The organism is Gimesia fumaroli (assembly GCF_007754425.1).
GTDB lineage: Bacteria > Planctomycetota > Planctomycetia > Planctomycetales > Planctomycetaceae > Gimesia > Gimesia fumaroli.
Genome location: NZ_CP037452.1, coordinates 5684763 through 5800105, shown reverse-complemented (window position 1 = coordinate 5800105; position 115343 = coordinate 5684763). Strand labels below are relative to the sequence as shown.

Here is a 115343-nt window from a genome sequence, read left to right as displayed (position 1 = left end):
GCCAAATCCTGAACGGCGCCATTCAGAAAACTCTTTAGGATCGCTGATGGTTTGTGGGTGAAAGCTATCGTAGGCGATTAACTCTTCGCGAACGATTCTGAGTTCTTTGGGCTTTCCGGGAACTTCACGTTTAAAGTTTTCCGAATTGAGCTCAATTTCCTGGTTCACTTTCTGGTCGATTTTCCGGGCTTTGCCTTCTCCCACGATTAAAGGGGCGGAGATCTCGACGAGCTCCATTTCAGGCTGGATCCGAACGGCACCCTGGAAAACGTGTAGTTCTGTGCTGCCGTCTTCTTCGACTTTTGCGCCGTATTCGGTGCCGATGTCGAAGAAACTGGCTCGCGGCGTGATTAATTCAAATTCGGGCGATGACTCGTAACCATGCAAGACCACCGAACCTGATGTAATCGTGGCACTATTAACAGATTCGATATTGATTTTTGTTGGACCTTCCAGTACGAGTCGAACGCCGCTGTCAAAGCGAAATTCGGCGACTCCCTGTTCAAGAAAGAGCTCTTTGGAAAGGAGTCGCTGCCCTGAGAATTGAGGGGGGTTCTCCCCTCCCCATTTACAGTCTGTTGCTCGTGAGAGCGTTGCGACATAGGGCAAATTAGTAATTGCTACTGGCACTTCAATCGGGACTTCGACCTTAATAATTTTTGGCTGAGACTCTGGAGGCTTGACTCCGATCAGGTAGCCTGTCAAAAACCAGTGCGCGGAAACCATCAACGCGACCGAGGCGACTGCGACCGTAAAATATCCGAATAACGGAGACTGGTTCCCTCTCTGTTTCAAATCAGCCTGACCTGTAGCCAGTTGGTTTTGCGGAGGATTTGCGGTGACGATCTGATCGAGTTCTTTCAGTCGATCGACGTTGTTTTTTTGAACTCCCGAGTTGATATCGAGATAATCAAAGAATATCTGTCTTGCTTCCGGATAGTCAGAAAGACATTGTTCGAGCTCTTCGAATTCAGCGTCAGACAGATGGCCGTCGATAAGTTGATTCAACAATCGATTGAATTGAGGGGGAAGATCTTGAACTGTCATGATTTCCCCTCACTCTTCAGTTTGCGCATAATGCATTGCGCTAACTCACGCCTTAGAGCACTCAGACGGTTATAAAGTGTCTGGACGGTTTTCCCTGCTTTTTCTGCGAAGTCTTTGATTGATTGTTTTTCAAAGGTTGCCTGCAAAAGTAATTCCTGGTCGTCTGAGCCCAGGCGGTCGAAACAGTCTCGCAGGAACTCAAGTCGAATATTATGATTGCCCAGATGCTGCATCCGCTCCATAGACATGGTTTCTATTAACTCCTGGTTGAAAAAGTGTCGGTCACGTTGAACGCTTCTGCGAAAGTTGCAAACCGTGAAATAAGCAATTCCGCAAGCCCAGGAAAAAAAATCTCGCTCTTGATCAAACTCGCTAAATTTATTCCATAGTGTCAGGCACACATGTTGGTATACGTCTTCCGCATCGGAATTGTTGGGAACAAGTGCACGGACATATCCGAATATCCGTAATCGTTCCTGGTTCAATAACGACGTAAACATCCCTCTGGAATTTTGATCAGAAGAAGAGGTGGATGTCGACATAATGTCGTGGCGCTCCGTTCGATGATTCAGCAAAGCCTGCTGGTATCTAATATAATGCTCTAAAACTGTCATTAAAATTAAATATTGCAAACTTTTACAAAGAACGGATATCCTGACCTGATCTCCTGTCATAAACAATACATAAGGGATCGTTTCGACCAATAAAATCACGTTGCGGTCTATTAAGAGTTGTTCTGAACCTGCTGAGATCTAATGTCATATTTTTCAAATTCTCGATTTCTTAACAAAATTTACATCCAAGGTGGTTTATGCGTGAGTGCCTGCTCAGTAGTAAATGCCTCATTTAGGGATTCCTCACTTAATGGATGAAACGGAGCAGTGGTTTTGGTAGTCTTGTGGTCTGAGTTATATGAATTTGTTGAGCCATCTCTGGGAGAGTATCGTCGATGAAAAAATCAGTGGACAAAATATCTAGCAGTTTAAGCCTATGTCTGATTTGTTACATGACCATATTCAGCACTTCTGGTTGCACGGATCCAAGTGAAATTGCCAAAGAGCAGGATGCGAAGCACGAGAAGCAACCGCAAGATCAGGCTGCAGCACCCGAGCAACCTGCGGCGATGGAGATGCCCCAGGAAGAAGCTGCGATTGAGAACAAGAATGCTGGTAAAAAAAGTATTCTTCAAAGAACAACGGCTGTTGTCGTTGATGCAAAAAAAGCTTTGAAAAACCCGGAGATCGTTATTGTTGATGGCAAGATTAAAGGCGTTGATCCCTATTCCCAGGCGGGCAGTGCTTATGTTTCGATGGCATCACGAGTGAGTACGCTGGGCATGCAGCAGGCGATTAAAACATATAAGGTTTTAAATGAGCGTTTTCCCACGTACGACGAATATATGAAGATGATGAAGGAAAATCGGATTGAGTTTGCTCAACTCCCTCCTTACAAAATGTATGGCTATAATGATGAGACCGGAAATATTCTGGTTTTACAGGATAATAAGAAAAAAGCAGAGTTGTATAAAGATGCGGGAATTCCGCTCGACTGATTCCTGAGCCTCGGTTTGGCATATCATCTGCGTATTACCTCTTCATCCACTGAAATGAAGAGAGAATGTTGCTTTGACGCAACATTCGTTTCAAAGCCGGTTCAAAGTGTTGATTTTTCGCAACATTTTGAACCACTTCTGAAGAGGTAAGCCAAATGAAAGTCAATCGATCAATAAAAGTCAGAAGACTTGTCACACGATCCATCTTCCTCTCGCTGTTGACAGGAACCATCGGCTTAGGCTTTGGTAGCTCCCGTGCTGAAGCAGAAAACTGGATGTTTAATCGCTCCTATTACAGCCATCAGTTACCACCTGAAGTAGCAGCCCGATATCCCCGTCCTGAAAGTCGATCTGCCTATCGGCTTCCCCAACTGGCAACGACACCCGGGTTTGCATTAAAAGGCGCACGACGCTGGAACTACGTTCGCTTGTATAATGGTAGCAGCTATGACACGACCATTTTGCGAAGCGATACCTTTGATGTTGTCTCCCCTTAAAGTAGAGTCGCAAAAATACGAATTCAGATAGCGTCTGTTTTCGTGAAGATCAGGGAGTGCGTTTTTTCTTTTCGGCCAGCGCTTCATAATAGCGGCGCACCTGATCTTCATACTGCGGCAGAAATTTTTCGGTATAGATATTTAACAGCTTCTGTCGCATCGCGGGGGGCAAGTGTCCCCAAGCATCTTTGATATACGCGTTTCTGCCTGTAAGATCTCCCGGCGTTACTTTGCCAGCTTCATTCCGCTCACTGGACTTGCGAGCGGGACCTTGAGAGATTTGTTGCTGGCTCTGTTCTCCCATGCCCCCTTTCTGTTTTCCCGATAGCTGTTTGCTGTCCGGTTTTTGGTCGTTTTTTTGACTGGGGCGTTGCGTTGAATTTTTAGGAGCAGACTTAATCAGGCGAATTAGAGTTTCCAGATCTTGAACGACCTGCTGCTGAACTTCCTGGGTCTCTTTTCCTGTTTGCTGTTGTTCAAGCAGTTTTCCGGCACGATGCATCTCTTCGATGATTGATTCTACGGGGAGTTTCTGACTCAGGACATTCTTTTTGAGATCAATACTTTTCCGTTGTGAGGGCTCTGGATCTGAGGCATCTTTTTTGAGCGGCTTCGCATCTTCCGTGGATGATTTTCGCTGTGGTTGATCGTCTGCACGAACTGTTTGATCCTGTAGCGGCAGCATCAGGCCGAGGCAGACCAGCGAAAAAGTTACGATGCCAGATTGTCTTATTCGCTTCGTGTTCATGGTTCAACCTCAAGTTCGGAGTCAGATTCATCGGACTGTGACTGGTCCAGTTTCAGTAACAGCTCCATCGAAAAGTTTGCCAGATCTGTCTGTTCTTTTGAGAGTTCTTTACGTAGCTGGATTTGTTCCTGCGTTAACGGTTGTTTCTGGTTGATCGCGTTATTGAATGATCTGGTTCGATTCAGGAGGTCTTCTTGCATCATTTTGAGCATGACAAGTTGCGTCAGCAAGGCAATCTGATTTGTTGGTGGCTGACTGCCTGGTGGTGTTTGATTCTGGTCGGGTTGAGACTTCTGGTCTGCCGAATTTTCTTTCAGGATATTGAGTAACGCGGTCAGTTTTGACTTTGCCGTCCGCTCTGCAGTCAACGTTTCCTGATCTGTCAATCGTTGATCCAGTCGCTCAACAGCAATAGCGAACTGGTCAATAATTTTTTCCATCGCGAACACGAATACGGGGGCCGCAGCTAGTTTTTCTGTGACCGCTTCTGTCTCCTGTTGCAGATCCTGTTCTGTCTCGAAAAGTTGTTTGAGCGACTTTAATTGACCACGTGACCAGCGTCCGCGGGCAAGGCGTTCTTCTTCAAGACGAATTGTTTCCTGGATGACCGCGTCCTGTCTTTCCATCAGGTTTTTGATTTGGGATTCTAATTTCGCGAATTCTTCAAATGCCAGTGCTTCTTCTATTTCCTGTCGGCGGGCAGCAACTTCGCGTTGTGCCTGTTCCAGGTCATCGAGTGACTCACGGATTTCCTGTTCTGCCTGTTGGGACTGGTTCTGTTGCAAGGCATCATTGGATTTTGAGAGTCGGTTCCCGGCGCGCTGCAGCGATTGGGCGGCTTGCTGCAGGCTCAGGCGTTGTAACTGCTGTTCAACCTGTTTCAGTTTTTTCTGAAGTTCCTGTTCCTGTTTTGCCAACTTCTGTAGCTGTTTTTTCAACTCAGCCTGATTACCGTCTTTGTTGGCTGATTGCAGCTTTTTTAAGATTTCCTGCTGCTGTTGCTTTAGCTGACTTAATTCCTGTTCAGACTGTTTGAGTTGTTTTAACATCTGATCGGTTGAATCGGCAGGCTGATTTTCGAAGATGTTTTTCAGTGTCTCCATTGCCTGCTGGATCTGCTGTTGTTCCTGCAAGGCCTGTCCGACCTGGTTTTGTTTTAATTTATCTGCCGTTTGTCGCATCTCTTCAGGAATCGATTTTTTCCGTAGAAAATCCATGGCTTCCTGGTTTCTCATTTGTTCTTCCCGAGTCGTTGCCTTGGACTGGGCTTTGAGTGTATCCAGTAGATTGCGAAACGATTTGAAATTTTCCGCCTGTTGTTCCTGTCGCGATGCCAGCTTTTCCAGATCGGCCTGTTCCTGAAGCCGCAAGTTATTGAAAGATTTGGTAATGGTCTTTTTGGCCAGTTTTTCCGTCTGGTTTTGAATCTCGGCCTGTTGCTGAATTTGTTCGTCGAGTTCGGAAACAAGATCACGCGTTTTTTGCCATTGTGAGAGCGACTTCAGAACGCTGTCCAATCTGTTGATCACTCGCTGTTGACCGTTTTCGGCAATGTTGAGAGCGGCAAGTGGGTCGGCAGCGGAATTCTTTTTTGCCGCTTTCGTTTGGGACGACGATTCTTGAGGGGACGATTTCTCAGATGATTCGTTTGCCTGTTTTTCGGAGGGAGCTGTATCGACATTTGACTGCAGTTTTTTGCGGGCTTGAGTGATCTGTTCCTGGATTTGCGGAAATACCTTCTGATTCAGTTCTGATAGTTCCGTGTTGAGCTCAGCCAGCCGCTGTGTCATCGCGGGATCTTCAATACGATTCCATTCCAGTTCCTGCATCAATTCCCGGGAGCGTTGTTCCAGACCGGTGCGCGGGCTGAATAGCTGGGAGGCAACCCGCTTCTGATCCATTTCGACCTGTTTAATGGTGTCAACTTCTTCGGGCCGCGCGCGACCGACACGCTGTAGCTGGTGTTGGACGTCTTTGACTTCGCTGTTCAAAAGCCGTTGATCTTTTAAAACCCGTGAGAGTTCTTCGAGCAAATGTGCCTGACGGGTAGCCAGTTCGTTGGTTTTGTATTGAGGAGTGACGATGGTGAGAACGCGTGAAATACTGGTGCCGATGCGCGTTTCTTCAGAATGGCTTTCCCCCTGAATCGGTTCCACAGGCTGAAAATGATCGCGTGCTTCTGCTCGAAAGATAATGCGATCGCCTTCCTCCAGCGAGAGGTTGGCCAGGTCCCAGACATGATTGAGGATTAACTGCTCACTGGAAGATTGCGGGTTGAACGGCAGTGGGAAGGTTTGTGTCTCGCGATCGGTGCGCAGTGCACGTGAGAGCGTTTCTTCCCGGGATGATTTCTGATAGCGAATCAGAGCACTAGCGACTTTTAAGTCATCTTGAATGGAAACGGTTAATGGAATTTGTGCCGCGGAAGTCACTTGCAGGTCTGTTTGTGGATTCTCAAGAAAAACTTCGGGTGCAGAATCGGCTATGGCGGTGATTTCAAAGCGTTGCGGAGACGGAGGTCGGAAGCCCTGGTCGTTTTCGAGATCGAACCAGTAAGAATACGTGCCAGGCTCTTTGACGAAGAACTGTACAGTAAACTGTTTGCGGTCCGGAGCGAGCTTGATCGAAACCGGTTCCTGATCTTTCATTCGTAGATCGACGGTTTTTAAGAGTTTGTTGGAGCGGGCTTTGATCTCAACGCGGGTACCCACTAATGCTTTGAAGTTACCAATACCAGCAGGCAATGTTTCTACGGGCCGCTGTGAGTAGGCCGGAGGGGTCAACCTGACTTCCTCGAGTTCCAAAGTGGTCGGCGGGACCGAGACGATCGTGAGCCAGTTCATGGAACGGTCGTCTCCGCCTGTGGATCTCAGTCTGACCGATTTATTCGAGATGACTAACGAGCCTGTTCCCAGGTCGATACTGGTGCCGGCGGGATCGGGGACTGAAACGATCCTTAACGGTTCTGAATAGATTTTGCCACGTGATTGTGAATCCTGAACTGTCTGATATTCAAGCTGCAGATTATCAGGGGGAGTCCCTTTTCGGTTTTTCACAAAGAACTGAAAGTTCTGGCCTTCTACAACCTGATAAGGATTATTGGGGCCCGTTTCGATGGGGACCAGATTTTCATCCAGGATCTGCAGTTCCACACTTTGCGGCCACTCAGGGGCAGAGAAGGGAAAGATCAACCGTTGAATCCCCAGACCAGCCTGAAGCGGATAAATCAGAGAAAACGAAGCCACAATCAGACTGAGAAACGCCGCTGAAAACATGATTTTGCGGATCGGGTGGGTATCGATCAATTCCAGAAAATTGATTTGCGAGGCTCTTCGATAGGCGTCTTCAATCACAGCTTGACGCAGTTGGGCGGAGCCTGTGAAATGAGCCATCGGTTGATTATCAAATAGAAGGCTACTGGAAAAGCTGTCTTTGAGATCGGGGTATTGACGTTCAATTTTCAATGCCAGGTCTAAATCTGTCAGAGGCGTTTTCAGGGGGATCACGAGATTCCGCCAGAGCGTCCACACCACCAGACCGCAGACTCCCAACCCGAGAATTAGTCGAATGATGGGGTCGATAATGTTCAACATCCAGTCAAAACTGATGACCAGAAGTGCCAGCATGAGCAAAATGGTTAACCCCCAGCAAAGCCCATTCAGCCAGATCAGCTGATGAATCTTGCGGTGCAGTTGCTCAAGTTTTGTTTGAATTAAGTGTGGCATAAATCAAGTATCAGTGAAACAACAGGAACATCATTGGTTCGATTATACTAAGCGAAACCGTTTTCTTAACAGCCATTCTATCGAGATCAGTAATGTAAACAGAAGTAGAAATTCCCAGCGATTCCAGAGAGGTATCGGCTCTTCATTTTCCAGAGGGACCGGATGCCCCACGGGGATGGCCTGGGGAAGTTCCCCGGCAGCAAAGATCTGGAAATATTCTCCTCGGGTTTCTTTGGCCGTTTTCTGCATATCAGACTGATTCATATCCCGGTTAAGTAGTTCACGCTGCGAGACTTCGACCCGAAAATCTTCCGCAGGCGGGGTGCCTTGCAGAATCGGTTGTGAAACCCACGTATGGTAAGCGCCTTCGGTGATGTTGGAGAAGGTTCCTTCAAATACAGAGGGTGATTTTTCTAAGGGAGTTAATTTGACCGGTCGAGATGCTTCGCCTTGACGTTCCAGCATCACGGTCACTGTTTCCGAACCCGTTGGAATCAAGCGTTCGTCGAGGAACTTGACGCGAAATTGAACGGTGTCGCCTTGCTGATACGTTTTACGGTCCAGTGTCAGTTCGACGGCCTGCTCCTGATTTAAAAGTTTTGCGCGGCTCAAGTAGCGGATTGCCTGAACCCAGTAACGGGAGTAATACAGATCCCCCACGAGATCCCGCCAGCGCCAGAGATCATCGGTGGCGTTGAAGATGACTTTTCCTGCGCCGACACGCTGTGTGGCGATGATGGGGATATTCTGTCCGTTTTTTCCTTTTTGAGTTGGATGGATGGCCAACACGGATGCCCCTGGTTTGACCTTGTCTGCCGCGTAATACCAGTATAGTTCTGGTAGATTATTCCAGATGGTTCGACTCTGTTCGGCGTTGTCGGCAAAACGGAAGATGGAAGTGCTGAATTGCCCTTCGGAGGTCAGTTCCGGTTGGAAGCCATTGACGATGGGAGCTTGATCGGTCAGCTGATTCTGTTTGGAAATTTCGATTGGCAGCAGTCCCTCGAGCACGGTATTGGCATAGGTCTGTGGTGCAAAGCGAGGGCCCGCGACGACGATCAGTCCGCCTCCTTTTTCCCGGACGAACTGATCCAGATTCTCAAGCACCGCCTGACTGAAGTATGCTGGATCGGCATCTCCCAGAATGACAACATCGTATTGGTAGAGGTCTTCTTTTTTGACCGGGAAATAATCAAGGGCGGTCGCATCTTCAGAAGAATATTCGAGATCCGATTCCTGTAAGATGCTGCGCAGCTCGATCGTTTTATCTCGCTCCAGCAGGTGTTTCAGATAGCGATACTCATAGCGGGGAACCGAATCCACCAGCAAGACGCGGATTTTCTGATCGAGTACGGAGACCTGCCCGCTCTGCTGGTTATTTTTCTGATTTACCTCGCCTTTGACCGGTTCGACTTCAAATACGTATTCAAATAACCCCGGTCTGTTGGGGGTGAAAGTAAGTTCGATTTTCTGATACTCTTTTTTCGGGTTTACCGGAATCTGTCGTGCAGCAAGAGATGCTCCCGTTTTTGCATCCTTAAGGGCGACAGAAATCGAACCGGAATTGATGCCGAAGCTTTTTACTTTCGCTGATAGATTGATTGGATCGTTGACGAAAGCGACGTCATCTACCAGCAGATCATACAGTTGTAGATCGCGGACCGGTTGTTCACTTCCGACGCCGACGGGAAAGATCGGAACCAGTTTTGACTTTGCCAAAATGGCGGCACGCGATAAGAGATCGACCTCACCCGTGCTGGAGATTCCATCACTCAGCACAATGATGGCTGTCGGTGGAGTGCCACGAAAATCATTGAGTACTTTTTGTACGGCGTGAAACAGCCGCGTTTCCGTTCCCAATGGTTGAATTTGTTTGAGCAGTTCCTGGGTTTGTTCGGCGTCTGTTTTATCCAGCAGGCCTGGTTGTCCCAGCGGGATACACTCTTCGGAAAAGTGGTAAAGCCTGAGTTTGTGATTTTCCTGCAGCTCGGTTAAAAATCGGGCGTTGTCCTGAAGTAACAGGTTCTTGACGAGATCGAGTCGATTTTTTCCTTCCGTCTGCTCTTTGGCTACCTGACTGATTTTTGTGGACGCGGATTGAGAATAATCATCTTCCAGGCCCATGCTGGCGGAGTCATCAATCAGCAAGGCGACAAACGGCAAACCAGTTCTGTGAATCGTCAACGTGAATTTGGTAAGGAACAATAAGACAATCACAAACAGTACGAGTCGAAGACTGAGCAGGACAGCACGCTTGGGCAGATCTAAATGAGCCGTATCTTTGAGGTAAGCGTAAATCAGCAGAAACAGAATTCCAACACCCAACAAGAGCACACACCAGTCTGGTAGCCAAGCTGGCCAGGGAGAGTGCCACTGGAAATTCCACGCCGATCCCTGCCCCGGCCCCGCCGGTGGGATATCGAAGTAGGATTCCAGAAGTTGTTTCAGATAATCCATAAAAATGCGCTAAAGTATGCTCGGTGAATTACAGCGCCCCAAGATCAGAACAGACAGGACGAAAGATACCTATATTGTATCCAGATCGGTCAGCAATTGCTGTTTTTCATCTCCCTCCAGATCAGTTTCTGCGATTTTTTTTGCCTGCTCCAGGTACGATGCGACCTCTTCTGGTTTATTAGCAACCGAGGCGGCCCGCGCCAGCGCTTCATAAGCATAGGCCAGATAAAAAGGGCTCAATTGACCCTCTCGAGTCACGTTAAGACAGAGAGTACCAAAACTGAGAGCGTTACTCGGCTGGTTGGTGATTGCATAAACCCGAGAGAGTTGCCAGTAAGCGATAGAAATGTTTTGCGGCGTATGTCCCTCAAACTGGGTCCAGTGCCAATATGAGGCATGACAGGTGGAAATCATCTCGAGATTTTCTGCTGGAGTACGATCTTTTTTATCCAGGTACTCCCAGGTTTTATTAAAACAGGCAGCAGCGAAATAGCGATGGGCCGCTTGAATATCAAATTCGGGAGACGGCATTCGATTACTCCTTCGGGAACGATTCGATTGAACAGTGTTTGGCGGAAAGCAGCTAGAAAAAACTGGTCTTCAGACAGATTCCATTTCGAGGCATAATGCATTGTATCGAAGCCGGAGAAGAATTATAAGAACTTTGAAAAAATCAAAGGAAGTCAAAGGAGCCAAACGACTTCGAGTCAAAAATGACTCAGGTTTATCTATCTTGTCAGCTTTTACCAGACGACCGGCTTGATGCAACAGGATCTTTTTATTCGATAATGTTTATCTAGTCGAAACAAATGTCATAACCAATGGATTCAGAACGCGTTGATTCCCGATAGTTAGAGACGAGGGATTTCGGAACGATCCAGCCGAAACCAGTACTTGTCGGGGGGGACTCTCCCTTTTCAAGACCAATCATCGGGAACTTCAGATAGACATTAAGGCGACTATGATCCTGTCAAAAGCGAACATTAATCAGCAAAGCCTGTCAACGAATGAATTCCAGTTGGATTCAGCTGCATTACCTGCCTCTGCCCATCTAGTTGGTATTTGTGGTTCCGGAATGAAAGCGCTCGCCGAATATCTGGCAAGTGCTGGCTGCCGCGTGACGGGATCTGATATGAGTCCTCCCATTCCTGCCGCAGGCTCGTTGCGGTCAGGCGGATATCGGGTTCATCAGGGACATGACAAGCGGTTTGTTCCTGAAGGAACGAACGTGTTGATTTATAGTCCGGCGATTGGTCTGGCAAATCCGGAACGTCGATTTGCGCAGCGAATGGGAATACCTCAATTCTCATATGCGCAGATGCTGGGTAGCCTGATGCGGCAGAAAAAAGGCGTTTGTATCGCAGGGACACATGGAAAAAGCACGACAACCGCTTTGACTGCGTATGTGCTTGAAAACTCTGGTGCTGCTCCTTCTGCGGTGATTGGTGCGGAATTATGCAACGAAAATTTGAACGGCTGGGCCGGCGAAGGGCCTTTATTTGTAGCGGAAAGTTGCGAGTATCAACGTAGTTTTCTGAATTTATTCCCCTATCATGCCGCGATTACAAACATCGAGCCGGATCATTTTGATTATTTCAAAAACCAGGACGATATGACGACCGCTTACGCTGAGTTTGTTTCCCGCATTCCGGTGAGTGGTTCCTTATTGCTGCCGGCAACCTGCCTGGGACTTTCGAAAATTCGCGAAGCGTGCAAAGCGAAAGTAACGACCTTTTCTCTGGAACGAGGGGCAGACTGGTGGGCTACGGATATCAAACCGACCTCATTTGGCCTGCGATTCCGACTCTTTCATCAAGGTGAGTATTATTCAGAAATTTCCCTGCAGAAAACGGGTAAACATAATGTTTCCAACGCGATGGTCGCAACGATTCTGTGCCACACCGCTGGTATCGATGCGGAAGAGATTCGCGAAGGCATCTACCAGTTTCCCGGAATTCGCCGCCGTTATGAGCGAATGGGCTCTTATAAAGGAATCGCTCTTTTCGACGATTATGCCCATCACCCGACAGCGATTCAGTCGACGCTCAAAATGCTGAGGCAGGAAAATCCGGATCGAAAAGTCTGGTGTTTATATGAACCGCACCAGGTCTCGCGCACGCAGGCTTTGATGGATTATTATGCCCGCAGTTTCGCTTTGGCGGACGAAATTCTGATTGCCCCCGTCTATGCGGCCCGTGAAAACCTGGGTGAAGAACCCGTTGAAACGTCAAAAGAGCTTGTAAATCGAATTCTTCGTCATAATGATTCGGCTAGATTCAGCAGTTCCCTTGACCAGATGCTCTCAACTTTAGAGACTGAGGCTCAATCTGGTGATATCATCATTACTATGGGAGCGGGCGAGATAAATCGGATCCATCATGAGCTCAATCGAAGACTTCAAAGAGATTCTTAAGCATTCTGAACCATTGGCCAAGTATTCCTATTTCAAAATAGGGGGACCGGCCCAGTTCTTTCTGGAACCACGCAACGTGGACGAACTGCAGGCAGTCGTTTTGTGTTGTGTCGAAAATGAGATCCCCGTGCGCGTGATGGGCGGAGGCTCAAATATTCTGATCAAAGATTCCGGCGTGCAGGGCGCAGTAATCCGAATTCACGACGAAGAATTCGCGAAGATCCAGATCGAAGGGACCACGGTAACCGCAGGGTCCGGTGCATTGTTGTCAAATCTTGTTTCTCAGACCGTGAAAGCGGGGCTGGTCGGCCTGGAAGGTCTGGTTGGGATTCCCGGAACGGTCGGTGGTGCACTGCATGGAAATACGGGTGGCCATAACGGCGATATCGGTCAGTATGCAACTTCGGTCTCTGTTTTGACGGCGCGAGGAGAAAAATTTGTTCGGACTGCAGATGAATTGAGCTTCAGTTACCGCGAAAGCAGCATCAATGAGCTGGCGATTCTGGAAGCCACTTTTGAATTGAAGCAGGATGATCCCAACGAAGTTGCCAACCGGATGAAAAAGAACTGGATCATGAAGAAAGCCAACCAGCCTTTGACGCACCAGTCAGCCGGTTGCATTTTTAAGAATCCACGTGGCATGCACGCGGGCGCGCTGATCGATCAGGCAGGTCTGAAAGGCACACGCATTGGTGGTGCAGAAATCAGTGATCGGCATGCGAATTTCATCATCAACGATGAAAATGCAACGACGGAAAACGTACTCGATCTGATCAATCTGGCGCAGAATACGGTTTCAGAAAAGTTCGGTGTAGAGCTCGAAATGGAAATCGAGCTCTGGTAGTCCGCGTTTTCTGTTAGTTTCCAATACAGTAAAGATGTTGGAACGTACGGAGAAAAATCTGTCCGTCAGAAAAAGCGGGCGTGGAATTACTCCGTTCTTTCAGTTGATTTTGAGCGACCTTTTCGAAGCGTGCTGCATTCGGCTTGAACACGTGAGTTGTCCCGTTCTGATCGGTGACGTAGAGATGCTCATTCGCCAGAACCATCGAGCCCCAGCAGGCGGCGCCTCCCGAACGTTCCTGCCAGACGATTTTTCCGGTGCTGGGATTCAGGCACTGGAAAATATTGGGGCCGGCATTTGCCATGAAGAGATGGTTATTCGTGAAAACTCCCGTCGAAATGCGCTGCGGATTCGGTTCCTCTCGCCATAATCGCTCTGGGTCAGTGATGTCTCCCGTGCCTTGCAGCCGAAAACCGATCGCAGGGCCATTGTAGCCGCCCATCGCGACGCAGATATCATTTGCGAGAACCGGTGACGTATACGCGAGGTCGCCTTTTTTACCTCGTAGCCCATAACAGCTCCAGATGATCTTTCCGGTTTGGGGGGCATAGGCATTCACGCGCAGTGACATGCTGCAGACGATCAACTCTTGTCCTTTAATGTCAGCGATGACGGGTGTGCTCCAGGACCCCATGTATTTTCGTTCGTTGTTGCGTTGACCATCCCCTTCAGTCGGTTCCTCGGTTTCCCAGATGGTCTTTCCATTCGCCAGGTCAACGGCCGTCATGAAGACCCGTTTCCCGGGTCCACAGTGCAAGATGACTTTGCCGTCATGCAGGAGCGGGGAGACTCCATAACCCCAGATGTGTTCAAACTCTCCCAGATTTCGGCTCCAGAGTTCTTTGCCGGCGAAGTCATAGCAGAATAAACCAGCTGAGGAATGCCAGACAACAACCCGCTCTCCATCAGTCACGGGAGTAGAACCACAATAGTTGTTGGTCTTATGTGTCGGCAAGACTTTATCGAAGTTCACAGTGCGGACCCAGAGTTGCTGGCCGTTTCTTCGATCATAGCAGTAGAGGCTGCGCTGGCGTCCTTCCTTTTCGGCACAGGTCACAAACACACGTCCGTTGGAGACAATCGGGCTGCTGTTCCCAGATGTCGGGAGCCGAACTTTCCAGACGATGTTTTCCGTTTGATTCCACTTAAGAGGAACCTCGGTTTCCAGTGAGGTCCCGTTGCCTCGGGGGCCACGAAAGGCGGGCCAGTCTTCCGCGGTGAGAGTGCTCGGCCCGAGCAGGAGTGAATACGAAAACGCGAAGCAGAGCACTCTGAGAAGCGGTTTCATCTTATTGCCTTTCAATGCGTGATCGATGCCGAACGAGCAAATTGGTTTAAGCAATCACATCATGTACCACGTGTCCGTGTACGTCGGTCAGTCGCATGTCGCGACCACCAAAGCGGAAGGTGGATTTCGTATGTTCCAGTCCCAGCAGATGCAGCATGGTGGCGTGGATATCATGAATTTCCACGCGGTTTTCCACGACTTTATAGCCCCATTCATCGGTGGTGCCATAGACTGTACCGCCTTTGATCCCGCCGCCTGCCATCCACATCGAGAAGCCGAACGGGTTGTGGTCTCGCCCGTTGGTTCCCTGAGCGAATGGGGTTCTTCCGAACTCGCCGCCCCAGATGACCAGTGTGGAATCGAGCAGGCCGCGCTGTTTGAGGTCTTTCAGCAGGCCCGCAATCGGTTGATCCACGGCGCGGGCGTTATTTTCATGATCGCGTTTTAAGTTACTATGTTGATCCCAGCGATCGCTTTTGACATTGGTGCAAGTCAGTTCGACAAAACGAACGCCCCGTTCGACGAGTCTCCTCGCGAGCAGACATTCTGCAGCGTAGGTTTGTGTGGGTTCATATTCTGCATTGAATCCATACAGGTCCAGGGTGGATTTACTTTCGCTGGTGAATGACATCAGGTCGGGAATTGCCATTTGCATTTTATAGGCAAGTTCATAATTCGAGATGGCAGATTCAATTTCGTCGTGTGCGCCAGATTGCTGTTGTTTGAAGCGATCCAGTTGTTGCATCAGTTTGAGTTTTTGCTGTTGAGTCTGGACAGTTTTTTCCAGACGTTTGACGTTCGCAATTCCGCTACCCCCCGGCTTGAACACCGAGCCCTGAAAGCTGGCGGGGAGAAAACCACTGTTGAAGCAGTCGAGACCGCCGGGAGGGATCAGGCCGCCGTTAACAACAACAAAGCCGGGCAGATTCTGGCATTCACTGCCTAAGCCGTAATTGACCCAGGCACCCATGCTGGGGCGTCCCTGCAGGCCGCTGCCGGTATGTAGAAAGTAGTTGGCAAAAGTATGTTCAGGAAATTGAGATACGACCGACCGGATGACAGCCATGTCGTCGACACAGGTGCCGATGTGGGGGAAGAGATCGCTGACCGGGATGCCGCTTTCGCTGTATTGTTTAAAGTTCCACGGACTTTTAAGGACTTTGCCGACGTTATCAAACTGTGTGTCTTCAACTTTGAAAAACTCGCCTGGATTTTTTCCATTGTATTTGGTTAACAGTGGTTTCGGGTCGAACGTATCGACTTGCGAAGGGCCACCGTCCATATACAGAAAAATAACGTTCTTGGCTTTAGGGGGGAAATGAGTTTTGCCGGTGGCGACTCCGGAGAATGCCTGGTCCTGCAACAGGGCTGTGAGCGCAGCGGCACCGAAACCGTTGGCACAGTGTTTGAGCATATCACGTCGTGTGAATTGTTGTCTGAATTGACCGCAGTGCATGTTGCAGACTTTCTGAGGGTTCTCTGGAAATCAAAAAACGTAGATAAACTCTTTGAGATTAAAGATCACATGGCCCAGCTCTGCCCAGATGGTAGCAGGGGGTGTTGTATCCGGATTTTGTTTTGTGCGTTCTAGTACGAATGCTTTGGCCGCTGCCAGTTCTTCTGAAGTGGGCTGACGACTTAACGCCGTTTCATACATCCAGCGAATCTTGTCGTCGGTTGTTTTGAGATTCGAATCATTAGCCACCCGTTCTCCCCAGAGTTGCGCCTGTTGAAGCACAAACGGATCATTCATCATGATCAATGCCTGGGCAGGTACATTGGAGACATTTCGGCGGCCCATTGTGCTGAACGGGCTGGGGGTATCGTATGCCAGCATCATCGGAGAGAGGAAATTCCGGCGGACCTGGATGTAGATCGAGCGTCTGCCTTTTCCGTCCAGCGGACCGTTGACCGGCGGCTTGCCGCGACCGTCCATAAATCTGGTGAGATGAACCGGGATCGAAGAGCCGTACATTGTCGTATCGAGTCTTCCGGAAATACTCAGCAGCGCATCCCGAATGGATTCGCCTTCCAGTCGTTTTAACGGCATTTTGTGGAGATAAATATTATCGGGATCGATTTCCGAGACATTCAATGTGGTCTGGCTGGCCTGCTGATACGTCTGGGTCAGCACAAGAGACTTGATCATCTGTTTAAGGGAGCGGCCTTCTTTCAGGAATTGTACGGCTAGATAGTCCAGCAGCTCCGGATGCGAAGGTCGTTCACCCAAGACGCCGAAATTATCGACGCTGGGGACAATGCCTCTGCCGAACAGGTGCGCCCAGATGCGATTCACAATCACACGATGCGTAAGCGGATTTGCGGGATCATTGATCTCGCGTGCCAATGCAAGCCGTCCGCTTCCGGGGGTATTCTCAGGAGTGACACCGTTGAGCGCTTCCAGGAATCGCCGTTCGACCACGGGGCCTTGATTTTGATGGCTGCCACGAATCAGGACATGATCGTTTTCCGCACTGCCATCCATGATTGCCATTGCGGTTTGTGATTTGGTTTGAATTGCCTGTTTCAGCTTATCACGTTGAGTCTGATAATCTTTGATTTCTTTTTTGAGCGTGAGACGTTCGGGACTGTTTGGTTCTGAGAACAGGTCTGGGTGGGTGAGCATCCAGTTGATCAGAGAGGCCGCCTGGGGAGCCGGTTTGTCTAAAGTGTCAAAGAACTCATGAAATGCGTCTGTGAACGCCTTTTGGGCCTGAGGACTTTTCAGACTGACGGAGGTCAGGTCGGGTTCGGGAAACTGAGCCGCGTTCTTGACTTGATAGATCTCCAGCGGTGATTGATCGATGGGGGTGAATTCAAGGTGAACGCGATGTCCTTTATAGCGGGACAGATCATGAAACACCCACAGCGGCTTGCCGGATTTGTCAGCAGTGACTTTCTTTAACGTCGAGCCGTGAAGGGGGCCGAACAGCAGACGATGGGAATCGACACAGGCATAGACCCAGCAGGAGCCCTTCACCCGATAGGCGACCGATCCCTGGACTTCGAAGGTGGGCGTGCGGAGCGTTTTTCCGGCACGGGGGTAGGATCTCAATTTGTTTTTCTGGTTCATCTGCGGTGATTTTACGTCTTCCAGATCGTTCCAGAGGGGGTCGCGGACCGCGGCTCCTTCCAGTTGCACTGTCAGCGGGAGCTGCTTATTGGTTGGATTGAGCTGAAGCGTGCCTCGGGGACGCGGGGCCAGTCCAAAGGTGAAGCCGTCAGTGATGAAGTCTTCCGAGGAACAATGATCATAATTGACGATGGTTCGGTTGGGAGACTCGGGGCTGGCTGGTGCGAAGGGACTGGGGGGAGTCAATGAAGCTGGCGTGTTTGCCTCCAGCATGATGGCCGCTTTGAGCTCCTTTTCCGCGGCCTGATTGTTCTGCAGTAATTGAACCCAGCGTTTGAGGATGCCTGGATTAAGTTGCTGCTGTACTGACTGAGTCTGAAGCTGTTGTTCCAGATCGGTCTCTTTTGCTGACTGAACCAGTTGTGAGGCACTCTCGTAATAGCGAGAGAAATTTTTGACTTCGTGCTGGAACGCGGCTTTCAGTTTTGCTTTGAGGCGGCTTTGCTCACGCTGGTGCAGCTGTTCGGCCTGCTGTGCGATGTTCTGATTGTGAGGCATCGACTCAAATCGAACCTGATGGTAGTTGCTACTTTGCAGGTAGCCGTATAAGGCGTAATAATCTTTGGTTGAAATGGCGTCGAACTTATGATCGTGACAGCGAGCACAGGAAACGGTCATACCCAGGAACGATTTAGTCATGACGTCGATTGCATTATCAAAGCGGTCGGTTTCGTCTTTGCGGATATCAACGGGAGAGTGAACCCATTCCCCCAGATACCAGAAGGCGGTTGCGAGGACCGATTCATTGAACTGTTTTTCTGGATGCAATCGCGGCTGTTTTAGCAAATCACCGGCGATGTGTTCGGTGACGAACTGATCGTATGGCAGGTCGGCATTCAAGGCTCGGATGACATAATCGCGATACTGAAATGCGTTGGGGGCATCGTTATCGAACTCATGTCCTCGTGATTCGGCATACCGCATCAGATCCAGCCAGTGGCGTCCCCAGCGTTCGCCAAATTGAGGAGACGCCAGAAGCTGATCGACGACCTTCTCAGTGGCGTTGGGCGATGGATCATTCAGGTAGGAATGAATCTGTGCGGGGGTCGGCGGGAGGCCGATCAGGTCGAAGTAGAGCCGTCGGATGATGGTCCGCTTGTCGGCGTGTTGTGCAGGCTGTAACTTGTTGGCTTCGAGCTTCGCCAGAATAAACTGATCCACGGGATGTGCCGACCAGTTCTTGTTCTTGACTGTCGGTGGTGTCACGTTTTTCAGTGGTTGCCAGACCCAGTGCGTTTCACGCCGGTGTTTGAGATCAAACGTTTCAGCAGCTTCTCTCTCGGCGGGTGGTTTTTCGTCGGGCCAGGGGAGTCCCATTTCGACCCAGCGTGTTAGGAGATCGATCTCTTCTTTTTTGAGACGTGTGTCGGGAGGCATCTCGAATGATTCATAACGAACGGCTTCCAGTAGCAGGCTGTCGTGTGGTTTTTTCGTGTCTACAGAAGGGCCTGAATCGCCGCCTTTCATGATCAGGGAGCGTGCATCGAGTCGCAGTCCCCCTTCGAGCCGTTTGGCCTGGCCGCTATGGCACTTGTAACAATGTTCGGCGAGCAGAGGGCGAATCGACTTTTCGAAGAACTCCAATTGATCCGGTGCAAATTGCGGAGCGGCGTCTACTTTTGATTTCGTTTCTTCAGCCGAAGTCGAAATGCTTACGCAGATGGCCATCAGTAGGATAACAGAGCTCGTGCGGAGAAATTGCTTCATGCGCGGAGGTTTCTTTTTCAGAATACAGGTCGTGATTCAGCCGAAGCTTCTTATGACAGCATATTCAGTACTACGTGTCATTTCAAAATGGGGGGAACAATATCTTTCAATATTGCCATAAGCTATTTTAACGCTTTCAGTTGAAGCGATTCAAGTTTTAATCGGCTAAGCTGAAAAAGAGAGCCGAATTCGCTGGAGGGAGGCTTAGATCAATTCTGACAATGGTTTGGCGTGTTCTTCTACCAGATATTGCGGACGGCCGCTGAAGTCTTCGATCGTAGTATGCTCTGTATTGATCCCCAGATTATGATACAGCGTGGAAAACAGTTCGGGGAATGTGACGGGACGATCGACGGCTTCGCCTCCCAGGCGATCGGTGGCGCCAATCACCTGACCGGTTTTCATGCCACCGCCGAAGAGGATGGCCGAGTTGACGCGGGGCCAGTGATCGCGGCCGACCCGGGCACTGATTTTGGGAGTTCGCCCGAATTCGCCCCAGATGGCGACGGTACAGTCTTGATCGAGACCACGTTGATGCAGGTCTTCCAGAAGCGCGCTGACGCATTGGTCGAAGATCGGGAAATCTTCTGCTTCGCGTTTGAAGATGGAGTTGTTGGGGCCGCCATGCCAGTCCCATTTGCTGTAGTTCAAAGTCACGACGCGGGCACCAGCTTCGATCAAGCGACGAGCCGCCAGCATGCTCTGCGGCACGCGGGGAGCGCCGTTACTGTCGATGAATTTTGTGGGATCGCCGGTACCATAGCGTTTGACGGTTTCCGGATCTTCTTTAGAAAGGTCCAGGGCTTCTGCCAGTTGAGACGAAGTCAACACGCCCATTGCCTGTTCGGTGAAGGTGTCCAGGCCGGTCATCATGCCGGATGCGTCTGCTTCCCGTTTGAAATTATCGATACTCTGTAGTAATTGTTTGCGATCAGAAAGCCGTTCGAGCGAAATGCCGTTCAGAACCATATCGTTACGGGTTGGGCCCATCGGACGGAAAGGCGAGTGCGAGAGTCCCAGAAAGCCAGGTCCCGGTTCATTGTAAGGGCCGTGAGTACAGGGGTAGCAGAGGCTGATAAAGGGGGGCGCCGATTCCACATGCGCGCCTTGTACTTTGGAAACGGTTGAACCGAATTGCGGCCAGCCTCCCTGTGGTTTCGTCTTTTTGGGGTCATGACCGTTGAAACACTGAATGGCATCATGGCCGCTTTGTGAACCGACGATGGAGCGTACCAGAACCATTTTATCCATGAGTTGTGCCATGCGGGGGAAGGCTTCACAGATTTCAATTCCAGGCACATTGGTTGAGATCGGTCGCCACGGACCGGCAATCTCTTTGGGGGCTTCCGGCTTGAGATCGATCATATCCTGATGCGGAGGGCCTCCGACCAGATAGATCATGATCACCGATTTCTGGCGTTTTTTATTGGCCGGGTTTGATTCGGCTTGTAACAGGCGGGGGAGGGTCAAGCCGGAAAGTCCCAGGCTACCAACCTGGAGAAAGTTCCGTCGCGATAAATGATCGCAAAATGAACCTTGTGCGTGGTTTTGTCCCAGCAGTGTCAACATCTTGATAGTTCTCCCGCTGTCGTCTGAAATCGATTGAGCGTATGAATTGTATCAAATTGTGTTTATGTGTTCCAGTGGAGTCTGTCAGGAACTAAGAATTATTTTCTGGCTCGTTCCCGTAATTCCGGCAGGGCTGCTTTGATACCAATCGTTCCCAAAGAGGCGATTGAGCCGATATTGACGAATCGGTAGCCTTCATCGATGGCCTGGCGGCAGCGGTCCAGATCTCCAAAGGTAATACCGGCTGGTTTATTGGCACGGGCGACTCGTTTGGGGAAATCGGCCAGTAATTTCAGGAGCTCGGGGTGTTCGGTCTGACCGATGATTCCCAGGGAAGCGGAAAGGTCCATTGGGCCGGCGAAGACAACATCGATGCCATCGACGGCGGCGATTTCCTCAATGTTTTCAATGCCTTCCGGTGATTCAATCTGGGCCACGATGGCCGTTTCCTGATTCGCATGGGGCAGATAGTCGTCGAAGGAGAAGTCCATAAACATCGTCCAGTCGGGAGAGACGCCACGGGTTCCTTCGGGCGGATATTTCGCGTACTGGACGGCCAGTTTCGCTTCTTCGGCATTGTTGATCTGCGGAACCATGATCGTGTTGGCTCCGATGTCGAGTGCTTTTTTGAAGTAGATTGGGTCGAGCCCGGGCACGCGAATCATCGGCATGCAGCCTTTGCGGCGGGCGATTTCCGGGAGATGTTTGACTTCATTGACACTGTAGGGACGATGTTCCAGATCGATCCATAAAAAATCGATACCAGTGTCGACAGAAAGTTTTGCCAGGATTTCAGAGGCATCCGGCATGCCGACTCCCAAAGCGACACCACCCTCAGAAAGTAGAGTTTTGATCTTATTTACGAACATCGTGAGGTCCTGAAAAGAGAACAACGATCATGAAGCGAAAAAACATGATAAGCAGAAACGAAGAAACGGCATACCCTGAGAGAGTATGCCGTTTCTGATTTATCATTTTTAATCAGAATCCGGTTTCGTCAAACTCTAGCGACTGATGTAGTACATCGCGGGGTCGTCAATGATCCACTCAGTGGACCAGGTGCGCCCATTGTCCTGATTGCAGACATTGAAGAAAGCAGTATGAAACGACTGAATTCTTGTTCCATATGGCAGATGTGAGGCAAATCGGTCAGCCGGGGTCAGAGGATCAACGCCGGGGCTGGCGTAGTAGTGAATACGTCCATCAGGAGTGAATGACATGCCGAGAGTCCACCAGCCAGTCTGTTTGATTTCCGGTCCGATGAAGTCCTGACCGGACGTATCTGCCCGGACGATAAAAACAGCGGAATCTTCACCATTCGGGCTATCTGTTTTGCTGTTGAACTGAATGAACATTCCCAGATAGAGGGTTTCGATTTTTGTGGAATAGCTGCTGCTGCGAAAAAATCGTCTTCGACTCTTGCTCTTCGATTTCATTGGTGCTTTCACTGCTGTTCTGAAACCAAAGGATGTACCGGTTTTGTCTTCCCATTCCTCAAATGGCGGGAGATAAACGCGGGTAACTACGCTGGGGGAAAAATTGACAGAGACCATGTTGCCCTGCATGATCAGGTCATCCTGATTGGTTCCCCGGCTGCCATGACCTGGAACACCCGTATGCAGCGACTTCATCAACAGAGCGCCTTTACTGCCGGGTAGGCCACCCGGTGGGGTAGGAACGCGCTGCAGAATATCTGGTTGTCCCCGTTTGGCACTTTCTGTCCAGATACTGTTGGCGGATTGCCCGAGTGGGTAACGGGTCTGTTTATCAACATTGTAGCTACTTTTGGGAAGATTGGTCACGAATTCCCAGGATTCATCTTCGAAATCATCCCAGGACCCATCTACCTTTGTGCCGGTTCCCGGCACCACTTGTGCGTTTACATCGGCTCCTGCAATTAGAATTGAGGTTCCTGCGATCAAAGCCAGACAATGTCTGGAGAAAAAATGATTCCATTGGAGAAGCATGATTTTCTGTTCCTGGCGATATTTTGTTGAAAAGAGAGAGCTGGGAATCATTTTTTCCCAGACTGATAAGATAGAAGTAAACGAAATGCGTGTAATTCACACATTCCTGCAGCGCGTGATTTTCGGCATTTGTTGCATTACTGGAATTATCGGATGGATCGACAGGAATGGTTCAACTTCTCCTGATGTGTCTGATTCGTTGTAAGTTCTATTCTCGTTTAAGTTTCCGTCTGAATGGTGTGATTATGAATTCAAACAGAGGTATCGAATTTTGGTGCTCATAGACCTATATCCGGCGTAGCTTTTGTATTTTGACTGATAGTTGTAGATTCCTGCTGGTTTCCTTGGCGAAATCAGCGGGCAGAATTGGATTTCGAAAATGGACTCGCTAAGATAGCGACTTGCTTTTCAAGCAGAATTCTTTCGTCCCAGCGGGCCTCGGTCCCTGGCAATTCAATTCATCGGCGGCCTTAGCGCGAGTGTCTCTGGTGATTCTTTGATTGCATCTATATTTCGAGAACGTAATGACCGATCCTCAAGTTTCTGAGCAGGATGCTCTTTCTCAGAGTTTAATCGATACAAAGCAGGAAGAATTAATCCTGGTACTGGATTTTGGGTCTCAAACATCGCAGTTGATTACGAGACGTGTTCGCGAGCAGAACGTCTTCAGTCAACTGGCACGTCCCAATCTTTCTGCGGAGCGGATTAAGGAACTCAATCCGAAAGGGATTATTCTTTCAGGTGGTCCTGCCAGCGTATATGGGGAAGACGCACCTCAGGCTGATCCGGAAATCTTCAATCTGGGGATACCGATTCTGGGGATCTGTTACGGCATGCAGCTTGTCTGTGATTCCCAGGGCTGTGAAGTCAAATCGGGAGAATCCCGGGAATTTGGACGCACGCCCTGTACTGTGAGTGATCATACAAATTTATTCTCCGGGGTGCCTACAAATTTTGTTGCCTGGATGAGTCACGGCGATCAGGTCCAGAATCTGAGCGAACACTTTACTTCTCTGGCGTCGACGGAAACCTGCCAGTTTGCAGCGGTAAAGCATCACAGCAAGCCTTTCTTCGGGCTACAGTTTCACCCGGAAGTCACGCATACTGAGTTTGGTGGCATGTTGCTTTCTAACTTTGTACAAAAAGTTTGTGGCTGTGAAGGGACCTGGCGAATTTCCAATTTGATTGAACAGGAAATTGAATCGATCCGGGAGCGGGTTGGCGATAAGCGTGTAATTTGTGGATTATCGGGGGGCGTTGACTCCTCGGTCGTCGCAGCATTGTTGTACCGCGCCATTGGTTCACAGCTTTCGTGTATCTTTGTGGATAACGGCCTGTTGAGAAAAGGGGAAGCCGACGAGGTGTCTCACCGTTTTGGAGAGCACTTTCAAACTGACCTGCACGTCGTTGATGCACAGGAGATGTTTTTATCGGAGCTTGCTGGTGTCTCTGACCCGCAGGAAAAACGGAAAATCATCGGTCGCTTGTTCATCGAAGTGTTTCAGAAAGAAGCGAAATCGATTGAGAACGCCCAGTTTCTGGCACAGGGAACGTTGTATCCCGATGTGATTGAATCGGGGGCCAACCCTGATGGTCCTGCAGCGACCATTAAATCGCACCATAACGTGGGGGGATTGCCGGAACAGCTTGGTTTTGAACTGATTGAACCGCTGCGTGAGTTGTTCAAAGATGAAGTCCGCGAAATGGGCCATGAACTGGGGCTGCCGGATGATTTGATTTATCGCCACCCCTTCCCCGGTCCCGGCCTGGCAGTGCGATGTCTGGGTGAAGTCACAGAAGAACGTCTGAAAGTGCTTCGGGAAGCGGATCTGATTGTGATTGATGAATTACATAAGGCAAACCTGTATCGCAAAACCAAGCAGGCGTTTGCCGTTTTGTTGCCGATTCGATCGGTGGGCGTGATGGGCGATGGCCGAACTTACGAGGATGTCGCTGCAATTCGCGCTGTCGAAACAGACGACTTTATGACCGCCAACTGGTCTCCGCTACCTCACGAAGTTCTGGAAAGAATGTCGACCCGTATCACAAATAATGTGCGGGGAATCAATCGCGTGGTATATGACATCAGCTCGAAACCACCCAGCACCATTGAGTGGGAATAATTCATTTCGCGGTGCCATTTCTGTCATTGAAACGGAATGGTTCGTCGTATTAACGATAGTCGCTCGTAGAGAGATTCTGGTTTTGGGGTGAAATGGACTTGATTTCCGTTGTAATCCGGGTATTTTAGAACACATTCGTTAATGTTCTTTATAATTTACTCGCCCTGGAAGTCGGAACGAGAAAATCGGACTCAAGCCTGAGTTTGAGCTCAGATTGTTCCTCTTCATCTTCCCACCTTTGATTCCTCATACATGATGACTGCGTTTCTTGGCATAGAAAGTCGGAATACATGATTTCGGTTACTCAGCGAAAAGTGTTTTGTCTGGTCCTGGTTTGTTTCACAGGCGTTCTCTTAGTTGGCAGCAGTTTTTATTCATCAGCGACTGCACAAAAGCCTTTGCCGAATGAAGGGGACTTAGCAAAGCGGCTAAAGCGGATTCCTGCAACGCCTCCTGAAATGAGTCTCAAAGGGTTTAAGCTGGAACGTGATTTTGAGTTGGAACTGGTGGCCGCTGAGCCTGATGTAATGGACCCAGTGGATGCCTGTTTTGATGAAAACGGGCAAATGTATGTTGCTGAAATGCGAGGCTATCCTTATCTGCCGGATCAGGTACCAGATTATATGCCCGGTCCCGTCCGAAAAAATGCGGGTGTGATTCGGTTATTAAAAGATACGACCGGCGACGGCAAAATGGATAAAAGCTTTGTCTTTGCAGATACGATTACCTGGCCCACTTCGGTTTGCTGTTATGACGGCGGTGTATATGTGATTGCGCCTCCCTATATTTATTACTTCAAAGACACCGACGGCGATGACAAAGCTGATATTCGCGAGACGGTCTTCACCGGGCTGCGAACCAATAATGTGCAAGGGTTGGCGAACAATCTGAAATGGGGTTTGGATAATCATATTTACTTTGCGGGCGGGACCAACGGCGGTTCCATTTTGAAAGACGGTAAAGAAGTGATCCCTGCAGGGCGACGGGATTTGAAGCTGAATCCCAAGACCCGAGAACTGGAAGCGGTTTCGGGTGGTTCGCAGTTTGGACATTCAATGGACGACTGGGGAAACCGTTTTGTCTGCAGTAACAGTAATCACATTCAGCATGTGGTTTATCCCAGCAATTATTTGAAACGCAACGCGTATCTGGCGGTTCCCGGAGTGTTGCGGACGGCAGCAAAGCGTGGGGCGGCTGCTCCCGTGTTTCGCCGGAGTCCACCGGAGCCTTACCGTGTGGTGCGAACCGCGCGGCGTGCCGCTGATCCGAAATTTCGTAAGCGCCTTTCACCGACGGAATTAGTGGCAACGGGCTTTTTTACTTCCGCCACCGGAGTCACCATTTATCGTGGTGGTGCTTACCCTGCTGAATTTCAGGGGAATGCATTCATAGGCGATGTTGGTGGAAACCTGATTCACCGTAAAACGATGGATGGTAAGGGAGCCACCTATGTCGCGACTCGGGCTGATGAAGATACCGAATTTATTACTTCGAATGATAACTGGTTTCGTCCGGTCAATTTTGTAAATGCACCGGATGGGACGCTGTGGGTTCTCGATATGTATCGGGAAACGATCGAACATCCCTTTTCGATTCCAGAAGACATCAAGCGACATCTTGACCTGGAAAGCGGTCATGATCGCGGGCGGATTTATCGACTGAAGCATCCCGAGGGGAAGACATTCAAAGTTCAGAAATTAGGTGTGCTGCCCGTCGATCAACTGGTATTGCAGTTGGAATCACCGAACAGCTGGAACCGGGAGACCGCTCAACGTTTGATCTGGGAACGCCAGGATAAGGCGGCGATTCTGCATCTGGTCAAACTGTTTCAAACGTCAAAGCAACCTTTGGGGCGTTTGCATGCGTTATGGACTCTTGATGGATTGAATGCGTTAAATTCGGATATTCTGATGAAAGCATTACAGGATTCGGAAGCCGGAATTAGAGAGCATGCGATTCGGTTGTCCGAGAGGTATGCGAAAGAGAACTCGGAATTGTCTGAAGCGGTTCTCAAATTAACAGACGATCCGGAATACCGGGTGCAATTGCAGCTGGCGTTTTCGCTGGGTGAATTTGACAGACAGGCCGCGATTGCCGGTTTGACGAAACTGGTAGACTCAAAGAATTATGATGGAGATATGCAGGTTGCAGTGCTGACCTCTTCAGCAGAGATTGCCGGGCCTTTAGCGGTGAATTTCCTGCGAGAATCAGCTGGTACACTTTCCGGCTCAAAACGACCTCTTGTGGTCGAACTGTTGCGTATTGCCGGTGCGAAAAAGGAAACGGATGACGCATTGGCAGTGTTGGATTTTGTCTCGGGGGATTCCATTTCACTGGTTCAGAAACAGTTGGTACTGGGGGCTTTAGGAGAAGGTCTGGGCCGTCGTGGTGCCTCGCTGGCGACCTTGCTGAAAGATCCTCAAATCAGTACTGATGTCAAACAGCGTTTTGACAAAACCGTCGCTGAAGCCGTTGAAACGGCTGAGGATGAAGACAAGCCTGTGGCAGAACGAGTGGCTGCAGTTCGCCTGCTGGGCTTTATGGATTTCAGCGTTGCCGGCGATGTACTGGCTGAAGTGTTGAATCCGCGTTCCTCACCAAAAATTCAGCTGGCAGCCGTTGAAGCATTATCCCGGATGGAGCACAAAGATGTGGGTTCTGCGCTGCTGACAAACTGGTCCGGATTCAGTCCGGCTGTGCGGACCGATGTGGTCGATGCGTTACTGGGATCGTCCGGGCGGATTGATACTTTGCTGGCCGCGATCAAGAAAAAGCAGGTTAAGCTCAACGAGATTTCCCGCGACAAAAAAGACCTGTTGATGAATCACCCCAATAAGGAGATTCGCAAACGCGCTCGCAAGGTGCTGGGAAGCGATGTCAACAGTGACCGGGCGAAGATCGTGGCGGCGTATCAGTCGGCTTTGGAATTAAAGGGCGATGTAGAGAGTGGAAAGAAGATTTATCTGAAGAATTGTGCCGGCTGCCATAAAGTCGGGGATCAGGGGCATAATGTCGGGCCAAATCTGGCAACGACGAAAAACAAGTCCAACGGTGACTTGCTGATCGCGATTCTGGACCCCAGTCGCGAAGCGCAGTCCAACTATAATACTTATACCATCGTCACGGAGCAGGGAAAGCTATTTACCGGTATCATTGCTGCAGAAACGGCGACGAGCTATACCATTCGCCGCGCGGAAGGCAAAGAAGATGTGATACTGCGAAACAATATCGATACTCTGCTGTCCAATGGGGTTTCTTTAATGCCTAATGGCTTGGAGAAAGAAGTCAATCCGCAGCAGATGGCGGATTTACTGGAGTTCATCAAGTCGCTGGAAGCGCCCCCTCAAAAGTAGAGGTTCTCTTTCGTGCATAAAAAAACAGCCCTGTCAGACTGATTCTGGCAGGGCTGTTTGATTTGATACAGCGTGATTGAGAGAGGTTTACCAATCCATTCCCAAAGTGATCGAACCACCGAGGAGACTCAGGTCTCCTGATTCGCTGGCGGCTGATCCGGCACCATTCCACCACATTCCTTCCCAAGCTGCACGAACCCAGACGAGGGCTCCTGTTTGCAGTACGAAATCGGCCTGCATACCAACCTGAATTTCAGCGATACTTAATGATTTTTTGGATTCGGTTTGTGCAGATGCAACCACCGGTCCCGGGTTTCTGTCGATAGCTGAGTATTTTGACTTACCCCACAAAGCGGAATATTTGGCGCTGGAGATCAATGACACGCTGGAAGTACCCTTTGATCGTCTGTCGAAGAGTCCCAGGGGGCGTCGGGCTTCACCAAAGACCACGATACCATTTCCGTCAAATCGATGTCCTGCATCTGACTGAACCTGGGAACCACTGGCGGTTCCGATCGCATGGTATCCTTGACTGACCGAAGCATGACGGTAGCCACCGCCGAAAGTGGTTTGCCAACGCTCAAAGTTCAATTCCTGGCTTAAATCGACATCAATGGTGTAGAGTTTCAAGCTACTTGTGGTGTTGATGTAGTCACCGGCCTGGCCGCCGGCCCGGATTCCACCAATTGTGGTTTTGGTAGGCAATCCATTGAAGAAGACAAAGTTATTAGGGGAAGTCGCTCCACTGCCGGAGTTATCTTCCAGCTGGAACCAGCGAACTTGAGCGCTAAGCCCTTCATTATCAATGAGCCCCAGGTTGATGCGAGGAGCGGTCTGGTAATTGTATGGAAAATCATTAGACGTCGTGATGGTCGTCATTCCGGATTGATCTTCTGTTGTAAAAGCGGTATCGGTATCAAAGCCGGGTTTTACAAAAACAGCAGCGGCACCAGCGACGATTCCGAGACGCTCGTAAGGCATTTCATCCAGATAGGGTTCTTCAATCCAGTCCCCCTGGGTGTATTCTTCTACGGGACCGTAATACTCACCATTGCTATAATTTTCGGGCATTGCAATGGGGGATAAATCAGAAGTCCGAGGAGACGACGGTGCGAATGAGACGGCGTCGATTGCAGACTCGGGTTCGTAATAGTCCGAGGCATTTGAAATTCTGAAGACCCCTTCAGATTCATTTGATGGTTCGACTGGGAAATCTGTTTGAGAATACAGTGCCTGCGTTGAAAAACAGCAGATTCCCGCAATTATCAAGCCAACGAATCCGTTCGTTCTCATAGCTTAATCTCTCCATTTCAGCTCAATCAGAACCGTTTCAATTCCGTTGACTGAAAGATGCTAATTAAAAACTAACCTCTCCGATATAACACGCTTTGTGAATTCAGAGCATTCTTGTGCGTAAGTACAGCAATAGGTGAGGCTGTGTAGACAACCCGCTGTCACAATTGATCGGCTTGATACAGCTGAGAAGACCATTAAAAACGGTACATCTTGAAAAAACAGTACGATTTTTCGCTTCAAATGATTCGAATGTATACGTCGCCTTTCAGGAATTCTCATCCTAATTTACCCATTCTTTTATGAGTTCGATTTCTTAAGCATCAGTTAAGTAATGAGTTATGGATTTGGAAAAAATTGAGAAATGCTGAGACGATGAAATGATTCATCGTTAGTTTTACTCTGGCCGTTCGTCTGTACTGTGACAATTTTGCGTTGTTGCTGAGAAGAGGAAGAGTGAATCACCGTGGCAATCTGCTTTACTCACCTGTCAGTATTCCTGCATTCGGGTGCTGGCATGATTGGTATAAGTGGAATTCAGTGGTTATATTTTACCTAATTTGTGCAAATTTCTTTGACTTCGGTTCAGAGTAGTTTTTAGCATCAAAGACTGGATTTCTGTTAATAGGCAGAAAAACCGTAATGGGGCAGTGGTCGGATGTATTTTGTTACGGCTCGCCTTATTTCAGATTGAGTCAGAATTTAATAACTAACAATAAAACAGATTGGCGTTTAAGTTTATTGTAAAGATGAAAGTGGGATGTGAAATCTCATTCATTTTGCGGTAAAATGCCAAGGCAAAATTAGAGTTTATGGGAGACAGCAGATGTTACTGACATCTTGGGTTGAGTCGATGCGAGTTGCTTTTGAAAAAAGCCGTAAGGCAACTTTAAATCCTCGTCGCCGACTTCAGCTTAGAAGTGCGCCTTCTACAGCACGTCAGAAAGTTCAACGCCGTGTTGCGATTGAACAGTTGGAAGATCGAACACTTCTGACCACGTTGATTATCAATCAGCTGACGGCTGGCCTGGGTCTGACGCTTAACAATGCTGTCATTGACGCGGATTCAGATGGTGTTTCTGATTTTGACTCAATCATCTTCGAGGATCTGACGATTGATGCATCGTCCGGAAACGGGGTTTCGATTGATCTGGATAATCTGACATTCAACGAACCATTTACAATTCTGTTTGATAATGTCTCCATCAATGGCGCAGCAGGCGCAGGGATCGATATCGAACTGTCTAACCTGCTGGTTGATACCATTGCGATTGATAGCTCAACCATCTCCGGAGATGTGGGCAATGCCTTCAATGTCGATTTGACGAATGTGGAGCTCAACGAGTTTAACGTGATCGATTCCACAATCGCAGGCCAGTCGGGCGCAGGCATGAATGTGGCGTTGAGTGCTTCGACCATTAAAGAATCTTCGATTCGACGTTCAACCATCGACGGTGTTGCGTTTGATGTTACAAATGGATCGGTTCTGCTGCATACCACGATGGCAGACAGCCAGGTTTCCGGGAATACAGGCAACGACGGCTTCAGTCTCAATCTTGTTGACTCAATCGCCGAAGAGCTGCGTCTGACAAATAACAATGCTATTCAAGGTGTGAGTATCAATGTCGATGATACTCTTGCCGGAGGTGCTGCATTATTAACGGAACTGTATATTCACAGTAATACTATCAGTGACAATCAGGTGGGTGACGGGATTCGCATCGACTTGAACAACGTTGATTTATTCGCCTCCATTACTGGTAACTCCATCCTTGATAATAACGGACATGGTATTGTCTTTGATCAGGTTGATGGCGATTTAAGCGGCGATATTTCTGATAACCTGATCGGTAATAACAGCGGTCATGGTATCTTCTTCACTCCTTCGACAACGAACCCCATTCCAACCGGTGACGGTGCACCAGGCGTACCTCCGTTTGCCGGCATTCCCGGCGCGACAGATAAAATTGATTTTGCAGCACCGCGAAATGAAGTTCAGTTGATTACTTTTGCCGGGCAAGCGTCCGGCGGTTTCTTCCAACTTCAATATACGGACAATCAAGGCCTTCAGAGTACGACCCTGGATATTGCTCACACGGCGACTGCGGCACAGGTGAAAGCGGCTTTGGTCGCTATGGGTTCGGATATCACCGTTGATGATATTCTCGTGAACGGTAATTTCGAGGATGGCTATGAAATCGAATTCGTGAATGACCTGGCGGGGCAAAATATGAACTCGCTGGAAGTGGTTAATTCTACTCTGACGTTTTTGCCTCCCTCTGTTTTCTTAGCACAGGATACGAGTGGTAATCAAAGTGAAGTTCAAACGATTCTGTTTTCATCAGTCCCGACATTTGGGACTTACACGTTATTCTTCCTGGGGCAGTCGACTACATTAGCCTACAACGCTACTGATGTTGATATCCAAAATGCGCTCATCGGTCTTGCAGCGAATGCCGGATATCCCGCCGCTGATATCGTCGTCACGAATAACGGACTTGAGTTTGAGATTGCAATTATTGATGATCACAGTAACTCCCTGGCTTACATTGATATTGATGAGGTTATTCCCAACGCCGATGGTTTGAATTTTAATATTACAATTACCGAACAGAGGGCCGGAAGCAACAGTGTCAACGAACAGCAATTGCTGGAAATTATGAGCCCCAATAATCCTGCAGGTCAGCAGTTTTTCTTGACTTTTGGAGGAACAGATACAGGCCTGATCACGATTGGTCCTGATAACGCAACCACGATTGCCAATATTGACTTTGCGCTGGAAGCAGCAGGATTTGGTGGTACAGGGAATGAGTTCACTGTTTCTGGCTCGCTTGCCAATGGTTTCGTCATCGAATTTACAGGTGATCTGGAACTGGCAGATCAACCTCTACTTCAAGCTACCTGGCCTCCCGGGATTACGATTACTCCCAATACGACGACTCCCGGAGATGGTCAAAATGAAATCCAGCAGATTTTCTTTCCCGCGCAACCCGGGGGGGGAGATTTTACCCTCACGCTGGATGCCGAAACAACTGGTCCCCTGGCATTTGATGCGACTGCTTTAGAGGTACAGACGGCTCTTGAAGCATTGTCAAATATTGGTTTTGGAAATGTTTCCGTTACTAAGACTTTCTTTGGTAGTGCCTTCGTGTATCAGATCGAATTTGTTGGTACGAACAGCCTGAGACCAGCCGACTTTGTAGCGAATCCTGCTGGTACACTTCTGACGATCGATCCTTCAAACCTGATTGCCGCAGTACCTACCGTGACGACGGTTTCTGAAGGAACCAGCCTGAACGAAGTCCAGGAAGTGGTCATTAACGGGGCACCGACGGGAGGGTTCTTCACGCTCACCTTCGATGGTGAAACGACAGGTACAATCGCCTATAACGCGAATGCTGCCTCGATCATTACAGAATTAGAATTGCTGGGTGGGATTAACCCCGGTGAAGTACTTGTTCGGGGCGATGCCGTTAATGGATTTGAAATTGAGTTTGTCGGTACCCTGGCTACGATCGATGTGCCACAGATTACAGCGGATGCAAGCGGGTTGACTGGCGGAATCGACCCGTCGATTACAACAAAGACCACATCGGTCGGTGGATATTTACGTGGGATTCGCGGGAATACCATCGTGAGTAACCTGGGGGCGGGGATTGAAGTTGATCTGGCGATGTATACGTCATTCTATGGTGATGTCGCAGGCAATACGATCAGCGGGAATCAAACTCAGGGTATTAGCCTGAACGCATCAGATCCAACGCCTTTGATCAGTGTTGATTTCAGCTTATCTGTCGATGGTAACACGATGGATGCCAACCGTGGAGCGGCGGTCGCGGTCAATATGGAAGATACTGCGACTGGTGATGTGAGTATTACGAACAATACCATTACAGGCACCGTGGATGACGGCAATCTCGCCACCCCTTATACCGGGGATGCGATTTACATTGATCTGTATGGAACCGATGTCAGTTTTGAAGCATACAATCAATTGCGCGATCTGACCATTGAAGGCAACTACCTGGGTACTGACTCCGCTACTACTGCCGGGCTGGGGAATGCAGGAAATGGTGTGGGGATTCACATCGAGGAGTCGACCATTATTGACCGAACCCAGATTTCCAATAACGTGATTGCCAATAACACAGGCGATGGTGTCTTCTTCCATCGTGAAGATGATGCCCGTGTGGGGCGTGCTATCGTTGATCCGATTGTCGGCGAAGAACGTGCTGTGATGATTTACAGCAACACGATCACCGGGAACAGTAACGGGGTTGATATTCTGGCCCAGAATGGAACATTAACGACCACGGATTTTGAGATTCGCGAGAATATTCTCTCGTCCAACGTCATCGACGGAATCAAACTGCATGCCGAAGCAGATGCCACCATTTTTGTCGATATCATCAACAATCAGCTTACTCAGAACTCTAGAAATGGTATTGAGTCGACAACGCGCAGTACCAGTTATGATGGGACGGACCGTCGCGATGTCGCGGGGACCTGGATCCAGAATAATATCAGCAATAACGCGGATCATGGTGTCGAAATTTCCGGAAGGATCGGTAACCGTAACATGCTGTTTATCGGCTTGGATGGTGTGGACCCCATCACTGGTATTGATCGTGGAAACGTGATTGAATCAAATGGCCGTGATGGAATTCAGGTTGCAGCACTCCTGGATCCGATCGACGGCAATATCAAAATCGCGAATAACTCAATTCAGTACAACCAGACGGGTGGTGTGGAATTATTGGGGAAGAATCTGAATTCTTCGATCGATAATAACGATATTTCGAACAACAATGGAAAAGGGATCGACATCAACTCAAATCATCAAACTTCCTTTATTCGTGGTAACACGATTGCAGGAAATGCGGGTGATGGATTGGAAATATTGAGTGCCAATTTGATTACTCATACAGAAGATGGTGTCGGTCGCGGGAGATCTTATAATGAACCACACACTTCCGTCACCGTGATCGGTAACTTCATCGATAACAATGGTGGTCGTGGCGTCGATCTGCAGACAGAACAGAGTGCCAATTCCGATTTCATTTTCGGTGATGGCACGATTGCCGGTGCGAATGAGATTTATTCAAATGCTCTGGAAGGGTTTTACGTTGTAACAACTGCTTCGACAGGACAGGATCAGGATGCCGACAGTACTGCAACACTTGATGCCACGGGAGACGTGACAACCTCTGATGCAGATATGGTGTTGCAAATCAACACCAACTTCATTCAGGATAATGGAGGGAGTAGTAACTTTTCCTCCACCGGTTTAGTCCTGCGGATTGGAACCATGGCTTCGACGCGCGATTGGGTGAGTCAAACACCGGGATCTCGTGTCAGCGTGGGCGATGAAGGCAGTGGTGCCGATTCCAATGGTCGTTCCAATGTTTCTGTTACCGGAAATATTTTCGAAGGTAACTTTGGAGAAGATGTTTACATCGAATCGTTTACTTCGACCGTCGATCCGCCTACCACGACTGATAACTGGGATGTCAATGCAAATCCGGCTTTCCGCGTTACTGGTTCCTATCGGCGCGATCCGTTGGCAAAATTAAATCTGGTCTTTGAAGAGAATACCGGTAATGGTCTGAATGTTGTTAATTTTGGTGCGTACTATGACAATGCGGAACCCGTGTTTAAATCCCGTCTGGCTAACGGAACACCAGCACCGAACCCGGATGGCCCCTTCAACTCCGCCACCCGTCGCCGGAATGCACAGCGCGTTGCTTCCCGTGCTGGTTGGGCGCCGACGGGTGCTCCGAACGACGGTCCAGATATCGCCGCAGTACTGGGAGCCAGCATTGATCCTGTCTCAGGGCGAATTCTGATTCAGAGTGATGATGTCAGTGTATTAGGAAATGGATATACCGTTCAGATTACTCCTGACTTTTTTGGTCCTGCATTTCCTGCTGGACGTGCTTATGATGTCCCGCTTTCTAATCCTGCATACGGTGTCTTTCAGATTACCGATATTGATTACAATGCTAATACTTTTACATTGATCAGTACAGAGGGCGCTGATCTAACTGGATTCTCCACTACCGGATTCTGGTCGACGACAGAAAATAATGGGTCTTTTGTTTATGACGGAACCGGTGTCAGTACGTTTCGGGTTGCAGATGGCTGGCAAAATAACAACTTTCAAAGTGGCGATAACTTCTTCAGCCAAAGCATTATTTTAGGGAACCGACCTGGTGAGCAGGATTTTGCCTGGGACACCTGGGTGCCGAATGCCAATACGTTCCTGGCTCCGTTTGTCGGTACGTTCCTGACGGCTGATATTTCTGTCGCCGTTCCCGATCCAACAAATGTGACGACACTCGGCGATTTCACGATTTCCTTTACGGAAGATGTCTTCTTTGATCCAACTGATGCTGGTTTTGGTGTGAGCCTCTCCGATTTTAGTCTCTTTCACGATGAGGTTGCCGTTAGCCTGGCAGGAGCCACGTTGTCACAGATCGATGCTCGGACTTACACGTTGAATATCGATGGGATTCTTGGTGTAGAAGGTGATGGCGAATACGAGCTACGTTTGAACGCGGATGGTACGATTTTTGATGCCAAGTATATTGACACATATAATCCGATGCAGTTTGGCGATGTTGAACGCTTCACAATTGATAGCGATCCTCCGACTGCCATGATTGAACCGGTTTCTTTAACGCCGATCAACAGGGCTGCCGGTGAAGTGATTGTGAACTTCTCGGAAGATGTAAACGGCGTCGATCTCAGTGACTTTTCGATTGCGTTTACTCCTGCGGGAGGTGGCGCGACGACTACGATGAATCTTGATTCTACGCCGGCGACATTGACGCAGGTGACCGGCAGTCAGTTTGTGCTGGATCTGAGTAAAGTGACCAGTCTGTCAGGTGATTATGAGCTAACACTGACCGCTGCCGGATCGTCGATTACTGACCTCGCCGGAAATGCACTGGCTGCTAACGCGATTGATATGTGGGTGAACGACACACTGGCCCCGATCCCGGCATTTGATAATGTGACCGATCCAGTTGATCCGTTAACGCTTCCAGGCTTATCCGTGTTTCTCGAATTCTCTGATAGTGATTTGGCAGTAACGCCTGCTATCTCGGACTTCACTTTGACTCATCCTGATGGGAGCGTCGAGACACTCACTGCTCTGAATGCCAGCATTAACGATCTCTCCACTGCTTCTGTAGCCCGGTTCGAAATTGTTCTGGATATGCTCGTCTTAGAGAATGGGCTGTATACCGTGACGTTCAATGGTGAAGGGTCTGCCGTTGAAGATCTATCGGGGAACAAAGTTTCCGGTTCTGCATCGGAAACCTTTCAGGTTGGTGATGAAATCATTGCCCCGACGGCAGGGATTCAGGATATCACACCGGACCCCCGTGATTCCTTTTCTGCGGTCGGTGATGTGACGATCAACTTCTCTGAAGATGTGACGGGGGTCGATGCAACTGATTTTAAATTGTTCCGTGATGATGGGACCACAGTCACCGATGTTGATCTCACCGGATTAATGGTTCTCCAGGTGAACGATTCAACATACCGGATCAATCTGGGAGCCTACACGGCACTTGATGGTGAATATACATTGCAACTGCTGGCGGATGGGACCATTGAGGATACCGCTTTCAACAAGTTTACTGCCGGGGCTTCTGACAGCTGGCGCACAGGGGGCACCGGCCCTGAAGCGATGATCGAAGATTTACCAGCGACTCTGGTGACCAATGCCGGGGTTGTGACGGTTAATTTCAGTCAAAGTGTCACGGGCGTTGATATTACGGATTTCCAACTGACACTGAATGGCCAGGATATCCCACTGACAGGACTGACGGTGATTCCTGTCAGTGGTAACGAATATGCAATTGATTTAAGCAGTGTGACGCAAGCATATGGAACCTACGAACTGTCTCTCATCGCTGCAGGGGCCAACATTCGGAATGCTTCCAATGATCCTATTCTCGATGATGCTTCCGAAAGCTGGATCAACAGCTCTACGATTGATCTGGTGAGCTCTCCTGTCTTCACCGACGGAGTCGATTCTGTCTTCGGAGATGGTATCGTCGGCGATCTCTCTGGAACGCCGGATACCCAAACATTGCGGGCTGCGATTCAGGAAGCCAATGCGCTGGCCGGTTCAAATATAATCGATCTCGCCGCTGGTACCTACACATTGAGCATTGGTGGCATTGATGAAGATCAATCTGCCACGGGTGACCTGGATATTCGTGATAACCTGACGATTCGCGGTCAGGGCGTCGGCGTGACGACAATTGACGCTGGTATGCTGGACCGAATCTTCCAGGTCTTTGCCGGAATTACTTTGAATCTGGAAAATCTGACGATTACCGGCGGTAACCTGACGGGGAGTGCCGACGGAGCTGGTATCCGTAACAGTGGTACGACCACTTTGACGAATGTAGAAGTCACTGGAAATATTGCTGCAGACAGTGCCGGTGGTATTAACAACAGCGGCTTGATGATCATTGTTGACAGTACGATTTCTAATAATGAAGCCGGTGGAAGCGGTGGTGGTATCCGAAATACGGGAACTCTTGAGGTGACCCGCAGTACCATCTCCGGAAACATTACTGGTCGAGATGGTGGTGGTCTCTTTAACGCGGGAGCAGGAACGGCGACATTATCTAACGCCACGTTCTCCGGAAACGAGGCAGCCCGAGATGGGGGGGCAATCCGAAATACCGCCACGGTGGCTGCCACCAATAATACCATGACACTGAATAGTGCGATCTCTTCCGGGGGGGCGATTTCCAACAGTGGCGCTTTCACGCTTCAAAACAACCTGATCATTGACAACATCGCGGCGGTCGATGTCGAAGTTGAGGGAAGCTATATCAGTCTGGGAAGTAACCTGACCGGTTTGATTGGTGGTGCGACTGGCTTTGGTGCCACCGATATTCTGAATGTCATCGATCCTACTCCCGTGCTGGATTCGACTCTGGCTGATAATGGTGGACCGACTCTGACGCACGCCTTGCTTCTGGGCAGTATCGCCATCGATGCAGGAATCAATACCAATACAGATGCATTGGAACAGCGTGGTTCAACACGCATCCTGGGAACGAACGTGGATATTGGTGCCATTGAGTTTGGTGCGTTCTTCGTCAACAGCAATCTGGACACAGTTGATGTAAATCCTGGTGACGGCGTTGCCGCCGATGTGGATGGGAATATTACTCTCAGAGCCGCGATCATGGAAGCCAATGCCTTGGCAGGCGATTCCGTGATTATTCTGGGGCCTGGTACGTTTAATTTAACGATTGCCGGGGCTGCTGAATCAGCGGCACTCACGGGCGACCTGGATATCACTGATCTTACTGGATCGTTGACAATTACAGGTGCTGGCAGCGGCCAGACGATCATTGACGCCACGGACCTGGGTGACCGTGTGTTTGATGTGCTGTCTGGCGCAAATTTAACATTGGATGGTGTGACTGTGACTGGCGGTTATACCGAACTTGAAAGCGGTGGTGGTATCCGCAATATTGGAACATTGGCGCTGGTGAACTCGGTCGTCGATAATAATACCTCTGATTTGAACGCAGGTGGTATTCTGAATGGTCTGCTGAGTCAGCAGGGGATTTTAAGTTTGACCAATAGTGTAGTCTCAAATAACTCTGCTGTAGATGGCGGCGGTATCTTCAACAATGATCAGTCTCAATTGACACTCGTTGATTCTGAAGTGATTGGGAATACGGCAACCAATGACGGTGGGGGGATCTTCAATGATCTTCAAGCGACGATAGACCTTCTCAGAAGTTCCATCTCAAATAACGTCGCCACTCTCGATGGTGGTGGTATCTATAATAACGACCTGTCCTCGCTTACGATCAACGACAGTAAGGTCAATGGCAATACGGCCAATCAGGGAGCAGGGATCTTCAATGAAGAGGCCGCAAGTCTGACTGTTGCCCGAACCACGGTCTCTGGTAACAAAGCAACACTGGATGGTGGCGGTATTTATAACGACGAAGGGGTTGTCACACTCGATGATGTCTCTATCTTAACCAACACCGCTGATAATGATGGTGGTGGTCTCTACAACGCGTCTGCTGGTTCGGTAACAATTACCAATGGGTACTTTGATGATAACTCAGCTGACCGTGATGGTGGTGCCATTGCGAACTTCGGTGTCAGCCTCTCACTTGATGCGACCATCATCCGAGACAGTGAAGCATTGAGAAATGGTGGTGGGCTGTTTAATGATCAGGAAGAAGGAACTGTCACTCTGTTGCTCACTTCTTTAATCAATAACGAAGCTCAAAACGGGGGGGGGATTTATAACCAGGAGTTGGGAAGTCTGAATCTGGAATTCTCTGACGTGATGTCGAACATCGCGACCATGAATGGCGGCGGTATCTTTAATACAGCTGATGGCGCACTGACTCTTCAAGGAAGCACCGTTGACGGCAATGTGTCAACGTTGAATGGAGCAGGTATCTATAATGAAGATAATGCTCAGTTGAATGTGTTGAACAGTACGGTTTCCAACAACGTCGCGAGCAATCTGGGTGGTGGGATTTATAATAATTCGATCATGGTGGCTGATATCGTCAACGCCACGATCTCAGGGAACGAAGCATCCAGTGGTGGTGGTATTTACAATAGCGACGAAGGGAGCATGGAAATTACCAATGCGACCATCTTTAATAACCACGCAGATATCGCTGGTGGCGTTCTGAATGTCTCTGGCGGTTCTATCAGTGTCTCGAACACGATCATCGCAGGTAACTCCAGTGACTCAGCCGGTCCTGATGTAAATGGAATGTTCAATTCTCTGGGAACCAACCTGATTGGCGAGTCGATCGGCAATGGGTTTACAGATGGGGTGAACGGAGATCTGGTGGGTACCATTGGAAACGCGGTCAGTCCGGGGCTGGGGGCACTGCAGGATAACGGCGGTGCGACCTTCACTCACGAACTGCTGGGGGGAAGTCTGGCACGCGATGCCGGTAATAATTTCTATGCTCCGACTGATGACCAGCGTGGTTTTGCCCGCTTGTTCGATGGTGACGGCGATGGTTCCCTGGTTGTTGATATCGGGGCGTTTGAATCTGGCTACATTGTGACCGGGTTTACTGATTCCGTTGACGCAAATCCTGGTGATGGCGTGAGTGTGGATGAAAATGGTCGAAGCACCTTGCGAGCTGCGGTCATGGAAGCCAACGCACGTATCGGAGCCGATACGATTCTGCTTGGTACTGGTGTCTACACCCTGTCACTGTTTGGCTTAGGCGAAAATAACTCTTTACTGGGCGATCTGGATATTACCGATGACCTGACCATTATCGGTGCCGGTGCAGGCAGGACTGTGATCGATGCAGATTTTCTTGATCGTATCTTCCACATCTTTAGTGGGGTCAATGTCTCCATTCGTGGAGTTACGTTGGTCAATGGCAACGTCACAAGCGTAGAAGATGGGGGGGCGATTCTCAACTTCGGTAACCTGAGTCTGGAAGATGTTGAGATTCGAAACAGTGTCGCGAATCGTGGTGGTGCCGTATTTAACGTCGGCGTGCTGAATGTAACCGATAGTGAATTGCTTCAAAATACGGCGATTGCTGACGGGGGAGCTATCTACAACATTGATTCTGGTACGGTAACCGTCGATCTGAGTACCATTTCCGGAAACGATGCTGAAAATGGTGGTGGTGTCTTCAACTCCACAGGGGGAACCCTGGAAGTCACCGGCACGACAATCGACGGCAATACTGCAACGGTTGCCGGTGGTGGTGTCTTCATTTCGAATGAAGTGGCTGTGGGGAATGGTGAAGGGGGTAGCGGAGGGGCTGTACCGAATCCTTCCTCTTCACTGGAATCACAGTATCAGGGTGAAGTCGTGGTGGCAGAAACGTATGAAGTAGAGACTAGTCCTAGATACGATAACGGTGACGCAGAAGCTGCCAGCTCGATCGAAGCTCCTCCATTTCTAGTTGCCGATACGTTCAACCTGAGTTCGCTGCCCGGATCTAACTTCACGATTTATCTCGACTTCAATGGCCACACGACAACTGGCACACAGTGGAACACTGATTTCGGTCAGGTTTCGATTGTTACCCCTGCTTATGATACCGATGGCAACGTCGGGTCATTCAGCCTTGCTGAAATCGAAGATATACAACGAGCCTGGTTACGCGTTGCTGAGGACTTTGCTCCGTTTAACGTCAATGTTACCACCGCGGAGCCACCAGTCAGCGATCTGATCAGGACTGATGCCTCAGATACGCGCTGGGGTGTGCGTGTCGTTAGTGGTGTGGACACCTTTGATCTCGGCGGTACCGGGGGCCTTGCATACCTGACATCGTTCAACGCCAGCACGGACACACCGGCCTTCGTATTTAACGCAGGTCTGATTGGTGTTGCCGAGACGATCAGCCACGAAGTGGGACACACACTGGGATTAAGCCATGATGGTACGTCAATCCTGGAATATTACCCGGGTCATGGTACCGGTGCAACGAGCTGGGCTCCGATCATGGGGGCTGGTTTTTTACCGGAAGGTCTGGTCCAGTGGAGTAGTGGTGAATACACCGACGCCGACAACAGCGAAGACGATCTGACTATCATCACAACCCAGAACGGATTTGGTTATCGCATCGACGATCACGGGAACGGAACTGGTGCTGCGTCAATTATCACCGGCGGCATGGCTTCCGGAATCGTGGAGCGAAACACAGATGTGGACTATTTCCAGTTCACAACTACTGGTGGCGATGTCTTGATCGATCCATTCTACGACAGCGCCAACCTCGACATTCTTGCCATATTATACGATTCCAGCGGCACTCAGATTCAAACGAGCAATCCAGTTGGTGCTCTCAACGCATCATTCACCGGACTGGGAGCAGGCACCTACTACGTCTCCATCGATGGAACAGGTGAAGGAAGCGTTTCGGGAACGGGTTACTCAGATTACGGGAGCCTGGGGCAGTATACAATTACGGTTAGTGGCCAGCCTGAGATGGTGGTCCCCGGTAGCGTGTCGATTTCCGACAGTACTATTTCGAAAAACTTTGCCGGTACTCGTGGCGGTGGTTTACTTAATGAAGATTCGATTTCCCTTTCCAATGTTACCATCTCTGGCAATGAGGCGGGTAAAGAAGGGGGAGCGATCCATAACACTGGTGAGCTGACCGTCAATAACACCACGGTCTATAACAACTCTACTGAAGGAACAGGCGGCGGTATCTATTCTGTGGCGAATACCAGCAGCGTGAATATTAAAAATACGATTGTCGCAGGGAATAATGCTCTGGTCGGTGCATCCGATGTCGCTGGTGATTTCACATCCCAAGGGAATAACCTGATTGGAACTCAAGGCGGATCAGTCGGCTTTATTGACGGATTCAACAGTGACATTGTGGGGACTGACGCACAAAGGCTGGATCCCGCTCTGAGCGCGCTGGACGATAATGGCGGACCAACATTGACTCATGCATTACTGGCAGGAAGTCTGGCGATTGACGCCGGTGATAATACCGACGGAGATGCGACCGACCAGCGTGGTGCGTTACGACCCACCGATACCACAAGTGATATCGGTGCGTTCGAAATTGTCAAGCCAACGATCAGTATTGATGGTGTCAGCCAGGTCGAAACGAACATGGGAGAGACGACGGTATTTGAATTTATTGTCTCGCTCTCGAACGTGAATGTCGATGAAGTGAGTGTTGATTTTGAAACATCTAATCTGACCGCGATCGCCGGTATTGATTATGAATTTACCACAGGTACGATCACCTTCTCACCTGGCGAAACAACTCAGATCATTGAAGTGATTGTCAATGGTGACGTCGAGATTGAAAATCATGAAACATTCTCCGTAAATCTGTTTAATGCCGTCGGGGCTGATATTGGTGTCGATTCGGCAGTCGGTGAGATTCTGAATGATGACGCCGAGATTTATTTTGAAAGCGATGTCACCCGGGATGAAGGTCCTCAGGGTACGACAACCGAATTCAACTTTACTGTCCGACTTCGCTATCCTGTTGCCGATACTGTCACTGTTGATTATCAGATCGTTGATGGCACAGCCGAGCTGATTGACAATGACTATAACGCGGTACCTGCGGGAACACTGACGTTTATTCCTGGTGAGACAGAGAAGACCGTTACCGTAGTGGTGAATGGTGATTCTGCGATTGAACCTGACGAAACATTTACCATGGAATTGTCCAACCAGAGTGCCAACGCTGTTATTTCTGATCCGATGGCAACAGGGACGATCAAAAACGACGACTTCGCATTACTCTCGATCAGTGATGTGACGTTGACTGAAGACTATGATATGGGAGCGACAACTCGCTTTACATTTACGGTCTCTTTGTCTCAGGCTGCAGGGCAGGTTGTTACGGCTTATGTTTCAACAGCGGATGGCGTCGGCCTGTCAGCAGCCACGGTGGCAGACGGTGATTACACTCCGATCTCTGCCATGATGATCCAATTTGGTGCAATGGAAACTGAGAAGACCTTCGATGTCATTGTTAACACTGACTTAGCGTCAAAGATGGAAGGTAATGAAACCTTCTTCGTGAACATTCTGGACGGTTCGATTAATCCAATGTACGCTCCTGTCAACGCGAATATTCTCGATGGTCAAGGTGTGGGAACGATTGTGGAACATGGGATCGTTGTCGATACATTAGATGATGTTGTGGACTCCGGAGACGGATTAACGTCGCTGCGTGAGGCCATTACCCTGGCAAACAATACCGCAGGAGTCGATAACATTATTCTGCTGCCTCCGGCGACACCTGGTGGCACGAATGTTTATGAAATTGCAGATCGCAGCGGCTCTGATATGAATGAAGATGGTAACCTCAGAGGCGACTTTGATATTACCGATGACGTGAATATCTTTGGCCAGGGAACGACATCCACAATTATCAATGCAGATCCTAACGATCCTGATATCTATGATCTCGATGGCGGAAACGGGGTCGATCGTATCTTCCATGTCATGGGGGGAGCCATTGTCAATCTGTCTAATATGGAATTGGTCAATGGAAACGCCGATGACGGTGGTGCATTGCTGTCCGAAGGAGACGTGACAATCCACAAATTGTCCTTCCGGAATAATGATGCCAGCTTCACTGGTGGAGCAATTAGCAGCGCGGGAACGCTTGATATTTCCGATTCGCAATTCCTGAATAACAACACATCCTCTATTGGTGGGGCCATCTATCAGTATCAGGATACGGTTACTGTCAGCCGTTCCACATTTACGGACAATACATCGGGGGGCCGTGGTGGTGCTGTCTATGTTGACAAAAACGCGACATTCAATGTTTCGCAGTCACTGTTCAACGATAATACCTCGGGCACTCGTGGTGGTGCGATCTTCAACTTTGGTGACACATTCTCCACGAATACCACATTCTCCGGAAACCATTCCAATAGTCTTGGTGGTGCAATTTTCAATGCCGGGGACTTAAAAGTTGAGAATAATACGATTACCCAGAACACTGCCAGCACGACAGGTGGGGGGATTTCCAGTCAGTCTGTTGAAGGTTCGACTCCAACCGTGACTCTGGTAAACACGATTGTTGCCGAAAATGGTAGCGATCTGGGGAATCCTGACTTAGATGGAGCCTACGATACCGATAGCAGCCTTAATAACCTGATTGGGATCATTGGTTCAGCAACCGGTTTGACGGATGGCGTGAATAACAATCTTGTCGGCTCTGCATTAGCTCCGATTGACCCACTCTTAGGAGATTTGCTGGATAACGGTGGATCTACGAAAACCCATTCTCTGCTGTTTGGAAGTCAGGCCATTGATGCAGGTACAGATGCTGGAATCAATGGAACAATTACTGCAGCAGACGAAGATCAAATCGGTAATCCACGAATTGATTCCGGTGTCATGCTGGTCGATATTGGTGCTGTTGAACTGACAGCTCCACCAATGCCACCATTGATTGGTACCGGCGGTGATTCTTCAGCGGTCGAGGATCAGACGAATATTCAGATTACCATGGTCAAGGAACAAACTGCTGTTTCAGCTGATGGTCACACACTTGTCTTACCAGCAAACGAAGATTGGATTCATGAGTGGGATTCGTTCTGGGTCGAAGTCTGGATCGATACGGCCAGTGGATTCGGCATTTCGGATGTCTTAACAAGTATTGCTTACAATACTGCTTACTTCACAGCTACTTCAGTTGAATTTGGTTCTAACTTTACATTCAACAGAACGGTAGAGCTTGATGATGCAGCCGGTGTGGTTCGGAATCTGGGGGGTAGCACGTTTGGAGCCAACGTCGGGGGAACAGGGCATGCTCTGTTTGCCCGGATCAAATTCGAGTCACTGGAAGGTGATCAGGTCGAAGTGGATTCGAATGATCTCGTCATTGATCCGCTTCAACTTGGGTTAGACGTACAGGACACACAAATTGAAATCGTGGGTGTCGGTGCGGTAACTGCCAATGTGGGAGCACTTCCTGAAACGGACCTTTATCCCGTGATTTATGATGTTGATGATAATGATGTGATCAATACCCGGGATCTGATCCACTTCGTGAGCGTCTACAATCAGGATGTTTACACTTCCTCTTCCGTCTACACTTCGATAATGGACTTCGATAAGAGTGGACGTGTTGACGTGAGAGACCTGAGAGAGCTCATCAGTAACTATGGGAAACGAAAGAGCCAGAATCCTCAAGTTTCCTTCCCGGACAGTTTTGGTCAAAAATGGGTTGGAACTTCTCTGGATGTTGTCAGCGGTGACGATAGCATTGAACAAGTCATTGAAGCGGCCGTTGATACCTGGGAAACCGCACTGGGTCTGGATGAACCACTGGAAGTCGAAGTCATCGTTCGTGACTTCGGCACCGCTCAGTTAGGCTCTGGTCAAACCACCGAATACAACGCTGATCATATTCCCGTTGCTGGTCGCGTGGCGATTGACGATGATGCCAATGGCTTAGGCTGGCATGTTGATGTCACTGATCTACCTGCCGGTGGTGGCTATGATCTGTATACAGTGCTGTTACACGAAATCGGACACGTGCTCGGCTTTACACGGTACTACAGTGGCTTTGGTAGCCTCGTTGAAACAGGCGGTACCGGCGACCTGACCTTTGTTGGTTCAGACTTTACTGTCGCACTGGATCCGACTGGTCTGCATACCGACGATCCTGCCTTACTTGATGACCTGATGAATGACACGCTTGATCCAGGAGTGCGGAAGACTCCTTCTGATATCAGCGTACAAATGCTGCTTGAGGCATATGCAAGTGCTCAAGGCGGTTCTGGTAGTGGTGGTGCGAGCCCCATCTATGGAACCAATTCATCAGATTCTGTCGCAGAACCCGTTCTGCTTCAAAGTCCGGAAGCGGCTCAGACATTTGTTGAAGAGTCTACTGTTGGATTCGTTGCTCCTGCTGCAATTAAATCTTCGGAAGAAGATGGTAGTGTTCTGGGGCAGACTTCAACCTTCGACGTGATTCAACCGCTTGTTATCGAACAACCAGCAGTTGCTGGCGAATCGGATCTGGATGTCACAATCTTTGAAGATCTGTATTCATCGAAGTCGTTCGAGGATAACTTAAGTGATGCAGATGTTGATGATCGACAGTTAGTATTTGCTCATGCAGATGATGAGTTGGATCTGACGGTTGATTTTGAGGCCGACCAGGAACTGATGGATGATGCCTTTACGAACTGGGAAGGACCTCTGCTTTAAAGGTGAATTCGAAATTGTTCTCTGGTGAATGATTTCAAAAATACGTTCAAACGACCCTCTGTAAATGAGTATAATTTACAGAGGGTTTTTTATTGGTGTTGCAAAAACGGCCTCTCTTCTTTCCTCGGGCGTCGTTGAGCGGTAAGATACATACGAAACCTGTTTTACAGGCCGGTCTGACGCCGCAGGCGGCCTTGGAATAGAATGTTGAATCCAATCGGGAGACACGACCTTGGGACGATATCAAATTGGCTGTAAGCCGTATCTGTTAGCACTGAGTCTGGGGCTGTTGCTGGCACCGCCTCTGCAGGCTGCAGAATGGGGGAGTCTGAAGGGGCAGTTTCTCTATACGGGAAAGCCTTCGCGGCCGGCACAACTCGACATCAGTCGAGATCAGGAGATCTGCGGCAAATTCAGCGACCAGATTATTGATGAGTCTTTCGTCATTGGAAAAAATGGTGGCCTCAAGAATGTATTTGTATATCTGCGTGAATCGAAGCTGGATGCATCCCGGATTCATGAAAGTTTTCAGGAGATGCCTGCTGAAGTGACAATTCAAAATAAGGGGTGTATTTTCCAGCCCCATGTAGCAGGACTCTGGGTCAACAAGCAAAAGTTACAAGCCGTAAATCGGGATCTGTGTGCTCATGGGTTTCAGGTGAAGGCCTATCGGAACCACAGTCTCAACCAGTTGCTGCCCCCGGAGGCGAAGAAACTGCATCAGTTTGAATATGGAGAAAAACTTCCACTGCGAATGGGGTGCAGTATTCATCCCTGGCAAGAAGGCTGGTTGCTTGCATTGAATCACCCCTATTTTTCGACCTCAGACGAGACTGGACAATTTATGATTCAGAAACTGCCTGTGGGTGACTGGGAGTTTCAACTCTGGCATGAAAAAGCAGGCTATCTTGTTGCAAAAGATGAGTGGAAACGGGGGCGGATCAAGCTTAAAATTGCGCCTGGTAATAATGATCTGGGGATAATTAAAGTCACGCCCGCCATGTTCGCAGGAGAATAAAAGCGAATCGATCATGCGACTACTAAGCTATAATATTCACAAGGGGATCGGCGGACGGGACCGGCGTTATCGGTTGGAACGCGTCATCAGCGTGATTGAGTCGGAGAATCCGGATATCGTTTGCCTGCATGAGGTAGACCGGAATGTAAGACGATCCCGGTTTAACAATCAGCCCAAAATCTTTGCTGAATATTTCAATATGCAGGAATCCCTGTTCCAGTTGAATGTGAAGCTGAAGACGGGCGGCTACGGAAACTTGATTCTGTCCCGCTGGCCGTTTCTGTCACAGCACCAGATTTCTCTGACAAACAAATGGCGTAAAGCGCGGGGGGCTCAGATCGTGGTGATTGATTCCCCGGAAGGACCATTTCAATTGGTCAACTTTCATCTGGGACTGGCTGAGCGGGAACGACATTGGCAAATTGACCATTTACTGACGCATCGCCTCTTCCAGGAAGGGAATGGGCATCCTGTGATGATTGTTGGGGATACGAATGACTGGAGAAATACACTGGCGAAGGGGACGTTTTCTACGCATGAATTCGAGGAGATCACTCATCCCCCCTCAAAATTTCGGTCGTTCCCCGCATATATGCCCGTTGGTACTTTGGATAAAGCATTTATACGAGGCGAAATAGGAATTCGGCATGCGAAGTTATCTCGTTCCAAATTATCGCGGGAAGCCTCGGATCATTTACCGCTGGTGATTGACTTCCACTTAAATGAGCATGCACGTGATTTCATGAAAAAAGCAGAGCACTGAAAAAACAGTACTCTGCTTGAATGATGCTATTTTCGCAGCCCACTTAGCTCTACGGGAGCGATTCGCTATTATTCAGCTTTTGAAGGTGGTTGCTGATCAGCTTTGATGAAATCACCGAAAGTTTTGCCTTCGACAGGGCTTGGCATTTTTTCCGCATCTTTCAATGCTTTGACGATGATTTTCTTATCAGTCTGCTTCCGTTTACCCAGACCTTTGCCAACTGCTTTGGCATAGTCATTTTTCTCTTTTTTGGTTTTTCCAGGATGACAAACGCCACATTTTTTGGCGATCAGCATTTTGGAATTGGGGTAAGTTTCAGCCCAGATCTTTTTAAAGTTAGGACGTGCCTCAACTTCTTTGACAGAGCTGATCAGAGAAAGACCGGCAATAGCCAAGCCAAACAGTAACGCTGTTTTCACGTTCATAAGTTTCCGCATAAAATTCCTCGTATTCTTCTAAAAAGTAAGTGACATCGAATCTTCTGAAAATCAGGTTAGAGCCAACCTGAAAAAATCAGTAAGTGGTTGCCCCGTATCACAAAAACTCAATTTATAAATCACTAAGCTCTTGTTGTTACCTCTACATTAGAATTATCAGTTTCAGTGCTGTCAACGCCTCCAACCTACTCGAATCAAGAATGATGCATTTGAAAAAACGGGTTCCTCAAACCATGAAATTGATCAAACTTTGATTGGCAGAAAATTGTACAGTGTTTCTTGGGGTGTGAAAGCGGATCGGGTTGTAAGTCGTTTGAGGGGTTGATCTTAGTGAACTAGTTGGTAGGATGGTTAGAACATGCTCTTTGTGTGTGTATATTTTCTCTGCAATTCAGTACGTTATTATAAGGTTGGTCGTTGGGTGTTTTAAAGAATATTTTAGAAATAATTCGACGTGAAATTCTAATTTGGATTTTGGTTGACGCTGCCAACACCGCTTCCTTGATCATTATCGTTAAGAATATCCCAGATTCCCTATGTGATCGCGCTTTCGATTAGAGGAGTTTAATATGAGTACATTCAGAAAGTTGTTTCCCGTTTTGATTGTGGTGCTGTGCCTCTTTACTTCGCGGAGGATTGCGCAGGCCGATTTAAAGACCAGCCGACCGAATATCGTGATGATTATCTCAGACGACCAGTCATGGAACGATTATGGTTTTATGGGCCATGAGCATATCAAGACACCTCAACTGGATAAGCTGGCATCGGAAAGTGCGGTATTTAAACGCGGCTATGTTCCGACCAGTTTGTGTCGTCCCAGTCTGATGACGATGATTACCGGCCTGTATCCCTGCCAACATAAAATTACCGGCAATGATCCCCCTAAGGGAATGGATCGGCAGAAGTTGTTGAAGCATGTTCGGAGCGTGGATTGCCTGCCGTCGATGCTGGGTAAGTTGGGTTATAAAAGCTTCCAATCTGGTAAATGGTGGGAAGGCAATCCTGCGAATGCCGGATTTACATCGGCAATGACCCACGGAGATCCCAAGCGGGGAGGCCGGCATGGAGACCTGGGACTGAAAGTAGGTCGTGAAGGGATGGCTCCGGTTTATCAATTCCTGGACGACTGTGGACAAGATCCGTTCTTCGTATGGTATGCGCCGTTCCTGCCTCATACGCCTCACAACCCGCCGAAACGACTGCTGGATAAATATCGCAGCAAAGAACTGCCAATCGAATTGTCGTATTACTATGCAATGTGTGAATGGTTCGATGAGACCTGCGGTCAACTGTTAGATTACCTGGATAAAAAAGACCTGTCTAAAAACACCATCGTGGTTTATGTGACTGATAATGGCTGGATTCAATATGTTCCCGCGAACGATCAGGAACGAAAAAAGATGAAACGCCGTTTTCGTTATGCTGCCAAATCCAAGCGGAGTCCCTATGACGGAGGAGTCCGAACTCCGATCATGATTCGCTGGCCTGACAAAATTAAGCCGGCCGAATATGACACTCTAGTCAGCAGTATCGACCTGGCGCCCACTCTTTTGAATGCCGTTGGTTTAAAGCCGACAAAAGCCATGGAAGGCATCAATCTGTTGGAAGTGATCAAGCAGGAAGGCAAAACGGAGCGAAAGGCGATTTTCGGTGATATCTATGAACACGATATGATTGATATCGACGACCCTTCATCCAGTTTGAAATATCGTTGGTGCATTGAAGGCAAATGGAAAGCCATTTTCCCCGGCCCTCGTCTGACAGGAGAGAAAGCCGCGCTGTTTGATCTTTCGCAGGATCCGTTCGAGCGAACAAACATGGCGGCTAAAAACCCTGCTCAGTTGAAGCAGCTGCTGAACCTGACTGAAGCCTGGTGGGATGCGACCGCCAAATAGGCTTAAGTGTCATAAATTGATCAACCAGAGCAGGACCAGAATCAGTCCCTCTCTGGTTGATCGAGCCACTTTTAAAGAACAGGATCGTTGAGATTAATGATGATCCCAGTGTCCTGTCTGATGGTAATCATAGTGCCCTGGCTGATAGTGGAAATGATTTCCATGTCGATAGAATTGGCCGGGATGATAGTCATAGTGGCTGGTGTCATGCCAGAATGAATGGCGTCTTCCATAGTATTGCGGCGTGCGAGTATAATTTCGGAATCGGCGTCCGCCGTAGTACCCGTAACCATTTCCCAGATTGACATTAACTCTGAATCCCCCCGCTTCGGCTGTGGTCGTATTTCCGACAAATGCCAACCCTGCGACTGCGACGCAAACGATCAATAATTTTTTCATCTTTCTGTTCCTTAAAAGAAATTACCAAATGGTCTTCATTTCTCGACCGCTTCTAAGCAACAGTAAAGAGCATCGATTATGCCAATTGCAGGGGATAAGACGTAAGTTTATTAACAGGTAAGATTTACTGATTATCTTGCTTGTAAGACGTCTTGGGAAAATGAGATCAAACTGATAAAAATGTCATCAAAATGAGTATAGAAACCAGGCCTTCACCGGCAGATATCTGCAAGTGAAGCTGAGATGGGGGGCTCAAAGTGGTTTGGGGGCTCAGGAAAAATCTCAGCCGTTTGTGCGAATCGTCAGGGCTTTGATGGGATCAAGGAGACGGCTGAAGTCTCGCACCCGGTCCATTGTGGACGTAATTTCATTCTGCAGTTTTTCGGTGTGCGAACCGTAACCAAGTCGACGAGCAAGAAATTCAAACTCTTCCTGATCCTGGGGAGGAACGGTTAAGTCTTTGGCATTGCCTCGCACCATTCTCAGCGCGTCGATTAAACGCCGGAGGAAAATGTAAGCGTTTCGCAAATTATGAAAATCAACGGGGCTGATCAAACCGAGTTCTTTTAAGGCGCAAATTCCTTCCAGTGTGTTGGTAGTTCGCAGCATGGGATTACGGTGACCATAGGTGATTTGCAGCCCCTGAATAATATATTCACAGTCAACGAGCCCTCCATCGCCGAGCTTGGCATTGATGGTGCCTCCTTTGACCAGTTGCTGGATCTGTTTTTCCCGCATGGCCAGCATGGCTGCGACGTCGAAGGGATTCCCGGAATAAATAATATCATCACGCATTCTGACAATGTCGTTTCCAAATCCGTCATCTGCTGCGATGGGGCGCAGTTTGACTAAGGCCTGACGTTCGTATGGCCAGGCGGCTCCCTCGTGAGAAAAGTAACTCTGGAACGCTTCGGCAGAAACAGCCAGACTTCCTGCCTGCCCATAGGGACGAAGTCTCAGATCGATTTGAAAAATTCCTTCACTTCGGGTCTTAATCATCTTGGTGAAACGTTCGACCAGCTTCAGATAGTATTCGTTATTCGTAATGACTTCCGGGCCTGTCGTCTGACCTGTGCCTTCATAGATGAACATCAACTCGATATCGGAAGCAAAGCCGAGTTCACGACCTCCGCATTTCCCCAAGGCACAAATCGATAAACGACACGGTCCGTCCGATTCGAGTTGGGGAACGCCGTAGCGTTCTGCGAGTTGCTGATCACAGATTTCATAAGCGCCCTGGACAACTACTTCTGCGACGTCAGTCAGTTCTTCCGAGAATTGACCGAATTCGGAGATGTGGCCAAGAATGTGCCTCATGTCGGTACGTAACATTTCCCGGTCTTTAAAAGCATTCAGCTTTTCCTGTTGTTCTTCGAACGACGAAGCCTGTGCCAGATCACTGTCGAGTTCTGCTTTCAGTTCTTCGAATGAGATTCGATGTTTCAGTTCTTCGACATTCGTCACGACGGGAAAGAGATTGGAGTGTTGCAGGCGTAAGAAGTCTTCCCAGAGGAAATCACTCACGCCGAGCAGTCTGGCCAGCGCGCCGAGGACACTCGTACGTTCGAGGGAAGAAATTTCTTCCACCCAGTTGGGCTGTTTAAACAGATGTTCGAGAAATTCACGAAAGTGCAGTAATGCCGCTTCCGGATTGGGCGAGCGGGGCAGCAGGTGGGTGAAATGTTTGATGAGCACAACCGCCGCCCTCAAGCCCTGTTGCTGTTCTTCCGAATCGATTTTTTCGCCTCGATCATCCGTCACATACAAGACGTCTCTGGCTTTATTGCCTTCTGAATTGATGACCATTCGGGCGATATCAATACCGCTCATCGAGAGGGCGTTTGTCAATTCATACAGGAAGCCGATGGTATCTTCGGATTCAATACGCAGGATTGTGTGCCTGCTGTCTGTTTCGTTATCGAGCTCAATTTCGACAGGGTACAGCACCTGGCTGGCCTGAGACAAATCACGCAGCGCTGCCGCAACTCGTTTTGCCAGATCTCCAACAGCTTCCTGAGTGTTGCCCGAGGCGACTTTACTTAGCAGTTCTGTTAAGTCTGCTTTATAATCTGTCCAAATCGTGGGGAGTATCAGTTCCTCAGGCGATTTCACATCAAGTACGATGACAAACTTTCGTGTGTTTTTTGACTTCTCGCTGGATTTGGAAGAACGGCTCTGGGACGAACTGGCGGGTCTGACTTTCTGATTGGTAAACAGGTGCCCGTTTTGAATATCAAAGCCATAGACGAACAGTAAACCACAGATTAACGATAAGTCTCCGGTTTGATCAAAGCCGACCATGGTGAGCCGTAGCTGGTTGTCGGGAATTTTTTCTGTTTCGAGTTCGACAATATTGGAGTCGCCTAGCTTCTTGGCCATCAGACTGTGTTTTTCGATTTCCGCTTCGTTAAACACTTTGGAATAGGACGCAGACATCATGCCAAGCAGATGACTTTCCTGTTCCGAATCGGATGGATTCTGTGCGGTATCCTGTTCGGAGGGCGCGTGAATATATTTTTTAAAGATATTTCTGACAGCTTTGCGATGTTGTTCATAGTATTGCACCAGCCGGTTTCCATCCGGGAAATCGAGCCGCCGCGCCAGGTATGCCAGTTCCCGCTCGTCGGTCGGCATATGGTGTTCCTGGTTATAGTGCATCAATTGCAGAGCGTGTTCAATTTTTCGGAAAAAGACATAGCCGCTGGTTAAATGCTGGTATTCATCCGCTTGAATCAGGCCGTGGTCGACCAGTCTGACGAGTCCATCGAGAGTGTTGATACTGCGAATTGCAGAATATCTTTCCCCGTTGGCCATTTGCAGATATTGCGTCGTGAACTCTACATCGCGGATTGAGCCCTTTCCGGATTTGACTTCGCCCCAGTCTTTGCCTTTCTTTTTGAGCGTTGCTTCAATGCGCTGTTTCATCTCCAGAACATTTTTTCGAACCTCTTCGGGATCACAGTTAAAAATCTGTGGCTCAATCCGGCGGAAGAATTCAATACCCAGTTTCTGGTTGCCGGCGATAACGCGGGCTTTTAACATGGCCTGTTTTTCCCAGAGTCGTCCATGTTTGGCAAAGTAATCTACGTATGCATCGACCGTAGTGACCAGCGCTCCGGACCGTCCCCAGGGACGCAGTCGCATATCCACACGATACAGAAAGCCTTCCGACGTGGACTCCATTAAGGATTTAATGAGCCGCTGCCCCAGTTGCCAATATTGTGTCGAATTGTCTCCGGCAATAAAGACGAGATCGATATCGGAGCTGTAGTTTAGCTCTTCGCCACCCAGTTTTCCAAATGCGAGGACGGCAAAATCGTCGAGCGGTAATTCCATTTCCTCCGCGAGAATCGACAGGCAGGTTTGCACGAGTCCGTCAGCAAGGAGTGAAAGTTGAACGGTGATGTTTTTGAGGTCCATCAGGCCGAACGTATCACAGGCACCAATGCGCAGGAGTTCCCAGCGTTGGAAACGACGTAAAATGTCAAACTTTTCGGCTGTGATGATCGATTCCTGACGCGTGGCTGCCATTGCTTCAGAGAAAAACTGTTGTTGGCTTTTGAATTCTGCAATGCGATTGTAGCGGGTCAGTCGTTCCAGGTAGTCCGGGTTTTTTAACAGGATTTCTGTCAGGAACTGACTGCCGACAAACAGTCTGACCAGAATTTCCACTGCACGGGGATTCTGCGTGAGAAAGCTCAGAACCTCTTCCGGTTCGGAGACACTGTGCATGAAACGCTCAAAATTGATTAAGGAACCATCGGGAGTCGCTGCATCGGTTAATGCCTGTAGCAGTGTCGGCAGAATCAGGGTGAGTTCTTCACGAATACGTGGAGTGGTACATAATTCTCGAAAGCGGATCAGAGCGCGCTCCTGATCGGTAAAACCAATGCCGGAAAGGATATGCTGAACTTCTTCATCCGTTACGGGAACACTCGGGTCGAGTAGTTTTGCAGGATTGTCGTGGATGACGGGTTTGTTCATAAGACTGGCGGAACCTGACTGTGGTGATACTGGTGTATCCAGAACTCAATTTCAAAACGGTACATTCGAATGAGCGAGAACTCAATGACTCGTGATTGCTGTAAGCGACATTTTTTCCATGAATACAGCTTCCGAAAGTGTAGCGAGATATGATGATGTATTATAGGCAGAAATGGCTTCAAAAGAAGAGACTGTAAACTTGAATTTAAAACGAATCTGTCTCTTTTTTAAAGGCATGCGGAAAAAAATCAAGCAGCATCCTGCGGGGGCTCTCAGAATTAGAATTGTTCTGTTTGTGAGAACAGTTATTACGGAAAAGGACTTGTTTGCAGTGTCTGTCTGGTTTCCAGTTGATTTTCGTATTCCACTATTTTACGCTTAAATCAGCGGTAGAGGCAGTATGAGTTGCTTTACAATATTCAGATATGAAGTCAATTGAGAAATGGAAATCATGGAACATCTACAATTCAGTCGTCGTGAATTTTTGGCACAAACAATGTGTGGGGCAGGGGCGGCTGTGCTGTCAGGTACTGCGTTTGCAGAAGGGGCAAAATTTCCTCCCACGCGTGTGATCACCAAAGGACCGCGGCACCACTGGTTTGGATATTATGACAAGCTGCAGTTTGATCCAACCAGCCGCTATGTGCTCGGCATGGAAGTGGCATTTGAACATCGTTCGCCCCGGGCAGATGATGTGATTAAAGTGGGGATGGTCGATCTGGAAGACAATGATCGCTGGATTGAGTTGGGTGAGTCATCTGCCTGGAACTGGCAACAAGGATGCATGCTGCAATGGATGCCCGGAACAGAGTCGACGATAATCTGGAATGATCGGGAAAATGGTCAGTTCGTCAGCCGCATTCTGGATGTGAAAACCGGTAAAGGTCGCACCGTTCCTTCTCCCATTTATTCGGTCAGCCCAGATGGTAAGACGGCGGTCACACCTGATTTTCGACGGATTCAGGATGTCCGTCCCGGTTATGGTTATCCCGGCTTTCCCGATCCGCAGTTTAAGGATCTGGCGCCGAAGGATTCCGGGATTTTTCGAGTCGATCTTGAAACTGGAAAATCGACGATGATTCTATCATTAGACGAAATTTCCAAAACCGGCACGATTCCCAAACAGCAAAAAGACATTAAGCATTATTTTAACCATCTGCTGTTCAGCCCCGATGGATCCCGATTTATTACGTTACATCGCTGGCAGTATCCCAATGGAAAACGGCTGTCCCGGATGATCACTGCCAAACCTGATGGAAGTGATGTACGTGTTGTCGTGGATAATGGCTTCGTTTCTCATTTTATCTGGCGGGATCCAGAACACATTCTGACTCAGTCCAAAGCGACTCCCGACAGTCGATCCTGGGGCGATTTCCTGGTACGCGATGAGACGGGCGCGAAACTGAACGAGGTCGGGAAAGGAGTCCTCGATGGTGGCGGACATTTAACCTATCTGCCAGGCAATGAGTGGATCTTGAATGATACTTATCCCAAAGGAAAAGAGCGGATTCAAACGCCGCATCTGTATCATGTGGCATCAGGCAAACGCATTGATCTGGGACACTTTCATTCGCCAAAGGTTTATACCGGCGAATGGCGGGTGGATACGCACCCCCGCTTCAGCCCTGACTCGCGATATGTGTGTATTGACAGCCCTCACAAAAACGAAGGGCGGCAATTGCACCTGATCGATATTTCCGGGATTGTGGGAACTTCCTGATCGAAAAAAATATCATAGAAGCGAAAGTCGGTTTATTCAGTGCCGACTTTCACTTCTGTTTTTTCAGAAGTTGCATCTTTCTGGGCTGATTTTTCTTTGGGGATCGCTGCTTGTGTGATATTGAGTTGATAGAATTTATTGCGCGTTAAAGCACGTTCCAGCGCACCGTTATCGACGGCACTTCGATTGATAAACGAGATCTCTTTTCGGTACGGATTAAACTGAATTGAAGACTGCTCGACCCAGACGAAGCCTTTCAAGCTGCGCTGTGCTGATTCTTTCGCGTTCTTACCGCTATAGACGCCGTATTGAATAACATATTTCTGTCTGGTATTGAATGCGGTTTTGCCTGTCACTGGTTGAGTAGAATGAGGCGTATTTGATTTGGGACTGGATGCTCCTGCAGCACCATTCATTGCCAGATCAGCGTCCGTGAAGTCCATCTTTTCTGCAGTCACAAACAGTCCAGCAGTAAATAACGCTTCGGTTGCAGTACGCATGATATCTGATTTATCTCCAATTCCTTTCAGTTTGATGTAAACCCATTTTTTGTCGTAGTTAATCACTAAGGAATCAGGTACGTAGCGATCAATTTGTTTGAGATTGACTTCGGCGATTTTGGGGGAAGCATTTCTGTTGAATCTGCCTTTTAGCAAAGATCGGATTCGAAAGGTCAGGAAATTATCCTCCATGATCCGTGTGTTCGGATTATTATTGATCTGTGAAATAGACAGTGTCTGGCCGTCGAGCTTCACAGTTCGAGTAAGTCTATTGTCAGCAAATTTCTGAGCGATGTCTGCGGGAAGATCTCCCAAATACTCAAAACTGAGAGTCATCTCCATTAGATCAAGATTGATAGACCCATTGATGTATTGGGGCACAATCTCTTTCAAGCCTGATTGGACTTTTGATTCAATCGGTTTCTTCCAGAAATTGGGTTTCGATTGAATTGCTTTCGTATAAAAATCATCGAAGCCAATGACTTTCAATTTCACCTTGTGTCGATTGAGGTCCATCTGAAATGGAGTCGGCGTGGGAACGGCAGCATTACCTGTTGTGCCAGCTATTTTTGAGTTTGGTGATGAGGGCTTGGACTTCGCAACAATTTTTTTAATCCACTCAATTCCCAGTGGAAGTCCTTCTGAAATCATGCTCTGGTAATGATCTCCATCCGTGCCGACGACAAATTCCACATCGGTGCCTTGTTGTTTTAGCTGATTGGCAAAATTTTGGGTATCTGCAAATGAAGTTACCTGGTCCTGCCGGGCATGAAATAGAAAGACAGGACAAGTCAGGCTGGTGATATGCGTCTTCGGAGAACTTTTTTGGATGAAGTCTTCTACACCCGGAAGAAGTTGTTTGATTTCAGCGAGATGTGGTTTGAAATTATGTTCCAGATCGACCGCAGGTGCATAAGCCAGACAACCTTTAATCTGGGGGTAATGTTCGGCAAACAGCAGAGACAACGTGCCGGCAGAACTGTGTCCTGCAATGAAGACATTGTTCTTATCGATTCCCGGTATCACAGCCTGTGTTTCGAGAAAGGCGCGGAGACAGTTGACCAGACCTGCCTTGCTGTTTTGAAATGCTTCGTAGGCATTTCGCAAATCGATATTATTCGACTCTTTTCCTTTCAAGAGAGGCCCATCAATGGAAAAGGTGACGACAGCAAAACCGGCTTTGATATAGGGTTCGTGTTCCGGGTTCGGAATCAGGTCGGGAGGATCAATCTCCATGCCACTCAGTAGATTTGAACCAGCGGGGGGAATCAGCACACAGGGGACAGGTGATGCCGGATCAATACCGGGGGGGAGGTACACTCGGAATTTCATCTTGCTGTTTGCGGGCGGTTTGCCAGCAGAGAAGGCTGAGCTTGTCACCTCAAATACTTTGGCAATCGAGCCGGTCTCTATTTCAAGGTACGTATCGGAACCTCTGACGCCTGCTGCCGGCCAGTTCATGAGAACCGGTTTCGCATCCGACAAATCAAATTTTGAATCTGGATGACGTCCCGGTTTTATCAAATCATGCGGATTGGTATCTGGCTTTTGCTTTATGTTTTCAAGAAGCTTTTCATTGATTTGACGATGTTTTTCAATGTCTTTCACCAGTTCTGGGGGGAGGGCTGGATTTTGTGCCTCGGCGTTTTGGGAGGGAGATGAATGAAATGTAAATGTAAACAAATATGAAACCATGATTAAAATCACGCTGCCGGCAATAACTCCTGTTTCTCGCTTTGTATCTTCAAAACGGGAAATACCGTAGTAAACTATGTAGAAAGGAATGACCAGGCAAAGTAGATGTTCCGTGCTGCTTTCCCTACCGGCTTCGGATAAGAGAGCTAACCCGCCGGCAATCAGACATCCCATCGCAATCAGCACAGACAAGATAAAGGCAAAGAAGATCAAACTGGATTGCAGGAGAAACAACACCAAGTTCAACCCAAGTAAAACGAGAAATAGCCCGATCAGTGCAGGAGAGAGCCCATAATCGGCGAGCGAGAATCTGGGTTCGTAGCTTATTGGTGGAGTGGCCGGCTTTGCTTTCTTTCTGTTGGTAGCAGCTTTGATGGTGGCAGGCCTGGGAATCACAAAAAGAGTTTCGCATTTCGGGCAGGTCATTTTTTTTCCGAAAGCGGATTTGCTTTTGAGCTTTATCATGGCCCTGCAATGAGGGCATTTGATCGTTAGTGGATCAATCATCAAACGAAATCTTTGGCTGGTAGACCATCGGTTATAAAAGAAAAGCACTGGGCAATTTTAACCCAGTGCTTCATATTACTGTGTGAGAGTACATGGTGCAAATGTCGATTTCGATTCCACCTGACTCAGTTCAGCGTAAGAGCTGCTCTTCTTTGATTTCTGGTTCGCGGTGTTTGTCCACGACAATTTCCCGAAGTTCGCGTACTTCCTGTTTCAGTTCCCGTACTTCATTTCTCAACTGATGCAGTAATTCGTGATGTTCCTGATGCGCGGGTGGATGGTGTTCATGATGTCTGCCGCGTACGATTTGTTCGTGCAGACGGTGTTCCTGCTCTTTTGCCTCACGGTGGATCTGATGTGCCATTTCGTGCATCCCCGCTTCTTCCAGATGACGGGCTGCGACGAGCATGTTTTCGACCCGATGTTTGTGCTGTTGGAGTTGGTGTTCTCGCTCTCGCATTGCTTCCCGGTGACGTTCCTCTTCCCGTCGTCGATGTTCGGCTTCATGGGGTCGTTCGGCAAGAAGCAGTTCTGGTTCTGGACTGTCAAAGTGCTGTTCTCTATCTGCCTTTTTTTCCATGAATCGCTCAATGGCATTAAAGAGCGGGTCTTGGGCGTCGTTTTCAGGCGTTTGGGCGTTGGCCCGGGCCTGAGGAGAAACGGGAGAATCAAATTTGAGAATACAGGCAACAAACAAAACGATGAATACGGTAGCGAGCGTCGATTTCATGATTTCCATTTCCTTGATTGTAACAGAGGGTATAGGAAGAACGGCTACGAGCCTCAGGCTCAACCTGAGGCTCGCTTATCATAACAGTATCTGGTCTGGGCGTCGAGATTTGTACTGAAATCGAACGGGGGAACGTACGGTGCTTGGCCGTTCCTGGTTTAAAGCTTGCTAAGCAGAACGTTGACGGACCTGGGCGCTCAGCAGATTCTGATAGACGGGACAGGTTTCAACCAGTGTACTATGGGGACCTGTCGCGACTACTTTTCCGGAATCCATCACGACGATCCGGGTAGCAAATTCGAGCAGACTCTGGCCGACCGAGTGAGTGATAATGAACACGGTTCGCCCGGGGGCAAATTCCTTCAAGGATTGATGGATCAGGATTTCGCTTTGAGAATCAATGGCGGAGGTGGCTTCATCAAGAATCAGAATTTCCGGATCGCGGAGAATTGCCCGCGCGAGCGCGATGCGTTGTCGTTGGCCGCCGGAGAGTTCGTGCCCCTTTTCGCCCACGTTATATTGCAGCCCATCGGGTAGTTGCTCAGCGAATTGCAGCACGTGTGATTTTTTCGCGACGGATTCAATTTCCAGACGACTGGCGGAAGGTCGACCGTAGCGGATATTTTCCAGGATCGAGTCATCAAACAACATCGTTTCCTGCGAGACAACGCCGATATGATTGCGCAATTCTTTCAGTCGAATATCGCGAATATCGATTTCGTTGACAAAGATATTCCCTTTATCCGGGTCATAGAACCGGGGGAGCAGATTCACCAGCGTCGATTTTCCGGAGCCATTTTCGCCGACAACCAGCACCACTTCTCCTGCGCCAATTTCCAGATTGACGCCGTCCAGAATCGGCTCATTGTTTCTGGTAGACTCTTTGCGTTGTGCGTAAGTAAAGTCGATTTTGTTAAACCGGATGGTATCCAGTTTTGCAGGAAAACGCTCTGGATTTTCCGTTTCTTTAACGAGAGACTCACGGTCGATAATTGTAAAAATCCGTTCGAGGGCAGCGACGGTTTTTTTCAGTTTTGAATAGACTGAGGACATTTTTCTGGCAGGGTCGGAAATTCCCGCCAGTAAGGCATACATCATAGAAAGGGTGGCGATATCCATTGGCGCTGACGCCAGTTGAATGCCCCAGATTTCTGTTTTTCCACGTAAGACCAGATAGGAACCGGGGATGAGGGCGATGAAAATCGCCATCAATCCCAGCATTTCCGTCGTTGGACTCGTTAAGGAGTCGATCCGCAGGATGCGCAAGGCTTTCTTGAAAAACTCTTTATTCTCGTGATGGAATCGATTGCGGTGTTTACGGGCGCCATTAAAGGCGATGATGACTTTGGAACTATCGAACGATTCTTCCAGCGTTTTATAGATCCGCGACATGCTCTCCATCATTTTCTGACTGGCATGTTTCAGTGTTTTTCCGATTTTGTAAAACACAATTGCGATCAGCGGCGCAAAGACAAACGAGAGCAGTGTCAGCCGCCAATTGACCATAAATGCAAAGATCACACAGGCCAGCGCTTTGAGTGGTTCACGAATAATTTTGCCGCCCATCAGGGTCAGGCCTTGAGAAAGCTGCTGCATGTCAAACGTGAAACGCGACATGAGCGATGCGGTCCCCTCATCGGAAATACTTTGATAATCGAGATCGAGCGTTTTGCGGAAGCATTCTTTGCGAATCGCCATCGTGACCAACTCGACAACGCCACCCACCATGACGTCTTGCGTAAAGATACAGATGCCTTTTATGAGTGTCGTGATTAATAACAAACCCAGTATCAGTACGAATGTGTCAAACTGGTCATCGGGGACATAACTGAGGATATTCGATTGGATCCATTTGAGTGCTAACAATTTGCGCGAAGCATTACTGAGTTTTCGTTGTTGTCGTGAATGCTCGCTCAATAAATTGACGGGGGCGGCTGCCAGATCCGTTTGGGTTAACTCGTCTTGCGCAGCATTGTCTGTCTGTGTTTCTGTTGCATTTTGTAGATGAATAGAATTGGCAAGATCTTTCAGAACATCCTGTTTTTTCTGAATCAGGTCTTCTGTCGCAATCACTTCATTTTGGACATAACCACTCAGACTTTCCCCTTGCAACAAGACTTTCACAACAAGAAATGTGACGGAGAGATTCGCCCCCCAGAGAATGGCGACTAGAATTGCGAAAAAGAAAGAGGCAAACAGGCGCCGGCGATAGGGCCAGACATAGTGCAAGATTCTCGTAAGGCTATTCACAGGATTCACTCTGGGTTATTAGGTAAGGCGTATGTTGTTAAGTCTTATTCAGGAAACAGTTTATATTCCTGGTTTTGTTGAAGAATTCCATGTGGACTCGGTATGAGTCTAGAGTGGTACTCTGATGGAAAACGCGAATTAAACTAAGAAAACGAATTCAGGTCCAGATGAGATTTTAAGATGTGGTAAAATGAACACTTCGAGGGTCTGAAGTCGTCGAGACCTGATTTTCAGAATTGCGAACTTATTGTCGCTGTGTGGTGTCCTGTGAAGAGGCATTTTGTGAAAATTTTGATATGCTGACCGTTGGGTTTTTGGGTTTCGCATTCACTTCATTACAATCCCGTCGATTGTATTTCCGCTTCACTACCCCTTGATTGGATCGTGCAACATGGAAGAGCGCTCTTCCACAAATTCAGATACGCTTGTACGACCAGGGAGTTTACGTGAACTGGCTAATGTGGCCATTCCGTTGGTCTTGAGTTGCGGTTCGCTTTCGATCATGCATGTGGTTGACCGGATTTTCCTGACCTGGTGGTCCACCGACGCGGTGGCTGCTGCGCTGCCTGCAGGCATGATCCAGTGGGCGGCGATGTCGATCGCAATGGGGATGGCCACGTATGTCAACACGTTCGTTTCGCAATATGAAGGAGCAGGTCAGAAGGGGCGGGTTTCCGAGTCGGTCTGGCAAGGATTGTATCTGGCGTTGATCTGGGGTGGTATTCTTCTGCTGGGGGTGCCGCTTGCTGGAACCTTCTTTCATTGGATTGACCATGCGCCTGAAGTGCAGGCATTGGAAGTCGATTACTTTTCAATTCTCTGTCTGGGATCTGGGCCCGCTTTGATTTCCACCGTGCTCTCCTGTTTTTATACAGGGCGCGGCAAGACGATGGTTGTGATGTGGGTCAATCTGGCTAGCGTAATGCTCAACATGGTTCTGGATTACTGTCTGATCTTTGGAGCAGGGCCTTTTCCTGCAATGGGAATTAAAGGGGCGGCGATTGCTACCGTTGCAGCCAATGTTTCCATGTTGGTCTTCTACGCCTTCGTTATTTTCGCCAAGCATGAAGCCCGGGAATATGGTTTATTCAATCACTACCGCTGGAATCGTGATTTGTTTCTGCGTTTAATTCGATATGGTTTCCCGAATGGGATGCTGTATTTTGTTGATATTATCGGGTTCACTCTATTCATCGTACTGGTGGGACGAATCGGAAAAATTGAGTTGGCAGCGACCACGATTGCCTTCAATCTGAATTCTCTGGCATTTGTGCCGATGATGGGAGTCGGAACTGCGGTAATGACGCTGGTCGGAAAACGAATTGGTGAAGGCCGTCCTCAACTGGCGGTGAGAACCACCTGGAAAGCATTTGCTGCATCAGCGGTCTATATGCTGCTGTTTGCTGCCGTTTACGTTGGACTGCCCGATTTGTTATTAAGACCCTATGAACCGGAAGTGATCACCGAGGATTTCCTGGAAGTCAGGCACACAGCTGTCGTTCTGCTGCGGTTTGCCGCGCTGTTTTCGTTTTTTGATGCGGCGGTGGTGGTGTTTGGATCGGCTATTCGAGGTGCCGGCGATACCCGGTTTTGCATGATCTTTTCCCTGGTCACAGGCTGGGCCATCATGGTGATTCCGACGTTTCTGATCTGGAAGTATGCCGATGCGAAATTGTTTGGCAGTTGGACCGCCTGTACTTCTTACCTTGGCGTGTTGGGGATTGGTTATCTGATCCGGTTCCAGGCAGGGCACTGGAAAAAGATGCGCGTGATCGAAGATCATTTTCCGGAACCCGCTTCCGAAGATCCGGAGCCTACGGTCGAAGAAGCGTTGACCTGATTATGGTTGCTGTACGGCATCAGCGGCGGAGATTCCATTTCTCCGTCGCATATTTTTTGCTCACTAGTTGTTGGACTCGTTCGAGAGGTAGTGTGGGTTCTGCTTCGCAGGCGTTCCAGGTTTCGAAAAACAACTGCTTCAGGTCCGGCTTCTTCATCGGGTAGTTTGTGACAAACTCCAGATGATTGCGATGAGACCGGTATTCTGGTTCTCGTTCCGGGCTGGTTAAGTAGCGTGGAATTCGATCGAGATCAAAATCGTAGAGAATGGTACCATGATGCAGAAGCGTGGTGGTAAGCCAGCGCTGCGAATTGCCGGAGAACTTACGTCCCGCGGTGGTCAGGTCGCTGATGCCTTCCAGTTCGATTTTGAAATTCGGTCTATGTTGCTCCAGAGAGGCACTAATCCGATTTAAGATTTCTTTGGTTGTTGCTTCAATACCAGCAAGGTGCTGGTCGGCGGTGATCCGCAGGAAGAGCGAAAAGATGAAGCAGCCGGGGCCGAGCAAAACAGTGCCGCCACCGGTACAACGTCTGAGGACCGGGATGTGATCCTGTTTGCATTGTTCCCGGTTTACATTCGCGGCAACCTGATTGGAGCTGCCTAAGATGACCGCGTATTGATTGACTTCCCAGAGTCGCAGGCAGCTGGCGGAATCCTGCTCATTGATCTGATACAGGAGTGCCTCATCCAACGCCAGATTTTCAGCCGGCGTTGGCAGGGTGGTTTCAGAAAAGTGGCAGCTTGAATCAAGCATTTCAGAAATTGAGGGCTCGTTTATCGACGGCAAGAGCCGCTTCCTTGACTGCTTCTGCCAGCGTCGGATGTGCGTGACAGCAGCGAGCGATATCTTCGCTGCTGGCGCCGAATTCCATCGCGACTGCACATTCCGCGATCAAATCTCCGGCACGGGGACCCAGGATATGCACGCCCAGAACGCGGTCAGTCTGTTTGTCAGCCAGCATCTTGACGCGGCCTTCGGTCTGTCCCATCGCACGGGCACGACCATTGGCGAGGAACGGGAACGAACCTTTATTGTATTCGATGCCAGCTTCCTTGAGTTGTTCTTCTGTCTTTCCGACGGCAGCGATTTCGGGGTTGGTATAGGCCACGCTGGGAATCGCGTCATAATTCACATGCCCATATCCGGTGACCAGCAGTTCTGAAAACGCGACCCCTTCGTCTTCCGCTTTGTGGGCCAGCATGGCGCCGCCAATGACATCGCCGATCGCGTAGACCCCTTTGACTGACGTTTCATAGTGGTCATTGACGGGAATGAAACCGCGTTTGTCGACTTCGATGCCGACGTTTTCCAGGCCGAGCTGATCGGTGTTGGGACGACGTCCGACCGCCACCAGCACGCGGTCACAGCGAATCGGTTTTCCATCGGCGATTTCGACATCGCACGTTTTTTTATTCGCTTTGACACCTGTAACACGGCAGCCAAGCTGGAACTCGATGCCCTGTTTTTCAAAGATCTTTTTGGCTTCGTTGGCGATTTCCGTATCGGTGGTTGGCAGGATGCGGTCGAGATATTCCAGAACCGTCACTTTCGCTCCCAGGCGGCTCCAGACAGCACCCAGTTCCAGGCCAATCACGCCGCCGCCAATCACGACCAGATGTTTGGGCACCTGTTCGTAGGCCAACGCTTCGGTACTGGTGCCAACGCGGTCGCCGTCGAGTTCGATTCCGGGTAATGTAGAAGGTTGACTGCCGGTGGCGATGAGAATGTGTTTTGCTTCTAGTTCAACCGGATCTTTGCCATCATCGACGCGGACTTTACCCGGAGCCGTGATCATGGCGTGTCCCGAGTAGCGGGTGATTTTGTTTTTCTTGAACAGGGAATCAATGCCGCCGCCCATGGTTTTGACGGTGCGGTCTTTCTGGCTCAGCATTTTCTCCAGATCGAGCGACAGCGAACCGACGTTGATGCCGCGATCTTTGAAGCTGTGTTCGGCTTCTTTATAGAGTTCGCTCGATTCCAGCAGTGCTTTACTGGGAATACAACCGACCCGCAGGCAGGTGCCGCCCAGCATGCGTTCTTTTTCAATACAGGCGACATTCAAACCAAGTTGAGCAGCACGAATGGCAGCAATATAACCACCGGGACCAGCACCGATAATAACCAGATCGTGGTTCATTTTCTCTTTTTCCTGCAGGGGCAGGAATCCTTTCAAAGCCTCTATAATGCGCGTGAGATTCTCAGATTTCCATCAGCATGCGTGATGGTTCTTCCAAAGCCTCTTTGACTCGTTTGAGGAAGACAACGGCTTCCCGTCCATCCACGACACGGTGATCATAAGTCAGTGCGATATACATCATGGGACGAATCACAACCTGACCATTGATGGCGACCGGACGTTCCTGGATCCCGTGCATGCCCAGCACACCACTCTGTGGCGGGTTGACGATGGGAGTCGAGAGCAGGGAGCCGTAAACGCCGCCGTTCGTAATGGTGAAGGTACCGCCTTGAAGTTCTTCGAGGCTGATTTTATTGGCGCGAGCACGTTGACCGAAGTCATTAATCTTGAGTTCGATGTCAGCAAAGCTGAGCCGCTCTGCATTACGCAGAATGGGAACGACGAGTCCTTTGCCACCGCCGACAGCGATGCCGATGTCGTAGTAATTCCGGAACACGAGGTCGGTTCCCCGGATTTCGGCGTTGATCTGCGGGTATAGATTTAACCCATCCACGACGGCTTTGACGAAGAACGACATGAAACCCAGCTTGACGTCAAACTTTTTGAGGAACATGTCTTTGTATTTAGACCGCAGTTCCATCACTGCCGACATATCGACTTCATTGAAGGTAGTGAGCAGAGCCGCATTGGATTGTGCTTCGACGAGACGTTCCGCAATCTTTTTACGGATCGGACTCATCGGCACAATTTCTTCTTCGCGGAAAGCGCCGTTGCCTGCGGCACTCGGAGCTTCGTAGGCGAGGGCGTCTTCTTTCAGGATGCGACCGCCGGGGCCGGTCCCTTTGACATCAGCGGGGCTGAGGCCTTTTTCCGCCATCACGCGGGCGGCAGCCGGCATCACGCGTTCATCAGAGCCCGCGGGAGCCGATTTTGCGGCAGCGGGAGCAGCAGCTTCTGCCTTTGCCGGGCTTTTGGCGGGAGCCGGTGCTTCGACACCAGCCGGGCGTTCCGCTTCTTCCAGGTAGCCGATGACTTCGCCGACGGATGCCATCTCTCCCGTTTTCTTCAGGATCTCGACAATGATGCCGTCGAGGGGCGCCGGTACATCGAAGGTGGCTTTGTCGGTTTCGAGCTCAACGATTTCACTATCTTGAGCGACCCATTTTCCTTCTTCCGCATGCCAGGCGCCGATCTGGACTTCGGAGATGGACTCCCCTACAGAGGGGACTTTAATTTCAACAGACATCGGACACTATTCTCCAACCGAGTCGTGGCAAAAAAATGTATAATTTCAGACTATATCCGCATGTTTTTATACTTGGCGAGCACCAAAATGGATTATGACTTCTAGAGAAAGCCAGCACAATTCCCGCGTGCAGGGAAGATGATAAACAGGAAAAATATTTTGATTATGAAGCCAATCGCTTCTCTCAAATCACTTAAGTTGCTCTTTTAAATAGAAAAACGCTGGTCTTTTTATCGGCGTTTCCGCCAGACCAGCGTTTGATTTATTCTGATTCATGTATTATCGAACCAGCCGTAACAAGTCTTATCAGTTGCATTGCCGGTATCAGGAAGACTTGCCGGGGAACCTGTGTCCTTTGGCTTTGGTATCGATGCGATACAGCGAATTGCGTGCGGTAATGAACAGGCTTGAATTGTCTTTGCCGCCGAAGGTCACGTTCGCTGGCTTTTCAGGGACTTCGATAATGCCCAGTAATTTGCCTGCGGGTGAAAATACCTGGAGGCCTAGGCCTGACGTGATATAAAGATTCCCGTTGGTATCAACGGTCAGGCCGTCTCCGCCGCGTCCCGGTTCTTTATAGCCTGGTTCCTGTTTCAGAGTGCAGAACACGCGGCCTTTGCCAACTTTGCCGGGGCCAGTGACGGGGTAGGCCCACATTTCTTTCTGCATACTCGGAATCACGTACAGTGTTTTTTCGTCGGGAGAAAGAATCACGCCGTTGGGGGCTTTCAAATCGTCTGCCAGACGAGTCACCTTGCCATCGGCAGAGCGATAGTAAACGGCGACTTTCTCCTGAGGCAGCGGCTCGGGAGCCCGGAAGTGCGGGTCGGTAAAATAAACGCCACCTGTACGGTCAACCACGAGGTCATTCGGGGCGTTATAGCGTTTTCCCTGATATTCTGATGTCAGGGGAGTGACTTTTTTGTTTTTCAGATTGATGCTCACGAGACGCCCGTCCATTTCACAGGCCAGCAGATTATTCGCGCCATCCAGCATCAGGCCGTTGCAATGATTTGACGGTTCCAGAAAGACCGAGAGTTTTCCTTTGGAATCGACTTTGTAGATCTTGTTGTCCGGGATATCTGTGAAATACAGGTTACCCTTCAAGTCAAAGGCGGGACCTTCGGTGAATTTGAAATCGGTAAACACTTTAACCGGTTTTCCCACAGGGCCAATGCCGGGGATTTCGGAATTTTTCTCGGCCTGAGTCAAAACAGACATGGATAACATCATGGCTGCAGCGGCAGTCCAGCTTACTATTTTTCGCATCAGAGTCTCCTTGGAGAAAGAGGTCAGTGTAAAGAGGAAAGTCTCAATCTTCCATTAGAGCCTTTTTGCTCCATAAAATTCAACCTTCTGAAGAATCGGATTGCTGTATCAGTAGAAATCAAGCTGCTCATGAGGGACACTGATTACAGGAAAATAAAGCGAGCTCAATCCCAAAAGAGTCTAGAATCAGCTTGATTAGAGGATTTAATTTCAATGGATGCCGTCCGGCTGTTAAAAAAACTGATCTCCATTCCCAGCGTCAATCCGATGGGCCGCGATGTTTCGGGAGAGATTTATTTCGAGGGAAAACTGACTCAGTTCCTGTGTGACTATTTTGCGGAACTGGGCGTCGAATATGAATCGATTGAAGTGGTCCCCGGCCGGAATAATGTGATCGCACGCACAAAAGTGAAGCCGGGAGTGCCGACGATTTTGATGGACGTGCATCAGGATACGGTTCCCGTCGAAGGCATGATTGTTCCCCCGTTTGAAGGGACCGAAAAGGACGGCAAGATTTTTGGACGCGGTGCCTGTGATGTCAAAGGGGGCATGGCGTCAATGCTGATGGCGTTTACCCGGCTGGTTCAGGAAGATCCCCCCGATGCGGCCAATGTGATTCTGTCTTGTACCTGTGATGAAGAAGCGACGGTCAAAGGAATTGAGCATCTGGTCAACTTGTGGGAGGAACCGTCGGGTTTGAGCCAGATTTTGACAGAGCCTCCTGATTTGGGGCTCGTTGCTGAGCCGACGATGCTGGATATTGTCGTCGCACATCGCGGGGCAACACGTTGGAAAATCAAAACCACAGGCAAGGCCTGCCACAGTTCACAACCCAAAGATGGTATCAACGCCATTTACCGGATGGCTGATGTGCTGAAGGCACTTCAGGAACATGCGGAAGAATTATCACAGCGCGAAGCACACCCGCTGTGCGGCCCACCAACGTTGAGTGTGGGCGTGATTGAAGGGGGAGAGAGTGTTAACATTGTGCCCGACTGCTGCACGATTGAAATCGACCGCCGGGTGATTCCGGGAGAAGATGGCATCGATGTGATGCATCAGGTGGAAGCATTCTTGAAAGAGAAACTGCCGTTCGAATTCGAAATGTTGCCCCCGTGGATTACCGGTGTTTCGCTCTCCGATCATAATAATGGCGAGTGGAGTGACCGCCTGTTGTCGGTCATCGACACGGTAGACCCCGATCATAAAAAGGTCGGCGTTCCCTACGGCACACACGCAGCCCGCGTGAATCAGGGGGGCGTGCCCGCAATGGTATTCGGCCCCGGTTCCATCGCCCAGGCGCACACGGTCGATGAATGGGTTGAGATCGACCAGTTATTAAAAGCCGAAGAAGTTTACTTTCAATTCTGTGCCAACGCGGGACGGGTTGAATCGTCATCATAATTCATAACAACCGCCCGCATCCAGAATTGTAGGGGTTGGTCTATGTGCCAACCCGCCTGGCGAGATTCAAAGTAGAGACACGCTTCCGAAGGAACCGGAGAAGGTACTCCCCAACACTGTCGGACAAGCCGGCATTGGCAGACTTTAGTGTGATCTGTTTCCAAATTTACTACCACGAAAAGCACCAAACCACACGAAAAAAGCAGTGGGATCGGGTGGTCCCGAATGCAATTCGGGATTGCCGCAGGCAACAGGAAGTGGCAGCGCAAACGCAGGAACTGGTAACAATTGTTCGAATAAAAAATTGTAGGGGTAGACCCATGTGTCTACCCGCATATCGACGTGGTTTGTTAGACGACTTTCGAAACGTTTTCACCGGTTCCCTCGGTGTCTTGATCAAATTCGAATCCGACCAGGCGGGCGGACACATGGGTCCGCCCTTGTATCTGCTCTTGACTGTCTAGAGTTCTTTGTTTTGATAGGCAGATAAAGCCAATGTTTCCCGCCTTTAAAGGCGGGAAACATTGGTGGCGAGTGTCAGATCGTGTCCGCCCCTGGTCTTAAAGACCGAGTTGTAGCTGGATCGCCACTCGCTTCTCATGCCTTAACCCGTACAGTCGCCAGAGCGGTGCACCACCACCAGCTCGTATTTGCAAGGAAGGGCCTTAGCATGCATCAGCATAACACAGAAGACGTTGGAATTGATATTTCAAAAGCCAAGTTTGATGTCAGTTTCCCAGATCGTTCCAAGTCCGTTGTTTACAAGAACACACCAGCCGGGAGAAAAAAGTTAATCGCCACACTCATGAAGCTTCAGCCAAAACGAGTTTGTCTGGAAGCAACCGGCGGCTGGGAAAACAGGCTGGTTGCCTGTCTGCACAAGCACCAGATTCCTGTTTCGGTTGTCAATCCCCGACTGATCCGGGACTTTGCCCGAGCGAAGAATCAACTGGCCAAAACCGATGAGATTGACGCGCGCATCATCAGGGAATATGCCGAGGTGATGGACCCACGGCTCACTCCCCCTTTAACAGAGGCCCAGCAGAAAATGCGTGAATTTACTTCTCGCCGGGAACAGACCAGCAAGATGATCATCCAGGAAAAGAACCGTCTGGAGACCATTGTGGACCAGGACGTCATCAAGATGATTGAACAATCCATTGCTTTCCACAAAGAACAGCTCAGGCTGATCGAGAAGGAACTGAAGGCACTGATTGACGCCGACGAGGAGTCCCGTAAACGTTCGAAAATCCTGCAATCGGTACCAGGCATCGCCAGTATCACGGCAACTCTGCTCATCTCAGATCTGCCGGAACTGGGGAGCCTGAATCGGAAACAGATCTCACGGTTAGTCGGTGTCGCTCCCACGAACCGTGACAGCGGAACCTTGAGAGGAAGACGGACGATTGGCGGAGGACGAGTCCGGATCCGGAACGGATTGTACATGCCCACCGTAGTGGCCTTGAGGCACAACCCGATCATCAGTGCGTTCTATAAACGGCTCGTCAAAAACGGAAAACCGAAAATGGTCGCACTCGTGGCTGCCATGCGCAAACTGCTCATCATTCTCAACACCATGGTCAAAGAAGGAAAACAATGGGAGGCAAACGTGAGAAATTCCTGAATTTTTAAGACAGTCGCTACAATTTTCTGTTTTCGTGATGTTTGCTGCGCTCTGTGGTACCAGCAGACACAGCGACACTTAACACTCTATTTTTCCAATCTCAAAAAATCTTCTTGACAGTTAATACCTAGGGCGGCTATATATTGGTTATGTAGTCATCCTATGTATTGGAGTAAATACGATGAATTCCCAATTATTTGCAGGCACACTGGAGATGCTCATTCTGGAATTGGTTTCCGAAGGGCCCACGTATGGTTATGAAATTACACAGCAGGTGACCAACCGCTCGTCGAATGAATTCGAGTTGAAAGAGGGGAGCCTCTACCCGGCGTTGCACAAAATGCAGCGTAAAAAACTGTTGAAATCGTTCTGGCGGGAAGTCGATGGTCGCAGGCGGAAGTATTACGAGCTGACGATCCAGGGACAGAAAGCCTTGAACGAAAAACGGCAGGAATGGAAGCAGTTCTCCTCCGCCATCGATCGGATTCTGGGAGCACAAAGTGGCCTGGCCTGAAATCAGTATCGAAGATTTTCCTCCCCAGCGAGATGATGAACCGTCGTCGCTCCGGCAGGATATTATCGATGAACTCAGCGATCACTTCGTGTGTGCCTTGAATCGGGAGTTTTTAAAAAACACAGACGAACAGACTGCAAAACAACGCGTACTCAATCAATTCGGCGACCCCATCAAAGTTGCCCGCCAACTCTGGCTGGACGAAATGAAGGAGAAAATCATGTCACAACGTATTCTGACCGGAGTCTCTGTAGTAGCGGCTGTTTGCTGTATTGCCGTGGTAGGAATTGCCTGGTCGATGATGAAACAGGGAGAAAGTCTGAACCTGAAAATGCTGGAACAGATGGCGGTACTAGCGGAGCGTCCTCAACCAGCCACAACGTCGAACGTGGATCAACAAATTTTGAAACAACTGGAGCAATTAAACCAGAGGCAGATCGGCCAGGCCGGTTCGATTTCGGATTTATTGAGCCCTATTACCTTTCAGCTGGTACAGTCTGGAGAAGGGGCAAAGCCGGCGAGGGGGTTTACCGGTCAACTTCTCAAGCGGGGCAGCAAGACCGACACATTCACGGTGAATGCGGTCAGCGATGAAAAGGGCAGACTCAATTTTAAACGTCTGCCCTGGGGGCAGTATCAATTGACTTTAACCGCCCCATGGGGAGAGTCTCTGAGATCACAAATGATTTCAACAATCCCGGGACGAGAGTATGAGGAGACGATTGCTTGCCCCGCTCAAGCACCACAGAACGTGTCCGTTACGTTTGAAGTCGACTGGACGGAAAAGCCCGACACAGAGCCAGGCTACCTGTTATGTGATTTTCGAAATCGGCTTCCCTCCCGAGAGCAGGACTCGTTTCGCCTGGTCACGCCGCGAAAGATTGGCAGTTGGAACTGGTATTTCTCCCACGACCTGACCGATCATCCCGAACAAGGAGTCTATCTGATTGATGTCAAAACAAATCAGGTGATTACATGTCCGCTCAATGAGCATGGAATGTTTGTTGATCTTGATCCTGAGCAATTCAAACTGCAGGACTCGGTAAAAATGGAAGCGGGAGTATACGAAGATCCCGCGATTTATCTGTTACAGAAAGAGGATCTGTCCAAGTTGTCTCAGCTCAATCAATTGGAATATTTCAGAGTGATTCAGGTCGGTAATTCACACGGGGTAAAGAGCTACGGAACACGATATGCAGGACCACGGATGTTGGTATCTCCTTTTGAGGATTTGAAAATTGAACCACGGGTTCAAAAATTATTTGAGAACAAATATGGTCAGGTCCAGGAGAAGATCAAAGGGATTCAGTTTCAGGAGGCAATCCGCTTCGATGCTTCAGAGACACAACCGAATGTCTGGAAAATCACCATTCCTGAGCTAAATCCCTTCACTGAGGAATCCGTTTCCGCGAGTCGTTCTTTTTAGTGAGACTGAGACTTTTTTGCTGTGTGATTGTATAAGGAATTCCAAGTGGCCTGGCCTGAGATTAGCATCGACGATTTTCCCCCCGAGCGCGACGATGAACCGTCGTCGCTCCGGCAGGATATCATCGATGAACTCACAGACCATTTTGCGTGCGCTTTGAATCGAGAATTATTGAAGAATCCAGACGAACAGACAGCGAAACAACGCGTATTAAATCAATTCGGCGATCCCATCAAAATTGCCCGCCAACTCTGGCTGGATGCGATGAAGGAAAAAATCATGTCACAACGTATTATGACGGGCGTTTCTGTTGCGATGGCCGTGTGCGGCTTTATCGTAGTCGGATTAGTCTGGTCGATGATGAAACAGAATGAAAGTCTGAATCTGAAAATGCTGGAGCAATTGGCGTCGATTACGGATCGGCCGCAACCAGCCCAAATTAGTTCTGTCACTGATGAAATGAGTCAGATCTCGTTTCAACTGGTTCAGGACAACAAAGACAAAAAACCGGCCATCGGTTTTGTTGGGAAATTGACAAAAACTGGAACACAAACTGATCAGTTTACGGTGGAAGATGTGAGTGATGAGTCAGGGAAACTCAATTTTGGAAAACTTCCCTGGGGAAAATATGAACTAAGCCTGCAATCGCCGTGGGGGGAGCATAATTCCAATTGGGAATCAATTGGAATGCAGTTCGAATTCACTGCGATTCCAGGACGAAAATATATTGAGACGATTGCGTGTCCGTCAGCTGCTCCGGAAAAAGTTCCCGTCCAGATCAAAGTGAACTGGCCTGTAGAGTTAAAGTCTGATGATTATTTTTTGCTCTGTGACTTTCGTGAAATACCTTTTCCCTCGAATCCAGACCAATTCCGCCTTAAAAGTGCTCGGGTTATTCAAAATGATTCTTGGTACTATGTTCGAAATCAAAAAAAAAATACAACAGGTGTCTATCTTCTCAATGAAAAAAATGAGATCAGTCAATGTCCTTTAAATCAAAAGGGAGAATTTATCAATCTTGCTCTCACTGCTTTAAATGAAAAAACATCGATCAAATTAAGTTATGGAGAGTATGTCTTGTCTTATATTTATCTGATCCAGAAAAGTGATTTATCTAAACTTTCGGAAATTAAGAGGCATGAATTTAATCGGATCATGAATTTGAAGACAGGTCAAATAATTACGTATACGAGAGCGTTATATGACAATACCGGTTTTAATGCCACTTCCATGTTCTTTGTTCCTTTTAAGAATAAAACGCGATTACCCAACCCCGATGATCCCATGAAAATGATTGTCAAATCAAATGAAGCGGATGGAATCGTATTACCAAATCAGATTAGATTTACTGCTTCAAAAAACGATCAAAATATTTGGGAAATTAATTTACCTGATCTGGAGTTATTGAAAATACCTGAAGGGGTACAAGAAGGTAGTGGGGGAGCACTAGGAGGACGTAATGGGGCTGGTTAAGGGGTGTTTTAGAATCACTTACTTTCCCGTGAATCATATATTAGGAGTACCAAGTGGCCTGGCCTGAGATCAGCATCGACGATTTTCCACCCGAGCGTGACGATGAACCGTCGTCGCTCCGGCAGGATATCATCGATGAACTTACCGATCACTTTGCCTGTGCCCTGAATCGAGAGTTATTGAAGAATCCAGACGAGCAGACGGCAAAACAACGTGTAATCAATCAATTCGGCAATCCCGTCAAAATCGCCCGTCAGCTTTGGCTGGACGCAATGCAGGAGAAAATCATGTCTCAACGTATTCTGGTGGGGATCTCCGCCGTCATGGCCGTATGCTGTCTGGCTGTGGTGGGAATTGCCTGGTCAATGATGAAAAAGAGCGAACAGGTTAACTTGAAGATGCTGGAACGGCTTTCAGCTCTGGAGGAGCAGCCTCGCGATGCGGGGGCGATGCAGATGAACCAGCAGATTCTCAAGCAACTGGAGCAGTTGAAAGCAGAGCAGGCGGCCGAGTCCAGTGCGCAGGAGATGAATCCAATTGTTTTTCAACTGGTTCAGGAAAGGGAAGGCGGCAAACCAGCAGCTGGTTTTAAGGGGAATTTGATGAAATATGAAGGCCAGAAAATTGAATTCAGTGTTGAGGCCATGAGTGATGAAACAGGAAAACTGGATTTCGGGAAACTTCCCTGGGGTAAATATTATGTGTCATTTAAAGCTCCCTGGGGAGAGTTTGTTGCTAATGTCATTCAGATAACAACAATACCCGGCAGAAAGTTTGAAAAGACCATCACCTGTCCCGCGAAAGCACCAGAGGACGTTGCGGTGCAATTTGAAGTCAACTGGCAAAACAAGCCAACGGGAGAAGATTATTACTTGTTGTGTGATTTTCGATTTCAACAATACGACCAATCGAAGAAACTCAAAGAGTACAGCTTGAATTCAACTCAAGAGATCGGTGACCGGGCTTGGATCTATTCGCATGATCTGAGTCTTGAGTCCAGGCAGAATGTGTATTTGATTGATGTGAAAAAGAACCAAGCGACTCCCTGTACTCTCGCTGCAGACGGAAGTATTGAACAGATGGATTTGGAATCAATCATCTGGTCACCTACAGTAGAAATTCTGCAAGGACAGTATCGGGCACCAACGATTTATCTGCTACAGAAGAACGAACTCAGTAAATTAGCTGACATCAATTCCATAGAGTCGATAAAAGCCATACGGTTTTATCAGAACAGTATTGAAATACCTGAAGCGAACTATGGGTTACCATTTGCTGGATTAATCGTTTCTCCCTTTAAGAAACTCGAAATAGATCCATCAATGGTGGTAGATAAGACCCCTTCAGAACTAAAGGAGATTCATGGATTTCTTATATATCCTGTCACTAAGACCTATTCTACATCGAAGATAGACAAACCCAACGTCTGGGAAATTAGTATTCCAGATCTATATCCGATTACGAGAGAATCCGGTTCAGTGAAGAATGTCTCATTGTGAGCTGCTAATCGGAATGCAACGTCTGTTTGAAAAAGGAAGAGCGAGTGGCCTGGCCTGAGATCAGCATCGAAGATTTTCCACCGAAGCGCGACGACGAACCGTCGTCGCTCCGGCAGGATATTATCGATGAACTCACAGACCACTTTGCGTGCGCCTTGAATCGAGAGTTGTTGAAGAATTCGGACGAACAGACCGCAAAACAACGCGTGTTAAATCAATTCGGTGATCCGATCAAAATCGCCCGTCAGCTCTGGCTGGACGCGATGCAGGAGAAAATGATGTCGCAACGTATACTGACAGGTATATCTACTGTGATGGCGGTGTGTTGCATTGCTGTGGTAGGGATTGCCTGGACGATGATGCAGGAAAGTCGGGCGTTCAATCTGCAGATGCTGGAGCAGTTCAAGCAGGCACAGGAGCGATCGTCGGTAGAGGCGTCAGGAGATCTGCATGAGATTCAGTTCCAACTGGTACAGGATGGCAGCAAGGACGAGCCGGCTGTGGGATTTGAAGGGACACTGGCTAAATATGAGAGCAACAACGTGATTTTTACTGTTGATGCCGTCAGTGATGAAATGGGATTGCTGGACTTTGGTAAGCTGCCCTGGGGCGAGTATGTCTTGAATCTCAAAGCTCCCTGGGGGGGAACTCACCAACCAGAGCAGATCACCACGATTCCCGGGCGAAAATATGAGCAGACCATTGTCTGCCCGGCTGGTGCTCCAAAAAAAGTGGAAGTTCAATTTCAGGTCAACTGGCAGAATATACCCGAGGAAGATTATTATCTGCTCTGTGATTTTCGATCTCTAATAAACGGCTTGGAGAAGAAAAAAGACTACGTCTCGTTTTCACTTCAAGAAATACAGGGCCGCTCCTGGGTCTATCGGCGTGACTTGGGCCAGGAGTCTGTGAAGTGCGTATATCTGTTTGATGTGAAGAAGAACCGAGCAGCTCCCTGTACTCTTTCAGCAGATGGGAGCATTGAAAAGATTGAACTGGAAAAGTTGGTCTGGTCCCCGACTGTGGAATTTCTGCAAGGTCAGTATCAGGCACCAACGATTTACCTCATACAGAAGAACGACCTCAGTAAAGTAACCGAGATCAATTCCATGGAGTCGATAAAGACCATACACTTTGAACAATCAGGGTATGATTTCGGTTACTACGGAATACCGGCTCGCGGATTAATCGTTTCTCCCTTTAAGAGGCTGGAAATAGATCCATCAATGGTGGTAGATAAGACCCCTTCAGAACTCAAGGAGATTCGTGGACTTCTTACAAATCCAGTTACTAAGACGTATTCTGCAACAAACGATCAACCGAATGTCTGGGAAATTAACATTCCAGACCTGTTTCCGATTACTGCGGAATCCGGTTCATTGAGTAGTGTCCAGTGACCGGGAAGAGTTTTTCATCTCCTGTGCCGATCTGCTGGCAGTTGACTTCGTAGACGAACTTTTCTTTCAGCTCATTCACTTTCAGGCGAACCGTTTTCTTGTCGTCGGAAATGGTGACACCTTCTACTTCGACTTTATACCGGCCGCTGTCGGGGCTGGCATAGCTGCCGCTCCAGACGCGGGTGTAGCCGGCGATTGTGTAAGCACCTTTGTCGGCGGCTTTCTTGGCGTCGACCGGTTTGAAGAATTCGAGCTCGAAACCATCGGGGGTCGCGCGGAGTTCTTTGATGCCGTTCGGTAGTTTGCCGTTGGGGGTCAGTTTCACGATCGAACCGGTGTTCTGTCCGCCGAGCCAGCCGCTGTCGTGAATGCTGCCGACGTAGATGTCGCCCTTGGGGCTGACGGCGACCGACATGGGGCCCGCGAAGTTATGCTCATCGGGAGGCACGTCGGCACGGGTGAAGTAGTAGGTCGCGCCTTGAACGGAATCGCCGACTTTTTGCGTCGTGAAGCGGATCAGGAATCGCTGATTGTATTCGCAGCCGAGTCCCTGATCGAACAGGCTGGCATACGGGAACTGTTTGGGAATGCAGGTTAAGCCGTTGACGCTACGGGTCCAGGGATGAGGCACCTGAATGGCGGCGCGGGTCTCTTTCAAATTTTCTTTATTGCGCAGATCCGATTGACTGGGCACGCCGTACGCTTTGCCGGGGATCAGGAAATTGATCTCGTTGAAGGTGTTTTGCACGCCCTGTTGATCGGAAATGTAGATTTCGTCTTGGGAGTTGATCGCGAGGCCCGTTGGATACCGGAAGGCGTTTCCAACGACTTCGATATTGCCGTTATAGGTGATTTTGAGAATCTTGCCGCGCCAGTGGATCTGGTTGTCGGGACGTTTCATTTGGGCGTAATCGCTGCCTAAGCCGACGTAGAGATTTCCTTGACTGTCACGAATGCAGCCGGTGGCCCAGTCATGATAGTTGTCGTTAAAGCCCCAGCCGGTGGCAACGATGGTGCGTTTGTCGGCTCTGCCGTCGCCGTTGGTGTCAGACAGACGAATGACTTCGGGTTTGTGAGAAACGATAATATCGCTGCCGTCGGCGATGATGCCGAACGGAGCAGAGAGGCCTTCTTCGAAAAGTGTCAGTTCGTCCTCTACACCGTCACCGTCGGTGTCTTTTGCCAGATAGACGTCCCCTTTGAGCGAGGTGAAGATCAGTGTGCCGTCGTCGCGCCAGGCGAGGGCGGTGGGCATAATGCCCCCATCCAGGGGAAGTCGCACGCCGTCAAAGCCGGGGGCACTGGTGACGGTTTGCAGTTCCGGTTTTGGCTTGGGTTTGGTTTTAACCTGCAGGGCATCTGCTTTGAGATTGCAGAGATAATCGAGTGTCAGTGAAGCATTGCCTGCCTGACTGTTCGATTTGATGTATTCGTGGGAATTGTTGTCAGAGATATGCATCCATTTCGCATCGGGGTGTGCCGGGTCGGTGATCTTTGGATCGCCGATGCTTTGGGAGAAGCGGGGGCGTCCGACATACAGATCATAGCCTTCCGGCACATTGATGGCTTTGATCGTTCTCTGCCAGCCGGTCTGATTTTCTGTTCCCGGAAGAGTCTGGAAGGAATCTGCGACGGCGACAGTTCTGACCTTGTTACCCATTTTGAAAGTGAGTTCATAGTTCAGCGTAATCCGATTACCCGCTGATTCATAACTGCGAAGCGTGCCTGCTCTGCCGTTCTGGACGTGAGGGTAAATCACGGACTTTGGTTCTTTGCCGGTTTTGGCGAGTGCAAATTCTTGCCCCCGTTCGTAGCCTGAAATAATCGGGGAGCCGGCCATGTCCCAGTACCAGCTTTTGCCTTCGGTGCGCTGGCGGGCTAAATCGCCCAGCGTCCATTGCACGATTGAGAATTGATCGAGGTCGAACAGCAGGTTATGCCCGTTGTCAAAGCCCATTGCGAACGCGCGGGGCACATATCCGCCGCCGGTCTCTTTGGGATTGGTAAAGACATCGCGTACGATTCGCGCGGGTTCGCCGACTGCGATAGTGAAGAACTGTTCGACGACCGAGGGATTCGTGGGAACTTTAAACTGGGGATCATTCAGGCCGAGCCAGATCGCATCGAGCTGGCGGTTAATATCGCCGCCCAATACTTTGGGAACACTTTTCTTGAGCGCGGGCATCTCCATGCCGGGTACGATGCGCAATGGATTATGTACCCAGCGGAGGAAGTATTCTTTGCGCATCCGATTGCCCAGCATCAGCAGGTCGGAACCGCGTGTGCCGAGGGCGACGTTACGGGGTTTGTATTCACCCAGTACGTGACACGAAATACAACTGAAGCCTTTGGCACCGGTGATAGTCTGGCCGGCGATGAGCAGTTGGGCGCGGTTTTGATCTGAAGAGTCGATCATAAAATCGGGCTGGCGTGGACCGTTATCGGGAACCAGATCATGGGCGACGAGATAATTGAGTAACGCATCTTTGTCAGCCTTGGTGTGCTGGAAGCGGGGCATGCGAACACGGAGCCAGGGCATGCGAATTTTCTTCTGTTCGCCACTGACGGCTTCGGAGAGGGCTTCGTGTTTGAGTTTGTCGCCAACAGCGGTGAGTGCCGGGGGAATCATGCCTTCACTCTGTCCGGCGAGGGCGGGATCGAACTTCGCCATTTGGCCGGCGATCTGGGTGATGCCTTCGTGTTTGTCCCGTTCATGACAGTAAATGCAGTTGCGCTGTTCAAGGACATAGCGACCACGGTCGAAATCATTTTCCGGTGAAGGTGCGTTGAAGCTGGACTTGAGATACGCTTTGACGGCGTCGCGATCGATGCTGCGATAGGCGGGACGGCCCTGTTTGAGATCGGGTGTTTCTGCCAGGCAGGAGTTGTCCCAGTTGGCCACTGTTTTCGAGAGATCGGCGATTTGTTGTGTCGGTTTATCGATGCCGGGAATCGTATGGCAGGCGGCACAGCGGGCTTGGGTAATCAGTTTTTTGCCGGCGGCGATGGTCTTTTTATCGCTGGATGGTTTCTTGCCAGCGGGAAGCTTTGCCTGTTTCAATTCGGAGAGTGCATAGGCGAGCTGGCGGCGTTCGGTGGTGCTGAGTTTGATCACCGGCATGCGATGATCTTTGTTGAGTTTCCCCGGATCAGAGAGCCAGTTATACAGCCAGTTTGCGTTGCGTTTGTCGCCGATGCTGCTCAGATCGCCGCCACTGAAGGGTTGCTGGTTGCCTTTGCCGTCAATCGTGTGACAGGCCAGACAGCCGACCGACCGCATCAGGATTTCTCCTTCGCGTTGTTCTTCGTCGCGCGTGGGGGCTTTCTTTGTCTTTTTATCTTTTTTCGCAGCCGGGATTTTCTTGAGGGATGCGGTTTTCGTGTTCGCATAGAGATATGCGGCGATGGCTTCCGCTTGCTGTTTGTTAAAGCCGAAGAAGGGCATTTTAGCATGAGCGGCGACGGTATCGTCATTTTGAATTTTGTGGAGCAGCCATTCCGGGTTGAGCGCGGTGGTAACTTGTGTCAGATCGGGGGCGGCAGGGCTGCTGAGTTGATCCTCGCGCTGGTGACAGCGATTGCAGCGATGGGCATCGAAGTGAGTGCGTCCCCGCCAGATCTGTGCGACTTCGGGATTTCCTTCTTCGCGATAGAGGAGGTTTGCTTGAACCGGTTCGAGTCCAAACCGATTGGAAGACCAGAAGAGTTGCACCCGTGCCTGCGGCGACGTTTTTTTGTAGGAGACTTGCAGATCGAATTCACCGAAGTTTTGATCGTATTTGGTGCCGACGACCCAGCCGGGTGTTTCCCGTTTTCCTTCAAGAACCGTTTTGCCATCGATTTCGACTTTGATGTCCCCTTCGAGATAAGCGGAAAACTGGTATTGGCCGGGTTGCTTCACCAGAATCAGGCTGTTCCAGTTGACGGAGAAATTGCCAGAAGGAAGTTGTGGCAGCGGTGCCTGTTGGCCCCAGTCGAAGGCGATATCGGGGTCAATGCGTTGTACGCTTTTGTCTCCCGCCTGATACGTTGCCAGCAGTCCCGGCGGATAATCATCTTCTTCGGGATCAATTTCTTCAGCCAGCAGGTTTTGGCTAGCCATGTTGAGAAAGAGACATGCAAGTAAAAAAGCACTCAGGGACAGAATGCCCCTGAGTCCGAATGAAAGGATGCGCTGGCTGATCATGGTGCTGGACAGATTCGGTCTTGAGAGGAAGTTAATTAAGAAAGTCAAATAATTCGTGTGCCAAATAAAAAATCAGCCATTCGTTATTGTTCGAATGGCTTTTCCTCTTTGGCGTTGGCACCGAAAGAAGCGCGGAATTCGTCTACGACAGACGAAACAGTTTTCTTGGGGCCGGTCAATTTGAGGAAGTAGTAGGCTTTGCCTTCAACGGCCAGAATGACGCCCAGCATTTGAGAATCGGGAACGGCTTTGGTTTTTCGCAGGAATGGAGGGCCGATCGATTTGTTATAGGTTCCTGTCAGGTCGGCGAAGACGTATTTGCCGTCTTTGGATTCGCCTTGAGTGACTTTCACTTTACGACCTTCACTGGCAAACTGGCCAATCCAGCGTGTGATGTTGGCAGAGACTCCACCACCGGTCCCGCCGAAGGATGAGATCACGAGTTCGGCTGGTTCTTTGTCGCCTTTGACGGCAGGAATTTCGAACTGTGCGAGTCGGAGGTTATTCGAAGGGGGGGCACTTTTCCAGGAAGCGGGGACTTTAAGAGTGATGTCTTTGATTTTGACTTCGTTTGTTTTCTCGGCCTTGTCGGCTGCTTCAACGGTGCAGGCATAGATGGCCAGAGAGAGAGCCAGGACGGAATAGATAACTCGTCGGTAAGTGGTGGGAGAGATCATAAATATCCTCAGATTGAAATCAGGAGTTTGCGCATACGACAATGTCTAATTGTCCCGCATTTCACAGGGATTTTCAACTGGTTGCTGCGAGAAATGGCATTTGGCCGGAAATTTTGCGAAAGTAAAATATGTTGTACATGCATGTTGCAAAAAAACAACGTGCCGAACATATTTATTAATCGGCGGGGACGCAACGGTTGTTGGCCCAGTGGCGTAAATCGGCGATGCGTTCTTTCATCAGAACGGCCAGCGGTTTGGTTTTCTGAATTTCGGAAGCGATGTGGCGATCTTCCAGTTCCGCGTTTTCCGAAAAGGCGGCGAATAGCCCCGACATCACAGCCTGTTCGAGTTCGGAGCCGGTGAAGGCGTCTGCCGTCGCGGCTAGAGAGCGGATGTCAAACTGGTCGGAGTCTCGTTTGCGGCGCTCGAGATGAATTTTCAAAATCTGTTCGCGGGCGGCAGCGCTGGGGAGATCGACGAAAAAGACTTCGTCGAAGCGTCCTTTACGCATGAGTTCCGGCGGGAGTGCCGAGATGTCGTTGGCGGTGGCAATGATGAAAATCGGATGGCGATGATCCTGCATCCAGGCGAGCAGTGTGCCGAACATGCGTTTGGATAATCCGCCGTCAGAGGATGAGGCGGAAGCCGAGGCGAACGCTTTTTCAATTTCATCGATCCACAAAATCACGGGTGCCATCGATTCGGCCTGTGAGAGTGCCTGCCGCAACTGACTTTCACTTTCGCCGATAAATTTCTGGTAGAGCATACCCGGATCGAGTCGGAGCAGTGGCATATTCCAGTCGGACGCGACCATCTTTGCACATAAACTTTTCCCCGAGCCGGGCACTCCCAGCATCAAAACGCCCCGAGGTGGTTCGAGGCCGAACTCCTGGGCTTTTCTGGAGAAACCACCCCGCCTGAGTTTCAGCCAGTCTTTCAATTTATTCAGGCCGCCGACTTCATCGGGTTTGACGTCGACGGCGATCGATTCAAGACAGCCGGTTGAGCCGAGCAGCGTCCGTTTGGCTTCAATGATCAACGGAAGATCGCTGGCGTCGAGGTCATTATCCTGCAGAATAGCAGAACTGATGACGCGTTCGACTTCGTTACAACTGAGTCCCCGTAGAGTCAGCACCAGTTGCTCCATATCTCGGCGAGTGAGACGAGCGGTGATTTTCGCGTCACTGTCTTTTTTGATTTTGTTGAAGGTCTGTTTGATGACGTCGGCGAGTTCATCGGTAGTGGGCCAGCCCAGTTCGTAGCGGATTGTGAAGCGTTTGATTTCATCAGGCAGTGGGAAGGCGTCGATCAGGATGAACGTTGATTTTTTTGTGCGGCAGGTTTCCATCAAGTCGCGCATCATACGATTGACGACGCTGTCGCGGCAGTACGCGCCGAGGTCTTTGAAGACGAAAATATCTTCGTCAGTATTCTGGTGGATAAAGCTGAGTGCCTGTTCGGGCTTGCCTCCCGGGACTGTGGCCGATTTTAAGCGGCCCCCTTCTACGCGGCATAAACCGCCTGTAGTTGACCATTCATAGAGCGGTTTCTTTAACTTCAGCGCGATTTCCTGAATGACTTTGAGTGCGCGCGGCTCGTCCATGGTCTCAATCGAGATGAAAGGATTTCCCGAGCGAATCAGTAATTCCAGTGTATCAGTCATAGAAGCACATTCCTCTGCAGATGGTCGTGTTCAACAGCTGAAACGAATAATTATCCCCGTTAGATCAAAGAATCCGCTTATTTTTTGAGTAGTTTCTGAAACTGTTTCCAGGTTTTGGTGTTTGCGACATCTTTTTTTGTTAAGCCTGCCCGACGTGCCTGGTAGACGCCGTACTGCATTACGTCCAGGCCTTTGACGCTATGGGCGTCAGTATTAATCACAATCGGGATTCCCAGCTCTTTGGCTTTGGCGGCGTGAATGTCATCGATGTCCAGCCGCATCGGATGGGCATTGATTTCCAGCATGGTGCCATGATCGGCGGCGGCTTGCAGGATCTCTCTGTAATTCAGATCTGCACCGGGACGTTTTCCGATGAGGCGACCTGATAAATGACCGAGTATGGAAACGTTTGGATTTTGAATGGCGTTGAGCAGACGCCGATTGATCTGTTCCTGGGGTTGCTTGAGGCCGTAGTGCAGGACGGCGATGACCCAGTCGGCTTCTCTGAGAACGTCATCAGGCAGATCCATGCTGCCATCTTCCAGGATATCGCACTCGATACCTTTGAGAATTTGAATGTCGGGAACTTTATCCTGAATTTTGTCGATGGCTTTCCAGTGTGCCCGCAGTCGTTTGGCGTCGAGACCATTGGCCATGGTAACGCGTTTGGAGTGATCGGTGATCGCGATGTACTGATAGCCTTTGGCCAGCGCGCCTTCTGCCATTTCCTGAATCGACGCCGTGCCGTCGGTGGCCGTGGTGTGCATGTGCAAATCGCCGCGAATGTGTTTGAGTTCGATCAACTCCGGTAATTCGTTTTTGTCAGCCGCGGCGAATTCCATCCGGTCTTCACGGATTTCAGGAGGAATCCAAGGCAGGCCGAGTGTTTGATAAACTTCTTCTTCGGTCTTGCCGGAGACGAACTTGTCTTTTTTGAACAGGCCGTACTCGTTGAGTTTAAGGCCTTTGTCCTGCGAGCGACGACGGAGCACGATGTTGTGTTCTTTGGAGCCGGTGAAATAGAGCAGGGCAGCGCCATACGATTCTTCAGGCACCACGCGCAGATCAAGTTCCAGTCCGGAATTCAAACGGACGCGCTGTTTGGTTTCACCGCGAGCGAGGACCGCTTTGACGAGTTCATGGTTCTCCAACGCATCCATGACTTCGTTGGGGTGACTGGATGTCACAAGAATATCCAGATCGCCGACGGTCTCTTTGCGTCGGCGACAACTGCCTGCTTCCGAGATTTGCTGCACCGAGTCTAACTGACCGAGATCGTGGATGATTTCATCGGACTGCGCCTTGGCTTCGGCAAGTCGCACCCGATTGCCGGCCTGACTGAGATGTTCGAGACCTTCAAGGATGATCTGCTCGGTTTTTTTGCCGAAGCCTTTTTGCTCGGCGATGACACCGTTTTCGGCGGCCGCTTTGAGATCGGCGAGTGAATGAATCGAGAGTTCTTTGAAGAGAAAGGCAACTTTCTTGGGCCCGATGCCGGGGATGTCGAGCATGCGGACGACGTCAGCCGGGATTTCTTCTTTCAGTTCTTCGAGTTGCGGCAGGTTGGCTGTCTCGACGATCGTTTCAATTTTTTCGGCGAGGTCTTTACCGATGCCCGGCAGTTCCTGTAATTCTTTGGGCGTGTTTTTCGCGATGTCTGCAATCGACTCCGAGAGTCCCGAGATGGTACGAGCCGCATTGCGATAGGCGCGAAGGCGAAACGGGTTGGCTCCCTGAATTTCGAGTAAATCTGCCAGCTCTTCGAACTGGCGGGCAATTTCTGCGTTTTGCATTGTCCGGATCCGGATTTTCAATCTTGATGGTTCAAACGGGTGGTGGTGAGACTCCTTTTACAATAACGCAATCGGCGCATAAAAAAAGTGCAAGGCGAGGACGCACTTGCACTTTATAGGTTCTAGAGACGCCGGCTGTTATTTGCTGGCGACTTTGGCGGTATCCGTGATGGCAAACCAACCTGAGTTCGCGGGGACATCCTGCTTAGCGATGCGCGGTGCAGAGAAGTGTGCGCGAATGGTAAGTCGTTCTGCTCGGGGAGCCGACTTCCAGGTGATTTTCTGATCCAGGTTCAGAGGCCGTACCCGCAGAGGAGGCAAATTGATTCCCTGTTCTGCTTTGGGAGCATCTTTCCCGGGAGTGGTTGTGGGAGCTGCTTTCTTCTGAGGGATCGCTGTTTTGGGAAGCTTTCCATCGGGAGTAGGCTTGAACGCTTTGTTTTCACCGGTTCCGAAGAAGTCATCGTCCGATTTCTTCTCAGTACCAAACTCAGGCTTTTCTGTTCCGAAGTCTGGCAATGCTGGTTTTGCTTCTGGCATCGGAGATTCTGTTTCGTTCCCTTTGATGGGGGTTTCGAACAGATCTTTTGCTTCATTCTTGGGCATCGGTGTGTCCATCGGAGACGGATTGTATCGACGTGCGCCAAAGCCGGAATCTTCGATACTCTCTTCTTTATTCTCAGGGGCCATTGGTTTTTCAGAGTACGTTTTTGGTGGCGTGTTTTCGACGTCGCGCGGTGTCGGAACTTTACCGCCGGCGTTGGGATCTGGTGTTGGAGTGCTGGCTGATGCGGGATTTGCTACAGGATTGTAGTTCACGCCACATTGTCCTGTGCTGCAACCACCGGCTCCACAGGCACCCGTTGAGCAACCGCCGATACCACAGCCACCCATTCCGCAGGGACCACAGTTTCCGGTCGGGCCGTAGGCAACACCTGCAAATTGAGTGGAGCTTCCTCCGCCGAAGCTATTGTAGCTGACGCCGACGACTTGGGGGTTATTGATCAGATACCAGCGATAGGCAGCGCGAGAAGCGCGTCGCGACTGAGCGGGTCTTGCAGCACCATAGTTGGCTGTGTAACCGGGAGTGCCGCAGCAGCTTCCTGAATTCATCATACCATAACCGCCGTAGTTGGCAGTGTAGGGTTGAGGAGCATACGCGGCACGGTACATCGGACCATTTCGGCTTGGTCCAAAAATGGCGTTGTATGTCCAGGGGATAATCCCTGCGTTGGATTCGGCGAGTGACACCATGCCGATCGCCAGAAAACATCCGACGCTCAGACACACTTTTTTCAGATTCATGTTTTTGATCAGACTCATCCTTTTCGACCTTTTTTAAAATCGAGCTACACAATTGCACGACCAGGGGCAGAAAGCCATGCCGAAATAAGACGTAGTCCATCACGCCAGATTCTCTATTCTTCCAAATGTTTCCTGTTCATTTGAAAGCTTCGAGCAACTAATCCATTAGTCACTCTTTTGTACCCTGAGGATCGCACCGATGTCAATGATTGGTCGTGTTGGTTGGGTCGGATAAGCTAAGTTTTTGCGGGGCTATTAATAAGAGTTCTCGATTGTTACTAATTTATCTAAGTTCTAAAGTTGCCTGATCATACCTGATTTTAGGGGATTCCAGTTCCAAGACAGAATTGGGGAGATGTTTCTGATCAACGAATGACGATAAGTTGATGTGAAAGCGTTACTTAATTTCTCCAAGACCGATCCGAATCTGGCCGGAAGTTCTTACTTCGCGTTGGGAAATATTCGGAGCACCGTCTCGCAGGGAAATGGGGGTGAGTTCCTCTACCCTGAAAATCGAAAAAATGCTAAGTTTCGCGGTCTGAAGTCGAGCTCGTTGTTCCTGAATTCCAACTCCCTGCTTCAATTGTCTGTTCCTGTTTTATGTTTCTTTCATGCTGATTACACCATTTCATGAGAGATCGACCTGAAAACTTGTTCCCAGAACGCCGATTCCGATCAAGGGATCTGACGCGAAATTTGTGCGCATTGCGGTCAAGTTCGATGTGGATCAGGCGGTGGCTGGCTGTCGCACTTCTGTTGGGAATGTGCAGCGGGTGCATTAGCTGGAAGCAGAAAATGGCGGTGCGGGATTCTCAATCTCAGGAGCTGATTGAAGAGGTGCGCGTGGCAACGGAAAGCGGTCGCCAGGAGCATGCGGCGGAGTTGCTCAAGCAGGCGGTTGCATCGAATCCGAATAACGCGGCAGTCCGTCATCAACTGTCAGAATTTTTAATCGCCAACGGCTACTCGGAAGAAGCGATTCAGCAGTTGGAAAAAACGACCGTGCTGGCTCCCGATGATCCGGGGCCTTATATTGACTTGTCGTATCTGTTGTATGAGAAGAAACAGTATACCGACGCATTGAAAAATCTGGAACTGGGTCTGAACCTGGATCCGACGAATATTCGTGCCTTATTGCTAAAAGGCGAGTTGGAAGAATTAGCGGGACTGAATTCCTCTGCCGTGGAAACCTATCATCGTGTCTTGCAGGTAGAGCCTTACAATATTGTTTCGCGATTGAAGCTGGCGGCACTACAGATCAAGCAGGGGGAATCGAACCGGGCAACGCCGATCTTACGCCCCATCTGTCACAATACCGCAGCGACCATTGACCAGCGGGCGGAAGCACAATGGTTACTGGGAGTCGCCTATGGTTCCCAGCAGCGATGGACTGATTCGATTGCTTCTCTGGAGCAGGCGATGAAAAATCGGTCTGATATCTCTGCTGATGACTGGTATCGGCTGGCATATGCCTGTCTACAGGCCAACGAAATGGAAAAGGTGTATCCGGCGGTGACTCAGGCGTTAACGCTCAACCCGCTACATACGGAATCCAATCGTCTGTCGAGCTACTTAACTCAGCAGACCAATCAGGTGAATATTCAGCAGGCATCAATGTACACGCCTCTGCAACGTCCTGGAATTATTGGTCAGGAAGTCCCTTCGATTCCTATTGAAACTTTACAAGCTCCCCGTGGCTGGGAACAGCGGGGACGCCTCAGCATTTCTTCTGCGAAAGTCAGACCGCAATAGTATGAGCTTGCGTCCCCCACGTCAGAATGAGGGATTCACTTCTATCGTTGATCAGAAACGCGTTGTTCCGAGTGCCGAGTTGGGATACTGGGCTTGAAATCTCCGTTCGGATTCCGAGAATGTCCGATTCAGGTTGCCCCGAGCGACTAAAACAGACCTATGGGCCCGTTTAGGGCTTCTGATCTGTAATTTCAGGCCTCAATTGGGGTTAATACAATGAAAACAGGATCAGAATCAAATTTTGATACTTGAAAAAAGATTCGAGGCGACTAAATGTTATAGGGGCCTTTTTTTGTTATAGTATCGGTCACAGTTTGAATTCGATCAAAATTAGAAGAATCTTTTGTGAACTTTGAGTTTCACCTGAGGCATAGCGACGAAAGAACGATGAGATGTTTGAATTTGTTTCCGATGCACTGAACCTTAAACAAATGGGGGCCGAGGCACCGACGGATCATTCGCTTTCGTCTACGGAATCCGGGCTTACACCTCTGGCAGGCAGCTTGCCTGATATCGCGAATGAGACTGTCCCCCAAATCGGCGGTACGCTGGATCGCGTCGGGATGTCCGGTGTGGAGCTTGTACTCCGCTTACGCGATGCTTCAGGAGAGATCTTTCGGACTCCGGCTCGCGCTGATGCCGCCGTCAGTCTGGATGATGAGCAGGTCAAGGGAATTCATATGTCCCGCCTGTTTCTCAGTTTGAACAATCGTCTGGCCGATGCAGAACTTTCACTGCCTCTGGTGAATGACATTCTGAAAGAGTTCATTCAGACACACCAGGACATGAGTGCGAACAGTTTTTTAACGCTGTCTTATGAACATTCGCTGAAACGGCCGGCTTTGCTGTCGGATCATGCCGGCTGGCGTGCATATCCAGTTCAGATTCAGAGTGCTTTGAAGCAAGGAACATTCCAGCATCAGCTGTCGGTGCGCCTGACGTATTCCAGTGCCTGTCCCTGTTCAGCTGCTTTATCAAGACAGTTGATTCAACAGGCGTTTGAGAAAGCCTTTGGTGATCGAAGCGAGTTGACTCACGATGAAATTTTCCAATGGCTGGGAACACAGGAAGCCATTCTGGCGGTGCCGCACAGTCAACGGAGCCATGCGGATGTGACGGTGGAATTAGACAGCGAACTGGATGATTTTCCGATCGAGTCTCTGATTGATTATCTGGAACGCGTGATCGCGACCCCCGTGCAGACAGCTGTCAAACGCGAAGATGAACAGGAATTTGCCCGTTTGAACGGCTCGAACCTGATGTTCTGTGAAGACGCAGCCCGCAAGCTGAAGGCGGCTTTGACCCAACTGGAGGGAGTCAAAGATTTCCGCGTCGAGATCAACCATCTGGAAAGCCTGCATCCCCACGATGCAGCCGCCGTGGCGACGCGCAGTTCTCAGTAAATCGGTTTAGAACACTTTTACTGGTGGTTCTTGGGGAGATGGCTATCTCGCGAAGAGCTCTTCGGTATTGGTTTCACCTATCCGGAGCTGGTTCATAAAGGACGTATCTGCTTCAATCTCTGCCTGGACGGCCCTGGTTTTTTTCTGGCTTACATCGCAATCCTCCAGGCGTTGATAGTTCTTCAGGATCTGAGTCTGTGTGGCCTGAAGAAAGTTGGGAGCGACTGCCAGGTAGACGAGCGAAAAGAGTAACGCAGCGATCAGACACGATTGAGTCAGCACGCGACCTGTGTGGCGCAGTGAGATCCGTTTTCTCGTCTGCAAGAGGTTGGGAAATCCCCCTTCGATGAGGCGGGACTGGCGCTTCAGGTACCAGAGTAGCAGTAGCGAGACGGAAATGAATGCTGCAAAGAGTTCCCCTGTCAGCCAGTACCAGGTTAGCCAGACCCGGGTGGCAGTCGAGTTGAACAGGCCAAAAATGTTACTAAACTCCCCATCGATCATCCGGAATTTCAAAAAACTTAACCAGGTGAAAGGGTAAAGCAGACCCCCTTTGAGGCGAACAGAGATCTGATCTACAGTGGCCGGTTTTAAACCATAAGGAACCAGAATCGCAGCGATTACCAGGATGAGGCTACAGATCAAAATGGCCCGCTTCTGAGAATGTAACTTTTCCCTGAAGAATTTTACGGTCTGGTGTAGAGAGAGTGTGGTGAAGAGAAGGGAGAGGGTTATCAGGGCGGTAATGTATGTCTGGGGAATTTTTATCCAGAGCTGAATGAAACCGGTGCTGGAGTAGATGATCAGAACGAGCAGAGCCATCAAGAAACTGATTCCCAGGAGTTGAAGCCAGGGAACCGAAAATCCGGCGTGAATCAGATACAGTAATCCCAGGACAAACAGGATATAACCGGTCCAGTGGATGAACAGCAGTGACTGGTAGTCTATCTTAAAAGGGTTCTTTTGAGTGGTAGCGAGTCCCCACAATATGAGGCTGATACTGGTTCCGAGAAACCAGCAGACGAGGGGACGCCAGAACCCCATGCCGACGAATTCCGAATTTGGATCGCGCGTACCGAACCAGCTCAAAACGCCGGTTAGCATCGCGCAGGTGAGTGAGATGATGATCAGGTTAACTGAGGTCGCCGAGAGTAGTGCTAACCGAAAAAAATGGGGCGTGTCATTGGGGCTGTACTTCTCTCCCTTTTCGATTTGTTTGATCGCTTTGTTATATGTCTTCTGCTTCAGGAGTATCTGCCTGAATTCTGTTAATATCGCTTCATACTCTGTAGGCTCAAATAGACCGGGGAATTTTTGATTCAGAGTGATCAGCTTCACCTTTTCAAGAGAATAAAAATCTTGTCCCAGCTTGGCGAAATTATCATACGCAGGTCCATTGGAAAGTTGCTGCGAAATCTTCAGGTAATCTCTAAAATACACATCCAGAGCATCGTATTGTTTTAAGAGAAATTCAGATTGATATTCTTGATCCAGAATCTGGAACAGTCGGCACAAAATATACTTCTCTCTGAAATTGTTTTTCCTGCTCTCTGCCATTTGTGTCTGTTGGTTCATTGTGAATGTGGTATGACTCAGGAAGGCGAGTGTTGCTGCTTCCCCCGTGTATCCGGTTTTCAGAAAGGGTTTCTTGAGCCCTGCCCTGAGTCGTTGCTGTGCCAGTTTGTGTTTAGGAAGATCCAGGATCTCTGTTTGCCACAGCGAGTTTTTCTGATTCGAAACAGAAGATAAGTAGATAGCTGCCAGGTAGTCGTAGAGCGCATTATCGGGATCATGTTGCGCGCATTCATCGAGAATTGCCTGCCAGTTCTCCGTGCGGGGGATGAACCCGTACAGTTCCTGCCAGTTTCCCACGCCGTGGGGGGGAAAGAACACGGAAGGGTTCCAAGCGTTGTCCTGGAACTGAAACAGGAGCAGTGCCCGGTTGCGCCACAGATGCTTATCACTGGGATCCAGGCGTGTTGCCAGTTCACTCTGTTTCAGGCAGGCTTCACGGGCGCGTCGTTCAAAATCATTCTCCCTTGCTTTGACGGTTTCGTGATCGGACCCTGGTTGCAATGTAAAGCGGTAAGATGAACTGGGCTCATCCAATTTGGCTTTATATTGAAAGAACCTGCAAGGCGAATCCAGCATCCAGGCTGCCCCCATTGCTACCTGGGGGGCCTGTTGTGCTGCTTGCATTTCCCTGGTCTGCTCGACCCAGTAAGCGGCCTGTTCCGCGGGAGTCCGGTAGGGGACTGGCGGTTCCCAGTTGGTGAGTGAGCGGACCTGTGCGATCCATTCATCCCCGAGCAGTCTCCCACTGTCGGCGGAGACTCCCAGCGTCCAGATCAGACGAGAACCGAGAAGCAAAAAGATCAGCAGCAATAGCGCAACTGGCAAGCGGGGACGCAATTTCATGAACTTTCCAATCGAATCAGATTAGAACCGGTCTTGCCACCTTCCTGGTACAAAAGACCGGTGCCCGAATTTCCAAAAGGCTTTCCGCCCGATTTGATGACAGGTTTCGCTTTCTTCATCATCCCCTGAATAATATCCTGATTTATTAGTCAGGGATTCGCAGTCGATCTCGATCTAAATATTCGAAGGCAATCCCGACTTTCACTTTGCCATCATTTCGAACATCAGAAATCATCCCTTTTTTCCACATATTGAAAGGATCAATAAACTCAATCCTCATTCCATTCGTCAGTTCTGTACTGGAAGTAACAGGTGAATAACCATCGTCATTTACACCTTCTTTCGCTTTATTTAATCTTAATTCATTGGTCACTCGCGAGCGTGCGGCACCCGACTCAGACATGATCACTCTGACTGTGGACGCTAGTTGAGGATTCTTAGCAATTCGTTGTATCTCTTCTGCCATGCGAGCTGCGCTTGCTTTCGACTTTTCGCCAAACTCCTTCTTTAATGCCATTCTCTCTGAGAGTGGGAGATTCTCGGCTTCTTGCAACTCGGAGATTTCGAATGAGGTTCTCGCCATGTCTTCATTGAGTTGAATGAGTTTTGGGCCTGCCGCCTGCGCATCTGCTTCTGTTTTAATGGAGGCAAGAATCGAAGCCTGCTCTTCCTGATAAGACAGTAAACGTTTTGTCAATGACTCCGAAGTACTGGAAAGGCCAATGGATTGGCCAAGACTTTTCCAGTCAACAACCATAATTGCGATGACAACAACGACCGTTCCAGCAACGCCTGCTATTAACCCGATGGGGATGTTAGGTTTCGATGATTTTTTCTTTTTAGGATTACCAGAACTTTTCTTCTTCCTCCTGCGAGGAGACTCATACCGTTCCTCAGTTGGTTCTTCTTGTGGTCTACGACGACGACGTTTGCGAGGTGGTGTATTCACGTTTGAGACCTCATTCAGAAAGTCAGTGATATTTTTTCCTAACATTTACTCAGAAATGCCAACATATTGATTCTTATACTAAGTTGTCAATTGTTGTGTATCGTTTTGTAGCATTAGAACATAATTCATTCCGTCAGTCTCAGATTATTTATAAACCAGGAAACGCCAGGTCGTGTTTCTTCGTTCGCATTCGTCTTGGTAAAAGACACCAGGAGGCGCAGTCCAAAACGGACTGGGGAGGAACCGGGGCTAATGCCCTTCGGCTAGTAGCGAACTCTAACTGGCAAAAATACCAAAGCCGAGATCAGCCGCACGGCGTTAGCTGCGGTTCTTGCAGGTCTCGGTTACGGTCACGAAGCACTCAATCTTCCCAGTGGTACAGTATCTGTGAGGGCCAGGGGATACTTTATTACCTGCGACCTGTACCCCTGATTGTGTATTTTAACCTGACTGCTGACTTTTTTGATCTTCCTTCTTGCGAAGCGTCTGCCGATCCAATAACTTAATTTTATTAAAGAAGTTAACTTCGGCTGATCCCGAAGATGGTTTTATTGCAGCACTTCCCCAGCCTTCCGGTCTTGTGGAACGTGCCCTAGTTCAGGAATGCTCAAATGGTTTTGAAACGACTCCTTATGATTACCTGTGTCTGTCTGGCTGCTGTCTGTTCTGTGGGAGCAGAAGCCGGGGACAAAGTTGTTACTCCGAAAGAAGGAGTGACGCATCTGTTTAACGGCAAGAATCTGGATGGCCTGTATGTCTGGAACCGGGGAACGGAATATGAAGATCCCAAAAAAATCTTCACTGTCAAAGATGGCATGCTGCATATTTCGGGCGATGGATATGGTGGACTGATCACCAAGAAAGATTACCGCGATTACCACATGGTGATTGAATTCAAATGGGGCGGCAAGACCTGGGGCAAACGGGAAGACCGTGCCCGTGACTCGGGCGTGCTGATTCACTGTCATGGACCGGACGGCGGTTATGGCAATACCTGGATGGCGTCGATTGAAGCCCAGATCATCGAAGGGGGCGTGGGTGATATTCTGGTCTTAACGGGGAAAGATCCCAAGACCGGCGAGCCGATTCCAACTTCACTGACGACCACGATCACCAAAGACCGCGATGGCGAAAAGGTCTGGAAGAAGGATGGCGAAGAAATCACATTGAGCTCCGGGCGGATTAACTGGTGGGGCCGTGACCCTGACTGGGCCGACAAGGTTGGCTTCCGCGGCAAGGACGACGTCGAAAGCAAATTCGGTGAGTGGACCCGAATGGACGTCATCTGTGAGGGTGGCAAGATTAAGTATCTCGTCAACGGAGTGGTCGTGAATGCCGGTTATGATGCCAAGCCCGATCACGGTAAACTGCTGGTGCAGACCGAAATGGCGGAGATGTGGGTTCGCAAATGGGACCTGTATCCGCTGGGTAAAGCACCCGAATATAAGAAGGACTAATTTCACACAGTGTGAATTCAGCCCTGTTGTGGTGATAACCATGACAGGGCTTTTTTTGTGTCTGGTAGTTTTTTTCTACCACGAATAACACGAAAGAGCACGAAAACTTCTGAGTGGGTGGTCTCGAATGCAATTCGAGATTGCCGCAGGCAACAGGAGGTGGCAGAGGATGCGGACGATTTCATTACAAGGGGATGAGCAAGTTGTTGTAGGGTGCGGACCCATGTGTCCGCCCGCCTGTCGGGTTTCGAAATGGATTCATTCTGGCGAAGGAGCCGGAAAAGTGTTTCGAATGCCATCACACAAAATACGTCGATACCGCGGGTGGCCCCACAGGGCAACCCCTAGTGCGCCTGCAAGCGCATTGAATCAGCGAAGTGAAAGTCCTTGCCGAAGTTTGACCTGAACTTCGTAACAGAAGGTAACTGCGTTCTCGTGAGAGGAGGTGGAGAGCAACCGGATGTGAACGACTAGTCCGTAGGATAACGAACTCGATTCGGCTTTTCGTTGTGGTGAGCCAGCTAGGGAATGGCGAAGCCCAAGTGACGTCGTGCGAAACTCTGCCGAGTGGGTGCGGGACCGCTGCCAGCGGTTCCGCGACGGTCAGCCCCGTGGTTCAAAACCAGGTCGGTCCCGGGGGCAACGAGGGGTGGTTGGAGACGGAATGGTCTGAAGGTTTGATGTGATGAAGCAGGGAGACCTGCCCGATCTTAAGGATGGCGTTCATGTGCCGGATTCCGGATTCTCTGGAGCCGACCGGTACGAAGAGCCAGTTGGGTAGGAGTCAGAGCATCCATATTAGCGAAGAAGCGGGGTAACGCCCGTGGAGCAAAGGGATGCAGGAAGGTAGATGTGGAATGAACCGAAACAGGGAACAAAAACCGACGCGAGTGCCGTTTGCGGCTAAACAAGTCGGAGAAGCTTCGTCCCGCTGGGACTGGGTAGAACCATGTGTCTGGACAGACCGCATGTTGACGGCCCTCGAAACGGGGGTGAAAGGAGGCCAATGGTTCAGTCTGATCGATAAAGTCGATCGTGATCGAAATTTGTATCAGGCGTTTCGTAGAGTAGCCGCCAACGGCGGTGCAGCTGGTGTGGATCACGTCAGCTGCGAACGCTTCGCCGAGCGATTGATCCCGAACCTGAGAAAGCTGTCGCAACAACTGCGGGAAGGAAACTACCAACCGCAGGCAATCCGGCGACAGTGGATTCCCAAGCCGGGGAGCAGGGAACTGCGTCCTCTGGGGATTCCCACAGCTCGGGATCGGGTGGTGCAGACCGCATTACGCCAAGTGCTGGAACCAATCTTCGAACGGGATTTCGCCGAGCAAAGCTATGGTTTCCGTCCCGGGCGCGGCTGTAAGGATGCGCTACAGCGTGTCGATACGCTGCTCGAAAGCGGTTACACATATGTGGTGGATGCAGATTTGAAGAGCTATTTCGACACAATTCCCCACGATAAGTTGATGAATCGGGTCCGGGAGAAAATCAGCGACGGCCAGGTGCTGACGCTGATCGAGATGTTTCTGCGTCAACAGATTCTAGATGACCTTGCCGAATGGACTCCCGATCGTGGGAGCCCCCAGGGAGCGGTGATCAGCCCGTTGCTCAGCAACATCTATCTCGATCCCCTCGACCATTTGATGGCGGGAGCCGGAATTGAGATGGTCCGTTACGCAGACGACTTCGTGATTTTGTGTCGAACTCGGGAAGACGCCGAGCGAGCTTTGGAGATGGTGCGGCAGTGGACGGCGGAAGCCGGCCTGACGCTGCATCCGGACAAGACTCACATCGTCGACATGGCCGAGGGGAGCTTCGATTTTCTGGGTTACACTTTCCAGGGGCGTTATCGCTTCCCTCGAAAGAAAAGTCTCCAGAAATTCAAAGACTCCATTCGGCAGAAGACGAGGCGGACGAACGGGCATAGCCTTCAATGCATCATTGCACAGCTCAACCCGACGCTACGTGGCTGGTTCAATTATTTTCAACACTGCCAGCCTTCCACGTATACCATCCTGGATCAGTGGGTTCGCATGCGTCTGCGAAGTATACTTCGGAAACGTCGTAAAGGCAAAGGTCGCGGACGAGGACACGATCATTTACGCTGGCCCAATGCTTATTTTGCCGAACAGGGACTGTTCTCCTTGAAACAATCCCATGTTCTGGCCAGTCAATCCTCGCAGAGGTAAAACTACCAACCGGAGAGCCGGATGCGGGAGAACCGCACGTCCGGTTCGGAGGGAGGGGGGACCGGAAGCAACCGGTCCTTCCTACCCCTATCATTGGGTTACTCTTGTATGTTGGCGCGCCAACGCTGGCGACCGGTGTGTTGTATTCAGGTCGCGGTGTTCATCTTGGGGGCATCGCGAAACATCGGGTAGAATGCTGCTACGTCTTGTACCAGTTGCTCAAGAGTCGGTCGGTAGCGGGACGGTGTTGTCTCTTCTTTGTATTCATGTGGAGCTGCTGTGGCATACTTGATTTTCTTTCTGTTGTTTTATTGGGTGAGATTTTCTTTCCGGGAATGTGTTCCGATGAAAAGAATTTTTGTGAAGGGCGGGAATGAGTCAAGTCGTGTCTTGCGGAGCCTGGGGCAAAGTTGGTTGGAATTGGTTCAGCTCTGGTGCAGAGTGGTCATACTTTGGTTCAAATATGGTTCCGTTTGTCGCAAAAAATTAAGGAGCAGGCCAGTGATCATTAAGAACCGGGCTCAAAAAATCGCGATAAAACCAGCGGTTTTTGCGACGTGCTGGAATGGTCAGGGGAAGGTCTCTTCAGCAATTTGGAGTGCTCTCTCGCGCACGCGACGTTATCTCCGCATCTTCGTGGAGGGCGCAGCCGGGTCAAGAGGTCTCTCACTTCGGGGAAAAAGTGTCTGAAACGAGGGGAAAAGTCGGTTTTTTAACCGTCGCGAAAATTGCAAGAGGAATGTTTTTCAGTATCGCATTTCTCATGTCATTGGAAATGAGAGGAGAACTAAAACTGCGGCATTGAAAAACGATTATTTTTCCGATTACTTTTTCAGCGCGACCTGGGGATCTTTGGGGTTGGCTAGTTCGGGGATTTCTTCCTGCATGACGGTAAACATTTCTGCGACTTCGGGTTTGAAGACGTCGCCGATCAGGATGTCGACCAGGTTCGTTTTGAACTGCGGGTATTGCCGGAGGAAGGAGCCGAAACTGAAGCCGGGGGTGTAGAAGGCGTAGACCAGTTTGCGGAAGTTTTCGACGCCACTCTTGTAACCGGGATACCATTGGCTGAGTTGCTCGACCGAGAAGTCATTCGCATCAAAGGCATCGTTGATGGCATCGGCAATGAGCTCTCCCGATTTCATGGCCAGGAACACGCCGCTGGAATAGACGGGGTCGATGAAGCCGAGGGCGTCGCCGGCCAGCATCCAGCCTGGACCAACCGGCTGGCTGGTGTGATAGGAGAAATCTTTGGTCGTCATGAATTCGGTGACGGGTTGTGCTTCGGTGAGCCGGCGTTTGATACCGATACAGCGTTCGACTTCCTGGTAGAAAATCTCTTCGCTGTTGCCGCGATCTTTAGAGAACATGTAGGCCATGTCTCCGGTACAGCCGATGCTGACGACGTTGTCGGGGAGCGGGATATACCAGAACCAGGACTGTTTGCCTTCGGTTTGCAGAATGATGGTGGCACCTTCGTCGATGCCTGCATCGCGGTGTGCGTTTTTGAAGTGCGCCCAGACCGTTCCTTTTTTCAAAACCGGATCGGCTTGTTTCAGCTTGAAGCGATTGGCGATGAAGCCGGTCTGCCCGCTGGAGTCGACAACAAGTTTGGCTTTGATATCCAAAGTTTCCTGCGAACTCAGTTTGAGTTTGACGCCTGTGACCTGATCTCTTTCACAGAGCAGGTCGAGGACCTGGGCGCCGGTGTGAATTGTGGCACCGTTCGACCGGGCGTTGTTGACGAGCATCTGATCGAACTCGGCACGAAGCACCTGCCAGGTTTGCGAGCTTTCGTGCTCTTTATATTCATTGAAGTAGAAGGGCATCGTTTCGACGCCTTCGTCGGTGACGAACTGCACGCTGAATTTTTTTGGGAACGCAGTCTGTTTGAGTTGATCGATGAGTCCCAGGCGTTTGAGGGACCAATAGGTTTCGGGGATCAGCGATTCGCCGACGTGAAAGCGGGGGAACCGGGCGCGGTCGACGACGAGTGTTTTTCGTCCCTGCTCAGCGAGGAGTGCTCCCACAGTAGAACCGGCGGGGCCGGCACCGATGACAATGACATCATATTCTGAGTCGAGGGCAGGCTGGTCTGGCGGGTTGGAAACGTTCATGGGAAACCTTCAATCGTACGAGTCAAAGTCAGGTTCGGGGCAGCAGTTATGCATTTATAGCAGTCGAGCAGAAACTTCCAAGAGGTCAATTGCCGGTTGTTGGTTACAAAATATCGTTGCCAGTCGCCCGTAGGTAATTTCGCCGGGCTGGATATCCATGACACTGGCCAGTCCCGGGCCGGCGGTGATTCGTAATACCGCACCTAAATCGACGTGGCGCAAGACATTATGATTGATGAGTACCCGCCCCAGTGGAATTTCACCCGCCAGGATTTCGTCCTTGACGGCTTGAGTCACATAGTCAAAATTGAATTTTACGATCCCGAACTGGACCACTTCATTGGTGCCGGTTTTGGAGAGCAGGATTTTTCTGCTGTAAACATTTTCATCGAGACGCTGGTCCAGCACGGTCACATCAACGGGAGATTGATGGTACTTTTCCATGGTGACCGTCATGTGGTGGTTGTGAGCCAGCAGCGTTTTGTAGGGATCGGGCAGAGAGGCAGAAGAAACGTGTTCGGCCCGCTCGAACAGTCGATGTTCGCTCGGGAATAATTTGACAAGTGCATCGAGTTCGTCTTGTGGGTTCACTTGAAAATGACTTCTTTTATCAGGGGAGAATCGGGGTGAGTTTCAATCGATAACAACGGTTCAATTTTTAAGTGTATCTTACCATGCGGTGTTCCGGTTCGAAATATTCGGTCAGCAGGCTGTCGGCCTGAAGCATACCTTTGCGGGTGAGTTGGACCTGTGAATCATCATAGGTGAGGTAACCTGCATTTCGCTGATTTTCGAGTGCTTCGGAAAATTCATCGATAATATTGACGTCAAATTTTTCCTGAAACGGCTGTGTCAAGACGCGGCCTTCCTTCAGTTGCAGGATAAATTCCCGGATGAGTCGCTGGTGTTCGGAAGGTTCGAGTGCCCGGTTGATCGGAAGATCGCCTTTTTCAACGGTTTCGAGATAGTCTTCCAGGCGGTCCAGGTTTTGATAATGCACGCCTTGCATGTGTCCAAAGGAAGAAACGCCGGTGGCGATGATGTCGTTGCCGCGGAAGAGATTGTCGCGATAAACGAAGCGGTCGGTTTCGGGGTTTTTGACGAGTTCATTTCCACTGGCGAGGTGATAGCCTTTCGCTTGCAGAGTTTCGATGGCTTCATTCATCCAGCGGCGTTTGGTGGTCCAGTCGGCGATGGGCGAGGTGATACCCATTTCTTTCATTTCTTTGGAAATGATCGTGTTATGAGGGAGCTCCATCTGGTAGATGGTGATGTTGTCTGGTGCGAATTCAGCTGCTTTTTCTACTGATTCGGACCAGTTCTCATCCGTTTCACCCATCATGCCGGCGATGAGGTCGATGTTGACCTGCGGGAAGCCGACGGCTTGAATCCAATCGTAGGCTTTGTAAACTTCGGGAGTCAGATGGGCGCGGCCGTTGGCTTCGAGCAGAGTGTCGTTAAAGCTTTCGACGCCGAGCGAAATGCGGGTGATGCCGATCTCTTTGAGCGTTTTTACTTTCTCCTCGTTGAGGGTGCCGGGCTCGCATTCGAAAGTAACTTCTTTTGCCGTTTCCCAGGAAAGCAGGCTGGAGAGCCGATCACGAACGGAGAGCAGCTGTTTGGAGCTGAGATACGAGGGTGTTCCGCCGCCGAAGTAGGTAAAGTCGAGCGTGCGGCCTTTGATGGCTTCGACCTGGCTGAGCATTTCGAATTCTTTTTGCAATGCCTGTACGTAGCGTTCGATGGTTTTGGCGTTCTGTTTTTCATAGACGCGGAAATAACAGAATTTGCAGCGTTTGCGGCAGAAGGGAATATGAATGTAGAGACCCATGGGGATGCTGGCATCGGGGCTCTGGTGCAGGACTTCATGGATTCGGGTAACGTATTCCTGCTTCCACTGTGAGAAAGGAGGATAGTTCGAAATGAAATAACTGCCGATTTCAGTTGTGCCTGTTGCTTCCAGATCCATAGTTCTCTCAACGGGTTCGTGTGTTGTCGTTTGTCAGATAAGCGGCTGCTTCTTTATTTAATCGATATGTAATGTATGCTTCTTCTATTGTCACTTCTTTCCGAAACAATACAAGGCACCATTTCGGGATTCTGTGCCAATGATCAGATGTCCCGATCCAATTGCCGGGGAGGCGGTGATATCTTTTCCTAAATTCTTTTTCCAGAGTGTTTTACCAGTCTTTAAATCGAGCTCGTAGAGGTTACCGTCTGATGAGCCGACGAAGACACGATTGCCGAGAATGACAGGCGAGCTGTCAACGCGACCGCGTGTTCCAAATTTCCAGACCCCTTTACCGGTTTTCCGTTCGACGCAATGGATCTGTTTATCCCGACCCCCGGCGACGACATATTCGTCTGTGACGGCGGCGGAGGAATGGTAAGGAAATTCCTTCTTGGGATCTTTATACCGCCATTCCACTTTTTGTTTTTTCCAGTTGACCGAGATGATTTCGCTGGCGTAGGTGCCGACATAAAGGTTGTCGCCTACGAGTGCGGGTGAAGCAATCAGGTAGGTTTCCAGAGGCATCTGGCTGTGTTGTTTGCCGGTGTTGATATCGATGACGCGAAGCTGTTCGTCGCACCCGGTGACGAACGTGAAATTATCCACAATCGCGGGAGAGCAATTCACATAGCCATCGGTCATGAACTTCCAGGCCAGCGAACCATCTGCTTCATGAAGACAGTAAAGGTTATTATCGTAGCCGCCAAACAGCAGCTTTCCGTTGACGACATTGGCGCTGCTGATGATTTCGGCGTCGGTTTGAAAGGTCCAGAGTTTTTTCCCCGTCTTGCGGTCGATGGCGTGGAAGATGCCATCTTCATCGCCGAGGTAGACGCCTTTTTCAGTCACCAGCGGCGACGATTTGAAGCCGGGAGCGAACTCTTTGGGATCAGGATTCTCGATCGAACGATATTTCCAGACTGATCTTCCAGTTTTCAAATCTAGGCATTCGACATAGCCGTTCAAGCCCGCCATATAAACGTGGTCGCCGACAATGGCAGCGGTGGAGGCGATGCCGTCTGAGGAAGGGTGTTCCCAGAGGAGTTCGAGTTCGTCGGGAAGCGTGGTTTTCGAGACGCCTTGCTGCAGGTTGCCGTTGCGGAAGGAAAACCAGTTCTGTTTGTTGCTTTCCAGTTTGGAAGCAGCGAGTGTGGGTTGTGTGTCCGGTTTTTCAGCGGCGGGAAGAGGAATCAATAAACAGATACCGGCAAGCAGAACTGAAAAGAACGACAGGTAACGATGAGCAAATTCTCTATGTTTTAATACGCGCATTCGTACAATTCCCTTAAAGAGGATTGATCGACGGGACGGGGATTGAAGTTGCCTGTCCATTGCCGGGACGCTTCTTCTGCCAGTTGCTCTACGAGGCTGAGATCGACTTCGCACTCTGAGAGTGAGGTGGGGGCACCTGCCTGAGCGATGAGCGACTGAAGATGTTCAGCCAGTAAGCCGGCACCCGCGGGATCATGGGGAGCACACAAGCCGAGATCAGATGCCAGGAGGGAATAATGGTCGCCGACCAGTTCCGAGTTAAATCGAATGACATGGGGCAGCATGATGCCAACGGCAACGCCGTGCGTGAGGTTGAAATGTGCCGACAGCGGGTTGGCCAGGGCGTGGGTGGCACCGAGCATCGAGTTTTCGATGGCGGCACCAGCGAAGTGTGCGCCCAGTTGCATATTTCCACGCGCAATCAGATCGTCGGGAGTATCCAGAACTTTGGGAAAGCTGTTTGCCAGCAGAGTCCAGGCACGGCGGCTGAAGAGTTGCGAAATTTCGTTGCGCGGTTTTGTGACGAAGGTTTCAAGGGCATGACTCAAGGCGTCGATGCCTGTGACTTGAGTGACCGAGCGGGGCATTGTCAGTGTGAGTTCAGGATCGAGAATAGCAATGCGGCAGGCGGCTTTTTTATCGCCACAGGCCATCTTCATATGAGTTTCCGGATGTGCAATGACGGCGAACGATTGTGCTTCGCTGCCGGTGCCTGCGGTCGTCGGGACGGCGATCAGGGGGAGCATGGGTTGGGTTGCTTTGCCGACGCCCCAATAGTCTTCCATTTTTCCGCCATTGGTGAGCAGGAAATTGATTCCTTTGGCACAGTCCATACTGCTGCCTCCACCCAGTCCGACGATAAGGTCGATGGGATGATTGCGGGCGACCTGCAGTCCCCGATCGACATCTTCGGTGGTCGGGTTGGCGTGAACATCATCAAAAATCGTGATCTGGATGCCAGCTTTTTCCAGAGCCGTGACAGCACGGGCTTCATGGCCGGCGGCGGCGAGACCTTTATCAGTGACTAAGAAGACATGCTTCGCTCCCAGTTCCGCGGCGAGTTCTCCCAGACGGTCTAGAGTGCCTCCGCCGAAAACGATGCGTGTGCGGGGTGCGTAATCAAAGGCAGAAAGTGATGTTTGCTCTTCCTGATCGGTATTCGCTTTGGTTGAAGATTTCGAATCCATGACAACGATTATATTCCTTGCGATGTCTATCATGTTCATCAGGCTGAGCGATGATCAACGCTGATAGGTTTTATTCTTAACCCGTGTTCCAGCTTATTAAAGCGGATCGAAGTCGTTTGTTTTGTCTGGCGAGATTTTAAGGTAGGTTTTCGCTGGTGCGCATTATCAAACGCCGGTTCTCCATTCCCATTCTGTCTCCATTTAACACCAAAATTGTATTGCTGGCGTCGTTCGAAATAAACGCAGCGCGGGTCTCCCCTCTAATTCTGATCGAAACGGACGGGAATTTCCAGTAGTCCGCACTGATTTTATGAGATGTTGGGCGGTCTTAAGAGTTGTTGAAACCTTAATTTAGGGAAATCTTACTCTAAATACAGCCTGTTATTGTGGATATATACTTCGACAGAACGGGGGCTCATATACCGGACACTTTTTTTTTCGCGAATCCGTTTTCTGATATCAGTAGAGGAAATATCGATTCCCGGCATTGTAACCCAGAGGATTTTGGTGATGACGTCTTCGCCGAACTTTTGAGTGAGCTCGGTCAGATCTGGTAGACTAATGTTGGGGCGATTGACGCCAATCAGGGTCGCCAGTTCCAAAATCGCTTCGGGTTCGCGCCAGGTATGCAGATCGCGAACGGAGTCAGCACCCACGATTAGAAAGAATTCGTCATCGGGGTGGGTTTCTTTTAATTGACGCAGTGTTTCCACAGTATAGCTGGGGCCTTCACGGTGCAATTCGAGATCTTTGATCACAAACGTCGGGTTCCCTGCGATGGCGAAATCAAGCATTTCCCGTCTTTGCTTCCCGGATGAAATTCCAGTGCTCTCCTTGTGAGGCGGGCTTCCCGCTGGAATAAACCAGACTTCGTCCAGGTTTGCTTGCTCGCGACTTTGTTCTGCGAGCAGGAGATGCGCATGATGCACAGGGTCAAAAGTACCGCCAAAAATTCCAATACGCATCAGTAAATCATTTCTATCAAGTTCCCTGCAGACTCTTCTATGAAGAAAATGCGGCAGGGGGACATGAATCTTTTTTATCGAATTCTCGATAGTCGAGTTTGATTGTTGAGTTAATCACTCCAAAGAGTTACAAAGCGAGGTAACCATTTTCCCTAGTATATCCTGCAGACGATATGAGTAAACCGAAGCAACAGAGCCTATTTGAAGAAGAGGAACTTCCGGAAAACCCTATGCCCTGGGAACGGGAGTCCGCGCAGGATCTCTATCTGGCACAGATTGTATTGAATCGGCCCGTGGACCGGGTATTTCATTATCTGGTTCCTGAAAGTATGCGTGCGCTGCTTCGCGCAGGACATCGGGTTCAGGTCCCCTTCGGTCGTGGGAATCAGTTGAGCCCCGGGTATTGCGTGGGTGTGGGACCTGCTGAAGAAAATCAGCCGAGTATTCGTTTTAAGACGGTCGAGGCAATTCTGGACAGTCGCCCGCTGTTCGATGCCAAAATGCTGAAATTGACTCGCTGGATTGCAGATCGTTACTTATGCAGCTGGGGGCAGGTTCTGGAATGTGTGGTTCCCGCCGGGGTTAAGAATCAGGCGGGAACACGGATGGTGACGTTGTTTGAACTGGCTGCACCTTCACATCTGGCTGGGGACGACAGTGCCGCATTGATCGAAAAGCTTCCTGCTAAACAGCGTGCCGTCTTTGATGCACTGAAGTCTGCTGAAAAACCGCTGACGTTAGAAGAGCTGACTCAGTCAGCGGGCTGTGGTTCAGGGCCAGTTCAATCGCTCAAAAAGAAGTCACTGATTCGCAGTCATCAAAAACGGATGCAGCATTTTGAGAATGACGATGATGTTGTCCATGCTCACATTAAAAAAGAGGATGATTTGGAGCTTAATCCGGATCAGTGTCGGGCCCTGGATCAGATTTTGGAAGCGATCCGCGGGCAGCGGAGCGAAACGTTCGTGTTGCATGGCGTGACTGGGAGTGGAAAAACCGAGGTCTATATTCAGGCGATTCGCGAAGTCGTCAGTTATGGTCAACAGGCGATTGTGCTTGTGCCGGAAATCAGCCTGACGCCTCAGGCAATTCAGCGATTTCGATCTCGCTTTGATTCCGTAGCGGTTTTACACAGTCATTTGAGTGACAGTGATCGGCATTATCACTGGCAGAATATCGCCGCCGGTAAGGTCCAGGTGATTGTCGGGGCGCGGAGTGCTGTGTTTGCACCGGCGCCGCATCTGGGATTGATCATCATTGATGAAGAACACGAAACGTCATTCAAGCAGGAGACGGCCCCCCGTTATCATGCCCGGGAAGTCGCACGCAAGCGATCGGAACTGGAGAGCGTTCCATTGATTTTGGGGTCTGCAACGCCGACGTTGAATTCCTGGCTGCGGGTGATTGAGAAAAAAGATACCCTGATTTCGATGTCGAAGCGCGTGAACGATTTGCCGATGCCGAATGTGAATATTATTGATGTTCGCAATGACGTGCAGATCCGCCGAAACGATTCGATTGGACGTGTCTTGTTTACAGGAATGCAGCACGCGCTGGGCGCGGGGGGGCAGGTGATTCTGTTTTTGAATCTTCGTGGTTACTCGCCTGCACTCTGGTGTAAGGGATGCGGAAATTCGGTCAAGTGTCCGCATTGTGAAATCTCGTTAACCTGGCATCGGGATAAAAATCTTGCGGTCTGTCACAGTTGTGATTTTTCCGCCAAGCCTCCGACACACTGTCCCGGTTGTGGCGCTCCGGGCCTGCGGTTTGTCGGGACAGGGACACAACGGCTGGAAGAAGAAGTGAAAGCCAAGTTTCCCGGATATAAATGCCAGCGAATGGACAGTGATACCATGCGGGGCGTCGGCAGTCATGCGCGCGTGTTGAATGCGTTTGCTGCTGGGGAAGTCGATATTCTGCTGGGAACGCAGATGATTGCGAAAGGGCTGGACTTTCCGAATGTCACGCTGGTGGGTGTGGTCGATGCCGACACGATGCTGCATCAACCCGATTTATTTGCCTCAGAACGAACGTTCCAGCTTATTGCGCAGGTAGCAGGCCGGACAGGACGAGGCATGCAGGGGGGGCGTGTATTTGTGCAGACAGCGTCACCGACCGAACCGGCAATTCTCAAGGCGGCGGAACATGATTTTTTGAGCTTTGCCAAATATGAGATGGGACATCGCAAAGAGATGCTGGCACCTCCCTATTCACATTATGCCCGGGTGATTCTGCGGGGACCTCAGGAAGAGCATGTGCAGGAATTTGCCCGACAACTCTCTCAAATTCTGAGTGACGCGGCGGAAGAGAAGAAATTGAGTGTGCAAATTCTGGGGCCGGCCCCGGCTCCGATTATTCGACTCAAGAAGTATTTCCGGTATCACTTTCAGTTGGCGGCTGTCAATGTAGAAGAGATCTTACAACTTTGGCGCGAGGTAGACGGCAAGTTGCCGCGCGAAAAAGGAATCGAATATATTATCGACGTCGATCCGGTTAACATGCGATAACCTCTCGATCGCTGCAAGTTTCTGATTCGCGGATGGGGATCCTCGTTTCGCGATTGCAATCAGTGCAGAGACAGGTTTGAATAGTAGGATTGCCTGTGCTGATTATTTTATGTTGCTAGCAGAGTGCGTCGGCATGAGCTTACTTTACCCCTTGAGAGGAACTTACCACATGATCGCCGCCGATCAATTACTGCGTTTTCGATCATGGTTTCTGCTCCTCCTCATCGTGACTCTGCTGAAGCTGCATGGAGCTCATTTACAGGCACAAGAGCCGACGGGATCTACTTCAGGTATCACAAAACGGATTCCGTGGACGACATCAAAGATCAAAGGGACGCCTGATCCTGCTTTACCCTATGAGACCGAGCGGGCGTTTTCAAATCTCAAATTCAATCAGCCGTTGGCGATTGCGACTGCACCCGGGCAGAAGCGTTTTTTTGTTGCCGAGCGCAAAGGTAAGATCTTTTCTTTTCCCTTTGAAGATCAAAGTGTCTCGCAGGCAGATCTGTTTTTCGATCTTAAAGAGCGGGTCAGGGATCTGAATGAGATTTACGGTATCACGTTTCATCCCCAGTTTGAGAAGCAGCCTTTTGTTTATATCTGTTATGTGTTAAAGCCCGGTTTACCTGCCGGCACGCGTGTTTCCCGATTTAAAGTTCTGGATACGAATCCGCCCCGCTGTGACCCTGATTCAGAAGAGATTCTGATTGAATGGTTATCCGGCGGTCATAATGGTGGTTGCCTGCGATTTGGTCCTGATGGTTATCTCTATATTTCAACAGGCGACGGAGGGCCGGCTTCGCCTCCTGATATTCATAATGCCGGTCAGGATGTGAGCAATCTTTTATCCTGTGTTTTGCGGATTGACGTCGACCATCCTGGTAAAGAGTTGCCTTATTCGATTCCTTCGGACAATCCGTTTGTGAATCAACCGGGTGCGCGGCCTGAGATCTGGGCGTTTGGTTTTCGCAATCCCTGGAAAATGTGCTTTCATCCTGAGAATGGCGATTTGTGGGTCGGCGATGTGGGCTGGGAATTGTGGGAGTTGGTATTTCGCGTCGAGAAGGGCGGGAATTATGGCTGGAGTATTCGTGAAGGGCGACAGCCGGTGAAACCAGAGTTGAAGCCGGGACCGACGCCTATTCTACCGCCGACGGTTGAGCATTCGCATCGAGAAGCACGCTCGATTACAGGGGGCTACTTTTATCAGAGTCCCCGTTTGAAAGCGTTGAAAGACACCTACATTTACGGCGATTATTCAACAGGCAAACTCTGGGGGTTGCGTTACGCCGACAAACGCATCAACTGGCATCAGGAACTGGCGAACTCGACACTCAAGGTGACCGCGTTTGCTTTGGATGATGCAGGAGAGGTTTATATTGTTGATATCGAAGGGGGGGCTTTCCATCGTCTCGTTCCGATCAAAGAATCGGATCACAATCCGGAATTTCCGACTTTATTGAGCCAAACCGGTTTGTTCGAATCGACCGAAACACATCAGGTTGCACCGGGAGTGATTCCGTATTCTATTAATGCGCCCGCCTGGGCAGATCATGCGACAGCGGAACGGTTTGTCGCTTTGCCGGCTGACTCAAGCATTGACGTCGTGAAGAAAAGCATATGGAACTTCCCCAAAGACAGCGTTCTGATGAAAACGATTTCACTGGAGACGGAACGCGGCAATTCTGAATCATCACGCCGACTGGAAACTCAACTACTGCATTTCAATGGTGCCCGCTGGCTGGGTTACTCTTATCGCTGGAATGAAGATCAGACGGATGCAAAGCTGGTTTCCAGGGAAGGCGACAATCTCAAGTTGGAAGTCAGCTCTGAGGTTAATCCGAAGGAGCAGGTCAGCTATGACTGGCATATTCCCAGTCGCGCCGAATGTGCTGTGTGCCATACACCGTTTCAGAATCATCTTTCTGTACTGTCATTTGAAGCAGCACAGCTTAATCGAAATCAGAAGTATGGCGCGGTGATTGATAATCAACTTCGCGCTCTGGTGCAGGCTAAAGTACTGCCAGAATCAGTCTGGAACGAAGCAAAAGCATCCAAGACGCCGACGCTGGTTAATCCTTACAACACGTCGGCTGCATTGAATTCACGGGCGCGATCCTATTTGCATGCCAATTGCCGCCACTGTCATCGAAGTAACGGAGGCGGGGGTTCGACAATTGAGCTAGGTGCGTCATTTGATCGTACCGAGATGAAAGCGGTTGGGGTAAAGCCGACACAAGGAACGTTTGGGATCGCAGATGCCCGGGTGATTTCCCCCGGTGATCCATTTCGGTCTGTGCTGCTCTATCGAATGAGTAAGCTTGGAAAAGGCAGAATGCCTTACTCTGGTTCGTCTCTGGTTGATGTTAAGGCGACCCAATTGATTGGCGAATGGATTGAACGTCTGCCATCAAGTTCAGATGACAGTAGTTTTACGGTGTTACGATTGCGCAACCATCAGCGAAATCTGCTAGCCGATGCCGTTCAGATTGAAGATCAGGACTTCGTCGGTCAGAAGTTACAGGAAATTCTGGGAACGACCAGCGGTGCCTTGCTCTTACTGGATGCTCTGGAGCGTATGCCGATGTCGGATCAGATGAAAGATCAGATTGTTCAATTGGGGGCAAAAGACAAGAGCCCGCTGATCAGCGATTTATTTGAGCGGTTTCTTCCGGAGGATCAACGGGTTAAACGGCTGGGTTTAAAGATCGATCCAGTGGTGTTGTTATCAGTTCCGGGGGATGCGCGTGAAGGGAAAAAACTGTTTTTTGAAATGTCAGGACTGCAGTGTCGTAATTGTCATCGCGTGCATCAGTATGGAAAAGAGCTGGGGCCTGATCTGACTCAGATTGGGAAGAAACTCTCACAAGCCGAGCTACTGGAAAATATTATTCAGCCATCAAAAAAAATTGATGAGAAATACTATACTCACGTCGTGGAAACGCGATCCGGTAAGGTATATACCGGTCTGTTAGTCAAAAAAGATGAGACCGGCATTACATTAAAAGACAGCAAAAATGAATTGCAGCAGATTCCTCAAAACGAGATTGAAAGTGTTGTAGTTCAGAAAAAATCGATTATGCCGGAACAGTTATTCCGCGATCTGACTGCCGAACAGGCAGCTCATTTACTGGCATATCTAGAGTCTTTGAAATAACTTGAATGCAGACTGCTGCTGAGAGGGCTGAAACAGATAAAACAGTCTGGTTTTTGATGTGGAAATCCGTATAATTCAAGAAATTGCAGCTAAGTTCCCTCCTGAAGCGATCGCGCCCGATTTCTGGAAATTGAACTCTTCCCACCCGTTCATTCCTTATCATATAAAAAACTATTAATTTGAGTTGAAACATGGCAATCCAATTTAATTGTCCCTATTGCACATCGACATTGAAAGTGCCCGATTCCACAGCTGGCAAACAAGGCGACTGCCCGCGGTGTGGGACCAAACTGTTGATTCCGAATCCTACGAAGGTGGAAGTTTCGCCTGCCGCTTCCGGTGAGAATGTTGTGCCACCATCGCTATCTCAGGCCGTGACGCCCCCGGAAACGGGCGCGCAAAGCACCAACGATCAGGAATCTGGTGCTCCGCTCGTGTCTGTTGAATCACGGCCGATGAGCAGTATGACTTCGCAGTATCTTCGCAAACGTCGCAGATCGAATGCCGGAGGAGTATTATTATTCCTGTTGTTCTTTGGTCTGATGCTAGGAGTCGCTGGATATTTCTATTTTGCTTATGGTCCCAATCTGGAAGGAAATCTGGTAGCCGCCCGTTTCGATGCTGAAACTGCCAAGCTGGAACAACGATTGAAGTCAGCCTCGTTAGGTGTCTCTGAGGATGTTGTTCAAGCGGTCAATCAAAGCTTCAAGGATACTCCGCGGCGTGTTCAAAGTGATTTGATGGAAGTGCTGTTTTACGGTCCAGAGAAGGGGGGCTTATTCATCCGATTGAAAGCGGGCAGTAATACCGAACTGGTTCGTGTAGATCTGACCGGCGATCCTGCTTTAATGGATTACATCAGCAAGAACGGTGTGAAGTTGGATCAACCTCGAATCAGTGAATTTGAAACGAACCTCAACAAGTTTTACACAGAATGGTACCAGTTTCTTCAATCGGGAGGCGTGATGCCTGATCTGCTGTCTTACCGGAATAAAGTGGGTTTGAATTCTCTGATGGGAGGTTTGGGGTATCACATGGAAGCGCGTGTGAATAATAAAATATATCCCTGTGTGCATGATGATTTTCAGGGGGGACTCTATTTTCTCGTTCCCAGAGGAACGCTACAGTTTGAAATTCTGGGGCGTAAAATGGATCAAGGCTGGACGTTCTTTCCCGGAAAGTACCAGGTACAGGTAACACAGGAATATTCCACGACTCCTTGATCGTTTCGGTTTAAAGAAAGTCAACTACTACCGAGTCTGCCAGCAGGCAGCCGGCTTGCGTCAGACGAAGATGTGTCGCGGTTTCTTCGAGAAAACCGGCTTTGACATGCTTTTGAATGGCTGCGTGAGCGAGCGCATGGAGATCAAATCCATAGCGTGATGCGAACTCTGCGACATCAATTCCCACACGGCGGCGTAGCCCGAAGATAATCGCTTCCCGGGCCCGGTCTTCGGGAGAAAGTTGTTCCTGATCTGAGATGGGAGAATCTCCCGCCGCAATTCGTTTCAACCAGGTCACAACACTACGATAGTTCTGTCTGCGAATTCCATTCTGATAGCTGGCTGCACCCGGGCCAATACCGAAATAAGGATCTCCGGTCCAGTAGACTTCATTGTGCCGACATTCGTATCCGGGACGCGCGAAGTTGGAAATTTCATAATGTTTCAAACCTTCCGCATCCAGAAATTCCAACGCGAATTCATACATGGTTCCCGCCAGTTCTTCTTCAGGAAGTTCAAACAGGCCTGCTTTCTGTCGACTCCAGAACGTGGTTCCCTTTTCGATGGTCAGTCCATACGTTGAGAGATGCGGGATCTTCAACTGGACGGCGTTGGCAAGAGAAGTCTGCCAGTCTTTTAGACTCTGACTGGGGACAGCGAAGATGAGGTCCAGGCTTGTGTTTTCAATCCGAGACTGTAGTGATTCGACAATTTCAAAAATCTGTTCCGGCTGATGGTCGCGTTCCAGAAACGTGAGAATATCGGAATCAAATGATTGCACGCCGAGACTGACGCGATTTACTCCAACCTGTTTCAGAAAATCGATTTTTTCTTCTGTGAGATTCAGTGGATTGGCTTCGATGCTGAATTCCGAATCAGCGGCCAGCTGAAAGTGGGAAAAGATGGCGTTAAATAACCGTTGCAGTTGTTCAATGCTGAGGTGTGTTGGTGTGCCACCACCCAGGAACAGCGTTTGTAATTCGATCCCCTCGCCCACTTCTGCCAGCTGCTGTTCCATCGCCGCCAGATATTCTTCAATGAGATGATCTTTTTGCGCGACGAGCGTAAAGTCACAGTACCCGCAGCGATGCTGGCAGAACGGAACATGAATATAGGCCGAGGTGGGTGATTCCAGATTTAACACAAGCGTGGTTCCGCTGGCTGTGTCGATGTCTCTTTGAATAATTAGGAGAGGACTTCACTGAAGGGCGCATCACTGAAACTCAATGCAGCCAGAACATGAGCCAGAGTCAAAATCGCATCACAGGTGGGAACCGTTTCCCGAAACCAATGATATCCTGATTGACCTCCAGCGTAAACGGCCTGTTTTGTCTGCATTTGAAAATAGCCATCCGCCAGCGTGCCTGTGTGCGGGTGGACATTCCAGCCAGTCGGAAGGTCTGGCAATTGTGCCAGGCACTCTGCCTCTAAGATAAATGCTTTGCCGGTATGGTCTGCGGCGAGGGCATTCATCAGGAACTTCGAAATAAGATGTTGCGGAAGAAGCACGCCTGTTTCATCGAAAAAAGCGCAACGGCGGCTGTCGTCATCAATGAGCATTCCTAAATCGTATTCGCTTGACTCCAGGCATTCCTGCAGTTTAAGGACATCAGAATCCTGGGTGCTTAACAGGTTTCGTTTTTGATGGGGAATCTCGACCCAGGTGAGCTGGCAGGGGAGTTTTTCAAAGAGCTCATTGAGTGTTTCTCTGACGAGTCTCAATGAACAGGCAACGGCAATTCTCAAAGGCCGCAAGGCATGAAAGTGTTTATGGAATTGTGTCCGATAAGGTTCCATGGGATGAAAGGTTCTTTGCGAGCCAGGCTGCCGAGACGCTCGTCCAAATCCTCTGGTCGTGATTTCCTGAATTTTTTCCAGTCCGTGACCCGTAGAAACCGGTTGCGACTGTTCGAGCAGAAATTCGAGTCCCGTGTAAGAGGGGCCGCACTGTGAGC

65 protein-coding genes (2 of these 65 cut by a window edge) are annotated in these 115343 nt (G+C 49.6%); 27 read left to right on the top strand and 38 right to left on the bottom strand.

Annotation, left to right across the window (positions count from 1 at the left end; genetic code table 11):
- Positions 1–1047: the 5' portion of a hypothetical protein gene (locus Enr17x_RS21970; RefSeq protein ID WP_145311840.1), read on the bottom strand. The gene continues 651 nt to the left of window position 1, outside the view; 1047 of the gene's 1698 nt are visible here — the first part of the coding sequence; it begins with the start codon at positions 1045–1047; its stop codon lies off the left edge, out of view.
- Positions 1044–1760, bottom strand: coding sequence for a sigma-70 family RNA polymerase sigma factor (locus Enr17x_RS21965; RefSeq protein WP_232100810.1), 717 nt, complete (start codon positions 1758–1760; stop codon positions 1044–1046). The genes Enr17x_RS21970 and Enr17x_RS21965 overlap by 4 nt, the downstream gene beginning before the upstream one ends.
- A gap of 293 nt (positions 1761–2053) precedes the next feature.
- Between Enr17x_RS21965 and Enr17x_RS21960 the strand changes: the two genes are divergently transcribed.
- Both Enr17x_RS21960 and Enr17x_RS21955 read left to right on the top strand, forming a co-directional pair.
- Positions 2054–2599, top strand: a complete 546-nt coding sequence (locus Enr17x_RS21960; protein WP_145311839.1) for a hypothetical protein — start codon at positions 2054–2056, stop codon at positions 2597–2599.
- A gap of 155 nt (positions 2600–2754) precedes the next feature.
- Positions 2755–3096 carry a hypothetical protein gene (locus Enr17x_RS21955; RefSeq protein WP_145311838.1) on the top strand — a complete coding sequence of 114 codons (342 nt, stop codon included), beginning with the start codon at positions 2755–2757 and terminating at the stop codon, positions 3094–3096.
- Between the two features lie 49 nt (positions 3097–3145).
- Here Enr17x_RS21955 and Enr17x_RS21950 read toward each other — a convergent pair whose 3' ends face one another.
- The 4 genes from Enr17x_RS21950 to Enr17x_RS21935 all read right to left on the bottom strand — a co-directional run bounded on the left by Enr17x_RS21950 (position 3146) and on the right by Enr17x_RS21935 (position 10557).
- Positions 3146–3844, bottom strand: a complete 699-nt coding sequence (locus Enr17x_RS21950; RefSeq protein ID WP_145311837.1) for a hypothetical protein — start codon at positions 3842–3844, stop codon at positions 3146–3148.
- Positions 3841–7569: a DUF4175 family protein gene (locus tag Enr17x_RS21945; RefSeq protein ID WP_145311836.1), complete on the bottom strand. Its 3729-nt coding sequence runs from the start codon at positions 7567–7569 to the stop codon at positions 3841–3843. Before Enr17x_RS21945 ends, Enr17x_RS21950 begins: the two co-directional genes overlap by 4 nt.
- A gap of 42 nt (positions 7570–7611) precedes the next feature.
- The gene (locus Enr17x_RS21940) at positions 7612–10026 is read right to left on the bottom strand and encodes a VWA domain-containing protein (RefSeq protein ID WP_145311835.1); all 2415 of its coding nucleotides are present in this window, start codon (positions 10024–10026) and stop codon (positions 7612–7614) included.
- Between the two features lie 69 nt (positions 10027–10095).
- Positions 10096–10557: a hypothetical protein gene (locus Enr17x_RS21935; RefSeq protein WP_145311834.1), complete on the bottom strand. Its 462-nt coding sequence runs from the start codon at positions 10555–10557 to the stop codon at positions 10096–10098.
- A 430-nt stretch (positions 10558–10987) separates the two neighbouring features.
- On the opposite strand from Enr17x_RS21935, the gene murC reads away from it, so the two are divergent.
- Positions 10988–12439, top strand: a complete 1452-nt coding sequence (gene murC, locus Enr17x_RS21930; RefSeq protein ID WP_145311833.1) for a UDP-N-acetylmuramate--L-alanine ligase — start codon at positions 10988–10990, stop codon at positions 12437–12439.
- The gene (gene murB / locus Enr17x_RS21925; protein WP_145311832.1) at positions 12405–13283 is read left to right on the top strand and encodes a UDP-N-acetylmuramate dehydrogenase; all 879 of its coding nucleotides are present in this window, start codon (positions 12405–12407) and stop codon (positions 13281–13283) included. The genes murC and murB overlap by 35 nt, the downstream gene beginning before the upstream one ends.
- Before the next feature lie 13 nt (positions 13284–13296).
- Here the strand turns inward: murB and Enr17x_RS21920 are convergent, their stop codons facing one another.
- The 6 genes from Enr17x_RS21920 to Enr17x_RS21895 form a co-directional block, all read right to left on the bottom strand.
- Positions 13297–14571, bottom strand: a complete 1275-nt coding sequence (locus Enr17x_RS21920) for a PQQ-like beta-propeller repeat protein (RefSeq protein WP_145311831.1) — start codon at positions 14569–14571, stop codon at positions 13297–13299.
- A gap of 46 nt (positions 14572–14617) precedes the next feature.
- Positions 14618–16027 (bottom strand): DUF1501 domain-containing protein, encoded by a 1410-nt coding sequence (locus Enr17x_RS21915; protein ID WP_145311830.1) that lies wholly within the window; start codon positions 16025–16027, stop codon positions 14618–14620.
- A 30-nt stretch (positions 16028–16057) separates the two neighbouring features.
- Entirely contained in the window at positions 16058–19411 is a 3354-nt protein-coding gene (locus Enr17x_RS21910; protein WP_145311829.1) for a PSD1 and planctomycete cytochrome C domain-containing protein, read from the bottom strand.
- 204 nt (positions 19412–19615) lie between these two features.
- Positions 19616–20980 (bottom strand): DUF1501 domain-containing protein, encoded by a 1365-nt coding sequence (locus Enr17x_RS21905; RefSeq protein ID WP_145311828.1) that lies wholly within the window; start codon positions 20978–20980, stop codon positions 19616–19618.
- Between the two features lie 98 nt (positions 20981–21078).
- Positions 21079–21849, bottom strand: coding sequence for an HpcH/HpaI aldolase family protein (locus Enr17x_RS21900; protein ID WP_145311827.1), 771 nt, complete (start codon positions 21847–21849; stop codon positions 21079–21081).
- Positions 21850–21984: 135 nt separating this feature from the next.
- Entirely contained in the window at positions 21985–22947 is a 963-nt protein-coding gene (locus Enr17x_RS21895; protein WP_145311826.1) for a hypothetical protein, read from the bottom strand.
- A 524-nt stretch (positions 22948–23471) separates the two neighbouring features.
- Between Enr17x_RS21895 and guaA the strand changes: the two genes are divergently transcribed.
- On the top strand, positions 23472–25070 hold the full coding sequence (guaA, locus tag Enr17x_RS21890) for a glutamine-hydrolyzing GMP synthase (protein WP_145311825.1): 1599 nt from the start codon (positions 23472–23474) through the stop codon (positions 25068–25070).
- Positions 25071–25360: 290 nt separating this feature from the next.
- Positions 25361–28423, top strand: coding sequence for a PVC-type heme-binding CxxCH protein (locus tag Enr17x_RS21885; RefSeq protein WP_145311824.1), 3063 nt, complete (start codon positions 25361–25363; stop codon positions 28421–28423).
- Between the two features lie 87 nt (positions 28424–28510).
- Here Enr17x_RS21885 and Enr17x_RS21880 read toward each other — a convergent pair whose 3' ends face one another.
- Entirely contained in the window at positions 28511–29716 is a 1206-nt protein-coding gene (locus Enr17x_RS21880) for a hypothetical protein (protein WP_145311823.1), read from the bottom strand.
- 826 nt (positions 29717–30542) lie between these two features.
- On the opposite strand from Enr17x_RS21880, the gene Enr17x_RS21875 reads away from it, so the two are divergent.
- The 3 genes from Enr17x_RS21875 to Enr17x_RS21865 all read left to right on the top strand — a co-directional run bounded on the left by Enr17x_RS21875 (position 30543) and on the right by Enr17x_RS21865 (position 49207).
- Complete coding sequence (locus tag Enr17x_RS21875; RefSeq protein WP_145311822.1) at positions 30543–47426, top strand: choice-of-anchor Q domain-containing protein; 16884 nt, start codon at positions 30543–30545, stop codon at positions 47424–47426.
- Between the two features lie 232 nt (positions 47427–47658).
- Positions 47659–48444 carry a hypothetical protein gene (locus tag Enr17x_RS21870; protein ID WP_145311821.1) on the top strand — a complete coding sequence of 262 codons (786 nt, stop codon included), beginning with the start codon at positions 47659–47661 and terminating at the stop codon, positions 48442–48444.
- 13 nt (positions 48445–48457) lie between these two features.
- Entirely contained in the window at positions 48458–49207 is a 750-nt protein-coding gene (locus Enr17x_RS21865) for an endonuclease/exonuclease/phosphatase family protein (RefSeq protein ID WP_145311820.1), read from the top strand.
- Between the two features lie 68 nt (positions 49208–49275).
- Here Enr17x_RS21865 and Enr17x_RS21860 read toward each other — a convergent pair whose 3' ends face one another.
- Positions 49276–49644: a hypothetical protein gene (locus Enr17x_RS21860; protein WP_145311819.1), complete on the bottom strand. Its 369-nt coding sequence runs from the start codon at positions 49642–49644 to the stop codon at positions 49276–49278.
- A 569-nt stretch (positions 49645–50213) separates the two neighbouring features.
- Here Enr17x_RS21860 and Enr17x_RS21855 point away from each other — a divergent pair.
- Complete coding sequence (locus Enr17x_RS21855; protein ID WP_145311818.1) at positions 50214–51539, top strand: sulfatase family protein; 1326 nt, start codon at positions 50214–50216, stop codon at positions 51537–51539.
- A 93-nt stretch (positions 51540–51632) separates the two neighbouring features.
- Here Enr17x_RS21855 and Enr17x_RS21850 read toward each other — a convergent pair whose 3' ends face one another.
- Together Enr17x_RS21850 and Enr17x_RS21845 are read right to left on the bottom strand one after the other, a co-directional pair.
- Entirely contained in the window at positions 51633–51938 is a 306-nt protein-coding gene (locus Enr17x_RS21850) for a hypothetical protein (RefSeq protein WP_145311817.1), read from the bottom strand.
- 282 nt (positions 51939–52220) lie between these two features.
- Positions 52221–55922 (bottom strand): [protein-PII] uridylyltransferase family protein, encoded by a 3702-nt coding sequence (locus Enr17x_RS21845; RefSeq protein WP_145311816.1) that lies wholly within the window; start codon positions 55920–55922, stop codon positions 52221–52223.
- 451 nt (positions 55923–56373) lie between these two features.
- Here Enr17x_RS21845 and Enr17x_RS21840 point away from each other — a divergent pair, with 451 nt between their 5' ends.
- The gene (locus tag Enr17x_RS21840) at positions 56374–57642 is read left to right on the top strand and encodes a hypothetical protein (RefSeq protein WP_145311815.1); all 1269 of its coding nucleotides are present in this window, start codon (positions 56374–56376) and stop codon (positions 57640–57642) included.
- Between the two features lie 32 nt (positions 57643–57674).
- On the opposite strand, the gene Enr17x_RS21835 is transcribed toward Enr17x_RS21840, so the two are convergent.
- The 3 genes from Enr17x_RS21835 to Enr17x_RS21825 all read right to left on the bottom strand — a co-directional run bounded on the left by Enr17x_RS21835 (position 57675) and on the right by Enr17x_RS21825 (position 63324).
- Positions 57675–60263, bottom strand: a complete 2589-nt coding sequence (locus Enr17x_RS21835) for an alpha/beta hydrolase family protein (RefSeq protein ID WP_198000731.1) — start codon at positions 60261–60263, stop codon at positions 57675–57677.
- A gap of 211 nt (positions 60264–60474) precedes the next feature.
- A complete protein-coding gene (locus tag Enr17x_RS21830) occupies positions 60475–61074 on the bottom strand; it encodes a hypothetical protein (protein WP_145311813.1) in 600 nt (199 codons plus the stop codon).
- Between the two features lie 168 nt (positions 61075–61242).
- Positions 61243–63324 carry an ABC transporter ATP-binding protein gene (locus Enr17x_RS21825; protein WP_198000730.1) on the bottom strand — a complete coding sequence of 694 codons (2082 nt, stop codon included), beginning with the start codon at positions 63322–63324 and terminating at the stop codon, positions 61243–61245.
- A 391-nt stretch (positions 63325–63715) separates the two neighbouring features.
- Between Enr17x_RS21825 and Enr17x_RS21820 the strand changes: the two genes are divergently transcribed.
- Positions 63716–65164 (top strand): MATE family efflux transporter, encoded by a 1449-nt coding sequence (locus tag Enr17x_RS21820; protein WP_145311811.1) that lies wholly within the window; start codon positions 63716–63718, stop codon positions 65162–65164.
- A gap of 19 nt (positions 65165–65183) precedes the next feature.
- Here Enr17x_RS21820 and Enr17x_RS21815 read toward each other — a convergent pair whose 3' ends face one another.
- From Enr17x_RS21815 to Enr17x_RS21800, 4 genes are all read right to left on the bottom strand, one after another.
- Positions 65184–65921 carry a lipoate--protein ligase family protein gene (locus Enr17x_RS21815; protein WP_145311810.1) on the bottom strand — a complete coding sequence of 246 codons (738 nt, stop codon included), beginning with the start codon at positions 65919–65921 and terminating at the stop codon, positions 65184–65186.
- Between the two features lies 1 nt (position 65922).
- Positions 65923–67305, bottom strand: a complete 1383-nt coding sequence (gene lpdA, locus Enr17x_RS21810; RefSeq protein ID WP_145311809.1) for a dihydrolipoyl dehydrogenase — start codon at positions 67303–67305, stop codon at positions 65923–65925.
- A 61-nt stretch (positions 67306–67366) separates the two neighbouring features.
- Entirely contained in the window at positions 67367–68551 is a 1185-nt protein-coding gene (gene odhB, locus Enr17x_RS21805) for a 2-oxoglutarate dehydrogenase complex dihydrolipoyllysine-residue succinyltransferase (RefSeq protein WP_145311808.1), read from the bottom strand.
- A gap of 324 nt (positions 68552–68875) precedes the next feature.
- Positions 68876–69820 (bottom strand): SMP-30/gluconolactonase/LRE family protein, encoded by a 945-nt coding sequence (locus Enr17x_RS21800; protein WP_145311807.1) that lies wholly within the window; start codon positions 69818–69820, stop codon positions 68876–68878.
- 213 nt (positions 69821–70033) lie between these two features.
- Here Enr17x_RS21800 and Enr17x_RS21795 point away from each other — a divergent pair, with 213 nt between their 5' ends.
- The 7 genes from Enr17x_RS21795 (at position 70034) to Enr17x_RS21765 (ending at position 79157) form a co-directional block, all read left to right on the top strand.
- Positions 70034–71224, top strand: a complete 1191-nt coding sequence (locus Enr17x_RS21795; protein ID WP_145311806.1) for a M20 family metallopeptidase — start codon at positions 70034–70036, stop codon at positions 71222–71224.
- 670 nt (positions 71225–71894) lie between these two features.
- Positions 71895–72848: an IS110 family RNA-guided transposase gene (locus Enr17x_RS21790; protein WP_145311805.1), complete on the top strand. Its 954-nt coding sequence runs from the start codon at positions 71895–71897 to the stop codon at positions 72846–72848.
- 181 nt (positions 72849–73029) lie between these two features.
- Entirely contained in the window at positions 73030–73362 is a 333-nt protein-coding gene (locus Enr17x_RS21785) for a PadR family transcriptional regulator (protein ID WP_145311804.1), read from the top strand.
- Entirely contained in the window at positions 73349–74788 is a 1440-nt protein-coding gene (locus Enr17x_RS21780) for a hypothetical protein (RefSeq protein WP_145311803.1), read from the top strand. The genes Enr17x_RS21785 and Enr17x_RS21780 overlap by 14 nt, the downstream gene beginning before the upstream one ends.
- A 171-nt stretch (positions 74789–74959) precedes the next feature.
- Entirely contained in the window at positions 74960–76261 is a 1302-nt protein-coding gene (locus Enr17x_RS21775) for a hypothetical protein (RefSeq protein ID WP_145311802.1), read from the top strand.
- Between the two features lie 53 nt (positions 76262–76314).
- The gene (locus Enr17x_RS21770; protein WP_145311801.1) at positions 76315–77760 is read left to right on the top strand and encodes a hypothetical protein; all 1446 of its coding nucleotides are present in this window, start codon (positions 76315–76317) and stop codon (positions 77758–77760) included.
- Positions 77761–77804: 44 nt separating this feature from the next.
- Positions 77805–79157, top strand: a complete 1353-nt coding sequence (locus Enr17x_RS21765; protein ID WP_145311800.1) for a DUF1700 domain-containing protein — start codon at positions 77805–77807, stop codon at positions 79155–79157.
- On the opposite strand, the gene Enr17x_RS21760 is transcribed toward Enr17x_RS21765, so the two are convergent.
- The 5 genes from Enr17x_RS21760 to Enr17x_RS29720 form a co-directional block, all read right to left on the bottom strand.
- Entirely contained in the window at positions 79120–83259 is a 4140-nt protein-coding gene (locus Enr17x_RS21760) for a DUF7133 domain-containing protein (protein ID WP_198000729.1), read from the bottom strand. The genes Enr17x_RS21765 and Enr17x_RS21760 overlap by 38 nt on opposite strands.
- A gap of 167 nt (positions 83260–83426) precedes the next feature.
- Positions 83427–84020 carry a hypothetical protein gene (locus tag Enr17x_RS21755; protein ID WP_145311798.1) on the bottom strand — a complete coding sequence of 198 codons (594 nt, stop codon included), beginning with the start codon at positions 84018–84020 and terminating at the stop codon, positions 83427–83429.
- Positions 84021–84195: 175 nt separating this feature from the next.
- Entirely contained in the window at positions 84196–85683 is a 1488-nt protein-coding gene (locus tag Enr17x_RS21750; protein ID WP_145311797.1) for an AAA family ATPase, read from the bottom strand.
- Between the two features lie 77 nt (positions 85684–85760).
- A complete protein-coding gene (gene polX, locus Enr17x_RS21745) occupies positions 85761–87476 on the bottom strand; it encodes a DNA polymerase/3'-5' exonuclease PolX (RefSeq protein ID WP_145311796.1) in 1716 nt (571 codons plus the stop codon).
- 138 nt (positions 87477–87614) lie between these two features.
- The gene (locus Enr17x_RS29720; protein ID WP_198000728.1) at positions 87615–88799 is read right to left on the bottom strand and encodes a hypothetical protein; all 1185 of its coding nucleotides are present in this window, start codon (positions 88797–88799) and stop codon (positions 87615–87617) included.
- 777 nt (positions 88800–89576) lie between these two features.
- On the opposite strand from Enr17x_RS29720, the gene Enr17x_RS21735 reads away from it, so the two are divergent.
- On the top strand, positions 89577–90533 hold the full coding sequence (locus Enr17x_RS21735; RefSeq protein ID WP_198000727.1) for a tetratricopeptide repeat protein: 957 nt from the start codon (positions 89577–89579) through the stop codon (positions 90531–90533).
- A 392-nt stretch (positions 90534–90925) separates the two neighbouring features.
- A complete protein-coding gene (gene folE2, locus Enr17x_RS21730; RefSeq protein WP_145311793.1) occupies positions 90926–91936 on the top strand; it encodes a GTP cyclohydrolase FolE2 in 1011 nt (336 codons plus the stop codon).
- Positions 91937–91978: 42 nt separating this feature from the next.
- On the opposite strand, the gene Enr17x_RS21725 is transcribed toward folE2, so the two are convergent.
- Together Enr17x_RS21725 and Enr17x_RS21720 are read right to left on the bottom strand one after the other, a co-directional pair.
- Positions 91979–94354, bottom strand: coding sequence for a hypothetical protein (locus Enr17x_RS21725; RefSeq protein WP_145311792.1), 2376 nt, complete (start codon positions 94352–94354; stop codon positions 91979–91981).
- Between the two features lie 145 nt (positions 94355–94499).
- A complete protein-coding gene (locus Enr17x_RS21720; RefSeq protein ID WP_145311791.1) occupies positions 94500–95303 on the bottom strand; it encodes a hypothetical protein in 804 nt (267 codons plus the stop codon).
- Between the two features lie 611 nt (positions 95304–95914).
- Between Enr17x_RS21720 and Enr17x_RS21715 the strand changes: the two genes are divergently transcribed.
- The 3 genes from Enr17x_RS21715 to ltrA all read left to right on the top strand — a co-directional run bounded on the left by Enr17x_RS21715 (position 95915) and on the right by ltrA (position 98949).
- The gene (locus Enr17x_RS21715) at positions 95915–96760 is read left to right on the top strand and encodes a 3-keto-disaccharide hydrolase (RefSeq protein ID WP_145311790.1); all 846 of its coding nucleotides are present in this window, start codon (positions 95915–95917) and stop codon (positions 96758–96760) included.
- Positions 96761–97272: 512 nt separating this feature from the next.
- Positions 97273–97446: a hypothetical protein gene (locus tag Enr17x_RS29715; RefSeq protein ID WP_198000726.1), complete on the top strand. Its 174-nt coding sequence runs from the start codon at positions 97273–97275 to the stop codon at positions 97444–97446.
- A 171-nt stretch (positions 97447–97617) separates the two neighbouring features.
- Positions 97618–98949, top strand: coding sequence for a group II intron reverse transcriptase/maturase (gene ltrA, locus Enr17x_RS21710; protein WP_198000725.1), 1332 nt, complete (start codon positions 97618–97620; stop codon positions 98947–98949).
- A gap of 824 nt (positions 98950–99773) precedes the next feature.
- Here the strand turns inward: ltrA and Enr17x_RS21705 are convergent.
- The 6 genes from Enr17x_RS21705 to nadD all read right to left on the bottom strand — a co-directional run bounded on the left by Enr17x_RS21705 (position 99774) and on the right by nadD (position 106501).
- Positions 99774–101066, bottom strand: a complete 1293-nt coding sequence (locus Enr17x_RS21705; RefSeq protein ID WP_145311789.1) for an NAD(P)/FAD-dependent oxidoreductase — start codon at positions 101064–101066, stop codon at positions 99774–99776.
- A gap of 54 nt (positions 101067–101120) precedes the next feature.
- Entirely contained in the window at positions 101121–101657 is a 537-nt protein-coding gene (locus Enr17x_RS21700; protein ID WP_145311788.1) for a hypothetical protein, read from the bottom strand.
- Positions 101658–101724: 67 nt separating this feature from the next.
- Entirely contained in the window at positions 101725–103035 is a 1311-nt protein-coding gene (locus Enr17x_RS21695) for a coproporphyrinogen-III oxidase family protein (protein WP_145311787.1), read from the bottom strand.
- Positions 103036–103125: 90 nt separating this feature from the next.
- On the bottom strand, positions 103126–104349 hold the full coding sequence (locus tag Enr17x_RS21690) for an outer membrane protein assembly factor BamB family protein (RefSeq protein WP_145311786.1): 1224 nt from the start codon (positions 104347–104349) through the stop codon (positions 103126–103128).
- The gene (locus Enr17x_RS21685) at positions 104337–105536 is read right to left on the bottom strand and encodes an iron-containing alcohol dehydrogenase (protein WP_232100809.1); all 1200 of its coding nucleotides are present in this window, start codon (positions 105534–105536) and stop codon (positions 104337–104339) included. The genes Enr17x_RS21690 and Enr17x_RS21685 overlap by 13 nt, the downstream gene beginning before the upstream one ends.
- Before the next feature lie 362 nt (positions 105537–105898).
- Entirely contained in the window at positions 105899–106501 is a 603-nt protein-coding gene (nadD, locus tag Enr17x_RS21680; protein WP_145311785.1) for a nicotinate-nucleotide adenylyltransferase, read from the bottom strand.
- Positions 106502–106674: 173 nt separating this feature from the next.
- Between nadD and priA the strand changes: the two genes are divergently transcribed.
- The 3 genes from priA to Enr17x_RS21665 all read left to right on the top strand — a co-directional run bounded on the left by priA (position 106675) and on the right by Enr17x_RS21665 (position 113388).
- Positions 106675–109008 (top strand): replication restart helicase PriA, encoded by a 2334-nt coding sequence (priA, locus tag Enr17x_RS21675; protein WP_145311784.1) that lies wholly within the window; start codon positions 106675–106677, stop codon positions 109006–109008.
- Between the two features lie 169 nt (positions 109009–109177).
- On the top strand, positions 109178–112165 hold the full coding sequence (locus Enr17x_RS21670; protein ID WP_198000724.1) for a PQQ-dependent sugar dehydrogenase: 2988 nt from the start codon (positions 109178–109180) through the stop codon (positions 112163–112165).
- Positions 112166–112356: 191 nt separating this feature from the next.
- Positions 112357–113388, top strand: coding sequence for a hypothetical protein (locus Enr17x_RS21665; protein ID WP_145311782.1), 1032 nt, complete (start codon positions 112357–112359; stop codon positions 113386–113388).
- A 10-nt stretch (positions 113389–113398) separates the two neighbouring features.
- Here Enr17x_RS21665 and hemW read toward each other — a convergent pair whose 3' ends face one another.
- Together hemW and Enr17x_RS21655 are read right to left on the bottom strand one after the other, a co-directional pair.
- The gene (hemW, locus tag Enr17x_RS21660) at positions 113399–114532 is read right to left on the bottom strand and encodes a radical SAM family heme chaperone HemW (RefSeq protein WP_232100808.1); all 1134 of its coding nucleotides are present in this window, start codon (positions 114530–114532) and stop codon (positions 113399–113401) included.
- 41 nt (positions 114533–114573) lie between these two features.
- Positions 114574–115343 carry the 3' portion of a phosphohexomutase domain-containing protein gene (locus tag Enr17x_RS21655; protein WP_198000723.1) on the bottom strand. The gene runs 748 nt beyond the window's last position, so 770 of the gene's 1518 nt are visible here — the last part of the coding sequence; the start codon falls outside the window, past its right edge — the gene reads right to left on this strand; it ends in the stop codon at positions 114574–114576.

Excerpts from the sequence above, each read along its gene's own strand:
- Enr17x_RS21960 (WP_145311839.1), top strand. The coding sequence starts at position 2,054 with ATGACCATATTCAGCACTTCTGGTTGCACGGATCCAAGTGAAATTGCC.
- Enr17x_RS21955 (WP_145311838.1), top strand. The coding sequence starts at position 2,755 with ATGAAAGTCAATCGATCAATAAAAGTCAGAAGACTTGTCACACGATCC.
- Enr17x_RS21950 (WP_145311837.1), bottom strand. The coding sequence starts at position 3,844 with ATGAACACGAAGCGAATAAGACAATCTGGCATCGTAACTTTTTCGCTG.
- Enr17x_RS21945 (WP_145311836.1), bottom strand. The coding sequence starts at position 7,569 with ATGCCACACTTAATTCAAACAAAACTTGAGCAACTGCACCGCAAGATT.
- Enr17x_RS21940 (WP_145311835.1), bottom strand. The coding sequence starts at position 10,026 with ATGGATTATCTGAAACAACTTCTGGAATCCTACTTCGATATCCCACCG.
- Enr17x_RS21935 (WP_145311834.1), bottom strand. The coding sequence starts at position 10,557 with ATGCCGTCTCCCGAATTTGATATTCAAGCGGCCCATCGCTATTTCGCT.
- murC (WP_145311833.1), top strand. The coding sequence starts at position 10,988 with ATGATCCTGTCAAAAGCGAACATTAATCAGCAAAGCCTGTCAACGAAT.
- murB (WP_145311832.1), top strand. The coding sequence starts at position 12,405 with ATGAGCTCAATCGAAGACTTCAAAGAGATTCTTAAGCATTCTGAACCA.
- Enr17x_RS21920 (WP_145311831.1), bottom strand. The coding sequence starts at position 14,571 with ATGAAACCGCTTCTCAGAGTGCTCTGCTTCGCGTTTTCGTATTCACTC.
- Enr17x_RS21915 (WP_145311830.1), bottom strand. The coding sequence starts at position 16,027 with ATGCACTGCGGTCAATTCAGACAACAATTCACACGACGTGATATGCTC.
- Enr17x_RS21910 (WP_145311829.1), bottom strand. The coding sequence starts at position 19,411 with ATGAAGCAATTTCTCCGCACGAGCTCTGTTATCCTACTGATGGCCATC.
- Enr17x_RS21905 (WP_145311828.1), bottom strand. The coding sequence starts at position 20,980 with ATGTTGACACTGCTGGGACAAAACCACGCACAAGGTTCATTTTGCGAT.
- Enr17x_RS21900 (WP_145311827.1), bottom strand. The coding sequence starts at position 21,849 with ATGTTCGTAAATAAGATCAAAACTCTACTTTCTGAGGGTGGTGTCGCT.
- Enr17x_RS21895 (WP_145311826.1), bottom strand. The coding sequence starts at position 22,947 with ATGCTTCTCCAATGGAATCATTTTTTCTCCAGACATTGTCTGGCTTTG.
- guaA (WP_145311825.1), top strand. The coding sequence starts at position 23,472 with ATGACCGATCCTCAAGTTTCTGAGCAGGATGCTCTTTCTCAGAGTTTA.
- Enr17x_RS21885 (WP_145311824.1), top strand. The coding sequence starts at position 25,361 with ATGATTTCGGTTACTCAGCGAAAAGTGTTTTGTCTGGTCCTGGTTTGT.
- Enr17x_RS21880 (WP_145311823.1), bottom strand. The coding sequence starts at position 29,716 with ATGAGAACGAACGGATTCGTTGGCTTGATAATTGCGGGAATCTGCTGT.
- Enr17x_RS21875 (WP_145311822.1), top strand. The coding sequence starts at position 30,543 with ATGTTACTGACATCTTGGGTTGAGTCGATGCGAGTTGCTTTTGAAAAA.
- Enr17x_RS21865 (WP_145311820.1), top strand. The coding sequence starts at position 48,458 with ATGCGACTACTAAGCTATAATATTCACAAGGGGATCGGCGGACGGGAC.
- Enr17x_RS21860 (WP_145311819.1), bottom strand. The coding sequence starts at position 49,644 with ATGCGGAAACTTATGAACGTGAAAACAGCGTTACTGTTTGGCTTGGCT.
- Enr17x_RS21855 (WP_145311818.1), top strand. The coding sequence starts at position 50,214 with ATGAGTACATTCAGAAAGTTGTTTCCCGTTTTGATTGTGGTGCTGTGC.
- Enr17x_RS21850 (WP_145311817.1), bottom strand. The coding sequence starts at position 51,938 with ATGAAAAAATTATTGATCGTTTGCGTCGCAGTCGCAGGGTTGGCATTT.
- Enr17x_RS21845 (WP_145311816.1), bottom strand. The coding sequence starts at position 55,922 with ATGAACAAACCCGTCATCCACGACAATCCTGCAAAACTACTCGACCCG.
- Enr17x_RS21840 (WP_145311815.1), top strand. The coding sequence starts at position 56,374 with ATGGAACATCTACAATTCAGTCGTCGTGAATTTTTGGCACAAACAATG.
- Enr17x_RS21835 (WP_198000731.1), bottom strand. The coding sequence starts at position 60,263 with ATGACCTGCCCGAAATGCGAAACTCTTTTTGTGATTCCCAGGCCTGCC.
- Enr17x_RS21830 (WP_145311813.1), bottom strand. The coding sequence starts at position 61,074 with ATGAAATCGACGCTCGCTACCGTATTCATCGTTTTGTTTGTTGCCTGT.
- Enr17x_RS21820 (WP_145311811.1), top strand. The coding sequence starts at position 63,716 with ATGGAAGAGCGCTCTTCCACAAATTCAGATACGCTTGTACGACCAGGG.
- Enr17x_RS21815 (WP_145311810.1), bottom strand. The coding sequence starts at position 65,921 with ATGCTTGATTCAAGCTGCCACTTTTCTGAAACCACCCTGCCAACGCCG.
- lpdA (WP_145311809.1), bottom strand. The coding sequence starts at position 67,305 with ATGAACCACGATCTGGTTATTATCGGTGCTGGTCCCGGTGGTTATATT.
- odhB (WP_145311808.1), bottom strand. The coding sequence starts at position 68,551 with ATGTCTGTTGAAATTAAAGTCCCCTCTGTAGGGGAGTCCATCTCCGAA.
- Enr17x_RS21800 (WP_145311807.1), bottom strand. The coding sequence starts at position 69,820 with ATGCGAAAAATAGTAAGCTGGACTGCCGCTGCAGCCATGATGTTATCC.
- Enr17x_RS21795 (WP_145311806.1), top strand. The coding sequence starts at position 70,034 with ATGGATGCCGTCCGGCTGTTAAAAAAACTGATCTCCATTCCCAGCGTC.
- Enr17x_RS21790 (WP_145311805.1), top strand. The coding sequence starts at position 71,895 with ATGCATCAGCATAACACAGAAGACGTTGGAATTGATATTTCAAAAGCC.
- Enr17x_RS21785 (WP_145311804.1), top strand. The coding sequence starts at position 73,030 with ATGAATTCCCAATTATTTGCAGGCACACTGGAGATGCTCATTCTGGAA.
- Enr17x_RS21760 (WP_198000729.1), bottom strand. The coding sequence starts at position 83,259 with ATGGCTAGCCAAAACCTGCTGGCTGAAGAAATTGATCCCGAAGAAGAT.
- Enr17x_RS21755 (WP_145311798.1), bottom strand. The coding sequence starts at position 84,020 with ATGATCTCTCCCACCACTTACCGACGAGTTATCTATTCCGTCCTGGCT.
- Enr17x_RS21750 (WP_145311797.1), bottom strand. The coding sequence starts at position 85,683 with ATGACTGATACACTGGAATTACTGATTCGCTCGGGAAATCCTTTCATC.
- polX (WP_145311796.1), bottom strand. The coding sequence starts at position 87,476 with ATGCAAAACGCAGAAATTGCCCGCCAGTTCGAAGAGCTGGCAGATTTA.
- Enr17x_RS29720 (WP_198000728.1), bottom strand. The coding sequence starts at position 88,799 with ATGAGTCTGATCAAAAACATGAATCTGAAAAAAGTGTGTCTGAGCGTC.
- Enr17x_RS21735 (WP_198000727.1), top strand. The coding sequence starts at position 89,577 with ATGGCGGTGCGGGATTCTCAATCTCAGGAGCTGATTGAAGAGGTGCGC.
- folE2 (WP_145311793.1), top strand. The coding sequence starts at position 90,926 with ATGTTTGAATTTGTTTCCGATGCACTGAACCTTAAACAAATGGGGGCC.
- Enr17x_RS21725 (WP_145311792.1), bottom strand. The coding sequence starts at position 94,354 with ATGAAATTGCGTCCCCGCTTGCCAGTTGCGCTATTGCTGCTGATCTTT.
- Enr17x_RS21715 (WP_145311790.1), top strand. The coding sequence starts at position 95,915 with ATGGTTTTGAAACGACTCCTTATGATTACCTGTGTCTGTCTGGCTGCT.
- ltrA (WP_198000725.1), top strand. The coding sequence starts at position 97,618 with ATGAACCGAAACAGGGAACAAAAACCGACGCGAGTGCCGTTTGCGGCT.
- Enr17x_RS21705 (WP_145311789.1), bottom strand. The coding sequence starts at position 101,066 with ATGAACGTTTCCAACCCGCCAGACCAGCCTGCCCTCGACTCAGAATAT.
- Enr17x_RS21695 (WP_145311787.1), bottom strand. The coding sequence starts at position 103,035 with ATGGATCTGGAAGCAACAGGCACAACTGAAATCGGCAGTTATTTCATT.
- Enr17x_RS21690 (WP_145311786.1), bottom strand. The coding sequence starts at position 104,349 with ATGCGCGTATTAAAACATAGAGAATTTGCTCATCGTTACCTGTCGTTC.
- Enr17x_RS21685 (WP_232100809.1), bottom strand. The coding sequence starts at position 105,536 with ATGGATTCGAAATCTTCAACCAAAGCGAATACCGATCAGGAAGAGCAA.
- nadD (WP_145311785.1), bottom strand. The coding sequence starts at position 106,501 with ATGCGTATTGGAATTTTTGGCGGTACTTTTGACCCTGTGCATCATGCG.
- priA (WP_145311784.1), top strand. The coding sequence starts at position 106,675 with ATGAGTAAACCGAAGCAACAGAGCCTATTTGAAGAAGAGGAACTTCCG.
- Enr17x_RS21670 (WP_198000724.1), top strand. The coding sequence starts at position 109,178 with ATGATCGCCGCCGATCAATTACTGCGTTTTCGATCATGGTTTCTGCTC.
- Enr17x_RS21665 (WP_145311782.1), top strand. The coding sequence starts at position 112,357 with ATGGCAATCCAATTTAATTGTCCCTATTGCACATCGACATTGAAAGTG.